The sequence below is a fragment of the Phenylobacterium sp. J426 genome (assembly GCF_024699945.1).
Taxonomy (GTDB): domain Bacteria; phylum Pseudomonadota; class Alphaproteobacteria; order Caulobacterales; family Caulobacteraceae; genus Phenylobacterium.
Window position 1 is genome coordinate 3,626,055 of record NZ_JAJOMY010000001.1, and the last position, 109,955, is coordinate 3,736,009.

The 109,955-nt window shown below is 69.5% G+C and carries 108 protein-coding genes, 2 tRNA genes and 10 pseudogenes (2 of these 120 cut by a window edge); 46 read left to right on the forward strand and 74 right to left on the reverse strand.

Features of this window, described 5'->3' with window-relative positions; translation table 11 throughout:
* From LRS10_RS19115 to LRS10_RS19165, 11 genes are all read right to left on the reverse strand, one after another.
* Positions 1 to 94: the start of a protein-L-isoaspartate(D-aspartate) O-methyltransferase gene (locus LRS10_RS19115; protein ID WP_257838618.1), read on the reverse strand. It extends 563 nt beyond the left edge of the window; 94 of the gene's 657 nt are visible here — the first part of the coding sequence; its start codon is at positions 92 to 94; its stop codon lies beyond the left edge, outside the window.
* A 2-nt stretch (positions 95 to 96) separates the two neighbouring features.
* A complete protein-coding gene (surE, locus tag LRS10_RS19120; RefSeq protein ID WP_257838619.1) occupies positions 97 to 870 on the reverse strand; it encodes a 5'/3'-nucleotidase SurE in 774 nt (257 codons plus the stop codon).
* Positions 867 to 2,150, reverse strand: a complete 1,284-nt coding sequence (gene serS / locus LRS10_RS19125) for a serine--tRNA ligase (protein WP_257838620.1) — start codon at positions 2,148 to 2,150, stop codon at positions 867 to 869. The genes surE and serS overlap by 4 nt, the downstream gene beginning before the upstream one ends.
* A 71-nt stretch (positions 2,151 to 2,221) precedes the next feature.
* Entirely contained in the window at positions 2,222 to 3,127 is a 906-nt protein-coding gene (gene tatC / locus LRS10_RS19130; protein WP_257838621.1) for a twin-arginine translocase subunit TatC, read from the reverse strand.
* On the reverse strand, positions 3,124 to 3,645 hold the full coding sequence (gene tatB, locus LRS10_RS19135) for a Sec-independent protein translocase protein TatB (RefSeq protein WP_257838622.1): 522 nt from the start codon (positions 3,643 to 3,645) through the stop codon (positions 3,124 to 3,126). The genes tatC and tatB overlap by 4 nt, the downstream gene beginning before the upstream one ends.
* Before the next feature lie 74 nt (positions 3,646 to 3,719).
* The gene (locus tag LRS10_RS19140; protein WP_257838623.1) at positions 3,720 to 3,932 is read right to left on the reverse strand and encodes a twin-arginine translocase TatA/TatE family subunit; all 213 of its coding nucleotides are present in this window, start codon (positions 3,930 to 3,932) and stop codon (positions 3,720 to 3,722) included.
* A 107-nt stretch (positions 3,933 to 4,039) separates the two neighbouring features.
* Positions 4,040 to 4,690: an SMC-Scp complex subunit ScpB gene (gene scpB, locus LRS10_RS19145; protein ID WP_257838624.1), complete on the reverse strand. Its 651-nt coding sequence runs from the start codon at positions 4,688 to 4,690 to the stop codon at positions 4,040 to 4,042.
* A 75-nt stretch (positions 4,691 to 4,765) separates the two neighbouring features.
* A complete protein-coding gene (locus LRS10_RS19150) occupies positions 4,766 to 5,617 on the reverse strand; it encodes a ScpA family protein (RefSeq protein WP_257838625.1) in 852 nt (283 codons plus the stop codon).
* A complete protein-coding gene (nagZ, locus tag LRS10_RS19155; protein WP_257838626.1) occupies positions 5,614 to 6,615 on the reverse strand; it encodes a beta-N-acetylhexosaminidase in 1,002 nt (333 codons plus the stop codon). Before nagZ ends, LRS10_RS19150 begins: the two co-directional genes overlap by 4 nt.
* Positions 6,612 to 7,418, reverse strand: a complete 807-nt coding sequence (locus tag LRS10_RS19160) for an SPOR domain-containing protein (RefSeq protein ID WP_257838627.1) — start codon at positions 7,416 to 7,418, stop codon at positions 6,612 to 6,614. The genes nagZ and LRS10_RS19160 overlap by 4 nt, the downstream gene beginning before the upstream one ends.
* A gap of 139 nt (positions 7,419 to 7,557) precedes the next feature.
* Entirely contained in the window at positions 7,558 to 8,736 is a 1,179-nt protein-coding gene (locus LRS10_RS19165) for a deoxyguanosinetriphosphate triphosphohydrolase (protein ID WP_257838628.1), read from the reverse strand.
* 98 nt (positions 8,737 to 8,834) lie between these two features.
* On the opposite strand from LRS10_RS19165, the gene erpA reads away from it, so the two are divergent.
* The 3 genes from erpA to LRS10_RS19180 all read left to right on the forward strand — a co-directional run bounded on the left by erpA (position 8,835) and on the right by LRS10_RS19180 (position 10,198).
* Complete coding sequence (gene erpA, locus LRS10_RS19170) at positions 8,835 to 9,167, forward strand: iron-sulfur cluster insertion protein ErpA (RefSeq protein ID WP_257838629.1); 333 nt, start codon at positions 8,835 to 8,837, stop codon at positions 9,165 to 9,167.
* 76 nt (positions 9,168 to 9,243) lie between these two features.
* Positions 9,244 to 9,552 carry a helix-turn-helix transcriptional regulator gene (locus LRS10_RS19175; protein ID WP_257838630.1) on the forward strand — a complete coding sequence of 103 codons (309 nt, stop codon included), beginning with the start codon at positions 9,244 to 9,246 and terminating at the stop codon, positions 9,550 to 9,552.
* On the forward strand, positions 9,536 to 10,198 hold the full coding sequence (locus LRS10_RS19180; protein WP_257838631.1) for an SdpI family protein: 663 nt from the start codon (positions 9,536 to 9,538) through the stop codon (positions 10,196 to 10,198). The genes LRS10_RS19175 and LRS10_RS19180 overlap by 17 nt, the downstream gene beginning before the upstream one ends.
* Here LRS10_RS19180 and LRS10_RS19185 read toward each other — a convergent pair.
* Genes LRS10_RS19185 through LRS10_RS19195 form a run of 3 tightly spaced genes read right to left on the reverse strand, consistent with a single transcriptional unit; the run spans position 10,195 to position 11,644 of the window.
* Positions 10,195 to 10,659, reverse strand: a complete 465-nt coding sequence (locus LRS10_RS19185; RefSeq protein ID WP_257838632.1) for an SRPBCC family protein — start codon at positions 10,657 to 10,659, stop codon at positions 10,195 to 10,197. The two genes, LRS10_RS19180 and LRS10_RS19185, sit on opposite strands and share 4 nt — an antisense overlap.
* On the reverse strand, positions 10,656 to 10,994 hold the full coding sequence (locus LRS10_RS19190) for a helix-turn-helix transcriptional regulator (protein ID WP_257838633.1): 339 nt from the start codon (positions 10,992 to 10,994) through the stop codon (positions 10,656 to 10,658). The genes LRS10_RS19185 and LRS10_RS19190 overlap by 4 nt, the downstream gene beginning before the upstream one ends.
* Entirely contained in the window at positions 10,991 to 11,644 is a 654-nt protein-coding gene (locus LRS10_RS19195; protein WP_257838634.1) for a glutathione S-transferase family protein, read from the reverse strand. The genes LRS10_RS19190 and LRS10_RS19195 overlap by 4 nt, the downstream gene beginning before the upstream one ends.
* A 114-nt stretch (positions 11,645 to 11,758) precedes the next feature.
* Here LRS10_RS19195 and xth point away from each other — a divergent pair, with 114 nt between their 5' ends.
* The 3 genes from xth to LRS10_RS19210 all read left to right on the forward strand — a co-directional run bounded on the left by xth (position 11,759) and on the right by LRS10_RS19210 (position 14,010).
* Positions 11,759 to 12,553 carry an exodeoxyribonuclease III gene (gene xth / locus LRS10_RS19200; RefSeq protein WP_257838635.1) on the forward strand — a complete coding sequence of 265 codons (795 nt, stop codon included), beginning with the start codon at positions 11,759 to 11,761 and terminating at the stop codon, positions 12,551 to 12,553.
* A gap of 45 nt (positions 12,554 to 12,598) precedes the next feature.
* Entirely contained in the window at positions 12,599 to 13,264 is a 666-nt protein-coding gene (locus LRS10_RS19205) for a hypothetical protein (RefSeq protein WP_257838636.1), read from the forward strand.
* A 161-nt stretch (positions 13,265 to 13,425) separates the two neighbouring features.
* The gene (locus LRS10_RS19210; protein WP_257838637.1) at positions 13,426 to 14,010 is read left to right on the forward strand and encodes an NnrU family protein; all 585 of its coding nucleotides are present in this window, start codon (positions 13,426 to 13,428) and stop codon (positions 14,008 to 14,010) included.
* Here LRS10_RS19210 and LRS10_RS19215 read toward each other — a convergent pair.
* The 5 genes and pseudogenes from LRS10_RS19215 to LRS10_RS19235 form a co-directional block, all read right to left on the reverse strand.
* Entirely contained in the window at positions 14,007 to 14,696 is a 690-nt protein-coding gene (locus LRS10_RS19215; protein WP_257838638.1) for an aspartate/glutamate racemase family protein, read from the reverse strand. The genes LRS10_RS19210 and LRS10_RS19215 overlap by 4 nt on opposite strands.
* A gap of 2 nt (positions 14,697 to 14,698) precedes the next feature.
* The gene (gene ilvD, locus LRS10_RS19220) at positions 14,699 to 16,438 is read right to left on the reverse strand and encodes a dihydroxy-acid dehydratase (RefSeq protein WP_257838639.1); all 1,740 of its coding nucleotides are present in this window, start codon (positions 16,436 to 16,438) and stop codon (positions 14,699 to 14,701) included.
* Between the two features lie 73 nt (positions 16,439 to 16,511).
* Positions 16,512 to 16,901, reverse strand: a complete 390-nt coding sequence (locus tag LRS10_RS19225; RefSeq protein WP_257838640.1) for a globin — start codon at positions 16,899 to 16,901, stop codon at positions 16,512 to 16,514.
* An 8-nt stretch (positions 16,902 to 16,909) separates the two neighbouring features.
* Entirely contained in the window at positions 16,910 to 17,386 is a 477-nt protein-coding gene (locus LRS10_RS19230; protein WP_257838641.1) for a glutathione peroxidase, read from the reverse strand.
* 42 nt (positions 17,387 to 17,428) lie between these two features.
* Positions 17,429 to 18,353: pseudogene (locus LRS10_RS19235) on the reverse strand (Gfo/Idh/MocA family protein).
* Positions 18,354 to 18,459: 106 nt separating this feature from the next.
* Here LRS10_RS19235 and LRS10_RS19240 point away from each other — a divergent pair.
* Both LRS10_RS19240 and LRS10_RS19245 read left to right on the forward strand, forming a co-directional pair.
* Positions 18,460 to 19,461, forward strand: coding sequence for an NADP-dependent oxidoreductase (locus LRS10_RS19240; protein ID WP_257838642.1), 1,002 nt, complete (start codon positions 18,460 to 18,462; stop codon positions 19,459 to 19,461).
* A 51-nt stretch (positions 19,462 to 19,512) separates the two neighbouring features.
* Positions 19,513 to 20,415 carry a cobalamin biosynthesis protein CbiG gene (locus LRS10_RS19245; RefSeq protein WP_257838643.1) on the forward strand — a complete coding sequence of 301 codons (903 nt, stop codon included), beginning with the start codon at positions 19,513 to 19,515 and terminating at the stop codon, positions 20,413 to 20,415.
* On the opposite strand, the gene LRS10_RS19250 is transcribed toward LRS10_RS19245, so the two are convergent.
* From LRS10_RS19250 to glmU, 7 genes and pseudogenes are all read right to left on the reverse strand, one after another.
* The gene (locus LRS10_RS19250) at positions 20,412 to 21,767 is read right to left on the reverse strand and encodes an MATE family efflux transporter (RefSeq protein WP_257838645.1); all 1,356 of its coding nucleotides are present in this window, start codon (positions 21,765 to 21,767) and stop codon (positions 20,412 to 20,414) included. The genes LRS10_RS19245 and LRS10_RS19250 overlap by 4 nt on opposite strands.
* A 121-nt stretch (positions 21,768 to 21,888) precedes the next feature.
* On the reverse strand, positions 21,889 to 23,979 hold the full coding sequence (locus LRS10_RS19255; RefSeq protein WP_257838646.1) for a catalase: 2,091 nt from the start codon (positions 23,977 to 23,979) through the stop codon (positions 21,889 to 21,891).
* A gap of 85 nt (positions 23,980 to 24,064) precedes the next feature.
* Positions 24,065 to 25,450 carry a class II 3-deoxy-7-phosphoheptulonate synthase gene (locus LRS10_RS19260; RefSeq protein WP_257838647.1) on the reverse strand — a complete coding sequence of 462 codons (1,386 nt, stop codon included), beginning with the start codon at positions 25,448 to 25,450 and terminating at the stop codon, positions 24,065 to 24,067.
* A gap of 60 nt (positions 25,451 to 25,510) precedes the next feature.
* On the reverse strand, positions 25,511 to 26,761 hold the full coding sequence (locus LRS10_RS19265; protein WP_257838648.1) for an O-antigen ligase: 1,251 nt from the start codon (positions 26,759 to 26,761) through the stop codon (positions 25,511 to 25,513).
* A complete protein-coding gene (gene gor, locus LRS10_RS19270; protein WP_257838649.1) occupies positions 26,758 to 28,146 on the reverse strand; it encodes a glutathione-disulfide reductase in 1,389 nt (462 codons plus the stop codon). Before gor ends, LRS10_RS19265 begins: the two co-directional genes overlap by 4 nt.
* Positions 28,147 to 28,161: 15 nt before the next feature.
* The gene (gene rpiA / locus LRS10_RS19275; RefSeq protein WP_257838650.1) at positions 28,162 to 28,848 is read right to left on the reverse strand and encodes a ribose-5-phosphate isomerase RpiA; all 687 of its coding nucleotides are present in this window, start codon (positions 28,846 to 28,848) and stop codon (positions 28,162 to 28,164) included.
* A pseudogene (gene glmU / locus LRS10_RS19280) lies at positions 28,845 to 30,201 on the reverse strand (bifunctional UDP-N-acetylglucosamine diphosphorylase/glucosamine-1-phosphate N-acetyltransferase GlmU). The gene rpiA and the pseudogene glmU overlap by 4 nt, the downstream one beginning before the upstream one ends.
* Positions 30,202 to 30,522: 321 nt before the next feature.
* Between glmU and LRS10_RS25325 the strand changes: the two are divergent.
* The 5 genes and pseudogenes from LRS10_RS25325 to LRS10_RS19300 form a co-directional block, all read left to right on the forward strand.
* A pseudogene (locus LRS10_RS25325) lies at positions 30,523 to 30,924 on the forward strand (PA domain-containing protein); the annotation flags it as partial.
* An 88-nt stretch (positions 30,925 to 31,012) separates the two neighbouring features.
* Positions 31,013 to 31,915: a M28 family peptidase gene (locus tag LRS10_RS19285; RefSeq protein ID WP_257838651.1), complete on the forward strand. Its 903-nt coding sequence runs from the start codon at positions 31,013 to 31,015 to the stop codon at positions 31,913 to 31,915.
* 160 nt (positions 31,916 to 32,075) lie between these two features.
* A complete protein-coding gene (locus LRS10_RS19290) occupies positions 32,076 to 32,582 on the forward strand; it encodes a transferrin receptor-like dimerization domain-containing protein (protein ID WP_257839212.1) in 507 nt (168 codons plus the stop codon).
* Entirely contained in the window at positions 32,572 to 33,267 is a 696-nt protein-coding gene (gene gph, locus LRS10_RS19295; protein ID WP_257838652.1) for a phosphoglycolate phosphatase, read from the forward strand. Before LRS10_RS19290 ends, gph begins: the two co-directional genes overlap by 11 nt.
* Before the next feature lie 57 nt (positions 33,268 to 33,324).
* A tRNA-Val gene (locus LRS10_RS19300) sits at positions 33,325 to 33,399 on the forward strand.
* Here LRS10_RS19300 and LRS10_RS19305 read toward each other — a convergent pair.
* The 7 genes and pseudogenes from LRS10_RS19305 to LRS10_RS19330 all read right to left on the reverse strand — a co-directional run bounded on the left by LRS10_RS19305 (position 33,370) and on the right by LRS10_RS19330 (position 41,262).
* Positions 33,370 to 34,527, reverse strand: a complete 1,158-nt coding sequence (locus LRS10_RS19305) for a tetratricopeptide repeat protein (RefSeq protein WP_257838653.1) — start codon at positions 34,525 to 34,527, stop codon at positions 33,370 to 33,372. The genes LRS10_RS19300 and LRS10_RS19305 overlap by 30 nt on opposite strands.
* 2 nt (positions 34,528 to 34,529) lie before the next feature.
* On the reverse strand, positions 34,530 to 34,808 hold the full coding sequence (locus LRS10_RS24590; RefSeq protein ID WP_308238028.1) for a cupin domain-containing protein: 279 nt from the start codon (positions 34,806 to 34,808) through the stop codon (positions 34,530 to 34,532).
* A gap of 94 nt (positions 34,809 to 34,902) precedes the next feature.
* Positions 34,903 to 35,943, reverse strand: a pseudogene (locus LRS10_RS19310) (mannose-1-phosphate guanylyltransferase/mannose-6-phosphate isomerase); the annotation flags it as partial.
* Positions 35,944 to 36,060: 117 nt separating this feature from the next.
* Positions 36,061 to 36,618 (reverse strand): aminotransferase class IV, encoded by a 558-nt coding sequence (locus LRS10_RS19315; protein ID WP_257838654.1) that lies wholly within the window; start codon positions 36,616 to 36,618, stop codon positions 36,061 to 36,063.
* A 658-nt stretch (positions 36,619 to 37,276) separates the two neighbouring features.
* Positions 37,277 to 37,684 carry a MerR family DNA-binding transcriptional regulator gene (locus tag LRS10_RS19320; RefSeq protein ID WP_257838655.1) on the reverse strand — a complete coding sequence of 136 codons (408 nt, stop codon included), beginning with the start codon at positions 37,682 to 37,684 and terminating at the stop codon, positions 37,277 to 37,279.
* 13 nt (positions 37,685 to 37,697) lie between these two features.
* On the reverse strand, positions 37,698 to 38,876 hold the full coding sequence (locus LRS10_RS19325) for an acyl-CoA dehydrogenase family protein (RefSeq protein ID WP_257838656.1): 1,179 nt from the start codon (positions 38,874 to 38,876) through the stop codon (positions 37,698 to 37,700).
* 10 nt (positions 38,877 to 38,886) lie between these two features.
* Entirely contained in the window at positions 38,887 to 41,262 is a 2,376-nt protein-coding gene (locus tag LRS10_RS19330; protein WP_257838657.1) for a TonB-dependent receptor, read from the reverse strand.
* Positions 41,263 to 41,395: 133 nt separating this feature from the next.
* Here LRS10_RS19330 and LRS10_RS19335 point away from each other — a divergent pair, with 133 nt between their 5' ends.
* Positions 41,396 to 42,160 (forward strand): helix-turn-helix transcriptional regulator, encoded by a 765-nt coding sequence (locus LRS10_RS19335; protein ID WP_257838658.1) that lies wholly within the window; start codon positions 41,396 to 41,398, stop codon positions 42,158 to 42,160.
* Between the two features lie 224 nt (positions 42,161 to 42,384).
* Positions 42,385 to 44,859 carry a TonB-dependent receptor gene (locus tag LRS10_RS19340; RefSeq protein WP_257838659.1) on the forward strand — a complete coding sequence of 825 codons (2,475 nt, stop codon included), beginning with the start codon at positions 42,385 to 42,387 and terminating at the stop codon, positions 44,857 to 44,859.
* A 98-nt stretch (positions 44,860 to 44,957) separates the two neighbouring features.
* Here the strand turns inward: LRS10_RS19340 and fghA are convergent.
* The 6 genes and pseudogenes from fghA to LRS10_RS19370 form a co-directional block, all read right to left on the reverse strand.
* Positions 44,958 to 45,787: pseudogene (gene fghA / locus LRS10_RS19345) on the reverse strand (S-formylglutathione hydrolase).
* Positions 45,787 to 46,897: pseudogene (locus LRS10_RS19350) on the reverse strand (S-(hydroxymethyl)glutathione dehydrogenase/class III alcohol dehydrogenase). The pseudogenes fghA and LRS10_RS19350 overlap by 1 nt, the downstream one beginning before the upstream one ends.
* Before the next feature lie 78 nt (positions 46,898 to 46,975).
* A complete protein-coding gene (locus tag LRS10_RS19355) occupies positions 46,976 to 47,482 on the reverse strand; it encodes a hypothetical protein (RefSeq protein ID WP_257838660.1) in 507 nt (168 codons plus the stop codon).
* A 286-nt stretch (positions 47,483 to 47,768) separates the two neighbouring features.
* Entirely contained in the window at positions 47,769 to 47,897 is a 129-nt protein-coding gene (locus tag LRS10_RS19360) for a hypothetical protein (RefSeq protein ID WP_257838661.1), read from the reverse strand.
* A 56-nt stretch (positions 47,898 to 47,953) separates the two neighbouring features.
* Positions 47,954 to 48,478, reverse strand: a complete 525-nt coding sequence (locus tag LRS10_RS19365) for a YdcF family protein (RefSeq protein WP_257838662.1) — start codon at positions 48,476 to 48,478, stop codon at positions 47,954 to 47,956.
* 31 nt (positions 48,479 to 48,509) lie between these two features.
* Positions 48,510 to 48,821 carry a hypothetical protein gene (locus tag LRS10_RS19370; RefSeq protein WP_257838663.1) on the reverse strand — a complete coding sequence of 104 codons (312 nt, stop codon included), beginning with the start codon at positions 48,819 to 48,821 and terminating at the stop codon, positions 48,510 to 48,512.
* A gap of 253 nt (positions 48,822 to 49,074) precedes the next feature.
* Between LRS10_RS19370 and LRS10_RS19375 the strand changes: the two genes are divergently transcribed.
* The 5 genes from LRS10_RS19375 to LRS10_RS19395 all read left to right on the forward strand — a co-directional run bounded on the left by LRS10_RS19375 (position 49,075) and on the right by LRS10_RS19395 (position 53,757).
* Positions 49,075 to 50,199, forward strand: a complete 1,125-nt coding sequence (locus LRS10_RS19375) for an MlaE family lipid ABC transporter permease subunit (RefSeq protein WP_257838664.1) — start codon at positions 49,075 to 49,077, stop codon at positions 50,197 to 50,199.
* On the forward strand, positions 50,196 to 51,032 hold the full coding sequence (locus tag LRS10_RS19380) for an ABC transporter ATP-binding protein (RefSeq protein WP_257838665.1): 837 nt from the start codon (positions 50,196 to 50,198) through the stop codon (positions 51,030 to 51,032). The genes LRS10_RS19375 and LRS10_RS19380 overlap by 4 nt, the downstream gene beginning before the upstream one ends.
* On the forward strand, positions 51,032 to 52,003 hold the full coding sequence (locus LRS10_RS19385; protein WP_257838666.1) for an MlaD family protein: 972 nt from the start codon (positions 51,032 to 51,034) through the stop codon (positions 52,001 to 52,003). Before LRS10_RS19380 ends, LRS10_RS19385 begins: the two co-directional genes overlap by 1 nt.
* On the forward strand, positions 52,000 to 52,644 hold the full coding sequence (locus LRS10_RS19390; protein ID WP_257838667.1) for an ABC-type transport auxiliary lipoprotein family protein: 645 nt from the start codon (positions 52,000 to 52,002) through the stop codon (positions 52,642 to 52,644). Before LRS10_RS19385 ends, LRS10_RS19390 begins: the two co-directional genes overlap by 4 nt.
* Positions 52,645 to 52,893: 249 nt before the next feature.
* Complete coding sequence (locus tag LRS10_RS19395) at positions 52,894 to 53,757, forward strand: patatin-like phospholipase family protein (RefSeq protein ID WP_257838668.1); 864 nt, start codon at positions 52,894 to 52,896, stop codon at positions 53,755 to 53,757.
* On the opposite strand, the gene folD is transcribed toward LRS10_RS19395, so the two are convergent.
* From folD to LRS10_RS19415, 4 genes are all read right to left on the reverse strand, one after another.
* The gene (gene folD, locus LRS10_RS19400; RefSeq protein ID WP_257838669.1) at positions 53,754 to 54,647 is read right to left on the reverse strand and encodes a bifunctional methylenetetrahydrofolate dehydrogenase/methenyltetrahydrofolate cyclohydrolase FolD; all 894 of its coding nucleotides are present in this window, start codon (positions 54,645 to 54,647) and stop codon (positions 53,754 to 53,756) included. The two genes, LRS10_RS19395 and folD, sit on opposite strands and share 4 nt — an antisense overlap.
* A 17-nt stretch (positions 54,648 to 54,664) precedes the next feature.
* Positions 54,665 to 55,123, reverse strand: coding sequence for an NUDIX domain-containing protein (locus tag LRS10_RS19405; RefSeq protein WP_257838670.1), 459 nt, complete (start codon positions 55,121 to 55,123; stop codon positions 54,665 to 54,667).
* Positions 55,123 to 56,130 (reverse strand): S1/P1 Nuclease, encoded by a 1,008-nt coding sequence (locus tag LRS10_RS19410; RefSeq protein WP_257838671.1) that lies wholly within the window; start codon positions 56,128 to 56,130, stop codon positions 55,123 to 55,125. The genes LRS10_RS19405 and LRS10_RS19410 overlap by 1 nt, the downstream gene beginning before the upstream one ends.
* A gap of 65 nt (positions 56,131 to 56,195) precedes the next feature.
* Positions 56,196 to 56,777, reverse strand: a complete 582-nt coding sequence (locus LRS10_RS19415) for a glutathione S-transferase family protein (protein ID WP_257838672.1) — start codon at positions 56,775 to 56,777, stop codon at positions 56,196 to 56,198.
* A 187-nt stretch (positions 56,778 to 56,964) separates the two neighbouring features.
* Here LRS10_RS19415 and LRS10_RS19420 point away from each other — a divergent pair, with 187 nt between their 5' ends.
* Positions 56,965 to 57,444, forward strand: a complete 480-nt coding sequence (locus LRS10_RS19420; protein WP_257838673.1) for a 3D domain-containing protein — start codon at positions 56,965 to 56,967, stop codon at positions 57,442 to 57,444.
* Positions 57,445 to 57,583: 139 nt separating this feature from the next.
* Here LRS10_RS19420 and LRS10_RS19425 read toward each other — a convergent pair whose 3' ends face one another.
* From LRS10_RS19425 to cobA, 6 genes are read right to left on the reverse strand one after another with little or no spacing between them, the layout of a single operon-like run.
* Positions 57,584 to 58,402, reverse strand: coding sequence for a ferredoxin--NADP reductase (locus tag LRS10_RS19425; RefSeq protein WP_257838674.1), 819 nt, complete (start codon positions 58,400 to 58,402; stop codon positions 57,584 to 57,586).
* A gap of 19 nt (positions 58,403 to 58,421) precedes the next feature.
* Positions 58,422 to 59,165: a phosphoadenylyl-sulfate reductase gene (locus tag LRS10_RS19430; RefSeq protein ID WP_257838675.1), complete on the reverse strand. Its 744-nt coding sequence runs from the start codon at positions 59,163 to 59,165 to the stop codon at positions 58,422 to 58,424.
* Positions 59,165 to 59,662, reverse strand: coding sequence for a DUF934 domain-containing protein (locus tag LRS10_RS19435; RefSeq protein ID WP_257838676.1), 498 nt, complete (start codon positions 59,660 to 59,662; stop codon positions 59,165 to 59,167). The genes LRS10_RS19430 and LRS10_RS19435 overlap by 1 nt, the downstream gene beginning before the upstream one ends.
* Positions 59,646 to 61,313, reverse strand: a complete 1,668-nt coding sequence (locus LRS10_RS19440; RefSeq protein ID WP_257838677.1) for a nitrite/sulfite reductase — start codon at positions 61,311 to 61,313, stop codon at positions 59,646 to 59,648. Before LRS10_RS19440 ends, LRS10_RS19435 begins: the two co-directional genes overlap by 17 nt.
* Before the next feature lie 4 nt (positions 61,314 to 61,317).
* On the reverse strand, positions 61,318 to 61,677 hold the full coding sequence (locus LRS10_RS19445; protein ID WP_257838678.1) for a DUF2849 domain-containing protein: 360 nt from the start codon (positions 61,675 to 61,677) through the stop codon (positions 61,318 to 61,320).
* Complete coding sequence (gene cobA / locus LRS10_RS19450) at positions 61,674 to 62,507, reverse strand: uroporphyrinogen-III C-methyltransferase (protein ID WP_257838679.1); 834 nt, start codon at positions 62,505 to 62,507, stop codon at positions 61,674 to 61,676. The genes LRS10_RS19445 and cobA overlap by 4 nt, the downstream gene beginning before the upstream one ends.
* Before the next feature lie 177 nt (positions 62,508 to 62,684).
* Between cobA and gcvA the strand changes: the two genes are divergently transcribed.
* Together gcvA and LRS10_RS19460 are read left to right on the forward strand one after the other, a co-directional pair.
* Positions 62,685 to 63,641, forward strand: a complete 957-nt coding sequence (gcvA, locus tag LRS10_RS19455) for a transcriptional regulator GcvA (RefSeq protein ID WP_257838680.1) — start codon at positions 62,685 to 62,687, stop codon at positions 63,639 to 63,641.
* Positions 63,642 to 63,670: 29 nt separating this feature from the next.
* Entirely contained in the window at positions 63,671 to 63,991 is a 321-nt protein-coding gene (locus LRS10_RS19460) for a chorismate mutase (RefSeq protein ID WP_257838681.1), read from the forward strand.
* Here LRS10_RS19460 and LRS10_RS19465 read toward each other — a convergent pair.
* The gene (locus LRS10_RS19465; protein WP_257838682.1) at positions 63,988 to 64,515 is read right to left on the reverse strand and encodes a DUF1993 family protein; all 528 of its coding nucleotides are present in this window, start codon (positions 64,513 to 64,515) and stop codon (positions 63,988 to 63,990) included. The two genes, LRS10_RS19460 and LRS10_RS19465, sit on opposite strands and share 4 nt — an antisense overlap.
* Positions 64,516 to 64,574: 59 nt before the next feature.
* Positions 64,575 to 64,907, reverse strand: coding sequence for an Hpt domain-containing protein (locus LRS10_RS19470; RefSeq protein ID WP_257838683.1), 333 nt, complete (start codon positions 64,905 to 64,907; stop codon positions 64,575 to 64,577).
* 92 nt (positions 64,908 to 64,999) lie between these two features.
* Between LRS10_RS19470 and LRS10_RS19475 the strand changes: the two genes are divergently transcribed.
* The 7 genes from LRS10_RS19475 to LRS10_RS19505 all read left to right on the forward strand — a co-directional run bounded on the left by LRS10_RS19475 (position 65,000) and on the right by LRS10_RS19505 (position 70,793).
* Positions 65,000 to 65,075, forward strand: a tRNA-Lys gene (locus tag LRS10_RS19475).
* Between the two features lie 152 nt (positions 65,076 to 65,227).
* Complete coding sequence (locus LRS10_RS19480) at positions 65,228 to 66,289, forward strand: lipopolysaccharide biosynthesis protein (RefSeq protein ID WP_257838684.1); 1,062 nt, start codon at positions 65,228 to 65,230, stop codon at positions 66,287 to 66,289.
* Complete coding sequence (locus LRS10_RS19485) at positions 66,256 to 66,570, forward strand: hypothetical protein (protein WP_257838685.1); 315 nt, start codon at positions 66,256 to 66,258, stop codon at positions 66,568 to 66,570. Before LRS10_RS19480 ends, LRS10_RS19485 begins: the two co-directional genes overlap by 34 nt.
* Positions 66,571 to 66,580: 10 nt before the next feature.
* Entirely contained in the window at positions 66,581 to 68,290 is a 1,710-nt protein-coding gene (locus tag LRS10_RS19490; protein ID WP_374570548.1) for a fatty acyl-AMP ligase, read from the forward strand.
* 56 nt (positions 68,291 to 68,346) lie between these two features.
* Positions 68,347 to 69,228 carry an NAD(P)-dependent oxidoreductase gene (locus LRS10_RS19495; RefSeq protein ID WP_308238029.1) on the forward strand — a complete coding sequence of 294 codons (882 nt, stop codon included), beginning with the start codon at positions 68,347 to 68,349 and terminating at the stop codon, positions 69,226 to 69,228.
* Between the two features lie 96 nt (positions 69,229 to 69,324).
* On the forward strand, positions 69,325 to 69,576 hold the full coding sequence (locus LRS10_RS19500; RefSeq protein ID WP_257839214.1) for an acyl carrier protein: 252 nt from the start codon (positions 69,325 to 69,327) through the stop codon (positions 69,574 to 69,576).
* A 2-nt stretch (positions 69,577 to 69,578) separates the two neighbouring features.
* A complete protein-coding gene (locus LRS10_RS19505) occupies positions 69,579 to 70,793 on the forward strand; it encodes a pyridoxal phosphate-dependent aminotransferase family protein (RefSeq protein ID WP_257838686.1) in 1,215 nt (404 codons plus the stop codon).
* Here LRS10_RS19505 and LRS10_RS19510 read toward each other — a convergent pair.
* Genes LRS10_RS19510 through LRS10_RS19520 form a run of 3 tightly spaced genes read right to left on the reverse strand, consistent with a single transcriptional unit; the run spans position 70,790 to position 73,685 of the window.
* Entirely contained in the window at positions 70,790 to 71,668 is an 879-nt protein-coding gene (locus LRS10_RS19510) for a hypothetical protein (RefSeq protein WP_257838687.1), read from the reverse strand. The genes LRS10_RS19505 and LRS10_RS19510 overlap by 4 nt on opposite strands.
* Positions 71,665 to 72,579 carry a diacylglycerol kinase family protein gene (locus LRS10_RS19515; protein WP_257838688.1) on the reverse strand — a complete coding sequence of 305 codons (915 nt, stop codon included), beginning with the start codon at positions 72,577 to 72,579 and terminating at the stop codon, positions 71,665 to 71,667. The genes LRS10_RS19510 and LRS10_RS19515 overlap by 4 nt, the downstream gene beginning before the upstream one ends.
* A complete protein-coding gene (locus LRS10_RS19520; RefSeq protein ID WP_257838689.1) occupies positions 72,576 to 73,685 on the reverse strand; it encodes a CDP-alcohol phosphatidyltransferase family protein in 1,110 nt (369 codons plus the stop codon). The genes LRS10_RS19515 and LRS10_RS19520 overlap by 4 nt, the downstream gene beginning before the upstream one ends.
* A gap of 76 nt (positions 73,686 to 73,761) precedes the next feature.
* On the opposite strand from LRS10_RS19520, the gene LRS10_RS19525 reads away from it, so the two are divergent.
* The 7 genes and pseudogenes from LRS10_RS19525 to LRS10_RS19555 all read left to right on the forward strand — a co-directional run bounded on the left by LRS10_RS19525 (position 73,762) and on the right by LRS10_RS19555 (position 79,342).
* Positions 73,762 to 74,646: a metallophosphoesterase gene (locus tag LRS10_RS19525; RefSeq protein WP_257838690.1), complete on the forward strand. Its 885-nt coding sequence runs from the start codon at positions 73,762 to 73,764 to the stop codon at positions 74,644 to 74,646.
* A gap of 92 nt (positions 74,647 to 74,738) precedes the next feature.
* Positions 74,739 to 75,173, forward strand: coding sequence for an HIT family protein (locus tag LRS10_RS19530; protein ID WP_374570555.1), 435 nt, complete (start codon positions 74,739 to 74,741; stop codon positions 75,171 to 75,173).
* 60 nt (positions 75,174 to 75,233) lie between these two features.
* A pseudogene (locus tag LRS10_RS19535) lies at positions 75,234 to 75,431 on the forward strand (LptF/LptG family permease); the annotation flags it as partial.
* Between the two features lie 82 nt (positions 75,432 to 75,513).
* Positions 75,514 to 76,389: an LptF/LptG family permease gene (locus tag LRS10_RS19540; RefSeq protein ID WP_257838691.1), complete on the forward strand. Its 876-nt coding sequence runs from the start codon at positions 75,514 to 75,516 to the stop codon at positions 76,387 to 76,389.
* Positions 76,386 to 77,444 carry an LptF/LptG family permease gene (locus LRS10_RS19545; protein WP_257838692.1) on the forward strand — a complete coding sequence of 353 codons (1,059 nt, stop codon included), beginning with the start codon at positions 76,386 to 76,388 and terminating at the stop codon, positions 77,442 to 77,444. The genes LRS10_RS19540 and LRS10_RS19545 overlap by 4 nt, the downstream gene beginning before the upstream one ends.
* Positions 77,444 to 78,592, forward strand: coding sequence for a dATP pyrophosphohydrolase (locus LRS10_RS19550; protein WP_257838693.1), 1,149 nt, complete (start codon positions 77,444 to 77,446; stop codon positions 78,590 to 78,592). Before LRS10_RS19545 ends, LRS10_RS19550 begins: the two co-directional genes overlap by 1 nt.
* Before the next feature lie 33 nt (positions 78,593 to 78,625).
* The gene (locus tag LRS10_RS19555; protein WP_308237986.1) at positions 78,626 to 79,342 is read left to right on the forward strand and encodes an NTP transferase domain-containing protein; all 717 of its coding nucleotides are present in this window, start codon (positions 78,626 to 78,628) and stop codon (positions 79,340 to 79,342) included.
* Here LRS10_RS19555 and LRS10_RS19560 read toward each other — a convergent pair.
* The 7 genes and pseudogenes from LRS10_RS19560 to LRS10_RS19585 form a co-directional block, all read right to left on the reverse strand.
* Positions 79,339 to 80,091 (reverse strand): phosphocholine cytidylyltransferase family protein, encoded by a 753-nt coding sequence (locus LRS10_RS19560; RefSeq protein ID WP_257838694.1) that lies wholly within the window; start codon positions 80,089 to 80,091, stop codon positions 79,339 to 79,341. The two genes, LRS10_RS19555 and LRS10_RS19560, sit on opposite strands and share 4 nt — an antisense overlap.
* Positions 80,092 to 80,305: 214 nt before the next feature.
* Positions 80,306 to 80,431: an SWIB/MDM2 domain-containing protein gene (locus LRS10_RS25330; protein ID WP_374571038.1), complete on the reverse strand. Its 126-nt coding sequence runs from the start codon at positions 80,429 to 80,431 to the stop codon at positions 80,306 to 80,308.
* A 37-nt stretch (positions 80,432 to 80,468) separates the two neighbouring features.
* A pseudogene (locus LRS10_RS25335) lies at positions 80,469 to 80,567 on the reverse strand (hypothetical protein); the annotation flags it as partial.
* Positions 80,568 to 80,687: 120 nt separating this feature from the next.
* Positions 80,688 to 81,185: a hypothetical protein gene (locus tag LRS10_RS19570; protein WP_257838696.1), complete on the reverse strand. Its 498-nt coding sequence runs from the start codon at positions 81,183 to 81,185 to the stop codon at positions 80,688 to 80,690.
* Positions 81,186 to 81,246: 61 nt separating this feature from the next.
* Positions 81,247 to 81,882 (reverse strand): dienelactone hydrolase family protein, encoded by a 636-nt coding sequence (locus LRS10_RS19575; RefSeq protein WP_257838697.1) that lies wholly within the window; start codon positions 81,880 to 81,882, stop codon positions 81,247 to 81,249.
* Between the two features lie 121 nt (positions 81,883 to 82,003).
* Complete coding sequence (locus tag LRS10_RS19580) at positions 82,004 to 82,459, reverse strand: PaaI family thioesterase (protein WP_257838698.1); 456 nt, start codon at positions 82,457 to 82,459, stop codon at positions 82,004 to 82,006.
* Positions 82,456 to 83,067: a TetR/AcrR family transcriptional regulator gene (locus LRS10_RS19585; RefSeq protein ID WP_257838699.1), complete on the reverse strand. Its 612-nt coding sequence runs from the start codon at positions 83,065 to 83,067 to the stop codon at positions 82,456 to 82,458. The genes LRS10_RS19580 and LRS10_RS19585 overlap by 4 nt, the downstream gene beginning before the upstream one ends.
* 137 nt (positions 83,068 to 83,204) lie before the next feature.
* Between LRS10_RS19585 and LRS10_RS19590 the strand changes: the two genes are divergently transcribed.
* Positions 83,205 to 84,839, forward strand: coding sequence for an AMP-binding protein (locus tag LRS10_RS19590; RefSeq protein ID WP_257838700.1), 1,635 nt, complete (start codon positions 83,205 to 83,207; stop codon positions 84,837 to 84,839).
* Here the strand turns inward: LRS10_RS19590 and LRS10_RS19595 are convergent.
* The 5 genes and pseudogenes from LRS10_RS19595 to galE form a co-directional block, all read right to left on the reverse strand.
* The gene (locus tag LRS10_RS19595; protein WP_257838701.1) at positions 84,836 to 86,167 is read right to left on the reverse strand and encodes a M20/M25/M40 family metallo-hydrolase; all 1,332 of its coding nucleotides are present in this window, start codon (positions 86,165 to 86,167) and stop codon (positions 84,836 to 84,838) included. The genes LRS10_RS19590 and LRS10_RS19595 overlap by 4 nt on opposite strands.
* Positions 86,168 to 86,190: 23 nt before the next feature.
* Positions 86,191 to 86,406: a hypothetical protein gene (locus LRS10_RS25340; RefSeq protein WP_374571082.1), complete on the reverse strand. Its 216-nt coding sequence runs from the start codon at positions 86,404 to 86,406 to the stop codon at positions 86,191 to 86,193.
* 61 nt (positions 86,407 to 86,467) lie between these two features.
* Positions 86,468 to 86,845, reverse strand: a pseudogene (locus LRS10_RS25345) (hypothetical protein); the annotation flags it as partial.
* Between the two features lie 99 nt (positions 86,846 to 86,944).
* Positions 86,945 to 89,227 (reverse strand): UDP-galactopyranose mutase, encoded by a 2,283-nt coding sequence (gene glf, locus LRS10_RS19605; RefSeq protein ID WP_257838702.1) that lies wholly within the window; start codon positions 89,225 to 89,227, stop codon positions 86,945 to 86,947.
* A gap of 310 nt (positions 89,228 to 89,537) precedes the next feature.
* Positions 89,538 to 90,584 carry a UDP-glucose 4-epimerase GalE gene (gene galE, locus LRS10_RS19610; protein ID WP_257838703.1) on the reverse strand — a complete coding sequence of 349 codons (1,047 nt, stop codon included), beginning with the start codon at positions 90,582 to 90,584 and terminating at the stop codon, positions 89,538 to 89,540.
* Between the two features lie 112 nt (positions 90,585 to 90,696).
* On the opposite strand from galE, the gene LRS10_RS19615 reads away from it, so the two are divergent.
* Together LRS10_RS19615 and LRS10_RS19620 are read left to right on the forward strand one after the other, a co-directional pair.
* Complete coding sequence (locus tag LRS10_RS19615) at positions 90,697 to 92,043, forward strand: family 1 glycosylhydrolase (RefSeq protein WP_257838704.1); 1,347 nt, start codon at positions 90,697 to 90,699, stop codon at positions 92,041 to 92,043.
* On the forward strand, positions 91,938 to 92,948 hold the full coding sequence (locus LRS10_RS19620; protein WP_257838705.1) for an NAD(P)-dependent oxidoreductase: 1,011 nt from the start codon (positions 91,938 to 91,940) through the stop codon (positions 92,946 to 92,948). Before LRS10_RS19615 ends, LRS10_RS19620 begins: the two co-directional genes overlap by 106 nt.
* Before the next feature lie 10 nt (positions 92,949 to 92,958).
* Here the strand turns inward: LRS10_RS19620 and LRS10_RS19625 are convergent, their stop codons facing one another.
* From LRS10_RS19625 to LRS10_RS19645, 5 genes are read right to left on the reverse strand one after another with little or no spacing between them, the layout of a single operon-like run.
* Positions 92,959 to 93,201: a hypothetical protein gene (locus LRS10_RS19625; protein ID WP_257838706.1), complete on the reverse strand. Its 243-nt coding sequence runs from the start codon at positions 93,199 to 93,201 to the stop codon at positions 92,959 to 92,961.
* Positions 93,202 to 93,260: 59 nt separating this feature from the next.
* Positions 93,261 to 93,884, reverse strand: a complete 624-nt coding sequence (locus tag LRS10_RS19630; protein ID WP_257838707.1) for a 2-dehydro-3-deoxy-6-phosphogalactonate aldolase — start codon at positions 93,882 to 93,884, stop codon at positions 93,261 to 93,263.
* Complete coding sequence (locus LRS10_RS19635; protein ID WP_257838708.1) at positions 93,881 to 94,792, reverse strand: 2-dehydro-3-deoxygalactonokinase; 912 nt, start codon at positions 94,790 to 94,792, stop codon at positions 93,881 to 93,883. Before LRS10_RS19635 ends, LRS10_RS19630 begins: the two co-directional genes overlap by 4 nt.
* On the reverse strand, positions 94,792 to 95,544 hold the full coding sequence (locus tag LRS10_RS19640; protein ID WP_257838709.1) for an SDR family NAD(P)-dependent oxidoreductase: 753 nt from the start codon (positions 95,542 to 95,544) through the stop codon (positions 94,792 to 94,794). Before LRS10_RS19640 ends, LRS10_RS19635 begins: the two co-directional genes overlap by 1 nt.
* Positions 95,545 to 97,269: an IlvD/Edd family dehydratase gene (locus LRS10_RS19645; protein WP_257838710.1), complete on the reverse strand. Its 1,725-nt coding sequence runs from the start codon at positions 97,267 to 97,269 to the stop codon at positions 95,545 to 95,547. It lies immediately after the preceding gene.
* A 142-nt stretch (positions 97,270 to 97,411) separates the two neighbouring features.
* On the opposite strand from LRS10_RS19645, the gene LRS10_RS19650 reads away from it, so the two are divergent.
* Both LRS10_RS19650 and LRS10_RS19655 read left to right on the forward strand, forming a co-directional pair.
* Positions 97,412 to 98,386 (forward strand): sodium-dependent bicarbonate transport family permease, encoded by a 975-nt coding sequence (locus tag LRS10_RS19650; protein ID WP_257838711.1) that lies wholly within the window; start codon positions 97,412 to 97,414, stop codon positions 98,384 to 98,386.
* Positions 98,387 to 98,389: 3 nt separating this feature from the next.
* Entirely contained in the window at positions 98,390 to 98,698 is a 309-nt protein-coding gene (locus LRS10_RS19655; protein WP_257838712.1) for a DUF190 domain-containing protein, read from the forward strand.
* Between the two features lie 9 nt (positions 98,699 to 98,707).
* Here LRS10_RS19655 and LRS10_RS19660 read toward each other — a convergent pair whose 3' ends face one another.
* Positions 98,708 to 99,574: an SMP-30/gluconolactonase/LRE family protein gene (locus tag LRS10_RS19660; protein WP_257838713.1), complete on the reverse strand. Its 867-nt coding sequence runs from the start codon at positions 99,572 to 99,574 to the stop codon at positions 98,708 to 98,710.
* A 151-nt stretch (positions 99,575 to 99,725) separates the two neighbouring features.
* Between LRS10_RS19660 and LRS10_RS19665 the strand changes: the two genes are divergently transcribed.
* From LRS10_RS19665 to LRS10_RS19680, 4 genes and pseudogenes are all read left to right on the forward strand, one after another.
* On the forward strand, positions 99,726 to 99,968 hold the full coding sequence (locus LRS10_RS19665; protein WP_257838714.1) for a hypothetical protein: 243 nt from the start codon (positions 99,726 to 99,728) through the stop codon (positions 99,966 to 99,968).
* A gap of 162 nt (positions 99,969 to 100,130) precedes the next feature.
* Positions 100,131 to 101,450: pseudogene (locus tag LRS10_RS19670) on the forward strand (family 1 glycosylhydrolase); the annotation flags it as partial.
* 9 nt (positions 101,451 to 101,459) lie between these two features.
* Complete coding sequence (locus tag LRS10_RS19675; protein WP_257838715.1) at positions 101,460 to 102,521, forward strand: aldose 1-epimerase; 1,062 nt, start codon at positions 101,460 to 101,462, stop codon at positions 102,519 to 102,521.
* 15 nt (positions 102,522 to 102,536) lie between these two features.
* Positions 102,537 to 102,824, forward strand: coding sequence for a hypothetical protein (locus LRS10_RS19680; RefSeq protein WP_257838716.1), 288 nt, complete (start codon positions 102,537 to 102,539; stop codon positions 102,822 to 102,824).
* Between the two features lie 16 nt (positions 102,825 to 102,840).
* On the opposite strand, the gene LRS10_RS19685 is transcribed toward LRS10_RS19680, so the two are convergent.
* Both LRS10_RS19685 and LRS10_RS19690 read right to left on the reverse strand, forming a co-directional pair.
* Complete coding sequence (locus LRS10_RS19685) at positions 102,841 to 104,916, reverse strand: response regulator (RefSeq protein WP_257838717.1); 2,076 nt, start codon at positions 104,914 to 104,916, stop codon at positions 102,841 to 102,843.
* A gap of 1 nt (position 104,917) precedes the next feature.
* A protein-coding gene (locus LRS10_RS19690; RefSeq protein WP_257838718.1) for a HAMP domain-containing protein crosses the window boundary here: on the reverse strand, positions 104,918 to 109,955 show its 3' portion. 824 nt of this gene lie beyond the right edge of the window; 5,038 of the gene's 5,862 nt are visible here — the last part of the coding sequence; its start codon lies beyond the right edge, outside the window — the gene reads right to left on this strand; it ends in the stop codon at positions 104,918 to 104,920.

Here is a 109,955-nt window from a genome sequence, read left to right on the forward strand (position 1 = left end):
CGTGCAGCACCTTGGCGTCGGTCACGCCCTGGGATCGCAGCGCCAGCAGCAGCCGCGCCATCTGGGTTTCGGCGTCCTTGTCCCGCTCAGCCATCGTCAGACCTTCGGCGGGGCCCCGCCCAGCAAGCCCTTCAGGTCATTGACCGCGGCCATGTGGGAGAGGTCGATGTGCAGCGGGGTCACCGAGATCCTGCCCTCGTAGAGCGCGCGCAGGTCGGTGCCGTCGGGCGGACTGGAGCGCTCCTGGCGGAAGCCGATCCAGTAGTATTCCTTGCCGCGCAGGTCGGTGCGCTTCTCGGCGTGGCGGACGTGGACGTCACGGAAGCCCTGCTTGGTGACCTCCACCTCGGTGATCTGGTCCACCGGCGCGTTCGGGAAGTTGATGTTGATGACCACGTCGTCCGGCCAGCCCAACTCGACCAGCCGCTTGATGATGCCGGGACCGAAGGCCTCGGCGGGCTCGAAGCTGTTGCCGGGTTCATAGAAGCCCATCTGGCTGAGCGCGATGGAGGGGACGCCCAGCGCCATGCCCTCGATGGCGCCGGCCACCGTGCCCGACATCGTCACGTCCTCGGCGAGATTGGCCCCGCGGTTGACGCCCGACAGCACGAGATCCGGCTTCTTGCCCTTCACCAGTTCGTGGACCCCCAGCATCACGCAATCCGTGGGCGTGCCGGTGGTGGCGAATCGGCGCTCGCCCAGCGTGCGGACGCGGATCGGCTCGGCCAGCGTCAGCGCCCGGCTGGCGCCCGACTGCTCATACTCCGGCGCGCACACCCAGATGTCGTCGGTGAGCTGGGCGGCGATGCGCTCCAGCGCCGCCAGGCCGTCGGCGTGGATCCCGTCGTCGTTGGTGATCAGGATCCTCATTGGGCGTCGCCGCCGATGTGGGTGATCCCGGGCAGGTAGGGCTTCAGCGCATCGGGGACGGCAATGCGGCCGCCCTCGTCCTGGTAGTTCTCGAGGATGGCCACGAGGGTGCGGCCGACGGCGAGGCCCGAGCCGTTCAGCGTGTGGACGAAGCGGGTGCCCTTCTCGCCGGCCTTCTTGGCGCGCGCATTCATGCGCCGGGCTTGGAAGTCGCCGGTGTTCGAGCAGGAGCTGATCTCGCGGTACTTGCCCTGGGACGGCAGCCAGACTTCGAGGTCGTAGGTCTTCCGCGCGCCGAAACCCATGTCGCCGGTGCACAGCAGCATGGTGCGATACGGCAGCTCCAGGCGCTTCAGCACGGCCTCGGCGCACTCGGTCATGCGCTGGTGCTCGGCCTCCGACTGTTCGGGGGCGGTGATGGAGACCAGCTCGCACTTGATGAACTGGTGCTGGCGGATCATGCCGCGGGTGTCGCGTCCCGACGCGCCGGCCTCGGAGCGGAAGCACGGGGTCAGCGCCGTGTAGCGCAGCGGCAGCTCCTCCTCCGCGAGGATCTGATCCATGACGAGGCTCGTCAGCGACACCTCGGCGGTCGGGATCAGCCAGCGGCCGTCGGTGGTCTGGAACAGGTCCTCGGCGAACTTCGGCAGCTTGTCGGTGCCGTAGGCGGCCGCGTCGTTGACCAGCAGCGGCGGGGAGACTTCGACGTAGCCGTGTTCCTGCGTCTGCAGGTCCAGCATGAACTGCCCGAGAGCCCGCTCGAGGCGAGCGAGCTGGCCCTTCAGCACCACGAAGCGGGCGCCGCTCATGCGCGCGGCGGCCTCGAAGTCCATCAGCCCGAGCCCCTCGCCCAGGTCGACGTGGTCCTTCGGTGCGGCGATCGCGCGCGGCTCGCCCCAGCGGCGGACCTCGACGTTGTCGTGCTCGTCGGCGCCCTTGGGGACGTCGGGCGCCGGGATGTTCGGCAGGGCCGAGAGGATCGCCTTCAGCGCCTCGCCGATCTCACGTTCGAGTTCGGCCTGCTCCTCCAGGGTCTTCTTGAGGCCTTCCACCTGCGCCATCAGACGCTGGGCTTCGTCCTCGTTCTTCTGCGCCTTGGCCTGGCCGATCTTCTTGGAGGCCTCGTTGCGCTCGGCCTGGGCGGACTGCAGGGTCGTCTGGGCGGCGCGCAGCCTGGCGTCGAGCTCGAGAATCTCCGCCGCCTTGCCCGACAAACCCTTCTGCGCCCACGCGGCCTCGTAGAGCTCGGGGTTCTCGCGGATGGCTTTCAGGTCGTGCATGGGGCCCGTCTGTCGCTTGAGCGGCTCTCTCTAGAGCGCGTCGGAACAGGCGCCAAGTTGGGCCGCCCCAATCAGGCGGGAATGATGTCCCGGCGCTCGTCATCCCCGCTCTCGTCGTCTCGAGCGCGGCGCAGCTCGATGAGCTTCACGCAGCCGATCGAGATGAAATAAAGGGCGACGATCGGCAGGGCGAGCAGCAGCTGGCTGATGGGGTCAGGCGGCGTCACGATCGCCGCCACGACGACCACCCCGAACACCGCGTAGCGCCAGCCCTTCACCAGCATGGCGGAATTCACGATGCCGGCCATGCCCAGCAGGGTCAGCACCACCGGCAGCTGGAAGCAGAGGCCGAAGGCCAGCAGCAGAGTCGTGACCAGGGTGAGATAGTCCGAGACCTTGGGCAGAAGCTCCACCGCGACCCCAGCCGCGCCGACGATCTGCTGGCTCAGCGAGAACCACAGGACGAAGGGCAGGATGACGAAATAGACCAGGGCGGCGCCCATCAGGAACAGCATGGGCGCCGCGAGCAGGAACGGCAGGAAGGCGCGGCGCTCGCGCTTGTAGAGGCCGGGGGCCACGAAGGCGTAGACCTGCCAGGCCAGCACCGGGAAGGTCAGGACCACCGCGCCGAAGCCGGCCAGCTTCAGCTTGGTGAAGAAGAACTCCAGCGGCGCGGTGAACACCAGCCGCAGGTTCTCGCCCTCGGCCAGCGGCGCGTCCTTCAGCCCGATCAGCACGAACAGCAGGTCGAAGGGGCCGGCTGAATGACCGCCCTTGGACGCCTCGAACATCTCCGCGGCGACCTGGAACGGATGAAGCAGGACGGTGTAGATCTGGGTCGAGAAGCCGAAACAGATCGCGAAGCCCACGACGACCGCCAGGACGCAGATGATCAGCCGCTTGCGCAGCTCCACCAGATGGTCGAGCAGCGGGGCGCGCGAGGCCTCGATCTCGGAGTCGTCGTCCTGGTAGCTCATTCCACGATCTTCTTGGCCGCGAGCTTCTTGGCGCGCGGCCTGGCCGGCGTCTTCGCGGCGGCGGCGCGGGTCTTGGGCGCGGCGCCAGCGGCCTCCTTCGGCTTGGCGGCGCGCGGCTTGCGGGCCGCCTTGACCGGTTCAGGCGCCGGCGCTTCGAGCGGCTCGGGCGGCTCCGAGGTCTGGGCGTGCTGGTAGCTCATCGGCGGGTGCATCTGGACGCCCACGTCCGAGAGGCTGTTCTCGATGTCGCTGACCGTCTCACGATAGGCGCTGTCGCTGATCGACATGTCGGCGAACTGCCCCCGCCGCATCGCCTCCACCTCCTTGCGCAGGTCGTCGAGCTCGGACTGGCGGGCCATCTCGTCGAAGCTGGCGCGGAACTCGTTCGCCATGCCGCGCACCTTGGCCATGAACTGGCCAAAGCGGCGAAGCAGAACCGGCAGGTCCTTCGGCCCGACCACGATCAGCGCCACGATGGCGATGACCAGCAGCTCGGACGCGCCAATCTCGGGAAGCATGCGGGTGGCCTAAACGGATGCGCCGGCCGCGATCAAGCGGGCCGGCGCGGAAAAGATCGAAAGCCGCGTCGGCCTCAGCCGACCGTGGTGTCCTTCTTGCGGGTCTTGGGCAGCGGCTTGGCCTCGGCCTCTTCGGTCTCTTCCGGCTCGCCCTTGAGGCCCTCGCGGAAGGCGCGGATGCCCTTGGCCGTGTCGCCCATGAGGCCGGAGATCTTGCCGCGACCGCCGAACAGCAGCGCGCCGACCACAACGATCAGAAGGATGTGCCAGATGCTAAGGGCGCCCATGCGCAAAACTCCCTGAACGGTTCCGCGGCCCCGACGCCGCCCGTCCGCCAATCTCAGCGGGGTATATAGTCTGTCGACGGCGGCCACGCCAACGGCGACGAAAGCGCCTATTTCCCGTCCTCGTCCTGGCCGATGAAGTCGACGTGGAATTCGGGCGGCTCGCCCAGGTCGAGTTCGTCCTCCCCGCCCGGCGGATCTGCAGGGTTCGGCACGGTGAAGTCGGCCGGAATATCGAGGCTGAGCAGACCCGCGGCCTTCATCTCGGCCACGCCCGGCAGGTCGGCGAGGCTGGGCAGGCCGTAGTGCTCGAGGAAGGCGTCGGTGGTGCCGTAGGTGACGGGGCGGCCGGGCGTGCGTCGGCGGCCACGCATCCGCACCAGGCCCAGCTCGAGGAGAACATCCAACGTGCCCTTGCTCGCCTGCACCCCGCGGACCGCCTCGATCTCGGCCCGGGTGACAGGCTGGTGATAGGCGATGATCGCCAGCGTCTCCTGCGCGGCCTTCGACAGCCGGCGCGGCTCGTCGCGCTCCTCGGTCATCAGCCAGACGAGGTCTTCCGCGGTCTGGAAGCGCCAGCCGCCGGCGATGTTGGCGAGGACGACGCCCCGGCCCTCGTAGATCGCGGCCAGGTCCTCCAGCGCTCCGGCGACATCGGCGCCTTCGGGCAGGCGGCTCGCCAGGTCGTCGACGGAGAGCGGCCGGGCCGCGGCGAACAGCAGAGCTTCGACCTCGCGGGCGGTCTCGCGGCGCTCAGACATCCAAGCCCCTCCTCTTCAGGGGAGGGGCAGACCGCGAAGCGGTCGGGGTGGGGGAACCTCGGGCCGCCATGGGCGTCACATCAGACCCCCACCCTGCGCGCCAACGGCGCGCTGTCCCTCCCCGAAAGAGGAGGGACGAGCTCTCAGGTAGATGTCGGCGAACGCTTCCAGCTGCCTGGCCTCCAGCGCCCCTTCCTTCACCAGCTCCAGGCTCGCCGAAAGCGTCGAGGCCACATAGCTGGCGCGGCTGGGCATGTTCTCCAGCACGGGGCCGAATGGCGCGACGCCGGTCAGGGGCGTCCAGCGGTCGAGGTCGGGCAGCAGGCGGCGCAGGCGCTCGCGGGCGTCTTCCAGCGGATAGGCCTTGGGCGCCATCGGCGTGTAGTGTCGCTGGGTCTCCTTGCGGCGCTGGTCGATGTAGGCGCTCATCAGCGCGTAGAGGTCGCCCTCGATCTTGCCGGACGGGATCACCTTGATGGCGTCGGGGTCGCCGCGGACGAAGACCTCCTGGCGCAGTTGCGGCCGGGCCTTCAGCGCCTCGGCGGCGTTGCGCATGGCCTCCAGCTTGGCCAGCCGGAAGGCGAGCCGGGCCGCCATCTCCTCGGCCGGCGGCTCCTCGGCCTTGGGCCGCTCAGGCCTGGGCAGCAGCAGGCGCGACTTCAGGTAGGCCAGCCACGCGGCCATCACGAGGTAGTCGGCGGCGAGCGAGAAGCGGCGGCGGCGCGCCTCCTGCACGAACGCCAGGTACTGTTCGGCGAGCTTCGTCACCGAGAGCTTCAGCAGGTCCACCTTCTGGCTGCGGGCCAGGGCGAGCAGGACGTGCAGCGGGCCTTCGTAGCCCTCGACGTCGACGATCAGGGCCTCGCCGTCCTCGACGGCCTCATTGACGGCCTTGAAGTCCAGGCTGGGCTGGAAGCCCTGGCTCATCGGAAGGCCTCCTCGAAGCGGGCGACGGCCTCGGCATGATCCAGGGGTTCCGGCGTTCCGGGAATGCGCGACAAGGCCGCCCTCGCCCGCTCGGCCGCCCGGCCGCCCAGTTCGCCGGCGCCGCCGATGACCGCTCGCATCTCGGCCAGATCGCCGTTGCAATGCAGGACCACGTCGCAACCTGCGGCCAGCGACAGCGCCGCGCGCGCCTCCAGCGGGCCGGACAGCGCCTTCATCGAGAGGTCGTCGCACATCACGAGGCCGTCGAAGCCGATCGCGCCGCGGATCACCTTCTCGAACACCACCTCGGAGGTGGTCGCCGACTGAGCGGCGTCCACGGCCGTGTAGATGACGTGGGCCGTCATCGCCATCGGCATGTCGGAGAGCGCGCGGAAGGGCGCGAAGTCGCGAGCGTTGAGTTCGGCGAACGAGGCCTCCACCACTGGCAGCTCAAGGTGGCTGTCGGCCCTGGCGCGGCCGTGGCCGGGGATGTGCTTGACGACCGGCAGCACGCCGCCGGCGATCAGGCCTTCGCAGGCCGCGCGGCCCAGCAGCGCCACGTCCTCGGGCGTGTCGCCATAGGCGCGGTCGCCGATGATCTCGTGGCCTTGTGGATCGGGCACGTCGAGCACCGGCACGCAGTCGACGTTGATGCCGAGCTGCGCAAGATCGTGGGCGATCAGGCGAGCCCCCAGCCGGGTCATCTCGCGCCGCCGGCCGGCGGGAAGCTGGCCGTAGGCGCGGCCGGTGGGATAGGTCCGCCAGTGCGGCGGCCCCAGCCGCTGGATGCGTCCGCCCTCCTGGTCGATCAGGATCGGCGCGTTTTCGCGCCCCACCGTCTCGCGCAGGGCCGCCGTGAGCCGCCGCACCTGGTCGGGCGTGTCGATGTTGCGGCCGAACAGGATGAAGCCCCAGGGCCGCACGTCGCGGAAGAACGCCCGCTCCTCGGCGGTCAGCTCGAGACCCGAGCAGCCCAGGATGGCGGCGGAGGCGCTCACCGGACGAAGCAGCTCTTTCCGGCGGCCTTCAGGCGGTTGCAGAAGGCGGTCGCCTCCTCGCGGCTGGCGAAGCCGGTGACGGCGGTGCGGTAGAGCGTGGCGCCGTTGCGGTCGATCTGCTCCACGCTCTTGCCCTTGCCCGAGACGCCGGTCGCGGCGATCGCCTCGCGCCAGGTCTTGTCGGCGAGCTCCGGCGAGGAGACGGCGCCGATCTGGACCACCGCGCCGCCCGTCTTGGCGGCCGGCGCAGGAGCCGGCGGAGGCTTCGGCTCGGGAGCCTTGGCCACGGCCGGCGGCGGCGGAGCCGCGGGCTTGGCCGCCGGCGCGGGCGGCTGGGTGGGAGCCTGGGCCGGCGCCTGGGCTGGAGGTTGAGCCGGAAGGCTGGGCCGCATCGCCGGCGGCGGCGCGGCCTGCTCGGTGACGATCACAGGCTGGGTCGGCGCGGGGCGCGGCTGCGGCTCCTCCGGCGGCGGCGTGAAGGTCGGCGGGACGGCCTCGGCCGGGCCGGCGCCGTCCGAGCGGTAGATCTGCAGGCCGGCGGCGGGATCGGTGGGCTGAGCCTCCGCGGGGGCGGCGCTCTTCATGCCGTCGACCGGCACGCCCACGGTCTGGGGCGCATCGCCCGCCTGGCGCACGCCCGAGCGGTAGAAGACGAAGATCGCCGCCACCAGGCCGGCCAGCACCAGGACGCTGATGATCAGGGTGATCGGCACCGGCCGCGCGCCGCGCACCGGCTGGCGGGCGTCGAACGAAAGCGGCGCGTCGGTGGGAGGCGTATAGGCGCCGCGCTCGTGGTCGGACATCGCGTGAGGCTCCGAGAACTCGTGGCGCGACCCGAAACCGAATCGCGCGGAATCACCGGCAGTCTAGCGAAGCCCGCGGCCCGCAAGCGCCGTTTCCGGCGGATTTCTGTGGGCGGCTGGAGGCGGGAATGGGGCGGCGCTAGCCCCAGACCTCGAGGTGGAAGAGCTTGCGGTGCTCCTCGATGGCGAAGCGGTCGGTCATGCCAGCGATGTAGTCGCAGACCACGCGGGCGCGGCCGGCCTCGTCGCGCCCCTGCGTCTTGGCCTGCCATTCGGTCGGCAGGACGTCGGGCTCGGCCATGAACAGCTGGAACATCTCGGCGAGGATGCGGCGGGCCTGGCTTCGGGTGCGGTTGACGCGCCAGTGGCGGTACATGCGGTCCATCAGGAACCGGCGCAGCTCGGCCAGGTCCTCGACCATGTCGCGCGAGAAGGCGACGGTGGCCTGGCCGTAGTTGCGGACGTCCTCTGCGGACTTGAGGCCGCCCTCCTCCACCCGCCGGCGGGTCTCGGCCATCACGTCGTCGACCATCGCCCCGATCATGCGGCGCACGGCTTCCAGGCGGATGATCGACTGATCGCAGTCGGGATAGTCGGCGAGCGCGGACTGGACGTGCGGCCCGATCAGCGGCACGTCCAGGAGCTCCTTCAGGAAGAACAGGCCGGCCGAGACGCCATCGTCCACGTCGTGGTTGTTGTAGGCGATGTCGTCGGCGAGCGCGGCGACCTGGGCCTCCGCCGACGCCCAGCCGGAGAGCCTCAGGTCGTATTCGGCGTCGAACTCGGCGATCGCCCGCCAGGAGGGCTTTTCGAGCTTATCGGTGACGGGGCCGTTGTGCTTGATGACGCCTTCCAGCGTCTCCCACGTCAGGTTCAGGCCGTCGAAGGCCGGATAGCGCCGCTCCAGCTTGGTCACGACCCGGAAGGTCTGGACGTTATGGTCGAAGCCGCCGAACTGGCGCATCTGCACCTGCAGCTCGTCCTCGCCCGCGTGGCCGAACGGCGGGTGGCCAAGATCGTGGGCGAGCGCGATGGTCTCGGCGAGGTCGGCGTCCAGCCCGAGCGCGGTGGCGATCGAGCGCGCGATCTGCGCCACCTCAAGGCTGTGGGTCAGCCGCGTGCGGAAATGGTCGCCCTCGTGGGCGACGAAGACCTGGGTCTTCTCCTTCAGCCGGCGGAAGGCGGTGGAATGGATGATCCGATCGCGGTCGCGGGCGAACGGCGTACGGGTGCGGCTCTCGGCCTCGGCGACCTTGCGGCCGCGCGACCTGGCGGCGTCTTCGGCGAAAGGAGCCCTCGGGGGATTTGTGGCAGCCATCAAACCGATCTTAAACGTCGGGCCTCTTGGTCGAGACCGCTCGGAACCTCATATAGTCCAGGCGCCTATTTCATTTAACAGCCGATGACCACGCACGGATGACGACCACGGACGTGACCCTCTCCGCCGCCGCCGCCGAGCGGATCCGCGCCATCGGCCAGGCCGAGGGCCGGCCGGTGATGCTGCGGGTGGCTGTGGAAGGCGGCGGCTGCTCGGGCTTCCAGTACCAGTTCGACCTCGTCGACCAGGTGCAGGACGACGACCTCAAGGTGGAGCGTGACGGCGCCGCCGCCCTGGTGGACGTGGTGTCGATGGCCCTGCTGAAGGGCTCGGAGATCGACTTCGTCGACGAACTGGCCGGGGCGGAGTTCCGGATCCGCAACCCCAACGCCAAGTCCAGCTGCGGCTGCGGCGTCAGCTTCTCGATCTGACCTGACGGCACGGCCAGCGCCACCCGCTTTTCGGCGCGACTTGTAATTAGGATTTTTCCTAATTAGGCTTTTACCTATGAGCCAGGTGTTCAAGGCGTTGGGTCATCCGGCCCGACGACGCATCGTCGAGATGCTGCGGGCGGGCCCCATGACGTCCGGCGACATCGCCGCGGCCTTCGACGACATGACCTGGCCGACCGTCACCGGCCACCTGAACGCCCTGAAGGACGCGGGCCTGGTCAGCACCGAGCGCGAAGGCGCCTCGGTCCGCTACCGCCTGCGGATATCGGCGGTCGAGGAAGCCGTCGGCTTCCTGCTGGAGCTGATGGGCAAGGCCGAGCCTGCAACCGACCCGAAGGAGGCGAAGAATGGCAACCCGGCTTGAGCGACTGGTGGTCCCGGCGGTGGCGGCGGCCCAGGCCGGCGTGGCGCTGGCGATCCTGAACTGGGGGCCTACCGGCCCGATCCCGATGCACTTCGCCTGGGACGGCTCCGTCGATCGATACGGCGGACGCAGCGAGTCGGCGGCCATCGTAGGCGCGATGGCGCTGCTGACGCTCGCGGGGCCGTTCGCCATCCGCGTTCTCTCGCGCCGACGGCTGGACCAGCCGGACGAGTTCCGGGAAGCGACCTTGATGCTGGTGGGCGTGACGAGCCTGATCTGCGCCCTTGCCGCATCCCTGGCGTTCGGCCTGATCGGCGAAGGCTCCGGCCCGCTCGGGGCCATGTCGGCTGTGAGCGCGATCCTCACCGTGGTGGGGGCCTACCTCGGCAAGGTGAGCCCCAACGCGCTGATCGGCGTCCGCACGCCATGGAGCTTCGCGAGCCGCCTAGCCTGGGACAAGTCCAACCGCCTGGCCGGTCGGCTGTTCTTCTGGCTGGGTCTCGCCGGCTTCCTCGCCGCGCCATTCCTGCCGCAGCCGGCGGGCCTGCAGGGGTTCGCCTTCCTGATCGTCGCCGCGGCGGGGCTCGCGGTGTTCGAGAGCTGGAGGGTGTGGCGCGCCGATCCCGACCGGACGGGCGCGCTCTAGCCGCCCGGCCCCAGCACCGCGCCCAGCTTGTCGAGGAGCCATCCCGTGCCGTGCTCGCGGCTGCCGGCGTCGTCGTAGCCGTCGAGGAAGGCGCCCTGCTCCGTCATGACGAGGCGCGTGCCGGCCCCGTCGGCGTGGAACTCGATGGTGGCCAGGGAGACGGAGATCTTGGCCTCCTCCGAATACATCTCGTAGCCGTAGATGATCCGCTCGTCCGGGAGCACCTCGAAGTAGCGAGCCTGGAAGTCGGAGACCCTGCCGCCGGGATGCTTGCCCCACAGCCGCTCGGCGCCGCCCGACCGGAAGTCCATCGACCGTTCGTAGCACTCGAAGCCCTCTGGACCATCGAACCACTGAGCCTTGGCCTCGCGCGTCGCCCAGGCGGCGAACACGCGCGGCGGCGGGGCCGGATAGCGGCGCTCGATGCAGAAGGTGGCATGGACCACATTGCGGTCGGTCATTTCGGCTCCTCGGGCATGTCGGGATGCGCGGCGAGATAGCCGCCGAGACGGTCCAGCCGCTGCTCCCAGGCGGCGCGGCGTTCGTGGATCCACTGTTCGGCCCGGCTGAGCCCGCCGGGTTCGATGCGGCAGGTCCGCACGCGGCCGACCTTCTCCGAGGCCACAACGCCGGCGGCCTCCAGGACCGCCAGGTGCTGGACCACGGCCGGCAGGCTCATGTCGAACGGCCGCGCGAGATCGCTGACCGAGGCCGGGCCGCGGCTCAGCCGCTCGAGGATGGCACGCCGGGTGGGGTCGGCCAGGGCCTGGAACAGCGTATCGAGATCGGGGGTCACGCGGCCTTCCGACCCGGGAACATGTGCCAGACGGGCTGGGCCTCCTGCAGGGTGCGCGCGAAGGACGGCCGGGCCTCGAGCCGGTCGAGATAGGCGCCGAGCGTCGGGTGGCTTGCGCGGAACGGCAGCACCTTGTCGCCGTAGTAGAGCGCGGGCGCAGCGGCGCAGTCGGCGAGCGTGAAGGTCTCGCCCGCGGCCCAGGCGCGGCCGGCCAGTTCGCCTTCCAGCCAGTCGTAGCTTCTCGCCAGCAGAGCGTCGGCCTGGGCCACCCCGACCGGGTCGTCGCCGCCGCGGAAGTTCTCGGCGACGACGCGCGACATGGGCTCCATGACGTAGCTGTCAAACACCCGGTCCAGCAGCCGCACGCGCAGCGCCGCCTCGGGATCGGCGGGGATCAGGCCGACGGAGGGCGCATGGAAGGTCTGCAGATACTCGATGATGACGCTGGTCTCGGCGACGACGCGGTCGCGGTCGGTGTCCTCCAGCACGGGGATCTTGCCCAGAGGCCAGCGCGCATAGTGGGCGGCGCGCGAGGCTTCCTCGTAGAAGGCCACAAGGCGAGCTTCGAACGGCAGGCCCATCTCCCGGACGGCGATCTTCACCTTCCAGCAGAAGGACGACAGCGGGTGCTCGTGCAGGATCAGGGACATGGCGCGCCTTCACTTAAGTCGTCACTTAAGTATCAGCGGTCCTCGGCCTGCGCAAGCCATTGAGCCGAAGCGCCCACGCCACTAGCTTCCGCTCCAGCCTAGCCGGAGCCCTTCATGCGCATCGCCACCTGGAACGTGAACTCGGTCAACGCGCGCCTCGAGACGGTGCTGCGCTGGTTCGAGGAGGCGAAGCCGGATGTCGCCTGCCTGCAGGAGATCAAGTGCGTGGACGAGAAGTTCCCGGCCGAAGCCTTTGAACGGCTTGGGTATAATGTCGCCGTGCATGGGCAGAAGTCTTACAATGGCGTGGCCATCCTCTCGAAGGCGCCGCTGGAAGACGTGACCCGCGGCCTGCCCCATCTCTCGGATACGGGCGACGAGACCGACGAGCAGGCGCGCTACCTGGAGGCCGTGGTGTCGGGTCCGCAGCCGGTGCGCGTGGCTTCGATCTACCTCCCGAACGGCAATCCCCTGGGCTCGGAGAAGTTCGCCTACAAGCTCGCCTGGATGGCGCGGCTGCATCGCCACGCCGAACGCCTGCTGGCCCTGGAGGAGCCGTTCGCGCTGGTGGGCGACTACAACGTCATCCCCGAGCCGCGCGACGCCGAATTCCCGAAGAACTGGGTGGACGACGCCCTCTTCCAGCCCGAGAGCCGCTCGGCCTTCCGGGCGCTGAAGAACCTGGGCCTCACGGAGGCCTACATGCAGGCCGACGGCGCGCCGGGCGCCTACACCTTCTGGGACTACCAGGCCGGCGCCTGGCAGCGGAACAACGGCATCCGCATCGACCACGCCCTGCTCTCGCCCCAGGCCGCGGACCTGCTGCGTGGCGTGTCCATCCACCGCGACGTGCGCAGCTGGGACAAGCCGTCGGATCACGTGCCGCTGGTGGTCGAACTGGACGTCTAAGCTCCGCCATAGGACGACTCAGCGAAAGAGGCTTAGCCTTGGCCCATGGACGAGGTCGGGCGGCTCATCGCGCTGATGGCGATCGCGGGCGGCGCCTTCACGGTGCTGGGGGCGGCGTTCGTCTGGCATCTCGACGAGAGCCGGCGCATCCGGCGCAGCCTGAAGAAGATCCTGCGCGCCGAGCCGCACGCCCTGCTGATCGCGCCGGGCCGCGGGAAAGGCATCGGCTTCGACTTCGGCGCGAACAACGTGGCCGTCACCTGGGACACGGGCGCATGGTGCCTGGAGTACCGCGTCGAGGAGCTGATGGGCGCCGAGCTCATCGTCGACGGCAAGGTGGCCGCCCGCACCCATCGCGGCGAACAGCGCCGGGCGCTCGACCACTTCTCGGCGGCCGAGGATCAGGTGCGCCTTCGCTTCGTCTTCGACGACCCGGCCTATCCCGACTTCGTCCTCGAGCTGTGGACCCGGGCGGATCAAGCCCGGAAGAAGGCGGTCACCGCCGCCGAGGCCGTGCAGGAAGGCGCCCGCTGGATCGCACGGATGGAGTCCGTGCTGCGCCGACCGGCGCCGCGCCGAGGATCGACGCTCGTGGTCGAGCCCCCGAAGCCATCGCCCGCTCCGGCGACGCCTGCCGCACCAGCCTCGGCCATGCCGCTGCCGTTCGAAGATGCGGATGACGATGATGGCGACACCGAACATGCCGCATAAGTTGACAGCGTAAATTTAAAACTCCACCTTCGCGGCTGAACCGGGAGCTTCCATGACGAACCTGATCGCCGCCGCCGCCGTCTTCGTCCTGATCCACCTCCTGATCTCGGGCACCCGGGTGCGCGATGCGCTGGTCCCTGAGGCTCGGCGCCGGGCCTTACATGGGGCTGTTTTCCCTGGCCTCCGCGGCCGTCCTCGTGTGGCTGGGCTTCGCGTTCGGAGACGCCCGGGTCTCGCCGGTCAACGAGGCGCTGTGGGGCGTCAGCGCGGCGACCCGGCACATCCAGCTGTTGCTGCAGCTCGCAGCCGTGCTGTTCATCGTCATCGGCCTGACGACGCCCAACCCGACCAGCGTCCGGCAAGAGGGCGCGCTGGACCGGCCCGACGTGGTGCGGGGCATGCTGCGCGTGACGCGTCATCCCTTTCTGTGGGGCGTGGCGATCTGGGCGCTGGGCCACCTGCTGGTCAACGGAGATGCGGCGAGCCTGGTGCTGTTCGGCTCCATGCTGGCGCTGGCGCTGTTCGGCACGGCCAGCATCGACGCCAAGCGCAAGCGCGTGCTGGGCGCCAAGTGGGACGGGTTCGCGATGCAGACCTCGAACGTGCCGTTTCTGGCGATCGCCCAAGGCCGGCAGCGGCTGGCGCTCGGCGAGATCGGGTGGTGGCGGATCGTGGCGGGGGTGGCGGCCTGGGCGGCGCTGCTCTGGGGCCACCCCTACTTCACGGGCGTCGCCGCCCTGCCCTAGCCCAGCGCGAAGTCCACGGCGGCTTCGCAGTGGACGAGCGTGGTGTCGACCGCGGGCACGTCCAGATCGTCCTGGCCGAGCAGCAGGCCTATCTCGGTGCAGCCGAAGATGACGCCGTCGGCGCCGGCGGCGCGGCCCTTGGCGACCATCGCCAGCGCCTCGGCCTTGGACGCGGGGTTCACGACGCCCTGGCATAGCTCGTCGTAGATGATGGCGTGCAGGCGGCCACGATCGGCCTCCTCCGGCGTCATCGGGTCGAGACCCGCGGCGACCAGCCGGTCCTTGTAGAAGGTCTGCTCCATGGTGAAGCGGGTCGCCAGCAGAAGCGGCCGCTTGACGCCCTTCGCCTTCAGCGCCGCAGCGGTGGCGTCGCCGATGTGGAGGAAGGGCACGCCCACCGCGCCCGCGATCATCGGCGCGTTCAGGTGCATCGTGTTGGTGCAGAGCACGATGGCTTCGGCCCCCGCCTGCTCCAGCCGTCGCGCGCCGTCGGCCAGGAGGCGGCCGGTCTCGTCCCACTGGCCCTGCGCCTGCAACGCGGCGATCGGCGCGAAGTCCACAGACCACAGCAAGAGCTCGGCCGAGTGCAGCCCGCCCAGCCGTTCCCGGACCAGGCGGTTCAGTTCGCGGTAGTAGATCGCCGTGCTCTCGGCGCTCATCCCGCCGAGCAGACCGAGCGTCCTCACGGTCAGATGTCCGCGTAGACGTGCGTCTCGGCGGCCGCGCCAGGATGGGTCACGGCGCCCAGGTGAGCCGGGCCGACGCTCTGGGCGAACTTCCAGACGGCGCCGCTCTGGTAGTTGGTCCGGCGGGGCTCCTCCTGGGCCAGCAGGTGGGCGCGGTGCTCGAGCTCGATCGGATCGACCTCCAGGTCGATCGTGCCCGCGTCGGCGTCGATCGAGATGATGTCGCCGTCCTTCACCAGCGCGATCGGGCCGCCCACGGCGGCTTCCGGGCCGACGTGGCCGATGCACAGGCCGCGCGTTGCGCCCGAGAACCGGCCATCGGTGATCAGGGCGATGTTCTCCACCCCCTGCCCGTAAAGCGCCGCCGTCGTCGACAGCATCTCGCGCATGCCGGGGCCGCCCTTCGGGCCCTCGTAGCGGATGACCAGCACGTCGCCTTCCTTGTAGTCCCGAGCCGTGACGGCGGCGAAGCAGGCCTCCTCGCCGCCGAACACGCGCGCGGGACCGCGGTGCTTCGTGTGCTTCAGGCCGGCGACCTTGGTGATGCAGCCGTCCGGGGCCAGCGACCCCCAGAGGCCCACGACGCCGCCGGTGGGCGACAACGGATTGGAGACCGGGCGGATCACCTCCTGGTCGTCGCGCCACTGAACGGAGGCGACGTTCTCCGCCAGGGTCTTGCCGGTCACGGTCATGACGTCGCCGTGCAGATAGCCGCCCTCCAGCAGCGTCTTCAGCAACATCGGCGTGCCGCCCGCCTCGCCCATGTCCTTGGCCACGAACCGTCCGCCGGGCTTCAGGTCGGCGATGTAGGGCGTGCGCGCGCAGATCTCGGCGAAGTCGCGCAGGGTGAACTCGATGCCGCACTCGTGCGCCATGGCCGGCAGGTGGAGGCCGCCGTTGGTGGAGCCGCCGCTGGCGGCGATGACCACCGCGGCGTTCTCGAAGGCCTTGCGCGTGCAGATGTCGCGCGGGCGGATGTTCTGCTCGATCAGCCGGACCACCGCCTCGCCCGAGGCGCGGGCGTACTGGTCGCGGTCGAGGTAGGCCGCCGGCAGGGCCGACGACAGCGGCAGGGCGAGGCCGATGGCCTCGGAGACCATGGCCATGGTGTTGGCGGTGAACTGGCCGCCGCAGGCGCCGTCGCCGGGACAGGCGTGCTGCTCGACCTGGCAGAGGCGCTCTTCGGTGATCTGACCGGCCGAGAACTGACCCACGGCTTCGAACACGTCCTGGACGGTCAGGTCCTTGCCGTCGAGGCGGCCGGGCAGGATCGAGCCGCCGTAGAGGAAGACGGACGGCACGTTCAGGCGCAGCATGGCCATCATCATGCCGGGCAGGCTCTTGTCGCAGCCGGCGACGCCGACCAGCGCGTCATAGCTGTGGCCGCGCATGGTGAGCTCGACCGAGTCGGCGATCACCTCGCGGCTGGCGAGCGAGGCGCGCATGCCTTCGTGGCCCATGGCGATGCCGTCGGTGACGGTGATGGTGCAGAACTCGCGCGGCGTCGCGCCGGCGGCCTTCACGCCCTCGGCGGCGGCGTTCGCCTGGCGCATCAGGGCGGTGTTGCAGGGGGCGGCCTCGTTCCAGCACGAGGCGACGCCCACGAGCGGCTGGGCGATCTCGCGCGTGCCGAGACCCATCGCGTAATAGTACGAGCGGTGCGGCGCCCGCGCGGGCCCCTCGGTCACATGGCGGCTGGGGAGATTGGACTTGTCCCAGGATCCGTCCGGCTTGCGATGCATTCGTTGCGCCTCCGACTTGGCGGGGCCGTCTTAGAGGCGCCATCCGCGGCGGGAAAGAGGCCGCTTTGGAAATTCATGCCCCGCCGAGCGTCAGCGCCGCGATCCGCCGCAGGCGTTGATCCCAGGCGGTCTGCATCTCGCCGGTCCAGTCGTCGGCGAGGATCTCGCGGCAGGTCTCCATGACGATCGGGAAGAAGCTCTGGAAGGCGACCGGGTCGACCCCGAACCCATCGTGGTTCAGCCGCTCGGCCCGGATGAAGTTCTCGGCGTAGGCCCCGTCGAGATCGAGCAGGCACTGGAAGGCGACGGCCAGCATCTCGCCGCGGATGCTGCCCGACGCATCCCGCCAGAACAGGGGCTCCATGTCCGGGAAGGCCGCGAACAGCCGTGCGTAGATGCGAGACCCCGGATCGCCGACCTTCTCGGCGACCGCCTCGAGCGACTGGGCGACGAGATCGGACAAGCGGCGGCTCAGAGCGCCTTCTCGATGGCGTCGGTGATCTCGGAGTCGAGCGGGTCGGTGCGCGGGCCGAACGCCCGGATCGCCGATCCGTCCTTGCCCACGAGGATCTTGTGGAAGTTCCACACCGGCACGGCGGGCTCCCCAAGCTCGGCTTCGGCCCAGCGGTAGAACGGGTGAGCGCCCTCGCCCTTCACCTCGACCTTGGCGGTGAGCGGGAAGTCGACGCCGAAGCGCGTCTCGCAGAAATCCTTGATCTCCGCCTCGGTCCCCGGCTCCTGGCCGGCGAACTGGTTGCAGGGCACGCCCAGCACCACAAGCCCCTTGTCCTTGTAGGCGGAATAGAGCTGTTCCAAGCCGTCGTACTGGGGGGTGAGCCCGCACTGGGAGGCGGTGTTCACCACCAGGACCACCTTGTCCCTGAAGCCCACGAGCGGCAGCGGCTCGCCGCCGATGGTGCTGAAGGAATAGTCGTGCGCGCTGGACATGGCGGCCTCCTCCGGAAGGGCGAGGCCTCGAAGCTAGCGCCGTTACGCCGCGTCTTCCAACGCCTGTTCCACCGCGATGGCGAGATCGAGCGCGCGGATGGCCTCGTCGGCGGTGACCACCGGCCGAGGGGCCTCCCCCGCGGACCGCCTGCAGGAAGGCCTCCACGCTGGCGCCGAGCGGGTCGGCGGCGGCCGGGGTGTCGGCGAAGTCCGGGTTCAGGGCAAAGGGCGTGGTGTTGCGGAAGGTCCGGGCCATGAAGTCGATCTCGACCTCGCCGGAAGGATAGACCACCCGCATCGTCCGCCTGCGGCCCTCAGCCATGCGGGAGACGTCGAACAGCGCGGTGAAGCCCGAGTCGAAGCTGATCTCGGCGCGGGCCTGGTCCCACACCCCGCTGGCGCCGAGCCGCCCCTCGCCTTCCGCCGTGACGGGCTCGGCCGTGGTGATCGCCAGCGCCAGGTCGAGGTCATGGACCATGAGGTCCAGCACCGCAGAGACGTCCCGGCTGCGCTCCGACGGCGGACCGTGACGCAGCGCCTCCAGGAGCACCGGCTGTTCGGGAACATCCAGCAGGCCCATGGCGCGGAAGACGACGCGCTCCTGGTGTCCGCAGGCCACGACGAGGCCGGCCTTCGCCGCAGCGGCGCGCACCTTCTCGGCATCGGCCACGGAGATGGCGATCGGCTTTTCGACATACACCGGCTTGCCGGCCGCCAGCGCCGCCAGCGCCTGTCCCGCGTGATGGGTGGCTGGCGAAGCGATGGTCACCACGTCGACGGCGTCCAGGAAGGCGTCCAGCTCATGGAAGGCCCGCCCGCCCAAGGGGACCGCGATCCCGGCCGCGCGCTCCGGGTGCGGATCCAGAACAGCGGACAGCGTCACGCCGGGCAGGCGCGCGTACTGGCGGGCGTGGTAGCCGCCGAACACGCCGGCGCCGATCACGCCGCCTCTCAGTGACTCGGTCATGGAGCTCCCTTCGCTGGGCGCGGCGGGCCTAGCATGGTCCGGGCGCTCGACGCCACCCGGCCGGCCAGCTAAACAAGCGTTTGAACCAGAACTGGAGGAACGATCCATGACCGCCGCCCGCGAGATCCGCCTGAAGAGCCGCCCGAAGGGCATGCCGGTCGCCGACAACTTCGAGCTGGTCAGCGTCGACCTGCCGGCGCCGGGCCCGGGCCAGGCGCAGGTGCGGAACCTCTGGATGACGGTCGATCCCTACATGCGCGGCCGCATGAACGACGTGAAGAGCTATGTCCCGCCGTTCGCGCTTGGCGAGGCGCTGCAGGGCGGCGCTGTCGGCGAGGTGATCGCCTCCAACGACCCGAGCCTCAAGGAAGGCGACCTGGTTCAGTCGATGTTCGGCTGGCGCGAAGCCTTCAACGCGCCGGCCGGCGCGCTGCAGAAGCTGGATCCGCAAGGCCTGCCGATCCAGGCGTTCCTAGGCGTCGCCGGCATGCCGGGTCTGACCGCATATGCGGGCCTCTTGCGCGTGGCCTCGCTGAAGGACGGCGACGTGGTGTTCGTCTCAGGCGCGGCCGGAGCCGTCGGCTCGCTGGTCTGCCAGATCGCCAAGGCCCGCGGGAACACCGTCATCGGATCGGCCGGCGGGCCCGAAAAGGTCGCGTTCCTGAAGTCGATCGGGGTGGATCACGCCATCGACTACAAGGCCGAGCCGGACCTGACGGCGGCCCTCGCCCGGGTCGCGCCGGGCGGCATCGACGTCTATTTCGACAACGTCGGCGGCGACCACCTGGAGGCGGCCCTGAACGCGGCGCGGCCGTTCGCCCGCTTCGCCGAGTGCGGCATGATCTCGATGTACAACGCCAAGGAGCTGCCGCCCGGCCCCTCGAACCTGGCGCTGATCGTCGGCAAGCAGATCCGCATCCAGGGCTTCATCGTCTCCACCCACGCCGACATGCAGGCCGACTTCCAGCGCGACCTCGCCGAATGGGTGAAGGCGGGCAAGGTGACGTGGAAGGAGACGGTGTTCGAGGGCATCGAACGCGCTCCCGACGCCTTCCTCGGCCTGTTCACCGGCGAGAACCTCGGGAAGATGCTTGTGAAGCTCGCATAGCCCTGCCGGACGGCGTAGAACGGCGGCTCCAGCCTATCCTCGGAGTTCGCCGTGCCGCGCCTGTTCAGCGCCTATGTCATCGTCGATTGGAGTGCGGCGGCGAAGCCGACCACCGGCGCGGATTCCATCTGGATCGGCGTGCTCAAGCGCGACGTCCGGTTCCGGCTGGCGTTCGAGAGCTACAACCCGGCGACGCGCGCCGAAGCCGAGACGCGGCTGACGGCGATCCTCGACGACCTGCGGAAACGGGGCGAACGCGCCCTGCTGGGCTTCGACTTCCCGCTGGGCTTCCCGCGGGGCTTCGCCTCGGCGCTGAGCCTGCCGGGCGAAGAGCCCTGGCGGGCGACGTGGGATCAGCTGAACAAGATGGTCAAGGACAAGGCCGACAACACCAACAACCGGTTCGGGGTCGGCTCCGAGATCAACCGCCGGATCACCGGCGGCCCCTTCCCGTTCTGGGGCTGCCCGCCGAAGGACGCGCTCACGACGCTCCAGCCCAAGCGGACGCGGGCGCATGGGCCGGACGACCTGCCCGAGTTCCGGCACGCCGATCTGGCGGCCAAGGGCGCGGCCTCGATCTGGAAGCTCTACTACAACGGCTCGGTGGGCGGTCAGGCGATCCTGGGGATCCCCTTCGTGCGGCGGCTGAAGCTGGCCCGCGGCGAAGGCTTCAAGGCCTGGCCTTTCGAGACCGGCTTCAAGCCGCTGACTGAGGCCGAACTGGACGGCGTCGAGGTCGTGGCGGCCGAAGTCTATCCGTCCCTGCTGAAGGTGCAGCCGGCGGCCGGCGAGGTGAAGGACCTGGCGCAGGTCCGCGCGACGGCCGAGCATTTCGCGAGGCTCGACGAGCAGAACAAGCTGGGCGGCCTTTTCGGCCCGCCGAAGGACACGGCGGCTGACGTCGTGCTCGACGCCGAGCGCGAGGAAGGCTGGATCCTGGGCGCCGGAGCCTAGAGGCCCCTCCGGCTCAGCATCCAGAAGCGGCCGAGCAGCAGGGCGCCGGAGACAAAGCTCGCCACCACGACGGCCCAGACGATGCCGTCGATGCCCATCTTCAGCGGGATGGCCAGCCACCAGGCCAGCGGCATCATGATCAGGATATAGCTGGCGAGGTGGGTGTAGGTCGGCAGCCAGACGTCGCCGCGGGCCCTGAGCGCCTGGGCGGCGACCACCTGCAGGGCGTCGGGGAAGAAGAACAGGCACGACAGCACGAGCGCCGGCGCGGCCATGGCGATCGTGGCTGCGTCCTTGGTGTAGCCGTGGCTGATCAGGTCGGCGGTCGGCCAGACGATCAGCGAGACCATGACGCCGAAGACGGCGGTGACGGCGAACGACACCAACCCTGCCCGCGTCACCCCGGCGGGATCGCGAGCGCCGTAGGCCTTGCCCACGAGCACCGCGGCGCCGGTGGCGAGGCCCAGCGGCACCATGAAGACGATGGCCGCGACGTTCAGCACGATGGCCCAGGCGGCGACCGCCAGGCCGCCGATCCAGCCGGCGATGACGTTCATGCTGGCGAAGGCCGAGACCTCGAGGAAGTTGGACGCCCCGGCGCCATAGCCGATGCGGCGCTGCTCGGCTTCCGCCGCGCGGTCGCGCTCGGGCTTGTCGAAGACGCCCAGCGCCCGCGCCTCCGGGAGCGTGGCGATGAAGGCCAGCATGGCCAGCGCCAGGAAGGTCCGCGCGCCGAACGTGCCCCAGGCGGCGCCCACCGCGCCCATCGCGGGCAGACCGAACGTGCCCGGCACGAACAGCAGCACGAGGCCGAGGTTGACCACGTTGGCGGCCCACATGGCGACGGCGGCGGGCCCCGGCCGCTGCAGGCCTTCCAGCCAGAAGCTGGCGGCGACGCTGATGGCGTAGGGCGTCAGCGACAGCGTGAAGACCAGCAGGGCCCGCGTGGCGCCGTCGGCGAGGTCCTTCTCGAGCCCGATGACATGCAGGAAGGACGGCCCGACGGCCGCCAGGAAGAGGGTCGAGGCGACGCCCAGCCAGGCGCTGTAGACAAGGCCGCGCCGCAGCACCGCGCCGGTCCGCTCGCGCCGCCCTTCGCCGATGGCGCGGGCGGTCATCACCTGGATGCCGATAAGCAGGCCGACGAGCGCCGTCAGGATGACGCTGGTCGGGGCCCACCCCAGGGCGTGGTAGCCGAGCTCGGTCGCCGAGAACCGGCCGACGACGACGGCGTCGGTGAGGCCCATCGTCATGATGCCCAGGCGCGCCAGCACCACCGGTCCCGACAGCTTCAGGAGCTGCGAGAGATCGGCGCGGACGAGCGAAGGGTTCTGGGCCGCGACGCGGTCCATGACGAGAGTTCCGGGATGTCAAAGAGGCGCGGAGACTGCGCCGCCCTCACCCGCAGGGCAAGGGCGACGCCGCCGTCGTCATCCGTCTGGGCCCAAGCGTGGCCTTGCGGCCACGCCCGCCCTAGCTCATCGCGTCGAGGTCGACCTCAAGCTCGCGGGCCCACACCCGGCCCTTGGCGCACGCGGCGACGAAGGTCGTCGCGTCCGCCGCCTTGGCCAGCGCGACGAAGCCCGCGTCCATGTCCTCGGCCGCGACGCCGGCCTTCTCGAAGAACGGCAGGGCCTCGGCGGTGTGGCCGATGACCTTGCAGTGGGCGAAGGCGTCCGAGACGAAGTCCTTGGCCGGCTTGTCCACGGCCAGGAGCGCCGCGCCGTCGGCCGAGGCGAGCACGGCCACCGCGTCATAGAGCACCGACGGCCCGCCATCGATCTTCTGCTTGGCGGGCTGGAGCGTCCCGTCGCTGAGCCGGGCGCCTCCCACCTTCGGCGCGATGATCTCATAGGTCGCGCCGGCGCCTTCGACGGCCGCGATCAGCTCCGCCAGCAGGTCGCCGTCCGCGCCGTCGGTGATCAGGATGCCGACCTTCCGCCCTTCGAAGCTGGGCGGCAGGTTCTTGAGGATGCTCAGCGGGTCCGAAGGCGGCAGATCGGCGATGGGCGGCTTCGCCGGTTTCGCCGCGGCGGGCGTCTTCGCCAGCCCCAGCCCCGCGGCGACGGTCGCGGCGAGTTCCGCATCGATGTTGGGCAGGTGCGAGACCATGCGCATGCGGATGTCCTCGCGCTCACACTTGCTGAGCTCGAAGACCAGGGCGTCGGCGATGTGCTTCTGCTCGATCGGGGTCTGGCTGGCGTAGAACTGCCGCGCCTGGCTGTAGTGGTCGGCGAAGCTCTCGGGCCGGATCTGGCGCTTGTCGCCCGCCTCGTGGCTCGGGAAATGCCGGTAGCCGCGCGTGGGCGATTCCCGCGGCCCGCCCCAGCTGTTCGGCTCGTAGTTCACCCGGCCCCTCGGGTTGGTCGTGGCCATGTGGCCGTCCTGCTGGAAGTTCATCACCGGACAGCGCGGCGCATTCACCGGGATGTGGGTGAAGTTGGGCCCGCCGAGGCGCTTCAACTGGGTGTCGAGGTAGGAGAAGTTGCGGCCCTGCAGCAGCGGGTCGTTGGTGAAGCCGATGCCCGGCACGACGTTCTGGGTGCAGAAGGCGACCTGCTCCGTCTCGGCGAAGAAGTTGTCGACGGTCTGATCCAGGACGAGGCGACCGACCACCCGGATCGGGACCTGTTCCTCGGGGATGATCTTGGTGGAATCCAGGATGTCGAACTCGAAGCTGTCGGCGAAGGCCTCGTCGAACAGCTGGACGCCCAGCTCCCACTCGGGCGGCGCGCCCATCTCGATGGCGTCCCACAGGTCGCGGCGGTGGAAGTCCGGGTCGGCGCCATTGATCTTCACCGCCTCGTTCCAGACGACGGACTGGAGGCCCAGCTTCGGCTTCCAGTGGAACTTCACGAACGTCGACCGGCCCTCGGCGTCGACGAACCGGAAGGTGTGGACCCCGAAGCCCTCCATGAACCGGAACGACCGGGGGATGGTCCGGTCGGACATGATCCACATGACCATGTGCATCGACTCCGGGCTCAGCGAGATGAAGTCCCAGAAGTTGTCGTGCGCCGTCTGGGCCTGCGGGAAGCCGCGGTCGGGCTCCTGCTTGGCGGCGTGCACCACGTCCGGGAACTTGATCGGATCCTGGATGAAGAAGACCGGGATGTTGTTGCCGACCAGGTCCCAGTTGCCTTCCTTGGTGTAGAACTTCACCGCGAAGCCGCGGACGTCGCGGGCCAGGTCGAACGAGCCCTTGTTGCCGGCCACGGTGGAAAAGCGGACGAAGACCTCGGTCTTCTCGCCCGCCTTCTGGAACAGGTCTGCGCGCGTGACGTCGGCCAGGGAGTCCGTCGTCTCGAAGTAGCCCCGCACGCCGAAACCGCGCGCATGGACGACGCGCTCGGGAATGCGCTCGTGGTCGAAGTGGAAGATCTTCTCGCGGAAGTGGAAGTCCTCGAGCAGCGCGGGCCCGCGGTCGCCGACGCGCAGAGTGTTCTGGTCGTCGGCGACAGGCACGCCCTGTTGCGTCGTAAGGACGGGCGTATCGCCCTCGGCGATCTGATGCGTTTCCCCGCCCGCGCCCGGATTACGATCGCGGTAGACCTCGTCGGTCATGGTGGATTCTCCCTGGTGATCAGGGAGAGCGACCGGCAAACCGAATGGTTCGAGCTCTACAACGGCAGGGCGCGAATAAAGCCCGCTAGATGTTGACCGCCGCCCGCTTGGAGAGGTCGATGCGGTCTTCCTTGAGCTTCTCGGCCACCAGGAAGGCAAGCTCCAGCGCCTGCTCGCCGTTCAGGCGCGGATCGCAGTGCGTGTGGTAGCGGTCGGCCAGATCGCCCTCGGTGAGCGCGCGGGCGCCGCCCAGGCACTCGGTGACGTTCTGGCCGGTCATTTCCAGGTGCACCCCGCCCGGGTGGACGCCCTCGGCCTTGCAGGTGTCGACGAAGGACTTCACCTCGGACAGGATCCGGTCGAAGGGCCGGGTCTTGTAGCCGCTGGCGGCGGTGAGCGTGTTGCCGTGCATCGGGTCGATGGCCCAGACGACGTTGCGGCCGCCGGACCTGGTCGCCTTCAGCAGGCGCGGCAGGCGATCCTCGATCTTGTCGTAGCCGAAGCGGCCGTAGAGCGTCAGCCGGCCGGCCTCGTTCTTCGGGTTCAGCACATCGATCAGCCGCAGCAGCTCGTCCGGCTCGAGCGTCGGCCCGACCTTCAGGCCGATCGGGTTCTTGATGCCGCGGAAGAATTCCACGTGCGCGTGGTCGAGCTGGCGCGTGCGCTCGCCGATCCACAGCAGGTGGGCCGAGGTGTCGTACCACTCGCCCGAGGTGCTATCGACCCGGGTCATCGCCTCCTCGTAGCCGAGCAGCAGGCCCTCGTGGCTGGTGAAGAACTCGACCCGGTGCATCTCGGGATGGGTCTCGGGCGTGACGCCGATCGCCGCCATGAAGGTCAGCGATTCCGAGATCTTCTCCGAGAGCTCGCGGTAGCGCGCCCCCTGCGGGCTGTCGTTCACGAAGCCCAGGGTCCAGCGGTGGATGTTGTAGAGGTCGGCGTAGCCGCCGCCTGCGAACGCGCGCAGCAGGTTCAGCGTCGCCGACGACTGGCCATAGGCCTGGATCAGCCGCTGCGGGTCCGGGATGCGGGCCTCGGGCGTGAACTCCATGCCGTTGATGTTGTCGCCGCGGTACGACGGCAGTTCGACACCCCCGACGGTTTCGACCGGCGACGAGCGCGGCTTTCCGAACTGGCCGGCCATGCGGCCCACCTTCACCACCGGCTTGCCGCCGGCGAAGGTCAGGACCACGGCCATCTGCAGGATCAGCCGGAACAGGTCGCGGATGTTGTCGGCGTGGAATTCCTTGAAGCTCTCCGCGCAGTCCCCGCCCTGCAGCAGGAAGGCGCGGCCCTCGGCCACCTCGCCCAGCAGGCTTTTCAGGCGGCGCGCCTCGCCCGCAAACACCAGCGGCGGCATCTTGCGCAGGGTCTGTTCGACACGCGAAAGCTCGGCCGCGTCCGGATAGTCGGTCGGCACGTGCTTGGCGGGTTTCCCTCTCCAGGATGCGGGCGTCCAGTGTTCGGTCATGGCTCCTACTCCGCGCCACGGACACCGGGCGTACGTCGCCCCCGCGGCGGAAGCGGGCTTCTACCCCGAGAAGGCGGCCCGGGTCGACGTTTTTGCTGCGGTGCGGCGAATTTCCCCGGCCTCCGGGGCAGGATTCACCCCGCAAGCAAGGCCCACGACCGCGCAGGCGAAGGCGCCGAGCCCCAGCCACCACTCCTGCCAGACGCCGAAGTTCACCGCGCCGAACAGCAGGTAGACCGCGCCGGACGCGGACGCCGCGGCAGTCACGACGTCAGGGCGATCACGGCTAAGCCGTCTCAGCAGGAAGGCGAAGGCCAAGGCGGCGCAGACGGCGCCCAACAGCCCCAGCTCCAGCCAGAGCTGCAGCGCGGCGTTGTGGGGATGGAGAACGATATCCGGGCTGAAGGCGCGGCTGGCGTCGAGACCCCAGCCGCGGATCGGGCGCCACGCGATGGCGTCCAGGGCGTGGCTCCAGTAGCCGAGCCGCTGGGCCCAGGATTCCGGGGGCGCGATGTCGAGCTTGAGGCCGCGCGTGAGGCTGCGGGCCGCGAGCGCCACCGCGGGGAACAGGACGAAGAAGGCCGCTGCGACCAGCGCCAGCGCTTTCGGGGCCGAGCGGGGAAAGATCCAGGCAGCGACGCCGACCAGCAAAGCGAGGCCGACCGCGAGCACCGGGGCGTCCGAGAGAAACAGATAGGCCAACAGCGCCGAGCCGGTGGCCGCCGGGACGGCCAGCCACCAGGGCTGGCCTGCGCGGACGCCGCCCGCGGCCACTACAGGCCACAGGAACGCCACGGCGAAGCTGCCCTGGGCGAGGTTCTTCCGCGCCAGGTCCGGACGCGTGGGATCGCCGATGGCGGTGCGGAGGGCCTGATAGATCGCGCCGCCCGACACAGCCTCGACCAGCAGGATGACGCCCAGGACGCCGAAGCCCCAGGCCAGGATCGTCAGCGCCAGCCGCGCCAGCCTCGGGTCGGCCCGACGCGCCCCGCACCAGACGGCCCAGTAGAGGGGAACCTGCAGGGCGAGCTTCAGCGCGACGCTGCTCTCGAGGTCGTCGGGCTGGTGCGCGCTCCAGGAGGCGCTCATCCCCGCCCACACCAGGCCGAACAGCAGGGTCGCGGCCACCGGACGATCCTCGTCGGTGATGCGCAGCACCGGGAGGCAGAACAGGCCCACGAGGCCCATCAGCGGCGCGAACGCCAGAGGGCCCAGCCAGGCGAGGAGCGGCGCGAGCACGGCGGCGCCGACGAACGCCCATCCGCTGAGCTTGCCGACGAACCCCGACGTCTGCGGGTGCGTCGCGATCAAGCGACCTGGCCCAGGGCCGGCGGGGTGTATTTCTCGCGCATCGTCACCAGCTCTTCGGCCAGCGTCGGGTGGACGGCGCAGGTGGAGTCCCACTGCGGCTTGGTCACGCCCATCTTCAGGGCGATGGCGGCCATCTGAATGATCTCGGGCGCGTCGGGCCCGACCACATGGCAGCCGAGGATCTTCTCGGTCCCCTGCTCCACGACCAGCTTGATCAGGCAGCGTTCGTCGCTGCCGACGAAGACGTACTTCATCGGCCGGAAGCGCGAGAGGTAGATGTCCACCTTGCCGCCGTACTGGTGGCGGGCGTCGGCCTCGGACAGCCCCACCGAGCCGATCGGCGGCTGCGAGAAGACCGCCGAGGCCACCAGCTCGTGGTCGAAGCGCGTCGGACGCTTGTTGAACTCGGTGTCCGCGAAGGCATGGCCCTCGCGGATCGCCACCGGCGTCAGGTTGATGCGGTCGGTGACGTCGCCCACCGCCCAGATGTTGTCGACACTCGTGCGGGAATAGTCGTCCACCTTCACCGCGCCGCGCTCGTCGAGTTCGACGCCCGCGGTCTCGAGGCCGAGCCCCTGGACATAGGGGACGCGCCCGAGGGCGAAGAGCACCACGTCGCTCTCGCACGGCGATATCCCGTTGGAGAGCTTGCTGAGGAGTCCCGTCGCCGTCTTCTCGATGGCGGTGTGCTGGGCGCCCAGGAGCACCTTGATCCCGCGCTTCTCCATCTCCTCGGCCACATGCGCGCGGACGTCGTCGTCGAAGCCCCGCAGGATGTTGGGGCCCCGATGCACCAGGGTGGTGTCGACGCCCAATCCCGCGAAGATGCCCGCGAACTCGACGGCGATGTAGCCGCCGCCGGCGATGACGATCCGCTTCGGCAACTCATCGATGTGAAACGCCTCGTTCGAGGTGATGGCGTGCTCTATCCCCGGCAGCTCCGTGGGCATCCAGGGCGTGCCGCCGGTGGCGATCAGGATCTTCCCGGCGGTGACGCGGCCGCGGTTCTCCACCTCGACGGTGTGGCGGTCGATCAGGCGCGCCTTGCCGTGGACGAGCTCGGCGCCGGCGTTCTGCAGGTTCCGGACGTAGATCCCCGACAGCCGGGCGATCTCCTTGTCCTTCTCGCGAAGGAACTCGGGCCAGTCGAAGGATGCGCCCTCCACGGTCCACCCATAGCCCTTCGCGACCTTGAAATGATGCGCGAATTCAGAGGCGTAGACCATGAACTTCTTGGGCACGCAGCCGCGGATGACGCAGGTGCCGCCGACGCGGTGCTCCTCGGCGACCAGAACGCGGGCGCCCGACAGGGCCGCGACGCGCGCGGCGCGCACCCCGCCCGAGCCCGCGCCGATGACGAAGAGGTCGTAGTCGTAATCCGCCAAGTCGATATCCTTCGCTCAGGGCTCCAGCGTGCGCACGCCGTCGGCCGTCCCGATCAGCGCCTGTTCGGCCAGGTCGAGGAAAAGGCCGTGGTCGACGACGCCGGTGACGCTCTTCAGCGCCGCGGCGAGCGCCGCCGGCTCCTCGATCCGCCCGCAGGCTGCGTCATAGATAAGGTTGCCGCCGTCGGTTCTCACCGGTTGGCCGTCGCGCTCGCGCAGCCGCGGTCCGATGCCAATGTCGAATTCCGCGAGCACGTCGCAGATGCGAAGCGAGGTGGTCCTGTGACCGAAGGCCACCACCTCGATCGGCAGGGCGAACCTGCCCAGCGTGCCGACCACCTTCGCTGCGTCGGCGATCACCACGCAGCGCTTGGAGGCCTCCCAGACCAGCTTCTCGCGCAGCAGGGCCGCGCCGCCGCCCTTGATCAGCGAGAGACCGGGGCCGATCTCGTCGGCGCCATCCACGGTGAGGTCGATCTCGCGGGTCTCGCCGAGGTCCGCCACCTTGATGCCGAGGCTCGACGCCAGGTCGGCGGTGGCCTGGGACGTGGGAACGCCCACGACATCCAGCCCGCGCGCCGCCAGCGCCCTGACGAACCAGGCGGCGGTGGAGCCCGTCCCGAGACCGACGACCATGCCGCTTTCAACGAGAGCCGCGGCGGCCTCTCCGGCCGCGCGCTTCTGGGATTCCGCGTCGCTCATTTCGCCTTCGCCGCCTTCTCGGCCGCCTTCTTCTGGCGGAAGGCGGTGGCCCAGCCGGCCTTGTCCGACTGGCTGTTGCGCTCGAGGGCCAACGCGCCGTCCGGTACGTTGCGGGTGATCACCGAGCCTGAGCCGGTCATCGCGCCTGTTCCGACCCGCACCGGCGCCACCAGCGAGGTGTTGGAGCCGACGAAGGCGCCCCTCGCCCACCTCGGTGCGGTATTTGAAGAAGCCGTCGTAGTTGCAGAAGATGGTCCCGGCGCCGATGTTCGCCTTCGCGCCCACCGAACCGTCGCCCAGGTAAGACAGGTGGTTGGCCTTGGCGCCCTGCCCCACCGTGACGTTCTTCACCTCGACGAAGTTCCCGATGTGGGCGTCCTCGCCGATGTCGGCGCCCGGGCGCAGGCGCGCATAGGGGCCGATCAGGGCGCCCGATCGGACATGGGCGCCCTCCAGGTGGCTGAAGGCGCGGATCACCGCCCCCGTCTCGACCTTCACGCCCGGCGCGAAGACGACGAACTGTTCGATAGTGACACCCGGTTCGATCTGGGTGTCCCAGGCGAAGTGCACGGTCTCCGGAGCCAGCATCGCCACGCCTTCGGCCAGGAAGTGGTTGCGCCGCCGCTGCTGCCAGACGGCCTCGGCCTGGGCGAGCTGCGCCGGGGTGTCACAGCCCATGACCGCGTTCTCGGGGGCGATGTGCGCGCGCACCAGCCCCCCCTCGTGGACGCAGACGCCAACGATGTCCGTCAGGTAGTACTCGCCCTTGGCGTTGTCGTTGCCGACCTGCTCCAGCCAGCCGAACAGCCGCTCGCGATCGGCGGCCATCATGCCGGCGTTGCAGGTCCTGACCGCCTTCTCGGCGTCGTTGGCGTCGCGCGCCTCGACGATGCGGATGACGTGGCCGTCGGCGCCCTTGATGACCCGCCCGTACAGCAGCGGGTCGACAGGCTCGAAGGCCAGCATGGCCAGGTCCACGCCCTTGGCCCGCAGCTCGAACAGCGGCGCCAGGTCCTCGGCCATCAGCAGGGGCGCATCGGCATAGGTGATCAGGACGTCGCCGTCGAAGCCGGCGAGGTTGCCCTTGGCGGCCAGGACGGCATGGGCAGTGCCCAGCGGTTCGGTCTGGACCGCCACCGCCTCCGCGCCCAGGCGCTTCTCTACGGCTTCGCGCACCGCCGGGCTGTGCGTGCCGACGACGACCACGATCCGCTCGCAGCCGGTCGCCTGGACGGTGTCGATCATGCGGTCCAGGTGGCTGCGCCCGCCCACCTTGTGCAGCACCTTGGGCAAGGGCGACTTCATGCGCGTGCCCTGTCCTGCAGCCAGGATCACGGCGGCTCTGGCGGTCATGCAGCGAAGCTCCTGGGCAAGCGAGTCACGGACGCCCGAAACGCCTTAGCAAGCCTTGTGGCCCCGCGCGACAACCGGCTAGCGTCGCCGCGACCTGGGGGAGCTTCCATGACAACGACGTCTCGCCGTCTGACCGCCCTGACGGCCGCCTGCGCGCTCGCGGCCCTGTCCATCGCGCCTGCAGCCCGCGCGGCGCCCGATCGCGCCCTGGAGGCGCGGTTCAAGGCGCAGCTGGACAACGCCGAGATGGGCCGTTGGCTGAAGACCATGTCGGCCCTGCCGATCCATGTTGGCGCGCCGCACAACAAGGCGAACGCCGAGATGACCCTGAAGCAGTTCAGGGACTGGGGCTGGGACGCCAGGATCGAGACGTTCTGGGTGCTCTATCCGACACCGCAGGAGGTGGGCCTCGAGCTCGTGCGCGGCGCCGGAGCGCCCTTCAAGGCCACCCTGACCGAGCCGCCGATCCCAGGGGACGAAAGCTCGACACGCCAGCAGGACGCCCTGCCCGCCTACGTGGCCTTCCAGGGCGACGGCGATGTGACCGCTCCGCTGGTCTATGTGAACTATGGCATGCCGGCCGACTACGACGCCCTGGAGCGCCTCGGCGTCTCGGTGAAGGGGAAGATCGTGATCGCCCGCTACGGCCAGGGCTGGCGCGGCCTGAAGCCCAAGCTGGCGCAGGAGCACGGCGCGGTGGGCGCCATCATCTACTCCGACCCACGCGACGACGGCTATTCCGCCGACGACGTCTATCCGAAGGGCGCGGCCCGGCCCCCCGACCGGCTTCCAACGCGGTTCGGTTGCGGACATGACCTTCGCGCCCGGCGACCCGACCACCATCGGCTACGGCGCGACCAGGAACGCCAGGCGCACGCCGCGCGAAGAGGCGCCGACCATCCTGAAGATTCCGACGCTGCCGATCTCGTACGGCGACGCCCAGGCGCTGCTGAAATCGTTGGAGGGCCCCGTCGCGCCGGCTTCGTTCCGCGGCGGCCTGCCGATCACCTACCACGTCGGCGGCGCCGAAGGAGACGCTCTGGTCCGGCTGAAGGTGAAGTCCGAATGGACTCCCAAGCCGGCCTACAACGTCATCGCCAGGCTGAAGGGCGCGGAACGGCCCGACGAGTGGGTGGTGCGCGGCAATCACCGCGACGGCTGGGTGTTCGGCGCCACCGATCCGATCTCGGGCCACGTCGCCATGATGGGCGAGGCCAAGGCGCTCGGCGCGCTGAAGAAGGCCGGCTGGAAGCCGAAGCGCACCATCGTGTATGCGAGCTGGGACGCCGAGGAGCCGATGCTGCTGGGCTCCACCGAATGGGCCGAACACCACGCGGCGGAGCTGAAGAAGAAGGCGGTCATCTACATCAACTCCGACTCCAACGCCCGGGGCTTCCTGGACGTCGACGGCAGCCACGCCTTTCAGCGGCTCGTGAACGAGGTCGCCGCCGACGTGACGGATCCGCAGACCGGCGTCCCGGTCCGGGACCGGCTGCGGGCCCGCTATGCGGTCAACGGCGCCGCGCCGGGGGGCGAACGAAGAGGCGCGGACGGTGGGGAAGATCGCCCTCGATCCGGCGAAGGACCTGCCGATCGGACCGCTGGGCTCCGGCTCGGACTACTCCGCTTTCCTGCAGCACCTCGGCCTGCCGGCGCTGAACGTCAGCTACGGCGGCGAGGGCAGCTCTGGCGGCGTCTACCATTCGGCCTATGACACCTACGAGCACCACAGCCGCTTCGTGGACCCGGGGCACGCCTATGCCGGAGCGCTGGCCGACACGGTGGGCCGTCTGGTCATCCGGATCGCCGACGCCGACCGGCCGGTGCAGCGCTACGGCGACTTCGCCGACACCGTCGAGGGCTACCTCGCCGAGGTGAAGAAGCTGGACTCCGGCAAGCGTGACGAGGCGGCCGCCCGGGCCAGGCTGCTGGCCGCCGGCGCCTACAAGCTCGCCGACGATCCCACCCGGCCGCGCGGCGACCCGGCCGCCTTCGCCGCCTCGCCATCGCTCGACTTCGGCCCGATGGACGCCGCGGTGGCGAGGCTGAAGGTCAGCGCCGCCGCCTTCGACCAGGCGCTGGCGGCGAAGGGGGACGCGCTCTCGCGCGCTCAACGGAAACGCCTGGACGCGGTGATCCTAACGCTGGACCAGCGGCTGCTGCGCGAACAGGGCCTGCCTTTCCGCCCGTGGTACAAGAACATGATCTATGCGCCGGGCCGCTTCACCGGCTACGGCGCCAAGACCCTTCCGGGCATCCGCGAGGCGCTCGAGGAACGTCGCTTCGACGACGCGAAGACCTATATCGGGCTCACCGCCGAGGCGCTGGTCGACTACGCCTCGCGTCTGGATGAAGCGACGCGGGTGATCCATGGCGGCTGACACACTGGAGGGCGCCGTCATCGCCTTCGACCTGGACGGCACCCTCGTCGACACCGCGCCCGACCTGATCGGGACGCTGAACGAACTGCTGACGGCCGAGGGCGTGCGCCCCTTCCCGCTGGAGGAAGCCCGGCCGTTCATCGGCAAGGGCGCGCGCTGGCTGATCCAGCGCGGCTTCGCCGAGGCCGGCGCGCCCTTGCCCGAGGCCCGCGTTCCGCCGCTGTTCGATCGGTTCATCGCCCGCTACCTGGAGCGGATCGCCGACGAGAGCCGCCCCTACCCCGGCTGCGTCGAGGCCCTGGACCGGCTGCGGGGTGCGGGCGCGCGGCTTTGCGTGTGCACCAACAAGCTGACAGGCCTCTCGGCCTCGCTGCTGGGCGCGCTCAAGATCGCCGACCGGTTCGAGGCCATCGTCGGGGCCGACTCGGCGCCGGCCATCAAGCCGGATCCGCGGCACCTCACCACAGCGGTCGAGGCCCTCGGCGGCGACATCCGCCGGACGCTCATGGTCGGCGACGCCGCCACCGACGCCGGCGCGGCGCGGGCCGCGGGCGCGGGCCTGATCCTCGTCAGCTTCGGCTACACCGAGACGCCGGCGGCCGAGCTGTCGCCCGACATCCTGATCGATCATTTCGACGAGTTGCATGAGGCCTGCGAAAGGCTCTTGGGCGCTTGCGGCGCGTAAGCCTTCCGGCTATACGCCCCACCTCCCGCGCGACCTGTCGCCAGGTCGTGCTCCGGCGGATGCGTAGCTCAGCGGGAGAGCACCTCGTTCACACCGAGGGGGTCACAGGTTCAATCCCTGTCGCATCCACCATCTTCTTCCCGAAATCAGCTGAGCCGGCGGACCACCTGCTCGACCACACTCGCCCAGTCGCCTGAGCGCGTCTGACGGAACAGGGTCGCGCTGGGGTACCAGGGGGGTGTCCGTCCGGCCGCGAAGCCAGCGCCAGTCGGCGCCGTAGGCGGGCAGCAGGATCCAGGTCGGCTTGCCGAGGCTGGCGGCCAGGTGCGCAACCGAGGTGTCGACGGTGACCACAAGGTCAAGGCCGGCCACGAGATCGGCGGTGTCCTGCATGTCGGCCGCGCCGCTGTCCTCGGGATGCAGGCTGACCGCGCCGGGAATGGCCAGCAGCTCGCGACCGAGCTCGGGCGGCAGAGACTTGTGCCGGGCGTTCCAGGCCCGCGCCTGGGTCTTCCACACCACGCCGATGCGGCCTGCCGACGGCTTCGCGGCGGCCTTGAAGGGCGCGGGCGGCGGGATGTTCTCAAGCGTCGTGCCGAACAGGCCGGGGAGCGAGAACGGCAGTACGGCGTAGTCGAACGTGCTGACCTCGCCGAACACGTCCAGGCCGGCCAGCAAGCGGGTGAGCTCGGCGTGCGGCGCGATGGCGAGTTCGGCGCCCCGGGCCTTCAGCAGCGGCAGGTAGCGGGCGGTCTGGATCATGTCGCCGAGCCCCTGCTCTCGCCAGACCAGGATGCGCTTGCCGGCGGGATCGTGTCCCTGCCATTCCGCGCCGGGCAGGTGTTCCGGCGTCCCCAGCGTCCCGCGGCGCGCCTCCGCCAGAGGCCAGCCCTCGGCGTAGCGCCCGAGCGTCAGGAGCGCGTAGCCCAGGCCCGCGGTCGCATCCCGCTCGCCCGGGGCCCGGGCGAGCGCCTCGCGATAGGCGGCCTCCGCCTCCTCCAGCCGCCCGAGGTGGCGAAGGTGGGTGGCGAGGCTCGTCCAGCGCCCGGCGAGGCCGGGGTCGAGGGCGATGGCGCGCCGGTAGGCGGCCTCGGCCTCTTCGAAGCGGTCCAGCAGGCGGAGCGCCGCGCCCAGGTTCTGGTGCGGTCTGGGATCGTCGGGCGCGAGCCGGACGGCTTCGGCGAACAGGTCGGCGGCCCGCCGATAGTCGTCGGCGCGATAGGCGGCGACGCCGCGATCCAGCAGGTCCGCGAGCCGCACCCTCAGGCCCGTGCGTAGACGTCCTCGAAGCGGACGATGTCGTCCTCGCCGAGGTAGGGGCCCGACTGCACCTCGATGAGGTTCAGTGGCACCTTGCCGGGGTTGCTGAGGCGGTGGACGGCGCCCAGGGGGATGTAGACGGACTCGTTCTCGGCCAGCAGCCGCTCCTCGCCACCGACGTGGACGGCGGCCGTGCCGTTGACCACCACCCAGTGCTCGGCCCTGTGGAAGTGCTTCTGCAGCGAGAGCTTCTCGCCGGGATTGACGGTGATCCGCTTCACCTGGAACCGGTCGCCCTCGTGGAGGCCCTCGTAGAAGCCCCCACGGCCGGTAGACGCGGCGGTTCTGGGTGGCGGCGGGATGGTTGCGGGCCTTCAGGGCTTCCACGGCGGCCTTGACGCCCTGGTCGGCGTCCTTGCGCGTCACCAGCACCGCGTCGGAACTGGCCACCACCACCAGGTCCTCGACGCCCACGGTAACCACCAGCGGCCCCTCGCTGCGGATGTAGGAACCGCGGGTGTCCTGCACCGTGACGTCGCCCAGCAGGACGTTGGCGTCGCCGTTGCGGTCTCCGATTTCCCAGAGGGCCGACCAGGCCCCGACATCGCTCCAGCCAAAGTCGCCCGGCACGACGGCGGCCGCAGCGGTGCGCTCCATGACCGCGTGGTCGACCGAGATGGCGGGGCTCCGGGCGAAGGCCGCCTTGTCGAGCCGCAGGAAGGTCAGGTCGCGCTGGGCGCCCGCCACCGCCGCGCGCACGGCCGCCAGCACCGCCGGTTCATGCCGCTCCAGCTCGGCCAGCAGCTTGGCCGCCGGCAGCAGGAAGATGCCGCTGTTCCAGAGATAGCGGCCGTCCGCCAGATAGCTCTCGGCGGTGGCCAGATCCGGCTTCTCGACGAACTCGGCGACCGGACGGACGCGACCGGCGGCGTCGCCCGAGCGGATGTAGCCGTAGCCGGTGGCGGGCGAGTCGGGCTGGATGCCGAACAGCACCAGGCGGCCTTCGGCGGCGGCGCCCTGCCCCGCCTCGACCGCGGCGAGGAAACCATCAGGGTCCTGGATCACGTGGTCGGCCGGCATCACCAGGACGACGGCGTCCGCGTCCCGTTCGGCGGCCAGCAGGGCGGCGACCGCCACGGCCGGGGCGGTGTTGCGCGCCACCGGCTCCAGGACGATCGTCGGGTGCTCCACCCCGATCGCCCGCAGCTGCTCGGCGATGACGAAGCGATGGTCCTCGTTGGCGACGACCATCAGGCTCTCGAACCGCGCCGCGTCCAGCACGCGGGCCGCCGTCTCCTGCAACATCGTCCGCTCGCCGGCCAGCGGCAGCAGCTGCTTCGGATAGCTCTCCCGCGACAGCGGCCAGAGCCGCGAACCGGAACCGCCGGACAGGATGACGGGATGGATCTTGCTCAAAGCTCGCCCCCTAAGCGGCTCGCCGCCGACGAGGAGAGCGGCGGGCGACCGCCGATCTCCTAACCCGACCGCCTGGCCCAGGCCACAGCGCCGATGACCGCAACCTCCGCCCAGGCGTCAGCCAGCCATGTCGATCTCGTGCACCCAGCCGTACGGGTCAGGCGCCGTGCACCGCTGGATGCCGGTGAGCTGGTCGCGCAGCCTCGTGGTGACCGGCCCTTCCGAGCCGTCGCCGATCTTGAAGGCGCCGCCGGCGTGGCGGATCTCGCCGATGGCGGCGAGCACGGCGGCGGTGCCGCAGGCGAAGGCCTCCTTCAGCCGGCCGCTGTTCGCATCGGCCTGCCAGTCCTCGAACGTGTAGAGGCGCTCCTCCACCTTCAGTCCGGCGTCGGCGGCGAGCGTCAGGATCGAGTCCCGCGTCACGCCGGGCAGGATGGTGCCGCCCAGCGGCGGGGTGACGAGCGTGTTGTCGTCGAAGACGAAGAACACGTTCATGCCGCCAAGCTCTTCCACGTAGCGGTGCTCGGCCGCGTCCAGGAAGACCACCTGGTCGCACCCGTTCTTGATCGCCTCGGCCTGGGCGACCAGGCTTGCGGCATAGTTGCCGCCGCACTTGGCCGCGCCGGTGCCGCCGGGCGCCGCGCGGGTGTAGGCGTCGGACACCCACACGGTCACGGGCTTGGCCCCGCCCTTGAAGTAGGCCCACCGGGCAGGCGATGACGCAGAAGATGTATTCCGCCGCCGGCCGCACGCCCAGGAACGCCTCGGTGGCGATCATGAAGGGCCGCAGGTAGAGGCTGGCGCCCTCGCTGGTGGGGATCCAGTCGGCGTCGGTGCGGACCAGGGTCTCGATGGCGGCGAGGAACAGCTCGGGCGGCAGGGCCGGCATGGCCATCCGCTCGGCTGAATCCAGGAACCGCTGCGCGTTCGCCTGGGGCCGGAACAGCGTCACGCCGTTGCCGCGGGTCCGATAGGCCTTGAGGCCTTCGAAGATCTCCTGAGCGTAGTGCAGGACGGCTGCGGCCGGATCCAGCTGGAACGGCTCGCGGGCTTTCACCTGGGCGTCGTGCCAGCCCTGGCCCTCGGTCCAGCGGATCGTGACCATATGGTCGGTGAATACCTTGCCGAACCCCGGATCCTCGAGCAGCGCCGCCCGCGCGTGCGGCGGCGTCGGAGAAGCATGCGGGCGTCGGTTGATGAGCAAGGTGTCCATGATCCTATCATCGCTGATGCAGGACCATCGGCGAAAGCACACGCCCGCGCGCGCCGCAAGGGCCAGTCCGCGGAACCTGGAGCCTAAAGTCCCTGCCCGGCCCCGCGGACGGAGGCTGGATCAGGCCGGGAGGTGGCCTTCCGGGAAGTACTTCTGCTGCAGTCGTCCGGAGGCCTGCTTCAGCGCCTCGATCGCCTCGTCGACCGCCTCGCGCTGCTGCAGCAGGGCGTCGATGCGGCGCTTGAAGATGGCCAGGGCGTGGGCGTTCTGTGCGGGCTCGCCCTCTTCCTCGTAGAGATCGAGGATGTCGCGGATCTCGGCGACCGAGAGACCCACCTTGCGGCCGCGCATGATCAGCGCCAGCCGGGCGCGATCCTTGTAGGAATAGATGCGCGTCAGATCGCGGCGGGCGGGCGTGAGCAGGCCCTGCTCCTCGTAGAAGCGCAACGCCCGCGGAGTCGCGCCGAACTCCTTGCAGAGCTGGGTGATCGAATAGGTCCGATACGGACGGCGAAGGTTCAGCGTCACGGTCCTCTTCCTCCTATAGGCCCAGCACGAGGCGGGCGATGATGTCCCTTTGGATCTCGTTGGAGCCGCCGTAGATCGAGGCGGCCCGGTTGTTCAGGTACCTGGCCATTGCGGTGAGACTGTGGTCCGGCCCGACGGGCGTGACGTTCGAACCCGCCTCCCGGGCCTCCGGCTGGTCGACGGCGGCGTAGAGCCCCGCCGCCTCCACCGCGAGGGTGTCGATCCCCTGCATGGCCTCGGTGCCCTGCGTCTTGAGCATGGAGGAGGCCGGCCCCGGGTTCTTGCCGCCGGCGAGCGCGCTCAGCACCCGCAGCTCGGAGATGTCGATCGCCTGCACGGCGATCTCCTGCTCCGCGACCTTCCGGCGATAGTGCGCGTCGGCGAGAACATCCCCCGCCGCCTGCCGCAGCCGCTCCAGTTGCATCTTCAGTCCGGGCGCCGAGCCCCCGCCCCGCTCGAACTCCAGCAGGTACTTGGCGACCGTCCAGCCCTGGTTCTCCTCACCCAGGCGGCCGGACCGCGGCACGCGCACCTCATCGAAGAAGACCTGGTTCACCTCGTGCTCGCCGGCGAGCGTGATGATCGGGTCCACCTTGATGCCGGGTGACGCCATGTCGAGCAGCAGGAAGGTGATGCCCGCCTGGGGCTTGCCGTCCGTGCTGGTGCGCACGAGGCAGAACATCCTGTTGGCGTGGTGGGCGTGGGTGGTCCAGATCTTGGATCCGGAAAGAACGTAGTCGTCTCCGTCACTTACCGCCCTGAGCTGAAGCGACGCGAGATCAGACCCCGAGCCCGGCTCGGAGTAGCCCTGGCACCAGTAGTCCTCACCCGAGAGGATGCGGGGCAGATAGTGGGCCTTCTGGGCGTCGGTCCCGTACCGCATGATGCAGGGGCCCACCATCCGCAGCCCCATCGGGGCCAGCGACGGCGCCGAGGCCTGGACGCATTCGGCGGCGAAGATGGCCCTCTGGGTCTCGCTCCAGCCGGGTCCGCCGTATTCCCTGGGCCAGGACGGTGCGACCCAACCCTTCCGATGCAGGATTCTCTGCCAGGCCAGGCTGTAGCGGGGCTCGACGAAGACGCTCGTCTGCCGGGCGCCGGCCGCCTTCAACTCCGGCGTCAGGTTTTCCGCGAGAAAGGCGCGGACCTCGTCCCGAAACGCGAGATCATCCGGTGTCAGGTCGAGGTCCATGCCCGGCAGCTCAGTTGAACTTGACCCGCAGGGTCGCGCCCACCGTCCGCGGCGCGCCGAGGAACGCCGCGAAGGTGCCGCTCTGCAGCGGCTGGTCGACCACCACCTGGTAGTAGTTCACGTCGGTGAGGTTCTGTGCCCAGACCTCCAGCATCCAGCGCTCGTCCTCCGGCCCCACGCCGACGCGGCCGTTCCACAGGGTCATCGGCCGCTGACGCTTCAGCGGGTCGAGGTTCGAGCCGGTGTTGTAGGCCGAGGTGTAGCGGCCCGAGACACTGGCCCGCAGCTTGAAGTCCTCGCCCAGCGGCTTCTCGTAGGCCGCCGACCAGGAGGCCGACCACAGCGGCGCGTAAGACACCCGCGAGGTGGGCAGCCGCGGGCCGATGCCCGCCGTCGGCACGAAGTTCCCGAACTGGGTGACGGCATAGGTGACGCCGCCGGTGACGGTCAGGCCCTCGAACGGCGTACGGTAGACGAGGTCAAGGTCGACGCCCTTCGAGGTCACCTTCGGCACCGAGGCCACCACGAAGCTGACGCCGGTGTAGGTGTTGAGCTGGAAGTTCTTGAAGGTCTGGTCGAAGGCCGCCGCGTTCAGGAGCAGGGTGTTCCCGGCGAGATTGCTTTTGAAGCCGGCCTCGTAGCTCTCGACCGTCTCGGCGGCGAAGCTGGTGTCCGGATTGATCCGGCCTGGCTCGAAGCGAGCACGGTCGAGGTTGAAGCCGCCGCTCTTATGGCTGCTGGCGTAGGACACGTAGGTCATCAGCTCCGGGTTGAAGCGGTAGCTGACCTTCACCGTCCCGCCGAGGCGGTCCTCGCTGCGCTCCTGACGGGTGTCGACGTTGTTGAACGCCGGATCCCCCCGTGGGCGCGCAGATCGCGGTGCGGGCCGCGGCCGGGATCGGCCGTACGATGGCCGCGGCGCAGGCGTTCCCCGGCGCGGTGTTCCGGTACCGCGAGAACACCTTCTTGGTGTCGTCGGTGTAGCGAAGGCCGAAGGTGACCTCGAGGAGTCGGTGACGTGCCAGGTGTTGTTGGTGAACAGCGCCCAGCCCTTGTTGGAGTGGTCGTAGCGGTCGTACGAGCCCTGCCCGGCGATGAAGTTCTGGCCCGCCGGGATGCCCGTGAGCGCCGACACCGCCGTCGGGTTGGTCCCGCCCGAGAGCAGCAGGCCGAAGTAGGTTTCGTAGCTCACGCCGAAGAGCGTGTAGGCGCTCGATTCAAGCTGCTCGTCCGAGTAGTAGCCGCCGATCATCCAGTCGAGCGGCCCGCTCCGGCCGGCGAAGCGCAGCTCCTGCGAGAAGGTCTCGAACTTGGAGAACGTCCGGCCGTCATCGGGGCGATACCAGATGTCGGCCGAGCTGAAGTCGATGTCGTTCGCCTGGAAGTTCTCCCAGTCCCGCCAGGCGGTGATCGAGGTGACGGTGATGTCGTCCGTCAACTCCCAGTCCGCCTGCAGCGACACGCCCATGTCCTCGATGTCCTGGACGGACTCGCGGTTGGCGAAGGCGCGGCGCCGGAACGGGTCGGCCGGGCGCAGGATGCCCGCGTCGGCCGCCAGGGCGTCGATGATCGCCGCGGTCGCGCCGGGCACCGTCGCCACGTCGAGGCAGCAGTGCTCTTCGCGCTTGGTCCAGTCGGCGAGGAAGCGGAACGAAAGCGAGTCCGTCGGCAGCCACAGAAGTTGCCCGCGGACGGTCGTCACGTTCTGGTCGTCGTTGTCCTTCTCGGTGGACGGCCCCGCGCCGTTGGAGACGTCGTAGAACCCGTCCCGCACCCGACGCGCAGCGAAGATGCGGCCGGCCAGGGTGTCGGTGATCGGCCCGGTCACCGAGGCCGCGGCGGCCAGATGGTCGTGGCTGCCGTAGGTAAGTTCGCCGTTGGCGCCGAAGTCGAACTCGGGGGCCTTGGTGATGACGTTGATCACCCCGGCCGAGGTGTTCTTGCCGAAGACGGTGCCCTGCGGCCCCTTCAGCACCTCGATGCGCTCCATCTCGCCGAGGTCGCCGAAGGCCACGCCCGAGCGCGCACGATAGACGCCGTCGATGACGGTGCCGACCGAGGATTCCAGGCCGGGATTGTCTCCGATGGTCCCTACGCCGCGGATCCGGATCGAGGTCTGGGCGCCGCCGGTGGAGGAGGTCACGCTGAGGCCGGGGGTCAGGACCTGCAGGTCCTTCACGTCGCGCACGCCAGCGTCCTGCAGCTGCTGGCCCGACACCACGTTCACGACGATCGGCACGTCCTGCAGGTTCTGCTCACGCTTCTGCGCAGTGACGACGATGCCTTCGATCACGGAGCCCTGGGCGTCGTCCTGGGCCGAGGCCGGACCGGCCGCGCACAGGCCAGCGATCACCAGGGCGGACGCGCCCCACTTCCATTCGGTCATACTTCCCTCCCGCGCCGCTCTTTGGCGGCTGAATGGCAGCCCGGCTTCAAACCGGGTCCGTCGAGGGAGAGCTTGCGGAGAGCGCCTGCAACGAACAAGCTATCGAAAGTGATAGGGTGGAGGCGTCGAGGCCATGTTCGCCCGGCCTGGGTCTTCAGTGCGACTGGAGGAAGCCGCCGCGCTGGCGCGCGAGATCGCGGCCGCCGGCAAGGCCATGGACCTGCCCTATACGGCCGTCAGCGCCGACATCGGCAGTCCGACCCCGCCGGTCGGACCTGACGGCCGCCCGCTCGCCGAGACCACGTTCCGCTGGATCGGCGACTTCCGTTACTGGGAGGATCGGGCCTTCGCCTTGAGGGCGGCCTTCATCCACGCCTGCCGCGCCTGCTCCGAGCCGTTCTACTTCACCGGCGGCCGCATGTGGTCGTGGCGCGCGAACGCGGCGCTGGAGGCGGTGACGGCGGAGGGGATCGAAGCTTTCGGGGTCGCGGCCGCCGTGGTCGCCCCGGCGTATCTGCCGGGCGGCGTGATCGGCGCGGTGGTGTGGGCGTCAACCGACCCCGAGCTGGACGTCGCCGGGCTCTTCGACGCGCGGGCGGCCGAACTGCATGCCTTGGCGTTGCGCTTCGTGGCGACCTACGCGGAGGCCACCGGCGCCGGCGCCACCGAGGCTCCGGCCCACCTTACGCGCCGGGAGATCCAGTGCCTGAAATGGGCGGCGGCCGGGAAGACCGACGCCGAGATCGGCAAGATCGTCGCCATCTCCACGCCTACCGTGCGGTTCCACATCGTCAACGCCTCGCGGAAGCTGGGGGTCGCGGGACGTTCCCAGGCCATCCATCGGGCCGCGACCCTCGGCTACATCGGCTCCGCAGACCTCCCGACACTGCGCCCGTAATCCCCGCAATTTTGACTGACCGGCGTTTTTCCTTACGTGGCGGAAATATGGCTTTTCGCCTGTGAACCGCGGCAGGGGCGTGGCCGCCATGCCACAGCCGTCCATCGTGACGCATTTTTGACGCTCGCGTCATTGCCGCGCGGCCGAAGCGCCTCTCTACCCGCCCGTGAGCGTGCGCCCGCGACTCCCCCTGTGGGGCGCAGCTCGGGGAGAACCAAAACCATATGCGTATGAACTATCTGATGCGCAGCACCGCCCTCGCGGGCGTCATGGCTGCCGCCGCCTTCGCCACCGCCGCGCAGGCGCAAGAGGAAACGACCGGGGCGCGCGAGATCGACGAGATCGTCGTCACCGCTCAGAAGCGCGAGCAGAGCCTGCAGGACGTGCCGATCGTCGTGACCTCTGTCAGCGGCCAGCTGCTGCAGGACGCCGGCGTCCGCGACATCCGCGAGCTGACCGTCCTGACCCCCGGCCTGACCGTCACCTCGACCTCGAACGAAACCATCGTCACCGCCCGCGTGCGCGGCGTCGGCACCGTGGGCGACAACCCCGGCCTGGAATCGTCCGTCGGCATCGTGATCGACGGCGTCTACCGCCCGCGGAACGGCGTGTCGTTCGGCGATCTGGGCGAAGTCACCCGCATCGAAGTGCTGAAGGGCCCGCAAGGCACCCTGTTCGGCAAGAACACCTCGGCGGGCGTGATCAACATCATCACCGCCGGCCCGACGCAGGACGTCCAGGCCCAGTCGGAAGTCACCGTCGGCGACTACGAGCAGTTCGGCTTCTCGAGCTCGCTGTCGGGCCCGATCACCGACGGCGTCACCGGCCGCATCTACGCCGCCGCCCGGGCGCGCAACGGCTACCAGGACATCATCACCGGTCCCGGTCCGCGTGGTCAGCACGACGACAACAACCAGAACTTCTACACCGTCCGCGGCCAGCTGCAGTTCGAGCCGACCGAAGCGGTCAGCTTCCGCGTCATCGCCGACTACACGAAGCGGAACGAGGACTGCTGCGTCGGCACCCAGCTGTTCGTCGGCGACGCCGCCAACAGCCGCGCCCGCTTCATCGAGGCGGTGCGTCCAGGCTCGCTGGACCTGACGTCGACGCCGTTCGACCGTCTGGGCTACGCCAACCGCCCGACCGACCAGCGTGTCGAGGACCGTGGCGTCTCGGGTGAGCTGACGTGGCGCCTCACGCCGGACATGACGCTGACCTCGATCACCGCCTGGCGGAAGTGGAACGCCGAGACCGGCCAGGACAGCGACTTCACCGCCGCGGACCTGGTCTATCGTCCGAACGACGGCTCCAACGGCGTCGGCTTCAAGCAGTTCTCGCAGGAAGTCCGCGTCGCCGGGGAAGCTATGGACGGCCGCCTCAACTGGCTGGTCGGCGGCTTCTACGCCGAGGAGGACCTGGATAGCCGCGCCGTCTTCAACTACGGCTCGGACTACTACGCCTACTTCGCCGGGCGCGTGCTGAGCGGCGTGCCGGCGCTGGTCGGCCTGACGCCTGGCACGATCTTCCAGCAAGGCGCCGGTTCGGACGACCGCTACGCCCAGGACGGCAAGAGCTATGCGCTGTTCACGAACAACTCGTTCGCGATCACCGAGCAGCTCGAGCTGACCGTCGGCCTGCGCTATCTGAAGGACAAGAAGACCCTCGTCACCGACTACACCACGACGGGTTCGTCCTGCGATCAGGGCGAGGCGCGCTTCGCGACCCTCGCCGGCCTGCTGGGCCAAGCCACCGCCACCACCATCGTCGGCGGCCTGTGCCTGAACGCCCAGAACAACGACTTCGACGATCTGGGCGTCACCACCCAGAAGCGCACCGAGGAAGAAGTCACCGGCACGGCCAAGCTAGCCTACCGCTGGAACCGCGACTTGATGACGTACGCCTCGTACTCGCGCGGCTACAAGGCGGGCGGCTTCAACCTCGACCGCGAGCAGGCGATCCTCGTCACCCCCACCGGCCCGAACTTCACGGCCGATGCGGACACCAGCTTCCGTGGCGAGTCGGTCGACAGCTACGAGCTGGGCGCCAAGACCTCCTGGCTGAACAACTCGCTGCTGCTCAACGCGGCGCTGTTCTACCAGAAGTTCGAGGACTTCCAGCTGAACACCTTCGTCGGCACGGCCTTCGTGGTCGAGACCCTGCCGAAGGTCACCTCGCGCGGCGTCGACATCGACTTCATCTACCTGCCGCCGGTCGACGGCCTCACCTTCCAGGGCGGCGTCACCTACGCCGAAACCGAGATCGGCGAATTCACCGCGGCCGACCTGCTCAACCCGACGCGCTTCAACAGCCTGCGCCGCCTGCCCGGCGCCCAGCTGTCGTTCGCGCCGCGTTGGTCGGCGTCGCTGGCCGGCTCCTACGAGCGTGACGTGTTCTCGGACCTGAAGTTCCGCGCGAACCTCTCGGGCAAGTTCACCTCGCGCTACAACACCGGCTCCGACCTGCACCCGAGCAAGGTGCAGGACTCCATGGTGCTGGTGAACGGCCGTGTCGGCCTCGGCGCCGAGGACGAGAGCTGGACCGTCGAGCTGTGGGCCAACAACCTGTTCAACAAGGACTACATCCAGGTCGGCTTCAACGGGCCGTTCCAGGTGGACGAGAACAACGACGCCGTCAGCGTCTACAACGCCTTCCTCGGCGCTCCGCGCACCGTGGGCGCGACGCTGCGGTTCAAGTACTAGAGCGATCCTCTCCCAGAGAGGTTCGGAGCGGCCCGGAGCGATCCGGGCCGCTTTTCTTTTTGGCGCCGCCCCCGGCCAGACAGCCCGGCGGGATGGAGCTAAGCCAGCCTGGCCGCGTGCCAGGCCAGATGATCCGCCATGAAGCTGGAGACGAAATAGTAGCTGTGGTCGTAACCGGGCTGCAGACGCAGCGTCAGCGGCACGCCCGCGCGCTCGCAGGCGTCCGCCAGCAGCTCGGGCTTCAGCTGGTCCGCCAGGAAATCGTCGGCCTCGCCCTGGTCGACCAGCAGCTCGGAAACCTGGGCGCCGTCGTCCAGCAGCGCGGTCGCGTCATAGCGCCGCCAAGCCTCCCGGCCCTCGCCGAGGTAGCCGCGCAGCGCCTCTCGCCCCACGGGCAGCGCATCGGCGAGCTGATCGGCGCAAAGGCCGAGACGCTCTTCCAGCGGCCGGGGTTCTTCAGCGCCAGGGTCAGGGCGCCGTGACCGCCCATGGAATGGCCGGTGATCCCCTGGCGATCCATGTCCGCGGGGAACTGCGCGGCGATCAGCTCCGGAAGTTCGGAGACGATGTAGCTCTCCATCCGGAAGTGCTGCGCCCAGGGCGCCTGGGTCGCGTCGACGTAGAAGCCCGCGCCCTGGCCGAAGTCATAGGCTGGATCGTCGGCGACGCCCTCGCCTCTCGGACTGGTGTCTGGCGCGACGAAGATCAGGCCGAGCTCGGCGCAGGCCCGCTGGAACTGGCCCTTCTCCGTCACATTGGCATGGGTGCAGGTGAGACCCGACAGGTACCAGACCACCGGCCGCGGCCCCTCGCGCGCCTGCGGCGGGACGAAGACGCTGAAGACCATCGGCGTGCCGGTCTCCCGGCTCTCATGCCGATAGACGCCCTGAAGGCCGCCGAAGCTCTTCGTCTGGGTGAGAAGCTCCATCAGTAGACGATCACGCTGCGGATGCTCTCGCCGGCATGCATCAGGTCGAAGGCCTCGTTTATGCGCTCCAGCGGCAGCTTGTGGGTGATCATCGGGTCGATCTCGATCTTCCCGTCCATGTACCAGTCGACGATCTTCGGCGTGTCGGTGCGGCCGCGCGCGCCGCCAAAGGCCGTCCCCTTCCAGACCCGGCCGGTCACCAGCTGGAACGGCCGCGTGGCGATTTCCTTGCCCGCCTCGGCCACGCCGATGATGATGCTCTCGCCCCAGCCGCGGTGGCAGGCCTCCAGCGCCTGGCGCATGACGGTCGTGTTGCCGGTGGCGTCGAAGGTGTAGTCGGCGCCCCCCGTCGGTCAGGGCCACGAGATGGGCCACCAGGTCGCCCTCCACCGCCTTCGGATTGACGAAATGGGTCATGCCGAAGCGGCGGCCCCATTCTTCGCGATCCGGATTGATGTCGACCCCGACGATCATGCCCGCGCCCACCATCTTCAGGCCCTGGATCACATTCAGGCCGATGCCGCCCAGGCCGAAGACGATGCAGTTGGCGCCCGCCTCGACGTCGGCGGTGTTGACCACCGCGCCGACGCCCGTCGTCACACCGCAGCCCACGTAGCAGGCGGTCTCGAACGGCGCGTCCTTGCGGATCCTGGCCACGGCGATCTCGGGCAGCACCGTGTAGTTCGAGAACGTGGAGCAGCCCATGTAGTGGAAGATCGGCTGGCCCTTGTACGAGAACCGGCTGGAGCCGTCCGGCATCAGGCCCTTGCCCTGGGTGCCGCGGATCGCGGTGCACAGGTTCGTCTTGCGGCTGAGGCAGCTTTTGCACTGCCGGCATTCGGGCGTGTAGAGCGGGATCACGTGGTCGCCCGGCTGGACGCTGGTCACGCCCGGCCCCACCTCGACGACCACGCCCGCGCCTTCATGGCCAAGGATCGACGGGAAGATGCCTTCGGAGTCAAAGCCGTCGAGCGTGTAGGCGTCGGTGTGGCAGACGCCGGTGGCCTTGATCTCGACCAGCACCTCGCCGGCGCGCGGACCTTCCAGGTCCACCTCCACGATTTCCAACGGCTGCTTCGCCGCGAAAGCCACCGCCGCGCGCGTCTTCATGGGCCACTCCAGATCTGGGATTTCGGGCGCGTTCTAGCACGCCCGCCTGCGTCGAACAGGGTCGGAGCGAGAGGCCGGCTAGTAGTCGCGCCGCTTCTCCATGGGCGCGTTGGGGTCGGGCGCCGCCGGCGGGGTGTAGGGCTTCAGCGCAGGCGCTGGCGTGGGCAGGGTCACCGGTCCCGAGGCCGTGGGTGGGGAAGCAGCAGGCAGGTCGATAACCGGCGCCGGCTCCGCCGCCGGAGGAGTCTCGGCGGCGCGGGCGGTCTGGGCGACCTCCGCGGTTGTTGCGGCCCGCCTTTGGGCGGCCGGCGCCGCCGCGACCTGGCGGGTCGGTGGTTCGGCGACAGGGGCGGCGGGCGGCGCCTCGGACGCTGTTGGCGGAGGGACCGCAGCGATCGTCGGCGCGTCAGCCGCGGCCGGGACCGTTGCGGCCGGCGCGACAACCGGCGCGACCGGTTCGGGGTCGCGCGTCAGCAGGAACGCCAATCCCCCCATTGCCGCGAGGCCCAGCCCGCCGGCCGTGGCGAGCGGCAGCCATGGCTTCGCCTTCGGCTTTGCGGCGCGGTCGGCGGGAGCCGCGAACACGGCGGCCTGAGGCTCCGGCGGCGCGACGACGGGCGGCGCAGGCGGAGCGACCGGCCGAGGCGCGGCGGCCGGCTGCGGCATCGGCCGCGGCGTCACGGGCTCCGGGATCGCGGACTGCGGCGGGATCCGGGCCTGGGATTGGGCCTGGGATTGGGCCTGGGGCTGAATCTGGCCCTGGACCTGGGGCTGCGGTCGCGGCCCGGGGGCCGGTGTGATCGGCCGGGTGAAGGCGGGCGTCGGTCCAGCGGGGCGGGTGAAGACCGGGGTGATGCTCTGCCGCGGCGGTTCAGGCGTCGGCTTCGGGGGGCGCGGCTTCGGCGGCCTTCGGCAGCGGCCCGACGCGGAACGGCGCCTGGGGCATCTTCGGCCAGGCGCTGTTGCGGGCGTAGGGGTTCTGATCGTTCGGTTCGGACATGATCGTCTTGCGGTCAGGAGCTTTCAGACCACCTCTTCGCGTGGAGTTGGTCAGGACTATGACGCCGAAGCGCCCTCACCCGCCAGTTCGCGTCGGCGGGCCAGGACGAGCGCGAGATCATAGGGGATGGCGAGGCCTTCGCGCAGCGTCATCCGCATCCAGTTTCCCAGGCTCGCGCCCCCGCGGCCCGGCAGCCTGGGCCCGGCCTCGCTGGCGACGGACAGGACGCCCAGCATCATGCGGATCCGCGGGACGTGATACGCGTCGCTACACACCATCACCCGGCTGGCGCCCGTCCGGCGGACCCAACGGGCCGCGACGGCCACGCTTTGCAGGGTGTCGAGGCTGGCGTCGTCCTGGATGAGCCGTTGGGGCGTGACGCCCTCGGCGAGCAACCGCTCGACCATCACCGAGGCTTCGGACGGACCGAAGCGGCCGACCCCGCCGGAACACAGCACCGGGGCCTCGGGATACGCCTGCGCCGCCGCCAGGCCGTAACCGATGCGCCGCAGCAGGGACGGCGACGGCCCCTGCGGCAGGACGGCGGCGCCGAAGATGGCGATGAGCGGCGGGCCGGTCATGGCGCCAGCATAGACCGCGCAACGGCTGCCGCTACTGGTTCAGCGGCGGGTGGTACTGTTCGATCAGGTCTTCACGTTCCGCCTCGCGCACGGCGCGGGTGACGTTCAGGCGCGTGAGGATCTTCGCCCCGGCGTACTTCCGCCGCGCCTCCTCCAGGGCGCCGCGCCAGTTCTGGCTGGCGAGGTTGTCCGTCTCGCCCGCGTAGACCACGTGCGGTCCCTCGGGCGTCACCTCGGCGATCACGTAGTTGGCGCCCGCCGGCGGCAGGAAGCGGTCCTCGTCGATCGACGTGTAGCGGTAGCGGGCGCCGGACTTGCCGGCGAGCTCGATCTGGCGGGTCAAACCTACTCTCCACTGTCACGCGGCCCCGGCGGACGCGGTTTGAATCGCGGCAGGCGGGGCGCGCCCCTCTCGTCGGGTCCGAATTCGACCAAATGTGGGCCTAGCTTGACCTTGGGACCTCACGCTCGAGCTCTGGCGGGGCGGAACAACCTTCGCCATATGGACGTTCGCCCCTTCCGGCGGCTCTGCTAGGGTGCTGACTTTCGAGGAGACACAAGACTCGGACCGCCGACGCAGCGTCCGGGACGCCCGCATGGAGAGACCCGCCGACTTCAGCCTCGAGCCCGCGACGGATCGTCCCACGGTGGCGCTTGCCGGCGACTGGACCGCGCGCATGCTGGGCGGCGCAGGCCCAGGCCTCGCCGAAGCCCTCGATGGTCTCGACAACGTCGCTATCGACCTGTCCCGGGTCCGGCGGATGGATACCGCGGGCGCCTACGCCATCGTGCGCGCAGCCGGCCGCGGCTTCGAACTGGACAAGGTGAAGGCGAGGCCCGAGACGCTGCGCCTGCTGGAAGTCGTGCACGAGGCGGTCAAGGTCGAGCCCGAAACCCGCCGCGGGCCGGCGCGCGAAAGCCTGACCGTCCGCGTCGGCAAGGGCGTCGTCGCCTTCGGCAAGGACTTCCTCGACACCATGGGGTTCCTGGGCCACCTGCTGGTGGTGCTGGGCCGCAGCTTCGTGTGGCTCTTCACCGATCCCCGGCGCATCCGCTGGCCGGCGCTGGTCAGCACCATGGAGCGGGCGGGCCTCGACGCGATCCCCGTGGTGGCCGTGACGACGTTCTTCATCGGCGCGGTTGTGGCCTTCATCGGGGCCAGCATGCTGCGACAGTTCGGCGCCCAGGTGTTCGCGGTCGAACTCATCGGCATCTCGATGATGCGCGAGTTCAACATCGTGATCACGGCGGTGTTGCTGGCAGGCCGCTCGGCCTCGGCCTTCGCGGCCGAGATCGGCTCCATGAAGATGAACCAGGAGATCGACGCCATGCGGGTCATGGGCGTCGACCCGTTCGAGGCGCTGGTGCTCCCCAGGTTCGCGGCCCTGGTGGTCGTCATTCCCCTGCTGACCTTCGTCGCGACGCTGTCGGGCCTGGTGGGCGGCATCATCGTCGCCTGGTCCACGCTGGACCTTGGTCCGGCCTTCTTCCTGCAGCGGATCGTCGACAGCGTGGGGCCCACCCATTTCTGGCTGGCGCTGATCAAGGCCCCGTTCATGGCCGGCGTGATCGCGGGGATCGGCTGCCGCCAGGGCATGGAGGTCGGCGGCGACGTCCAGTCCCTCGGCCGCCGGGTCACCGCCGCCGTCGTCCACGCGATCTTCGCGATCATCGTCATCGATGCCGCCTTCGCCCTGATCTACATGGAGCTCGACGTATGAGCGGGCCCATGGACAAGGCGGCGGAAGCCCAGATTCCCGAAGACGAGCTGCTCGACAACGAAGGTCCTGCGGTGGAGGTTCGGGGACTGCGGTCGCAGTTCGGCGATCACGTGGTGCACGACAACCTCGACCTGACCGTCAAGCGCGGGGAGATCCTCGGCGTGGTCGGCGGCTCGGGCTCGGGCAAGTCGGTGCTGCTGAACACCATCATCGGTCTCAAGGAGCCCGAGGACGGCGAGGTGAAGGTGCTGGGCGCCGACCTCGCCCGCGCGTCGCGGCGCCGCTGGTCGGCGCTGGAGCGCAGCTGGGGGGTTCTGTTTCAGGCCGGCGCGCTGTTCTCCAACCTGACGGTCAAGGAGAACGTCGCCGCGCCCATGCACGAGCACACCGACCTCACCGCCAAGGAGATCGACGAGCTCTCGGCGCTGAAGATCGCCCTCGTTGGGCTGCGACCCGACGCGGCCGATCTCAAGCCCTCGGAGCTTTCGGGGGGCATGCGCAAGCGCGTCGGCCTCGCCCGCGCCCTGGCGCTCGATCCCGAGCTGCTGTTCCTCGACGAGCCCACCGCCGGGCTGGATCCGATCGGCGCCGCCGCGTTCGACGCGCTGATCAAGGACCTGTCGGAGAGCCTGGACCTGACCGTCTTCATGATCACCCACGACCTCGACACGCTGTATGAGATCACCGACCGGGTGGCCGTGCTGGCGGACAAGCACGTGGTGGCCACCGCCCCGGTGACCGAACTGGAAAAGGCGGACCACCCCTGGATCCGCGAATACTTCCTGGGACCGCGCGGCCGCGCCGCGGCGGGCGCCCGGACGAGAGAGGCCTGATGGAACGGAACGCCAACTACGCGCTCGTGGGCCTGTCCACCCTCATCCTGGTGGCGGCGCTGGCGATCTTCGTCGTCTGGCTGGCGCGTTTCCAGTTCGCCCAGCAGAACGACACCTACGACATCCTCTTCCAGGGGCCCGTGCGCGGCCTGTCCGAAGGCGGCGACGTGCAGTTCAACGGCATCAAGGTGGGCGAGGTCACCAAGATCGCCCTCGATCGCACCAATCCCAGCCGGGTGATCGCCCGCGTTCGGGTCACCTCGGACGTGCCGATCCGGGTCGACAGCTTCGCGACCCTGGAGCCGCAGGGGATCACGGGGGTGAACTACATCCAGATCACGGCGGGGACGCCGTCCAGGCCGCTGCTCAAGGACGAGGCGCAGCGCGAGTGCGAGCGCCAGGGCCTGGGCCTGGGACGCGAGTGCATTCCCGTCCTGCGCAGCCAGCGCAGCACCCTGTCCGATCTGCTGGAAGGCGGCGGCACGGTTCTGACGCGCACCATCGAGGCGCTGGACCGGGTGAACCGCGTCCTCTCCGACCAGAACATCAAGACGTTCTCGGCGTCGCTGTCCGACGTCCAGGCCGTCACCGCCGAACTGCGCGAGCGCAAGGCGATCATCGCCGACGCCCAGACCGCGTTGCAGCGGGTCGACGAGGCGACCGCCGAGATCACCCTCCTCGCGCGCTCCAGCCGTCAGCTGGTCGACACCGACGGCCGCCGCACCGCCAAGAACCTGGCTGACGCCGCCGAGGAAGCGCGCGCCGCGGCCGCCGACGTCCGCGGCATGGTCGCCCGCCTGCAGGGCCCGACAACCGAATTCGCCACCAGCGGCCTGCCGCAGATCACCCAGTCGGTGAGCCAGCTGCAGGAGACAGCCGAGTCGCTCGAACGGCTGCTGAACGACCTGCAGCAAAACGGGATCGCCGGCTCCGTCTCCCGCAAGTCCGAAGAAGTGAAGGTGCCCCAATGACGACGATGCGCCGCCTCGCTCCGGCGACCATGATGGCGGGCGTCCTGGCCGCCGGCGCCCTGGCCCTCGGCGGCTGCGCGCTGCTGGGCGGCGGCAAGCCCGCGCACCTCTACCGCTTCGGCCAGTCGGCAGTCGGCGAGCCGGGTCAGCCGTCGGCGCCCGTCCAGAGCGTCGGCGTCCTCCGGACGCCGGGACCCTTCCAGCGCGAAGCGGCCGGCGATCGGATCCTGACGGTCACCGGCGGCAAGGCGGCCTACATCGCCGAGACCCGCTGGGTCGCCCCGGCTCAAACCCTGTTCAACCAGGCCGTGGTCGCCGCCTTCGACGCCAACACCGGTCCTGTTCGCCTCGTTTCGCGCGGGGAGCCGGGCTCGGCGCCCTATGCGCTGCGGCTGGAGGTGCGGAACTTCGAGAGCCGCTACGACAACGGCTCGAAGGCCGCGCCGGTCGTCGTCATCCGCGTCGCCGCCACCCTCAGCGCCGGCCAGGCGAGCAGCGTGCGCGAGCGCATGTTCGAGACGCAGGTGCGCGCCGGCGACAACCGGGTCAGCTCGATCGTGGAAGCTTACGACGGCGCCGTGGCCCAGGTGCTGGGCGAGATCGTCGCCTGGACGAACGCCGAGGCCCGGCCAACCACCTGATGAGCAAGCCTCCTGGGGCGTCGAACAGGCCCTTCTGGCCGAGACGGCGCGCCCCGCCGCCGCCGCCGGGCGCACGCGCCGAGCCCGCTGGATTCCCGGGCGTGCGGCTGTCGCTGCTCGACGATCTTGAGGCGACCGGCTTCTTCTTCCAGCAGGCCGGCGCCGGGGCGCAGCGTCCACGCCGTCCAGTCAAGGTGCTCGCCCTTTCCGGCGGCGGGGCTGGCGGCGCGTTCGGCGCGGGGGGCGCTCGTGGGACTGAGCCGTGCAGGCACCCGTCCGACATTCGACCTGGTCACCGGGGTCAGCACCGGGGCTCTCATCGCGCCCTTCGCCCTTCTCGGCCCCGCCTGGGATGAGAAGCTGCAGGACGCCTACACGGGCGGCTATGCGGCGGAGCTGCTGGGCCTGGGCTCGGTTCGCCCCGGCATGAGCCTTTATCCGGCCGCGCGACTGGAGGCGCTGGTCGAGCGCTATGTGGACCCTGAACTGATCCAGGCTGTTGCAGAGGCCCACCGGGCGGGCCGCCGGCTGTTCGTCGCCACCGCGAACCTCGACGCCCAGACGACCAGCATCTGGGACATGGGCGGGATTGCCGCCCACGGGGGCCCCGACGCGCTACGTCTCTTCGCAGATATCCTCATCGCATCGGCGAGCGTACCGGGCGTGTTCCCGCCGAAGCTTCTCCGCGTCGAGGCTGACGGGATCGGCTACGACGAACTGCACGTCGACGGCGGTGCGATCAGCCCGCTGTTCGTCGTGCCCGAACCGCTGATCCTGCACCGGGCGCGCGAGCATGCCGCGGGGGGCGTGGAGGTCTATGTGCTCGTCAACACGAACCTGGAGCCAAGCCCACGGCCGACGCCGCTGGGAGCCGTCCCGGTGCTGGTCCGCAGCTTCGAGCTGATGCTTCGATCATCCTATCGGAGCGCTGTGCGGTCGGTGGCGGCGTTCTGCCAGCTCAACGGGTTTGCGCTCCACAGCGCGAGCATTCCGCACGAGGGCGACGGCGCGAACATGCTGCGCTTCGACCGGGAAGCGATGACCCGCCTGTTCAAGCACGGCGCGGAGATCGCCGAATCCGGCGGCCTCTGGCGCGGATCTGAGCCGCTCTAGCCTTCGATGCCGGTGATCCGCTTCGCCGCCGTGACGGTGTTCTGCAGCAGGCAGGCGACCGTCATCAGGCCGACGCCGCCGGGCACAGGCGTCACGGCGCCGGCGACCTCCAGGGCCTCCTTGTAGTGGACGTCGCCGACCAGCTTCGTCTTGCCCTGGGCCGCCTTCACCGGATCGTCGAACGGAACGCGGTTGATGCCGACGTCGATCACCGTGGCGCCAGGTTTGATCCAGTCGCCGCGGATCATGCGCGGCCGCCCCACGGCGGCCACCAGGATGTCGGCCTCACGGCAGACATCCGGCAGGTCGCGGGTGCGTGAGTGGGCGATGGTCACCGTGCAGTCGGCCTGCAGCAGCAGCTGCGCGACCGGCTTGCCCACCAGCTGGGAGCGGCCGACGACCACGGCCCGCGTTCCGGCCATGTCGCCCAGGGTCTCCCGCAGCAGGATCATGCAGCCCAGCGGCGTGCAGGGCACCAGCGCCGGGAGCCCCGCGGCCAGACGGCCGGCGTTCACGACATGGAGGCCGTCGACGTCCTTGTCCGGGCTGATGGCGGCGATCACCGCCTTCTCGTCCAGGTGCTTGGGCAGCGGCAGCTGCACCAGGATGCCGTGGATCAGCGGGTCGGCGTTCAGGTCGGCGACCAGTCGGATCAGCTCGTCCTGGCGCGTATTCTCGGGAAGGCGGTGCGTCACCGAGTGCATGCCGGCCGCAAGGCTGTGCTCGCCCTTGGAGCGCACATAGACCTGGCTGGCCGGATCCTCGCCCACCAGCACCACGGCCAGGCCGGGTTGCAGCTTGTAGTCGGCGCGCAGGCGCGCGACCTCCTCGGTCACCTGCGCCCGCAGGCGCTCAGCCACCACCTTGCCGTCGATGATCTTCGCCGTCATGGCGCGCTGCTAGCCGCTCAGCGCTTCCGAAGCAATCGCAGCCATGCCGCGACGGCCCAGGCATGCGCCTCGTGCCGCAGCGTCTCGATCGCCTCGTGCGGCGGCAGCCATACCAGGGTGTGGTCGTCCTCCACCTTCAGCTCCGCATCCTCGCCGGTGATGTCGAGCACGAGGAAGGTCGCGCGGTTGTTGAACGCCTTGTCGCTGGTGTTGACGAAGAACTGGTCGGCCCTGGCGTAGGCCTCACCGACCGCGACCTTCAGCCCGGTCTCCTCGGCGAACTCGCGGACCACCGCTTCTTCGGGGCCCTCGCCCGGATCGAGCGCCCCGCCGGGAAGGTCCAGCCAAGCCGCATGGTCGGGCTTTTTCACCCGCACGGCGGCGATCTTCCCGTCCCGTTCCGCGATCCCGAACGCCGCCGGACGGTCGCCGTAGGTCCGCCCGGGCTCAGGTTGGCCGAACTGCGGGATCGCCATCAGTCGATCGAGTAGAGCGAGGGATACGGGTCGACCTTGCCGGACAGCACATCCTGCACGGCGACGGGGCGCCAGCCGACGCTGCGAGTGGCGCTGGCGTTCCAGGCCTCGACGATCATGTCCCGCAGTTCTGACGCCCCCGCCGCCATCCGCTCGGTGGCGAAGGCCGGTCCGCGGGGGTCGCCCTGGGCCAGCCCGCCGGCCTTCTCAAGCTCGTACAGCGGCACGACGAACCTGTTGGTCGCCAGGATATAGTCGACGGTCCGCTGTTCGACCGCGCAGTCGCAGGCGCGGAAGGGCGTCATCTTCGCCGCCACGGCCGCCGCATCGGCCGTGGCGCGGACCATGGCGCTCTCGAACGGCGAATGGATGCGCGCCGTCGTGAAGCCCTGCGGGTTCGGGTAGTCGCCCCAGCCGTTGTAGTGGGTGGAGGTGTGCAAAGGCTGTGCGCCGTCGCCCACGAAGTGCGACAGGTCGCCGATGGTGGCCAGGATCAGCGCCTCGCGCCGGATCCGGTCGGCCCTGAACCAGGCGTGGTTCGACTTCCACTTCGGGTTCTTCTCGGCCGCCGTGAGCACGCGCCAATAGGCGAAGTCCAGCGCCAGCTGCTGCCACCGGTCGATGATGGCGTAGTGCAGGTACCCGGCCTTGGCAGTGTCCAATTGGTGGGCCGCAAGCTGGGTCTCGTACTCGGCCTTGGTCGCGGGCATCGGCAGGAAGGGCGGGCCGCCGAGGATCGTGCCGTCGTCATGGATGTCGACGAAGTGGGCGGCGTCGCGGTCGTTGTCGTGGATCTTGCCGGCGCCTTTCGACCGGTCCGGCTCGCGCGACAGCTCGCCGATCGCCTCGACCCCCGCCTTGGACCGCAGGAAGGCCGGGAGGTCCGACGGCAGGGCCTTGGCGGCCAGCTGGCCGACGATCCGGTGGCCGGTGCCGCCCCAGGCGAAGGCGGTTGCGGGGCTTACGGCGACGGCGGCGGCGAGAGCCAGCGGAAGAATGCGCTTCATCCGCTCCGTTTGAGGGCTCGGCGCCGCGAAGGCAAGCGGGTCACGCAACCTTCACGCGGGCGCGCTCAGGCGATGTTGAAGGCCTGCTCAACCCGGACGATCCAGGCCTGGGTCTTGGGATAGTCCGCCAGCCGGAAGCCGCCCTCCTCCGCCACCCGCGTGTAGGCCACGAGCGCGATGTCGGCGAGGGTCGGCCCCTGGCCCACAAGGAACGGGGTTTCCATGAGCCCCTCCTCGATCCGCTGCAGCGCCGCCTTCCCGCGTTCGACAAGGCGCGGGTCCAGCTCGGCCACCGGCTTGCCCTGGTACTTCACCTGGAAGCGGGCGACGGCGACGTAGGGCTCGTGGCTGTACTGCTCCCAGAACATCCATTCCAGCATCTTGGCCCGCGCGTAGGCGTCGGCGGGGATCAGGGCCGAGCCCTCCGCAAGGTGCAGGATCACGGCGTTGGACTGGGCCAGCGGCCGGCCGTCGTCCAGGATCACCGTCGGCACCTGGCCGGCGGGATTCAGCGCCAGGAACTCGGCCGTGCGGCTCTCGCCCTTCAGGACGTCGAGCTCGATCCAGCGGTAGGGAATCCCCAGATGGTCCGCTGTCCAACGGATCTTCAGGCAGTTCCCGGACTTCGAGTCGCCGTAGATTTCCATGTTTCCACCTCCCGCTGGCAAGCGGGGCTGTGCGCGAAATCCCCTGCACGATCAAGCGACGCTCTATGGGGATAGCGATTAGGAAATCTGACAGGCAGGCAGCCGACGAGGCCACAGGGGTTGCCCCTGCGGGTCGATGTCGGTAGGAGTCCGGCCACCAGTTCAACGACGAAGGAGGACGCCGTCCATGCGACGCCGCCTCGCCGCCCTGGCAGCTTTTTCCCTCATTCTCACCGCCACCAACGCGCAAGCCGCCTCGAATGATCCCGTGGGCGACCTGATTGGTTCGGTGATGACCGGCAACCTCCCCGGCGCGCCGGTCTTCAACCTCAAGGCCACGCTGTATCACGCCGGCGCCAAGGGCGTGGGCGCCCTGGACAGCCTGGGCTGCAAGGTCGTCGCCATGCGTACGGTCGCCGTCGACCGGCAGGTGATCCCGCGCCGCACGGTGCTGTTCATCAAGGAAACCGTCGGCCTGAAGATGCCCGACGGCAAGACGCACGACGGCTACTGGTACGCCTCCGACGTTGGCGGCGCGATCAAGGGCGAACGCATCGACCTCTTCACCGGCCACGGCTCGTCCTCGATGAAGCCGGTCCAGAAGCTGAACCTCTCGAAGCTTACGGCCGTGAAGGTCGGCGAGTTCAAGGGCTGCCCGCCGGCGTAGCCGCCGGTCGCCGACTCCGAAATCCCCCGACGACGCTTGGACTTCAGCGCGACGGCTGAGTGGTTTCCTGGGACCCGATCCTGCAGGCGGGACCTGACGGCCTGCAGCGCCCACCGAGACCCGTGCTCGACCTCGTCGCCTAGGTCTCGACGAAGGCCTTTTCGAGCACGAAGTCGCCCGGCTGGGCGATCGAGCCCTCCTCGAAGCCGCGATCCAGGAGCTGCTGCTTCAGGTCGGCCAGCACGGAAGGGCCGCCGCACAGCATCACCCGGTCCACCGCGGGGTCGAACGGGGGCACACCAAGGTCCTCGAACACCTTGCCGCTCTCGATCAGGTCGGTGATGCGGCCGCGGGTCTTGAAGTCCTCACGGGTGACGGTCGGATAGTACTTCAGCTTCGGCCCGATCAGCTCGCCGAGGATCTCGTCGGAGGCGAGCTCGGTCTCCAGCAGTTCGCGGTAGTTCAGGTCGGCGACCTCGCGCACCGTGTGGGTGACGATCACCTCGTCGAAGCGCTCATAGACCTCGGGGTCGCGGGCCAGCGACAGCCAGGGCGCGAGGCCCGTGCCGGTGCCCAGCATCCACAGCCGCTTGCCGGGCTTCAGGCCATCCAGAACCAAGGTTCCCGTGGGCTTCCGGCCGATCAGCACCTCGTCCCCCACCTGGATCTTCTGCAGGCGCGAGGTCAGGGGACCATCCGGAACCTTGATCGAGTAGAATTCCAGCTCCTCGTGCCACGACGGCGAGGCGATGGAATAGGCGCGAACCAGCGGCTTGCCGTCTTCCTTGGTGAGGCCCACCATCACGAACTGGCCGCTGGCGAAGCGGAAGGCCGGGTCCCGCGTCGTGCGGAACGAGAACAGGCTGTCGGTCCAGTGCTGGACCCAGGTCACCTTCTCCACGAAGAAGGCGCCGCTGGCCTTCTGGGCCGGCGCGGCGGCCACGGACACGTCGTTCATCAAGCTCTCTCTCGGCGGCCTAGATGTCGCCGCCCACGTTGTTCGCGGCGCCGGGCGCGCGGACCAGATGTATGCCGCATTCGGTCTTGTCCAACCCTTTCCATCGGCCGGCCCGGACGTCCTCGCCCTCCTCCACGGGCTGGGTGCAGGGCCAGCAGCCGATCGAGGGGAAGCCCTGGGCCACGAGGGGATGCGCCGGGAGCTCACGCTCGGCCGCATAGGCCTCGAGGTCTTCCTTGCCCCAGTTGGCCAAGGGGTTGAACTTCACCTTGCCGTCGGCGTGTTCGACCACCGGCAGATGCAGGCGGTCGCCGCCGTGGAAGCGTTTGCGGCCCGTCAGCCAGGCGTCGAAGCCCTGGATGGCGCGGTCCAGCGGCAGAACCTTGCGGACATGGCAGCAGGCGTCGGTGTCGGTCTGCCACAGCTTGCTCTGCGGGTCGGCGGTGGCCAGGTCCTGGTAGGCGGGCCTGAGGTCGCGCACGTCGGTCAGGCCCAGGCGCTGGGCGAGCTGGCGGCGATAGTCCAGCGTCTGGCCGAACAGCATGCCGGTATCGAGAAAGAGCACCGGGATCGCCGGGTTCACCTGGGCGGCGAGGTCCAGCAGCACCGCCGACTCGGCGCCGAACGACGAGACGAGCGCAAGCTTGTCGCCGAAGGTCTCGAAGGCCGCCTCGACGATGGTCCGCGGGTGCGCCCGGCGCAGTTCGGCGTCCAGCCGTTGGGCCAAGGTCTCCGATGCCGGGGTGTCGTAGGCAAGGCTCATCACTCACGCTCCACATAGGCGGGGATGCGCGTGTCGGCCGCACGCTGATACACATGGCGGTAGCGGCGGGCGGCCGCGTCCCATTCCTGCGAACCGGCTCCGTCCGCGGGCTCGAAGGCGTCGAAGCCGCAGCGGACCATGAAGCCTGCCTGTTCCCGCAGTACGTCGCCGACCGCCCGCACCTCGCCCGTGAAGGCGAAGCGCTCGCGCAGCAGGCGGGCGTTCGTATAGTGGCGGCCGTCCCGATACTTGGGGAACTCCAGCGCCACCACGGCGATCCTGGGCAGGTCGTAGGTCAGCGCCTCGACCGCCTCCTCGCTCGTCAGCCGCACGCCCACCTTGCGGCCTTCGTGCAGCAGCCGGTCGCCGTCGGCCTGGAAGCGGCTCAGGGAGATGATCACGTCCCCCGATGCGACGTCTTGGTCGTCGGCGACGTGGGTGAAGGCGTCTTCGGCGAGCTCGGCCCGGCCGTCTCGCCACCTAATGAGCGTCGGCATAGACGGCCTCCTTGAACGGGGCGACGCCGGTGCGCCGGAAGGTGTCGAGGAAGCGCTCGCCGTCGGTCCGCTCACGCAGATAGACGTCCACCAGGGTGTCCACGGCGTCGGCGACGCGGTCATAGGGCAGCGCCGGGCCAAGGATCGTGCCCAGGGCGGCGTCCTCGGCGCCGGAGCCGCCGAGCGTGAGCTGGTAGAACTCCTCGCCTTTCTTATCGACGCCCAGGATGCCGATGTGGCCCACGTGGTGGTGGCCGCAGGCGTTGATGCAGCCCGAGATCTTGATCTTCAGCTCGCCGATCAGCTCGGCGCGCTCCTCGTCGCGGAACTTCTCGGCGATGTTCTGGGCCACCGGGATCGCCCGGGCGTTGGCCAGGGCGCAGTAGTCCAGCCCCGGGCAGGCGATGATGTCGCTGACCAGGTTGATGTTCGGCGTCGCCAGACCCGCCTCGCGCAGGCCCGCCCAGACCGCCGGCACGTCGTCCAGCTTGACGTGCGGCAGCACCAAGTTCTGCTCGTGCGTCACCCGGATGTCGCCCTGGCCGTAGCGCTCGGCCAGGTCGGCCACGACGTCCATCTGGTCGGCCGTGGCGTCGCCAGGGGTCTCGCCGACCGCCTTCAGGCTGATCTCGACGATCCCGTAGCCCGGCTTCTTGTGCGGCTTCAGGTTGTTGCGGACGAAGCGGGCGAAGGCCGGGTTGGCCGCCTTCTCCAGCTCCAGCGGCTCGGACTGGAGGGGCAGGCTCTCGAAACCGGTGGGCGCGAACGCCCCGCGGATGCGCGCCAGCTCGGTGTCCGGAAGGTCGACGCCTCCCTCGGCCTGGGCGTCCATCTTCAGCCACTCGGCCTCGACCTGGCGGGTGAACTCCTCGACGCCGAGCGCCGCGACCAGGATCTTGATGCGGGCCTTGTAGATGTTGTCCCGGCGACCGTGGCGGTTGTAGACGCGCAGGATCGCCTCCAGGTAGCTCATCAGCCGGTTGACCGGCAGGAACTCCCGGATGGTGGGGCCGATGTGCGGGGTGCGCCCCATGCCGCCGCCGACGATCACCTCGAAGCCAAGCGCGCCGTCGCGGGCCCGCTTCAGCACCAGGCCGATGTCGTGCACCCGGGCCGCCGTCCGATCCTTCGGCGCTGCGGTGACCGCAATCTTGAATTTGCGCGGCAGGAAACTGAACTCGGGGTGGAAGGTCGACCACTGGCGGATCGCCTCGGCCCACACGCGCGGATCGTCCACCTCCTCGGCCGTCGCGCCGGCGTAGGGGTCGGCCGTGACGTTGCGGATGCAGTTCCCGCTGGTCTGGATGGCGTGCATGTCGACGCTCGCCAACTCGTCCAGAATGTCCGGGGCGTCGCGCAGCTTGATCCAGTGGAACTGCAGGTTCGTGCGGGTCGTGAAGTGCCCGTAGCCACGGTCGTAGGTGCGCGCGATCCAGGCGAGCTTGCGCAACTGGATCGGGTTCATCGAGCCGTACGGGATCGCGATCCGCAGCATGTAGGCGTGGAGCTGCAGGTACAGGCCGTTCATCAGCCGCAGCGGCTTGAACTGATCCTCGCTCAGGTCGCCGGCCAGCCTGCGCCCCACCTGGCTGCGGAACTCCGCGGCCCGGTCGGCCAGCATCTCCCGGTCGATGGTGTCGTAGCGGTACATCGGACTACTTCCGCTTGATCAGGTTGACGCGGCCGGTGGAGCGGGCCGCGCCGTGGGCGTGCTGCAGGGCCTCGATCACGGCCCCGCCCTCGGCCTGCTTGCCGTGGGCCAGGTGGTTGGTGGGCCCCAGCGCCCGGATGCGTTCCCGATAGGAGATCGGCGCCCAGACGCCTTCCGCCTCGATCAGGTCGATCAGATAGACGTCGACGACGACGGTCGGCTGGTTCTTGCCGTGCGCCTCGGCGGCCGTGGCGGCCTCGTCGTCGGAAAACAGCTCGGCGTCGGCGAAGCGCTCGACCCACTGGCCGGCCTTCCAGAACACGACCTCGCCGTCGAGCAGGCGGTTGGCGGTCAGCGCCTTCATGCCCGCGCCTCGCGGATCAGGGTTTCGACCGTCGTTTCGCTCGAGCGCGCCAAGGCCATCGCCTCGCCGACGATCAGCAGCGCCGGTCCCTTCAGGGCCGAAGCGGCCTCGGCCAGGCCCAGCAGGGTCGTGGCCACCCGGCGCTCGTCGCCGCGGCTGGCGTTCTCCACGATCAGCGCCGGCGTCGCGCCCGAGCGCCCGGCGGCCATCAGCCGGCCGGCGATGGCGGTGGCCTGCGACAGGCCCATGTAGATCACCACCGTCTGGTTCGGGCGGGCCAGGCTCGCCCAGTCCAGGTCGGGCTCGGCGCCTTGCGAGGCGTGGCCGGTCACAAAGGTCACCGCCTGGGCCGAACCCCGGTGGGTCAGCGGCGCGCCCGCCGACGCGCCAGCCGCCAGCGCCGCGGTGACGCCCGGCACGACGTGGCAGTCGACGCCCGCCTCGCGGCAGGCTTCGAGTTCTTCGCCGCCACGGCCGAAGATGAACGGATCGCCGCCCTTCAGCCGCACGACCTCCAGGCCTTCAAGTGCGAAGGCGGTCAGCATCCGGTTGATCTCGTCCTGGCTGTAGGAGTGGCGCGACTTGCGCTTGGCGACACTGATGCGGCGCGCCTGCGGAGGCGCCAGCGCCAGGATCTCGTCCGACACCAGGCCGTCGTGCACCACCACCTCGGCGCTCTGCAGCACCTTCAGCGCCTTGATCGTCAGCAGCTCGGGATCGCCCGGACCGGCGCCCACCAGCCAGACCTGGCCGGGCCGGCGCGCGCGTTCGCCGCCGCCCAGGACGACCAGCCGATCCGTGCGCAGCGTCTTGTCGTTTCCTGGGGGCATATTTTAGGTTCTCTAAAAGCGCTGTACTCTGGAATCAGGACGGGACGGACTTGCGCCCGTCCCGCCGACCGTCCGCCGATGAAAAGGGCCGATACACCTGCGGACGCTTGCAATAAGGGTCCGGGGGCCCCAATTCGCAACCCAAGGACTTCTGCCGGGGCTGTCAGAGATTCTTCTATGGACCGTAACAACCAGCGTCGCCGGCTTCCGCCGCTCAACGCCTTGCGCGCCTTCGAGGCGGCCGCGCGGCACCTGAACTTCAGCCGAGCCGCCGACGAGCTGGCGGTGACGCCGGGCGCGGTGTCCCAGCAGATCCAGAACCTCGAGGACTATGTCGGCGCCGCGCTGTTCAAGCGCACGCCCAAAGGCCTGCTCCTCACCGACGCCGCTCAGACCGCCCTGCCGGCGCTGCGCGAGGCCTTCGACCGCCTGGCGGAAGCCGCCAGCCTGCTCACCGCGGCCGTCGACGGGCGTCGTCTGACGCTGACCGCAGCGCCCTCGTTCGCCGCGAAGTGGCTGGTGCCGCGGCTGGGAGCCTTCGAGCGCGCCCATCCTCAGGTCGACGTCTGGCTGTCGGCCGGCATGGAGCTGGTGGACCTCACCGCCGGCGAGGTCGACATCGCCATCCGCTACGGCGCCGGCCGCTATCCCGGCCTCGAGGTGAAGCGGCTGATGAGCGAGACGGTGATCCCAGTGATCAGCCCCGCCCTCCTGGCCGAGCAGCCGCTGGAGACGCCCGAGGACCTCGCCAAACACGTGCTGCTGCACGACGGCTCGCCCGACGTCGACGACAGCTGCCCCGATTGGTCCATGTGGCTGGCGGCGCGGGGCCTGCGCGGCATCGACGGCCAGCGTGGCCCGCGCTTCAACCAGTCCAGCCTGGTGATCGAGGCCGCCGCCAACGGCCGCGGCGTCGCGCTCGCCAAACAAGCCCTGGCGATGGCCGACCTGGAGGCCGGTCGCCTGGTCGCGCCTTTGCAGATCGCCACAGCGGTCGACTTCGCCTATTACCTCGTCCATCCCAAGGCCAAGGGTCGGCTGCCGCAGGTGAAGGCCTTCATCGGCTGGATCGAAGAGGAGGCCCGCGCGCACGAAGCGGCGCTCGCGGCCATCGACAACGGCGCCGGCATCTGACGACCACGACGAGTGGCAAGACGAGTGGAATGACGACGCTTACCGAAGACCGCCCGCGCCCCGCGGATTGCACCAACATGGCCGAGGTCCGCCAGGGCGTGGACGCCCTCGACCGCCAGCTGGTGGCCCTGCTGCTGGAGCGCCAGGGCTACATGGACGCCGCCGCCCGCATCAAGCAGGACCGCGAGACCGTCCGCGACAACGCCCGGGTCGAAGACGTGGTCGCCAAGGTGAAGGCCGAGGCCCGCCGGGTCGGCCTCTCCGAAGAGATCGCCGAACCCGTCTGGCGCACGCTCATCGAGCAGTGCATCCGCTACGAGTTCGGCGTCTGGGACAAGCTGCGGAGCTAGGCGTCGGCCATCTCGGGGAAGGCCCCGATCAGGTAGTCCATCTTGCCGATCGGCGCGCCCTGCTGGCGCAGCAGCGCATAGGCGGTCGTCACGTGGAAGAAGAAGTTCGGCAGTGAGAACTTCAGCAGGAAGTCGCGGCCCGAGAATCTGATCGTACGATTCGGCATCGGCAGTTCGACGACAGCGTCCTCGCGGCCGTTGATCTGCTCCGGCTTCAGGCTCTCCAGGAACGCGATCGTCTTGGCCAGCCGCTCGCGCAGTTCCGGGATGGTCGTCTCCACGTCGGGAAAGCTGGGCGGCGTCTGGCCTGCCAGCCGCGCCGCGCCGTTCTTCGCCGCGTCCGACGCCATGTGGATCTGCCGGTTGAACGGATGCATGTCGGCGATCAGCCGCGCCTCGGAATAGGCGTTGGGGTCCTTCCCGGCGTCCTTCGCGTGCGCCTCCGCCTTGTCGACGATGGCCGACAGGTTCTTCAGCATCTGCAGATAGACGGGGATTGACGCTTCATAGAGCGACAGGGACATCGGACGCCTCCTCACGGCCAAGGTTGAGGCTGCGAGATAGGTATGAACGCCGAGGGGTGCTAGCCGCCGCCGATGCGCGTCAGGTAGCCTTCGATCGCCGCTACGGCCTCGGCGAGTTCACGCCGCACGGAAATGAGATCGGCCGGCGCCCCGAACTCCGCGCGGCTCGCCGCCTCGCCCAGCCGCCGCGCGCCGATGCCCAGCGCCGAGCCCTTGATGGCGTGCGCGAGCTCTCGCTGGTCATCTATGGGTCCCGCGAGCTTTTCGGTCCAGCCCGCCGCCTGCTCGCGGAAGGTGACGAGGACGTCGGTGATCACCTGCTGGTCGCCGGCGCAGAAGCCTTCCAAGTAGCTGAAATCGACCGCACCGCCCGCTTCCGCACCACCCGCCAAAGTCTTTCTCCTGAACCGCCTTGCCAAGCGAAGGAATTTGCGTATTTTCCGCGCCCTCGCCGCCGGGGCTGAAAAGGCTCGGTAGCCGAGACGGGTGTATAGCTCAGTTGGTAGAGCAGCTGACTCTTAATCAGCGGGTCCAAGGTTCGAATCCTTGTACACCCACCACTTCCTTCCAATCGTTCCTGCGGACTGCGATGGCGCGTTGAGCCGCGTCAACGTTCGCCGGCCTGAGGCGTCCGAGGCGATTGGCGCCGGGCTCCGGGCGTGAGACTCCAGGCCATGCCGACTCTTCACCGGATCAGCGACGGAGCCGCTGCGTGACGGCCGCGCCCACCGAGGCCGGAGTCGGCGCGATCCTGAGGCGGGTCGTGTCCAACGCCGGCGTGCTGCTGGGCGGCCGTTCGGTGAATGCGGTGCTGGGGCTGATCTATCTGGCCATCGCAGGGCGCAGCCTGGGCGCGGCCAACATGGGCGTTCTGGTGCTGATCACCGCCTTCGCCCAATTCCTCGGCGACGTGGTCAAGTTCCAGTCCTGGCAGACGGTGATCCATTACGGCGCGCGGCCCCTGGTGGAAGGCGACCGGCCGGCTTTCCAGCGGATGCTGCGCTTCACCCTCGTGCTGGATGCGGCCAGCACGCTCCTGGGACTCGCCATCGGCGTCATCGGCTCTTTCGTGTTCGCCGACCGCCTTGGGTGGAGCCAGGCCATGGCGCCGGTGGCGGCGCTCTACATGCTCAGCATCGTCTTCGTCGTCTCGGCCATGCCGACCGGCCTGCTGCGGCTCTTCGACCGCTTCGACGTGCTGGCCCAGCAGACCGCGCTCGTGGGCTTCGTCCGCGTGCTTGGCAGCGTCGCAGCCTGGGCGTCGGGCGGCGGCGTGCCGGCGTTCCTGATGGCCTGGGCCGTGGGCAGCATCGCCGGTTGGCTCTACCTCGTGACGATGGGCGTTCGTGAACTGCGCCGCCGCGACCTGCTGGCCGACTTCTCGTGGAAAGGTCCGCTGGCCGATGGCATGCCGGGCGCCTGGCGCTTCGCCTGGAACACCAATCTGGCCGCCACTTTGGACGTGGCCTTCACCCACGTGGCCACCCTGATCGTCGGCGCCCTCGTGGGCCCTGCCCAGGCGGCGTTCTGGCGCGTGGGCCGGCAGGTGGCGGACGCCATCGCCAAGCCGGCCAAACTGCTGACGCCGGCGCTCTATCCCGAGTTGGCGAGACTGCGGGCGGGCGACCGCCATGACGCCATGTGGCGCCTTGCCCGCCACGTGGGCGTTCTCGCCGGCGGCGTGGGCCTGGTGCTGCTCGCGGTCGCCGCCTTCGCCGGGGCCCGCTGCTCGCGCTCGTCATGGGTCCCGACTTCGCCCCGGCGGCCGGCGTGATGACCTGGCAGGTGGGCGCCGCAGTCATCGGCATCCTGGCCCTGCCGCTCGAGCCCATGCTCGTCTCGCTCGGCAAGCCCGGACGGGCGGTGTGGGTGCGCCTGGTGGTCGGCGCCGCCTTCCTTGTCGCACTCCCCTTCCTTGTGCGGGCGTTCGGGCTTACAGGGGCCGGCGCAGGCTTGGTGGGGGCGGCCGCCGCCCTTGCCCTGGGCCTGGTCTGGTTCATCCTGAGAGAGAACGGGAATCGACCCGCCGCGCCGCCGTCGACCCCGACCGTCTGAAAGACCTAGCGTGATCCCCACTCCGACAGCTCCGGACCGGCCGTTCCGCACCGGCGGCTTCGCCACCCTGACCGAGGCCCTGGACTTCGCGGCCGCCGGCCCGACGGGCGTCAACCTGTACGGCCTGCGCGGCGAACTGATCCTCGCCCTGCCCTACGCCGAGTTGCGCGAACGCGCCCGCGCCCTGGCGGCCCGATTCCTGGCCGCGGGCATCCAGCCCCTGGACCGGGTTGGTCTCGTCGCCGAGACGGACGCCGACTTCGTCGTCGCCTTCTTCGCCTGCCAGTACGCCCGGGTGACCCCCGCTCCGCTGCCCCTCCCGGCGCCGCTCGGCGGCCGCGAGGCCTATGTCGAGCAGATCGGCCGCATGCTGGGCTCCGCGAGGGCCGCCGCCGTGTTCGGCCCGGAGGCGCTCATCGACTGGCTCAGGGACGCCGCGGCCGCCGCCGGGACGCCCCGCGCCATGCGCGTCCAGGACCTCCCCGAGGCGGCGCCCGTCGAGCTGACGGCGCCGCAGCCGGACGATCCTTGCTACGTCCAGTTCTCTTCGGGCAGCACGCGCAATCCCACCGGGGTGCTCTGCACTCACCGCGCGCTGATGGCCAACGCCACCGCTATCACCCGCGACGGCCTGAAGGTTGTCCCCGCGGACCGCGCCTTCTCCTGGCTGCCGCTCTATCACGACATGGGCCTGGTCGGCTTCCTGATGGCTCCGCTGGCGGCCCAGATGACCGTCGACCTGATGCCCACGGGCGCCTTCGTCCGCCGGCCGCTGATGTGGTTGGACCTGATGTCCAAGAACAAGGCGACGGTCTCCTACAGCCCCACCTTCGGCTACGAGCTCTGCGCCCGGCGCGGCGACGGCGGCCGGGAAGGCCTCGACCTGTCGGCCTGGCGGATCGCGGGCTCGGGCGGCGACATGGTGCGGCCCGGTCCGCTGGCCGCGTTCGCCGAGCGTTTCGCCGCCACCGGCTTTTCGGAGAAGGCCTTCGTCGCCAGCTACGGCATGGCCGAGGCGACGCTCGCCTTGACCATGGCGCCGCTGGACACCGGGCTCCGCTTCGAGACGGTCGACACCGATCGCATGGAGCGCGAGGGCGTCGCCGCGCCCGGCGAGAGCGGCCGCAGCCGCGCCTTCGTGCGCTGCGGCCCGGTGCTGCCGCTGCACGAACTGGAGGTCCGCGACGAGGCGGGCCGTGTCCTGCCCGAGCGTCGGGTCGGCCGGATCTTCGTCCGTGGCCCAAGCCTCATGCGCGAGTACTTCGGCGAGCCCGAGGCGTCGGCGCGCGTGCTTTCCGCCGACGGCTGGCTGGACACCGGCGACTTGGGCTTTCTCGCCGACGGCGAGATCGTGCCGACCGGTCGCGCCAAGGACCTGATCCTGCTGAACGGTCGCAACGTCTGGCCCCAAGACCTTGAGTGGTCTGCGGAATCTGAAATCGAAAAGCTGCGCAGCGGCGACGTCGCCGCCTTCTCAGTCGACCGCGACGCGGGCGAACAGCTGGTGGTGCTGGTGCAGGCCCGCAGCAGCGATCCCGAAGCGCGGCGCACGCTGGCGGACGACGTCGCGGCCCTCCTCCGGGCCCGTCACGGCGTGGAGGCCAAGGTCGAGTTGGTCGGGGCCCACGCCTTGCCGCAGACCTCGTCCGGCAAGCTCTCGCGCTCCAAGGCCAAGGCCCTCTACCTGGCCGGCGCCTTCGCCGCGGAGACCACGGCCTGAGACTGGCCGCCGTCACCGGCGCCACCGGCTTCCTCGGCCGCCGGATCGTCCGCGCCCTGGCGGACGACGGCTGGCGGGTGCGGATCCTCGCCCGCAGAGATCCGATCGATCGGCTCTGGGCCGACCTTGAGCCGGAGGTGGTCGTGGGGGACCTCGCCGACCGGCGGGCCCTTGATGCGCTCAGCCGCGGCGCGGACGCCGTGATCCATGGGGCGGCGCTGGTGAAGGCCCGCAGCGCCGGCGAGTTCGCCGCCGTCAACCTCGAGGGCGCGCGACGCCTGGCGGAGGCATCCGTCGGGGTTCCCAACGTCGTCCTCGTGTCGAGCCTCGCCGCCCGCGAACCGCAGCTCTCGCGGTACGCCGCCAGCAAGCGGGCAGCCGAGCATGCCATGGCCGAGGTGCTGGGCGAGCGGCTCACAGTGGCTCGACCGCCGGCCATCTACGGCCCGGGGGATCGCGAACTTCTGCCTGTATTCCAGGCAGCCGACGCCCTGCCGGTGCTGCCGGTGCTGAGTCGTTCGGGCCGTGTCGGGATGATCCATGTGGAGGATGCGGCGCGGCAGGTCGCCGCGCTCGCCGGACGGCCCGCCGGTCGCCCCGTGGCGCTCAGCGACGACCGGCCCGAAGGCTACACCTGGTCCGAGCTCATGGCCGAGGCGGCCCGGGCGTGCGGGCGGACACCGCGCCTCGCCGCGGCGCCGGCCGCCCTGGTCCACTTGGCGGGAATCACAAATGATTTCAGAGCGATCTTCGGCGCGAACCCGATGCTGACCAGCGGGAAGGCGCGCGAGTTATTGCATCCGGACTGGTCCGTCGCGCCCGAGGAACGGCTGGGGGGGACTGCCCTCTCCCGTCCACACTCTGGCGAGCGGATTCGCCGACACCGTGGCCTGGTATCGGCGCGCGGCGTGGATGAAACATTAGTCGCCGTTTTGTGACGTGCGGCGCAGCGGATGGTGGAAATCCTAGGCCAACATGCTTAGGTACCGCCGCTGCGGTTGCAGTCTGTACGTACTTGGGGGGCTTGGCACATGGTGGAACTCGCGACGGATCTCACCGTCCGCGAAGTCGCGAAGGCGGCCGAGACCGTGCTCCAGCGGCCGGTCAACGTCACCCCGGACACGGACATCGCCCGCGACCTCGCCGTCGACTCGCTCGCCCTGATGAACATCGTCATGGAGCTCGAGGACCGCTTCGACCTGTCGATCCCCCTCGACCGGCTGGCGACCGTCCAGACCGTCGGCGACCTCTCCGAACTGATCAATACCCTGCGGACGAAGGCTTAAGAATGGGGCTGCTCGACAAGCATCTGGGCTATCGCGCCCCGTTGGAAGCCATCCGTGCGGTCGGCGCCGATCCGTCCAACGTGCGCTTCGAGGCCATCACCTCGCCAACCGAGGGCGTGCTGAACGGCCGTCCGGTGATCCTGCTGGGCACCAACAACTACCTGGGCCTGACCTTCGACCCCGACTGCATCGAGGCTTCGGCCGAGGCTGTGCGCCAGTGGGGCACCGGCACCACCGGGTCGCGCTTCGCCAACGGCACGTTCAAGGGCCACGCCGCCCTGGAGCAGGCGCTCGCCAGCTTCTATGGCCGCAAGCACGCCATGGTGTTCACCACCGGCTATCAGGCGAACCTCGGGACCATCTCGGGCCTCGTCGGGCGCGGCGACCACCTGATCCTCGACGCCGACAGCCATGCGTCGATCTATGACGCAGCGAAGCTCTCGGGGGCCGAGGTCATCCGCTTCCGCCACAACGACCCCGACGACCTGCACAAGCGCCTGCGCCGCCTCGGCGACGCGCCGGGCGGCCGGTTGATCGTCGTCGAGGGCATCTACTCCATGATCGGCGACGTGGCGCCCCTGAAGGAGTTCGTCGAGGTCAAGCGCGAGATGGGCGGCCACCTGCTGGTGGACGAGGCGCACTCGATGGGTGTGCTGGGCGAGAAGGGCCGCGGCCTGGCCGAGGCCGCCGGCGTCGAGGACGGCGTCGACTTCATCGTCGGCACCTTCTCGAAGAGCCTGGGCTCGGTCGGCGGCTTCCTCGTTTCGGACGAGGAGAACTTCGACCTGCTGCGCATCGTCAGCCGGCCCTACATGTTCACCGCCTCGCTGCCGCCGGCGGTCATCGCTTCCACCCTCTCGGCGCTGAAGCGGCTTGAGGAAGACGCCAGCCTGCGCACCCGCCTCTCGGCCAACGCGGACCGGCTGTACGACGGCTTGCGCGACATGGGCTATTCGGTCGGCCCGCACGCCAGCCCGATCACCGCCGCCGAGATGCCCGACCAAGCGACCGCCGTCGGCATGTGGAACGCCCTGCTGCAGAACGGCGTGTACCTCAACCTCGCCATCCCGCCAGCCACGCCGGAGAACAAGTCGCTGCTGCGCTCCAGCGTCAGCGCGGCCCACACGCCCGAACAGATCGACGCTGTGCTCGCCGTGTTCGAACAGCTGGGCCAGGAGTTCGGCCTGCTGGAAGGCCGCCGCCGGGCGACCGCCTAGCTCTTTCGGGCTTTCCGCAGGGTCCACAGCACACCGGGCGCCGCCAGGATCGGGTGGCGCTCGCGGAAGGGCGTGACCTCCAGGGCGACGCCCGTGTGCTTCTCGATCTTGTAGGCCGCATAGCGCGCCGCGCCGTCGAAGGTGAACGCGGCTTTCGCCAGCCTCGCCAGGTTCAGAGGCTTGCCAAGCGCCGAGCGCAGCGCCCAGCCCGGCAGGCCGCGCTTGTTCGGCCAGTAGGTCCCGGCCATCTCCGAGAACTCGACCCCCGCCGCGCGCCACGCCGGGCCCAGCAGGTCGGCGAACCGGCCGGCGTTCGACCCCAGCACCGCGTCGGCGCGATCGGGGCTCTCCACCCGAAACTCGGCCGCGTAGGTCTTGCGGAACAGCGCCGTCCAATAGGCGTCTGGCGGGCCCTGCTGCGGGCCCAGCGCCGCGGCGTACCGAGAGGCCGTCTTGACCGCCTCGGCGACGGCCTGCACGACCTCCTCGTCATCCCCTGCGCTCCAGGCGATGGCCGCCGGCTGCACGAAGCGGGTCCAGATGGTGGTGTCCAGCGTGCGCCCTTCGGCCGCCTGGCGGAAAACCGACAGCGGCAGGGTGGCGGCCTTGGCCTTGAGCCCCTCGAACTCGTGGTAGCTGACCTCGGGCCAGAGCAGGCGCTCCACGGCGCCATGGAACCCCCGCCGGTGGGGCCGCCTGGTCAGTACGTAGAAGTCCAGCAGGCCCGAGAGGTCACCGGTCCTGAGCGTCGAGCCGTAGTAGAGCACCGCCACGTCCCGCGCCGGATCGGCCAACGCGGCGGCGAAGGCCCGTACGGCGTCCGGGAGCGGGCGCGCCAGTTCCCCGGCCAACCGCGCCTCCAGCGGCCCGCTCATACGACCACAAACTCCAGATCCGGCCCCTGCCGCACAATCAGCTCGCCGCCGGGATAGATCTCGCCGTCCAGCGTGAAGCCGCCTTCGAATGCCAGACCGATCTCCGAAACGTCGCGTCGACGGTAGCCCGCCTGTTCGAGCCAGGCGGCCTCGGATCCGGCGAGGAGCGCCGGAAGGGCCTTCGGAAGCTTCAGCGGCGGCGCTTCCACGGCTAGAACCTTGAGGCCCTCGTGCGGCGGGCCGAAGGGCTTCAGGCCCAGCGGGAACCGCTTCAGCGTCGCCGCCAGCACCAGGAACCAGTCCCGGGCCTCCGGCGCGGCGCCGCCCAGCGTCAGGGCGGCAGGCTCGCCGCGACGCCATGGGTCGTCCGCCCCACCCGCCAGCGTCCGACCGGCGGCGCTCAGGATGGTCATCACGATGGCCGCATTGTCGAAAAAGCCCAGGCCGTGGGTCTTCTGCGCCAGCTCGGTGCCTCTCACGAAGGCGCCCATGCCGAACAGGAAGCCACGATGCTCCGGGACCGTCTCCCCGGGCCGCACCACCTCGAGGCAGGCGCGCAGCTTGCGCTTGGCCGGATCCCGCGCCGCCGCCAGCATGGCCCGGACCGGCGTGCCCAACGGCACGCCCAGGTCCAGCGCCAGCGCGTTGGTCTTGCCGTTCGGAATCACGCCGAACGTCGGCAGCCTATCGCCATAGGCCTTCGGCGCGCGGGTCAGCACGTCGCGCACCGTCCCGTCCCCGCCGTCAATCACCACCAGGTCGACGCCCGATTTCGCGAACCAGGCCAGAGCCTCATAGAGATCGTCCGGCTTCTCCGGAACGGCCTCCAGCACGCCCGGCGGCGCGTCGGCCCGCGCCCCCGACTGGTTGCGGTGGCTCTTCAGGTTGCGGATGACCCCGGCGCGGATCAACGCGCCAGCCAGGACACGACCCGGCCCTTCGGCAGCGCCATGGCTTGCACCACCTGCACCAGGTGCACGATCAGGCAGATCGCCGTCCAGACGCCGACGAGGAACAGACCCCAGCCCGGCTGGCCGAACAGCCAAGCCAGCGTCAGGATGATCAGGTTGGGGTTCCGCCGCGCGGTGATCAGCCGGAAGAAGCTGTCGAACGGCCGCCAGCTGTGCACGTGGAAGCCGAACAGGCGCATGAACACGCCCTCCTCCACGCGCTGCAGCACATAGCCGGCAAGTATCACGGCCAGGGTCAGTTCGGGGAACGGCGGAGGCAGGCCGACCTGGAAACAGCCGACGTACCAGGCCCACCACCAGAACGGCGGGTGGATCAGGTCGATGCCGTGGTCGAAGACATTGCCCCACTTCGACGAGGTCATGGTGGTGCGGGCGAGCTTGCCGTCCACCGTGTCCAGGAACGTCATGACCCAGCCGGCCAGCAGGCCCCAGCCGAACTCGCCGATCCAGAACAGCCAGAAGGCCGCAAGCACCAGCAGGAAGCCGGCGAAGGTGACCATGTTCGGCGTCAGCTTGGCCTCAGCGCACCAGCGGGTGACGATCCGCGCCGGCACGGGCCATGCGTACTTCGTCACAAGATCGGTGACGCCCTTGTATGAGCCGGCGAAGGTGCGGGCTTCGATCGCGCGGACATTCTCCCGGCTCAGCTGGGCCAGCACCGGCGCTTCGCGCTTTCGCAGCGCCTCGTTGTATGCGAGCTCGTCGGGGCTCACGATCGTGAGGCCCACCGTCGGCCGACCGGCGGTGAGGTCCTGGGCGGCGGCCTCGGCCTGCCCGGCGGCGACATGGGCGGCCACCGCGCGTCCGTCGGCGGTCACCAGGACCGAGCCCGGCCGCTGAGCCAGGGTCTTCACCAGGGTCTCGTCATAGACCCAATCGCCCAGGGTGATCACCGCGGGCCGCCCGCTTGGCGGCGCCTCCACCGGCTCGACGCCCGAGCGGACGTACTGCCGCCGCAGCCGCTCGCGCGCCGTCATGCCCCACAGGCGCACGTCGCCAACGCCGACGATCAGCCCTGCGGGCGCGGTCTTGCCCTCGGTCGTCAAAGTTCGCTCGCGCCTCTCACGCAAATCGCCGGAAACTGGTACCTGCTCAGGGCCTGGAATATTACGCGGCCCCGATTTGTCCACCTTCCGCCTCGCCCATCTCTCGGACCCGCACCTGACGCCGCCCGACTCGGCGATGCGCGGCGGCGGCCTGTCCAAACGCGTGCTCAGCCGCTTCGCCTGGCGGCGCAAGCGCCATCGGCACGATCCGGCGGTCCTGGAGACGATCGCCGCCGACGTCCGCGCCGCGCGACCCGACCATGTCGCCGTGACAGGCGATCTCACCAATTTCGCGACGCCGGAAGAGTTCGCCGCCGCGGCGCGCTGGCTGGAACGGCTGGGCGACCCCTCCGCCGTCACAGTGAGTCCCGGCAACCACGACGCGCTGGTGTCCCGCGGAGCCCCGGCCCGCTTTGCGCCGTGGAGCCGCTGGCTGGGCGATCGTCCTGACGCGGAGTTCCCCCATATCCGCGTGCGCGGCCCGGTCGCCGTGATCAACGCCTGCTCGGCGGTCCCGACCGCACCGCACCTGGCCACCGGGGAATTGGGCTCGGCCCAGCTCCAGCGCCTCTCGGAGGCCCTCGAGGAAACGGGAGCCAAGGGCCTCTTCCGCGTCCTGCTGGTGCATCATCCGATCGCGCCCGGGCTCGTGTCGAAACGCAAATCGCTGACCGACGCCCAGGCGCTTCGTGAGCTGCTCGCCCGTCGTGGCGCCGAGCTCGTCCTGCACGGCCACGCCCACGAGGCGCTGCTGAACCGCGTCAACGGCCCCTCAGCGGCGATCCCGACGCTCGGCGTCCCGTCGGCGTCGACGCCGCCCGGTCACCACGACCCGGCCGCTCGCTGGAATCTCATCGAGATCGCCCGGGGGGCGGACGGCTTCCAACTTCGGGTCCAGGCGCGCGGCGTGCGGGACGGTCCCGTCGTGGCGCCGCTCGGCGCCTTCACCCTGGCCGCCTAGGTCCTGATGCGCGGCGGGCTTTCATGGCTGAGGCGCGGTCCCTATGATCGCGCGCCGCGGCCGCGCCGCACATCTCCAGTCATGGGTAGCTCGTGACCAATCCGACGGCCCGCAAGTTCGGCTATCCGCGCAGTCTTGTCGCCGAGACCGGCTCCTGGCTGGTCCTTGTGCGCCCCCAGCAGCCGACGTTCGGCTCGCTCGTGCTTGTGTGCAAGGAGACGGCGGAGGCCTTCTCGGACCTGTCGCCGGCGGCCTTCGCCGACCTGAAGACAGCGGTCGACGGAATCGAGGCTCTGCTGCGCGACGCCGTGGGCTACGAAAAGATCAACTACCTGATGCTGATGATGGTCGATAAGGACGTGCACTTCCACGTCCTGCCGCGCTACGACGGTTCCCGTGAGTACGGCGGGAACAGTTTCCCCGACGCCGGCTGGCCAGGCCAGCCGCAACTGGCGTCCCATGTCGCCCTGGGCGAGGACGAGGCCGCGGCGTTGGCCGCTGACTTCGCCGCGCGCTGGCGCGCCTGACCGCCGAGCGGACCTGTGAGCCTGATCGACCGCTACCTGCTGCGGCTGGCCTTCTGGCCCATGGTGGGCGCCACGGGCGTCACCCTCGTGGCCCTGCTGCTGGAGCGGATCCTGCGGCTGCTCGACATGCTGTCGGCCTCCAGCGACCGCTTCAGCTTCGTGGCCCAACTCGCCGTGAACCTGGTTCCCCATTACATGGGCCTCACCTTGCCGGCCGCCTTCTTCATCGCCCTGATCGTGGTGGTGAACCGGATGAACCAGGCTTCTGAGGTCGACGCCCTGCTAGCCGCGGGCGTCTCGCTGACCCGCCTCGCCGCCCCCCTACCTCGCGCTGGCCGGCGTGCTCAGCTTCCTCACCCTGATCGTCTTCGGCGTCCTGCAACCCTACAGCCGCTACGCCTACCGCGCCGTGCTGCACGCCGCCCAGAACGCCGGCTGGAGCGGCGTCGTCCCCGAGGGGACGATCATCGAACCGAACGACAAGCTGACCATGACCACGGACCAGGCCGACGCGGCCGGTCAGCGGCTCAGCAGGGTGTTCATCCGCCGCATCGACGAGAACGGCCGCGAGGAGGTCACCACCGCCGGCATGGCCGAGCTGCGCCGCACCGCCGATGGCCAGAACGTGACGCTGGCGCTCAAGGACGGGCAGCAGCTGCGGTTCAACGCGCGCGGCGAGCCGGAACTGTTGAGCTTCCAGGATTTCACGATGCAGCTGCCGCTCAGCGGCCCGGCGCGGCTCCTGCGCGCCCGCGGCGGCGACGAGCGGGAGCTCAACCTGTTCGAACTGGCCGCCAAGGCGAAGGACCCACATTCGGTCATTCCGAAGGAGACCCTGCTGGCCGAGCTCTACGGCCGCCTCGCCCGGGCGCTCGCCCTGCCGCTGCTGCCGCTGCTCGCCGTTCCGCTGGGTCTGTCGGCGAAGCGCAGCGGCCGGGCCCCCGGCGTCATCGTCGGCGGCATCCTGCTGCTCGCCTTCCATCACCTGATCCAGCTGGGCCAGGGGTTCGCAGAGACTGGCCGCGCGCCGGCCGAGCTCAGTGTCGGCCTGCCTTTCGGCGTCTTCGCGGCCATCTGCCTGACGGTCTTCCTGACCAGCCGCAAACGCCCAGGCGAAACCCCGATCGGGCGGCTGATGGAGCGCCTCTCCGTCCTCGCCGCCCGCATCCGCACGCGGATCCGGCGGCGGCGACCGGCTGAAGGCGCCGCCGCATGAGGCTCGCCCGTTATCTGTTCATGCTGACGGCCGGCCGCATCCTCGCGGCGCTGGCGGTGCTGGTGGGGGTCCTGCAGATCCTCGACCTGCTCGACGTCACGACGGAAATCCTCGACCGCGGACTGGGCGCGGGCGGCGTCTTCTACTACGGCCTCCTCAGGCTTCCGCGACTGATCGAGCAGGCCGCGCCGCTGGCGGTGCTGGCCGGCGCCCTCTTCGCCTTCGCAAAGCTGGCGGGCGAGAGCGCGGTGACCGCCATGCGCTCGACCGGCATCTCGGCCTATCGCATCACGGCGCTGGCGCTACCGGCCGCCGCCCTGCTGGCTGCGGTCCAGCTGCTGAACGGCATGGTGATCGCGCCGCGCGCCGACGCCAGGCTCGCCGACTGGTGGCAGTCCACAGCGCCCCAGGAGGAGGCGGCGAAACCGCAGGACCAGATGACGTTCCGGGTGGGCGACGAGATCGTCGTGGGCCGTCCCTCCGAGGATGCCCGGCGACTCGACGGGCTGACGATCTACCGGCGCGACGCCACCGGCCGCCTGGTCCAGCGGACGACGGCCGAAGCGGCCGTCTACGACCAGGGCGCGTGGCGTCTTGTGGCGCCGCGCTTTGAAGCGGTCTCGCCCGAGGGCGTGAGTTCGGGCGCGGCCCAATCGATGACCTGGACCCAGAACATCAGACCCGCCGACGTCCAGGCGCTGCGCAGCGGGGCCGCCACCGTCTCGGCGGCCGAGGCCCGGCGTGCGTTGCAGGGTGGCGTTTCGGTGCGCCCGAGAACGTTCTACGACACCCAGGTGCAGCGGGCGTGGGCCGCGCCGTTCGCCTGCATCGTCATGCTGCTGCTCGCCGCGCCGGCCGCCATGGCCAATTTCCGCGGCGGCGCCTCGACCCTGATCGTCCAGTGTATGGCCGCTGGTCTCGTGTTCCTGGTCTTCGACGGCGCGTTCACGGCGCTGGGCGAGAACGGCGCCGCGCCGGCGATCCTCGCGGCCTGGGCGGCCCCGGCGATCTTCTCGGCGCTCGGCCTCACCGCCCTCCTCTACCTGGAGGGTTGATGGCCTACGACGACCCAGCCTCCAGCGTGCGCCTCCTGCCCGTCAGGACGCCCGCCGAGCTGGAGCGCTTCATCCGCGTGCCCATGCGGCTGCAGGCGAACGATCCGAACTATATCGCCCCGCTCATGCTGGAGCGACGCGAAGCGCTTTCGGCGAAGACCAACCCCTTCTTCCAGCACGCCGAGGTCCAGTTCTGGCTGGCGGTGAAGGACGGCCGCGACGTAGGCCGCATCTCGGCCCAGATCGACCAGCTCAATCCCCAGACCGGGGAGGGCTACGGCAACTTCGGCCTGATCGCCGCCGAGGACGATCCGGAGGTCTTCGCCGCCCTCTTCGGCGCGGCCGAGGCCTGGTTGCGCGAACGCGGCTGCAAGGCGGCCCTTGGGCCGGTCAACCTCTCCACCAACGAGGAGGTCGGCCTGCTGGTCGAGGGGCACGACACGCCGCCCATGGTGCTGATGGGCCACGACGCGCCGTTCACCGGCGCCCGGATCGAGGGCCAGGGCTACGCCAAGGCAAAGGACATCTACGCTTACGAGTGCAGCGTCGACCATGACCTTCCACCGGCGATCCTCCGCCGCGTGCGCAAGCCTGCCGCCGATGGCGTGGTGCTGCGCACCTTGGACATGAAGCGCTTCGAGGCTGAGGTCCGCACGCTCACGGACATCCTCAACGACGCCTGGGCGGGCAACTGGGGCTTCACGCCCACCACCGAGGCGGAGACCAAACAGCTCGCCACGGCGCTGAAGATGGTCATCGATCCGCGCCTTACCTGGTTCGCGGAGATCGATGGCGAGCCCGCGGGCTTCATGGTGCTGCTGCCCAACGTCAACGAGGCCATCGCGGACCTGAAGGGCAGGCTCGTCCCCTTCGGTTGGGCGAAGCTGCTCTGGCGGCTGAAGGTCGGGCGCGTGAAGTCCGGCCGGGTGCCGCTGATGGGCGTGAAACGGAAGTTCGCCTCGACCCACCGGGGCCAGCTGCTGCCCTTCCAGCTGATCGACGCCGTCGTCCTGGCGGCGCGTAAGCTCGGCTACAAGCGCTACGAACTGTCGTGGATCCTCGAGGACAACGCGCCGATGCGCCGCATCTGCGAGGCCGGCGGCGCGCGCATCTACAAGACCTATCGGCTATACGAGAAGGCGCTTTGACCGGCTTCTCGGCCCTCGTGCTCGCCGGCTCGCGTGGGGGGGGCAGACCCGGTCGCGGACTATGCCGGGGTGGCGCACAAGGCGCTGATCGAACTCGAGGGCCGGCCCCTGCTGGCGCGCGTCGCGCAAGCGCTCCACGAGGCCGGCGCCGCCCGCGTCGGCGTCTCGTGCAACCACCCGGCCGTGGCGGCCCTGGCGCGCGACCTCGGCCTGGAGGTCCTGCCCGCGGCCGCCGGGCCCAGCCAGAGCGTCTTCGAAGGCGCCCAGGCGCTCGGCTTCCCGCTGCTGGTCACCACCGCGGACCACGCCCTGCTGCAGCCGGAGTGGGTCACGCGCTTCCTGGACGACATTCCGGCTGGAACCGACGTCGCCGCCCTCGTCGCGCCGAAGACCGCCGTCGAGGCCGCCGCGCCCACGACGAGGCGCACCTACCTCAAGCTGGCCGACGGCTGGTGGTCGGGCTGCAACCTCTTCTGGCTGGGCCGCGAGCAGGCGCTGGGCGCTGTGGCCTTCTGGCGCCGGCTCGAGGCCGAACGGAAGCGCCCCTGGAAGATGGCGCGGATCCTCGGCCTTGGGATGCTGCTGAAGTACGTGACCGGGGCCCTGAGCCTCTCCGGCGCGGCCAGGCGGCTGGGCGAGCTGGCCGGCGTCGAGGCTCGCGTGGTCGCGACCCCGTATGGCCTGGCCGCTGTCGATGTGGACAAGCCCGCGGATCTCGATCTCGTCCGCGAGCTGACGGGAGGCCGCTAGGCGGTCACCGCCTCCTTCACCCAGCCGGCCGACAGCTTCATCAGGTTGTCGACGTCGGCGGGGAAGTCCATTTCGCCCCATTGCAACCCCTCGATCGACTGCACCCGCACGTCGACGCCGCTGCGGGCCAGTTCGTCGATCGCCGAGAGGTACCACCGCTTCAGGCCTTCCGGCCGCTGCAGCGCCTGCTCCACGGCCGCGCGGAACTTGGCCGCGCCAACGGGCGAAAGGCGCAGGAAGCCGATCGACTCGGCGTCGTAGGCCTCGATGGTCTTGCCGATCGCCAGCAGCTTGCCGTGGTCGGTCAGCACCTTCATGTCGTCGGCGTCATAGCCCGGCTTGCGGTCGACGGTCACGGTGATCTCCGCAGGACCCGCCGCCTGTAGGCGCTCGACGATGCCTGGGCCAGGCAGCGTGTCGCCATTCAGCAGGAACACCTCGCGGTCGAACAGCTCGCGCACGATCCAGACCGAGGCGAGGTTGTCGGCTACCGAATAGAATGGGTTGAAGGCCAGCCGCACCGGCATCTTCGGCGCCAGGCGCGCGATCTCCGCCTCGACAGCGTCGGCCCGGAAGCCGGTGACGATCACCGCCTCTTCGACGCCTGCCGCCTCCAGCCGCTGCAGCTGCCAGGCGAGCAACGTCTTTCCCGAAAGCTCCACCAGGCACTTCGGCCGGGTTTCGGTCAGCGGCAGCAGGCGCTTGCCCTGCCCGGCGCTCAGGATGATGGCTCTGTTCGGCGACGTCACGGGCTTGATCCCTGGCGAATGGTCGGGCCTGGATACACCGGAGGCGCACGCCCGCGGCCGTGATGCATTGCCGCGCCCGCCCCCCCGTTTGGCGAGCATCTTATCTAGTGCGCATTCCCGAAATGTGAAGAAACCTCGCAGGGCGAGCAGCCCGCGAGGTTTCTCGGCATTCTAAAGTCTGGCTGGCCGCGGGCGCGCCGCGGCCGTTCAGCGCCTACTTCAGGTGCTTCGCCAGGTGCTTGTTCATCTCGAACATCGACACCTTGTCCTTGCCGTCGAAGATCGGCTTCAGCTTGGCGTCGGCGAGGATTTCGCGCTTGTTCTGGGGGGTTCTGAAGATTGTTCTTCTTGATGTAGTCCCAGATCTTCGAGACGGTCTCGCCGCGGGACAGCTGCCCCGAGCCGACCACCGCCGCGAGTTCCGACGAGGGCGTCAGCGGCTTTTGCAGCGCGTTCGTGTTCTTTCCAGTGGCCATGGGCTCCCCCAGCTAGAGTGTCCACGACTGCCCGGCGCGAGGGATGCGCCGAGTGAGTCGCTTGGAGGTATCCTAACGCGACGTACGCGCCGCGCTACAGCGAAGCGTGGTTAGCGCGCCTTAAGGCCGAGGCCCGGTCGTCAAGGACGGATCCTCGGCTTGCGCGGCGCGGGCGGCGTCGCGCTCGAAAGGCTCGCGGGCTTCGGGCGAGCGATGAACGTCGTCGTCGCCGCCGGCCGCCTCGACCATGTCGTACTCCGCCCGCGTCGCGGCTTCGGTGAGGGCGTCGTTCCGCTTGTCGCGCGTGAAGTAGCGGAAGGCGCCGTACGCGATCGCCAGACCCAGGATGGTGACGCCGACAACGTTCATCAGGCCCCAGCCGACGCCGCCGGCGTCGACCTCGCCGGGCCCGGGCCCGTTCGCGCCGCGGGTCGAGTTCAGGATGCCGATGCCGGTGGTGAGCGAGAACGCCCAGAATGCGGCGGCGGCCGCCCAGGCCACCCAGAGGAAGATCTTCCCGCCCACGCCGCCGCTGGCGGTTTCCACCGGCTCCTGACGGGCGTAGCTGTCGCGCTCGTATGCGTTGTTGTCCAAGTCGCTGTAGGGCCGGACGGCCATGTCGCGTCTCCCGGAGTTGCTTTTCGGGACTTCCAACACCTGGGCCGCGCGCCCGTTCCCGCTAAGGTGGCGACGCGACGGCGTTGACGCCCGCGCCCAGCAGCCGCGGCGTCAGCGTGCGATCGAACAGGTCCAACAGGCGGCCTCGCAGCCGGTCTTCTTCGCCGGCTCCATAGGTTTCGGTCTCGAAGTTGACGTCGGCCGCGCAGAGGGCGGCCTCGAGCGCGGCCATGCCTGGCCCCGCTGGGCGCCCGACCGCATAGCCGAGATGGACGAGCGCGTTGAGCCGCTGCGCCAGCTCGGCCGCCGTCGCCGCGCCGAAGCCCCGGCCGAACAGCGCCGCAGCCGCCGACACCCGCTCCGCTCGCCACGCGGCCGTCTTCAACGCGAGGTCCGCGCCACGGCGCCAGCCGACCACGCCGACGCGGGCGTCATCTATCCGCCGCTCGTCCGCCAGCCAATCCAGCCAGGCCTCGGTGTCGGCGCGGCGCTCGTCCGCCGGGCGGGCCGCCCAGTCGGGAGCCAAGACGAAATAGCCATGGGCCGCCAGCCGTCTTGCCATCCGCTCGGCTTCCGCCCGTCCGGTTCGGTCGGCCAGCACCACAACGGGCGGTCGGCGCCCCTCCCCTTCCGGCCACACCGCCCAGGCGTCGACATGGCCGTCTTCGGCGGCGATCTCGATCCACGCTTCGGGCATGGCGCTCCTCGCTTCCAGCAGGCGCCACCATAATCCTAGCGATCTTATAGGAATAACCCGAAAGTTTGCGGCCGCGCGCAGAATTCCTGGTTTCAGCCTGGGGCGCGATGCGCCTCCGTCCTCATCGGTCGAACACCAGCAGCGTCGAGGTCGCCGTGGCGTAGAGGCGACCTTCGAGATCGGTCAGCTTGCCTTCGGCGAAGCCCGCGCGACGGCCCAGCTGGATCACCACGCCCTCGGCCCGCACGGGGCCGGTGTCCTTGGTCAAAGGCCGGTGGTAAGCGACCTTCAGCTCGAGGGTCGTATAACCCTGCCCAGCCTTCAGCTTCGAATGCACGGCGCAGCCGACCGCCGAATCCAACAGGGTCGCCGCGTAGCCGCCATGCACGGTGCCGATCGGATTGTAGACGCTCTCGTCCGGATGACCGCCGAAGACGACGCGCCCCTCCTCCAGCTCCACCACGTGGAAATTCATCGTCCTGCCGATGCCGCGGAAGCCGTCCTGTCGGTCGGGATCGAACGCCGCCTGCAGCTGCTGCAGGCCGGTCATCTGAGAAAGGTCGGTCACGGCGTTCATCGCGATTGATCCTCCTGAGCCCTCATGCGGGCCTTGATGCTTCGGCGACAGTCCGCCAGCAGCCGCTCGGCCAGGGCGTCATCGGCCACCGCGCGCGACAGCGTCACGGCGCCGGCCATTTCGGCGACGATGGAGGCCGCCATGCCCTCACGGTCGGGTTCGCTCTCCGGCAGCCAGGCCGCGACCCGGGTCACCATCCCGCGAACGCCCGCGTCGAACGCCTCTCGCACCGCCGCCGGCTGCCGCGGCAGCTCGCTGGCCAGCGCCGTGACCGGGCAGCCGTTCGCGACGCGGCCCCGGTGGGCCATCGAGACGTAGGCGTCGACGAAGGCGGCCACCGCCGCCTCGCGGTCCAGGCCCTCGGTCAGGCGTGCGAACCGCCGGCGGCTTTCATCGAAGGCCTCGCCGACTGCGGCGACGATCAGCGCCTGCTTGTTCGGGAAGTGGGCGTAGAAGCCACCGTGGGTCAGCCCCGCCTCGGCCATCACCTCGGCCACGGCCAGGCCGTCCGGCCCCTTGGCGCGCACGGCGGCAGACGCCGCCTTCAGCACCCTCTTCCGCGTCTCCTGCTTGTGGCCCTCGGCGTAACGCACGGCATAGCCCGTCATTGTATGATAAAGATCATATTATGAGCCGCCGTAGGAAACACAAGCGCGACGGGCGTCTCCGCCCCGGTCATTGACTTGACCCCACGAGAGGCCGCCAACTTCCCCCGCAAGAACAAGAGCCTGCGGGAGGAGTGGTCATGGCCGGTTGGACGATTGCGCCGATCTGGGAGGCGGTCGCGAAGGCTCAGCCCGAGACGTCAGCTCTCGTCCAGGGGAGCCGCGAGATCTCCTGGGGCCAGTTCGACGCCCGCGCCGACGCGCTGGCCGCCCACCTGCTGGCCCGCGGCCTGACCCATCAGGCCAAGGTCGCCGCCTACCTCTTCAACGGCCCCGAATTTCTCGAGACCTATTACGCTGCGTTCAAGGCCGGCTTCGCGCCCGTGAACACAAACTACCGCTACGGACCTGAGGAGGTGTTCTACCTCTTCGACAACGCCGACGCCGAGGCCGTGGTCTTCCACGCTGGCTTCGCCGAGGTGCTCGAGCCGATCCGCGCGCGCCTGACCAAGGTGAAGGTTTGGATCGCCGTGGCCGAGCCAGGCCACAGCATTCCCGACTGGGCGGACGACTACGACGCGGTGGTCGCCAAGGCGCCGAAGGTGCGGCCCGTCCGCGGCGCATGGGGCCTCTCCGGCGACGACCTTCTGCTGCTCTACACCGGCGGCACGACCGGCATGCCCAAAGGCGTGATGTGGCGCCAGGACGACCTGTTCCAGGTGCTGGGCGCCGGCGGCAACGCGACGCTCGGCATTCCGCCGGTCGCTTCGATCGCAGAACTGATCGAGCGCATCGCCGGCCCTGAGCACCTGCGCCCCATCACCGTCGCCGCCGCGCCGCTGATGCACGGCACCGGTCAGTTCTCGGCCTTCATCTCGCTGAACATCGGCGGCACGGTCTGCACCCTGCCGTCGCGCAGGTTCGACGCCGTCGAGTTGTGGAACGAAGTCGAGCGTCTCCGCGCCACCAATGTGGTCATCGTCGCCCTCGCCTTCTCGACGCCGATGCTGGAGGCGCTGGACGCCAATCCCGGCCGCTGGGACCTCGCCTGCGTCCGCGCCATGAGTTCGTCGGGCTCGATGTGGAGCCAGGAGAACAAGCGCGGCCTGCTCGGCCATATGCCTCAGGCGCTGATCGCAGACAGCTTCGGCTCGTCCGAAGCCGTCGGCCTCGGCGCCTCGGCCTCTGCGGCGGGGATGGAAGCGCCGACCGCCGCCTTCATGCTCGGGCCGAACACCGCCGTCTTCAGCGAAGACGGCCGCCGCATCGAGCCAGGTTCGGGCGAACGCGGCCTGGTCGCCGTCTCCGGCTTCCTGCCCCAGGGCTACTACAAGGATCCGGAGAAGACGGCGAAGACCTTCAAGGTTATGGACGGCCAGCGCTGGAGCGTCCCAGGCGACTGGGCCGAGGTGAACGCCGATGGCTCGCTAAAGCTGCTCGGCCGTGGCTCGGTCTGCATCAACACCGGCGGCGAGAAGGTCTTTCCCGAGGAAGTCGAGGAAGCGCTGAAGACCCACGCTCACGTCCGCGACGCCGTGGTCGTGGGCGTGCCCGATCCCCGTTTCGGCGAGCGCATCTGCGCGGTGGTCGAGCCCGAAGCGGGCGCCGACCTTGGCCTCGCTGAGCTGTCGGCCCACGTCCGCGCCCAGCTCGCCGGCTACAAGGCGCCGCGCGAACTGGTGATGGTCGACACCATCGGCCGCGCCCCCAACGGCAAGGTTGACTACAAGGCCATCAAGGACCGCGCGCTGGCGGCGCTGGGGCAGCCCGCCTAGCGTTTGCCCCGCGGCTCCTGGCTGAGCCGCGTCATCAGCAGCGCCGCGCGCTTGGCCTGAACCTCCAGGCTCGTCAGGTCGACGGTCTCGCCCGGCGCATGGCTGCCCTCGCCCGCCGTGCCCAGGCCCACCAGCCCGTCGATGAACGACACGAACGCGATGTCGCCCGCGCCGCGGCTGGCTGGATCGCCCTCGGGCATCTGCGGCAGACCCAGCGTCTCGTTGACCGCATTCAACTTCGCCAGTAGCGCCCTGTTGCCCGCCGTCGGCGCCATGGCCGGATAGCCTGTCTCCGAGAACGTCAAGGTCGCGTTGGTCTTCGGCAGATGCCGGTCGACGATCGCCTGCATCTTGGCCCGCACCCGCGCCTCCTGCTCGTTCGAGAGTGTCCGGATGTCGCCGAGTGCGACCGCCTCGGCGGGGATGATGTTGGACTTGCCGCTGGCCGTGCCGCCGGTCTCGTCAGCCGCCACCGAAGCCTGCGCCCCGCCCACCAGGACGCCCACATTGTAGGTCAGGTTCGGCTCGGGGAGCTCCCGCCGGAACGCGTCCAGGATGCGGGTCATCTCGTAGACCGCGCCGCATCCGGGACCTTCCATGCAGACCCCCGACGAGTGGCCGGACTTGGCCGTGGTCTTCAGCGTCCAGGAATTCGATGAGCGGCGGGCGATCGAGCCGATGTCCTGACCGCCCGCCCGCGAAAGCCCTTCGAAGTCGAGCGCCACATCGCTGGCCTTGCCCGCGGCGATCAGGTCGGCCCGGGCCAGCTCAATCGGCGACCCCGGCTTCTCCTCGTCACCGGTCAGCACCACGATGATGTCGGCGGCCTTGAGCGTCCCGGCCGCCTGCATCGCCCGCAGGGCCGCCACGATGATCACCATCCCGCCCTTGTCGTCGCCGACGCCGGGTCCTTCGGCGATGTCGCCCCGTCGGGTCCACGCCTGGAACGGGCTGTCGGGTTCGAACACGGTGTCCAGGTGGCCAATCAGCAGCATCCGCTTGCCGCGGCCATTCCCCTTGTGCGTGGCCACGATGTGCCCGGCCCTGCCGGTCTTCTGCATCTGGATCCATCTGACGTCGAAGCCCAGGGGCTCCAACTCCGCCCGCATCATCCGGCCGACCTGCTCGACGCCCTGCAGGTTCATGCTGCCCGAGTTCACCTTCACCAGCTCTTCGAGCAGGCCGATGTGGCGCTCCCGCTCGGCCTCGACCGCGGCGATCATCTTCGCCTCGGCCGGGCTGGGCGGCGCGGCGGTCGCCGGCGTCGCAAGGGCGAGGCAAAGGGCGCCAGCCACGAGAACCCGTGGGGCGGAACGGAACATCGGCATCGATAAGCTCCCGGAGGGGAATGTCAGCCCGGCTGATTGCTGCGCAGGCTGCGGACGAATTCGACAAGAGCCGAGCGGGACACCCCGCGGGGCAGGTCGGCGAAGGCCTTGAGCAGTTCCAGCGCCCCCGGCTCGGCCAGCAGCGCCGCCACCTCGTCCACGGCGCTCGAGGTGGGCGACGCCTCGCCGAACATCTCCGACACGGGCACGTTCAGCGTCTTGGCGATGCGCGCCAGCATGGACGCGCTCACCCGGTTGGCGCCCGCGCTCGTACTTCTGGATCTGCTGGAAGGTCACGCCCGCAGCTTCCGCCAGAGCTTGCTGCGACAGACCCTTCAGCTTCCGGAGGAGCCGGATGCGCGCGCCGACGGCGATATCGACGGGATCGGCGACAGCGTCGGGTTTGCTGGCCATGAACGTTCCGGAACCTCTAACTTGCAGTCGTGCGCTAGCGCGCTCGGCTGGGCTGGTCATCCGCGGGGGCGCCCAATCCGCCTGCGGCGATTTCTGGTCCGAGATGCAGTAGCACGCCTCGGCGATCACGATGCCCAGCGCGCGCCGGAGGGCGCTGACGGCCGGGTTCGCCCCCTCGAGGGCGATCAGTTCCTCCTCATAGGGCGCCAGCAGCTCAACCAGGTTCTGGGCCAGTTTCCTGGCGTGCTCCGGATCGTGACTCATCGCGCCCCCTGTTGGGCGGACCCTGGGGGATTGTAGAGCTGAATGCAAGCAGCCCCGAAACCTCGTTCCGGGGCTGTTCGCGTTCTGCCTGATCGGCGATCAGTTGGCGGCGATCGCCTGGGCCGCCGTCTGGGCCTGGATGACCGTCCGGCCCTCGCGTTCGGCGATGCGGCGGAAGGTGGCGAGCGCCTGCCCGGTGACCTGGTCCATGTTGTAGTAGCGGTAGGTGGCCAGCCGCCCCACGAAGTGGACCTCGGGCGTCTCCAGCGCCAGCGCCTCGTACTTCTTGTACAGCGCCTGGTTCTCAGGACGCGGCACCGGATAGTAGGGGTCGCCTTCGGCGCTCGGGTGCTCGTAGGTGATCGTGGTCTTGTCGCACTGCTGCCCGGTCATGTGCTTGTACTCGCTGACGCGGGTGTAGGGCGTCTCCTCGTTCGGATAGTTGACCACCGCCACCGGCTGGAACCACGGCTGGTCCAGGGTTTCGTGCTGGAAGCGCAGGCTCCGGTACGGAAGCTTGCCGTAGCGGTGGTCGAAGTACTCATCGATCGGGCCGGTGAAGATCAGCCGGTCGAAGTCGGCCTCGTCGCGCACGTCCTCGTACTCGACGCCGAGCTGCAGCGTGACGCCCTTCTGGTCGACCATGTTCTCGAACATGCGCGTGTAGCCGTCGAGCGGCATGGCCTGGAACTTGTCGGTGAAGTAGCGGTCGTCGGTGTTGGTCCGCGTCGGCACCCGGGCCGTCACCGCCTTGTCCAGCTCGGACGGGTCCATGCCCCACTGCTTGCGGGTGTAGCCGCGGAAGAACATCTCGTAGAGTTCGCGGCCGACCTGGCTGATCACCACGTCCTCGGACGTGCGGATCTTCTCCACCGGCTCCGCACGGCTGGCCAGGAAGGCCTCGGCGTCGGCCTCGGTCTGCAGGTTGACGCCGTACAGCATGTTCAGCGTGGTGCGGTTGATGGGCATCGGCACGTGCAGCCCGCCCCTCACGCAAGCCAGCACCCGGTGCTCGTACGGCCGCCACCTGGTGAACTGCGACAGGTAGCGGAACACCTCTTCCGAGTTGGTGTGGAAGATGTGCGGGCCGTACTTGTGCATCAGCACGCCGCCGGCGTCCTTCTCGTCATAGGCGTTGCCGCCCACGTGCGGCCGGCGGTCGACCAGCAGGACGCGCTTGCCCAGCTGGCTGGTCAGGCGCTCGGCGAGCACCGAGCCGGCAAAGCCCGCGCCCACGATCAGATAGTCGAAAGGCTTGTTGCGGCCGGCGGGCCGGATGGCGGGCGCAGCCAGGGTCGAGGAGCCGGCGCCTTGCGACATCGCCTCGTTGCGCGCCTGCTCGCGGGCAAGCAGTACGCGACTGATCTCCAGGTTCATGCGGGTGAAGGTCTCGTCCCACGACAGGGTCGAAAGCTTGCTGTCGACGGCCTTGAGCCAGTCACCCTTGAGCCGCGACAGCGCCAGCGCCTTGTCGCAGGCCTCGATGAACGACGGGGCGTCCTCCGCGACCTTCACCGCCTCAAGGTCGCCATAGTGGCGCACGACGTCGACGATCGGCGTCGAGACGACGGGGCGACCGCCCGACAGGTATTCCGGCGTCTTAGTCGGGCTGATGAACCGGGTCGACTCGTTGATCGCGAACGGCATCAAGGCGACGTTCCAGCCGCCCAGGTACCGAGGCAGCTCGTCGTAGGTCTTGCCGCCGAGGTAGTGCAGGTTCGGCCGCTTCGGCAGGGTCTCCGGGTCGATCTTCACGACCGGGCCGAGGATCACCAGGCTCCACTCGGGCCGCGCGTCGGCGAGCGCCGCCAGCAGATCGAGATCCATCCGCTCGTCGACCACGCCGTAGAAGCCGAGCCTGGGCCACGGCAGGCTCGCCTGGTCCTGGGGCTCCTCGCGCACGAGGCGCGCCTTGGCGAAATGCGCCCGATCCACGCTGGACGGGAACGGGTGCACGTTCGGATGGCGATCGCGCTTGGCCTCCCACAGGCTGTACCCGCCGGTGAAGACGACGTCGGCGAGATCGAACAGCTCGCGCTCGAGGATCGTCAGCTCGGGGGGCGCGAACTTGAAGTTCGCCAGCTCGTCCATGCAGTCATAGACCGTGCAGGCGGCGGCCAGATGCCGCGAAAACGGCAGCATCATCGGCGTGTAGTACCACCGCAGGAGCGTTCCTTCGACGCCGGCCAGCATCGCGTCCAGCAGGCCCTTCAGGGCCGCCTCGCGGGCTTCCCCATCCATGCCTTCCGGCAATTGCGGCGTGGCGACGATCACGCCGCTGTCGGGACAAACCTTGCTGCTGAGCGTGGGCGGGGAACCCGCCGGGGCGGGCATGGGCTCCTCCCAGAAGACCACCTTCCGGGTCTGGGCGAAGCGGGTCATCAGATGCTGCGGCCGCTGGAACACGAAGTCCCAGCGCAGATGCGAAAAGCAGATTAGCGTTTCTCGAGGGTGGGAACGCCCCCCCACATGCGGCGGAAGCGGCGCAGCGCCAACGGCGCTCGGAACCCACGGAGTGTTCAAGACGCGATCCCCTGGAATGAAAACAGACACACGAAGCCCGGGGGTAAAACGCCGCTAGCCGCAGATCGTTCCACAGCTATGCTTCGAGCCGCAGAATTCACGCCAGTAATCAAAAGATAATCGGCCGAACTTCAGTCCTTAGATCAGCTTATGTCGGGATCACGACTGTTTAGTTGGCGGTTTCGATCTTTCGGCTGGTCGCCCGACGTCCCGATCCATACGCCGGCTGAGCCTCCCAGCGCAGCGCGTCCGCGACGATCCGGTCAAGGCCCGAGCAGTTCGGCTCCCATCCCAGCAGGTCTCTCGCGCGCGTGGGGTCGGCGACCAGGCTCGGCGGGTCCCCCGCGCGGCGGGCGCCGACGCTATGCGGCACCGGGCGACCTGTGGCGCGGGCGACGGCCTCGACCACCTCCCGCACCGAAGCGCCCTTGCCCGTGCCCACGTTCACCGCCTCATAGGCGCCGGCTGCGAGCTCGACCTCCAGGGCCGCCACGTGCGCGGCGGCGAGGTCGTTCACATGGATGTAGTCGCGCAGGCAGGTGCCGTCCGGCGTATCGAAGTCATCGCCGAACACCGTCAACGGCTTGCCGTCTCCCAAGGCCGCGGCGATGGCCAGCGGGATCAGGTGCGTTTCCGGCTCATGCGCCTCCCCGATGAGGCCCGACGGATCAGCGCCGGCGGCGTTGAAGTAGCGCAAGGCCACGGCGCTCAGCCCGTAGGCCTTGCACTGGGCCTGGATCATCCATTCGCAGGCGAGCTTGGTGTCGCCATAGGGGCTGGACGGCGCCTTCACGGCGTCTTCGGGGATGGTCTCCAGGGGACCTCGGCCGCCCTGGCCGTACACGGCGGCGCTGGACGAGAACACCATCCGCTCCACGCCGCGCTCGCGCATGGCGGTCAGCAGGCTCGTGGTGCCGGCGACATTGATCTCCCAGAACAGATCCGGCTGGGCGACCGAACGCCCCACCTCGATCAGACCGGCGAAGTGGATCACCGACCTGGCGCCGTATTCGTCGAGCGCGTCGGCGACCGCCCGCGCGTCGCGAATGTCGCCGTCGACGAAGGCGCCCCAGCGAACCGCCTCCCGGAACCCCGAACTCAAGCTGTCGAAGACGACGGGGAAGAACCCCCGCTCGCTCAGAGCCTTCGCCGTATGTGCGCCGATGTAGCCGGCTCCGCCCGTCACGAGGACGGCGGGCTTCGATCCCCGATCCATGCGCGTTTAATCCCCTGCCTTCCACTCGAGTTCCAGCACTAAAGCCAAGTTTGGGAACGAAACCGGAGAGCGACGGCTTAAAGCCGCGGGATGGACGGGAAAGCCAGGGTCTATGCGAACTACAGTCGAGCTGTGGGGCGGGCACGAATGCACCGTCAACCGCGTGGGGCCGCAATTCCATGACCAGACGGTCCGCTCCGGCCACCACCACAGGCTCGACGATCTCGACCGGTTCGCGGACCTTGGCCTGAAGGCGCTCCGCTATCCGGTGCTGTGGGAGCGGGTGGCGCCCGACGTCCCGCAGAGCCGCGACTGGCGTTGGACCGACGAGCGGCTCGGCCGCATCCGGCAGCTGGGCATGCGGCCGATCGTGGGCCTGCTGCACCACGGCTCGGGTCCCCGCTACACCAGCCTCGTAGACGACGGCTTCTGCCGCCTCTTCGCCGACTATGCTCGCGCTGCGGCCGAGCGCTATCCGTGGGTCGAGGCGTGGACGCCGATCAACGAGCCGCTCACCACCGCGCGCTTCTCGGCTCTCTACGGCCTCTGGCACCCGCACCTCAGCGACGAACCCTTCTTCTGGGCCGCCCTGCTCAACCAGATCGACGGGACGCGCATGGCCATGCGGGAGATCCGCGCCGTGAACCCGCGCGCGCGTCTGATCCAGACCGAGGACCTCGGCCGCACCTACGCCACGCGCCCGCTCGCCGGACAGGCCGAGTTCGAGAACCACCGGCGTTGGCTCACCTGGGACCTGCTCACGGGCCGGGTGACGCCGGACCATCCCATGTTCGAGCGCATGGCCGCCTGCGGCTTCGGCGACCGGCTGCGGGCGATCGCCGACGACCCCTGCCCGCCCGATGTCGTGGGGGTGAACCACTACCTGACCAGTGAGCGCTTCCTCGACCACCGCCTCGACGCCTATCCGCCCGAGCGCCACGGCGGCAATGGCGAGGTCGCCTACGCCGATGTCGAGGCGATCCGCGTCGCGCTTCCCGCCCCAGGCGGACTGGAGAGCGTGCTCGAAGAGGCCTGGGCCCGTTACGGGCTGCCGCTGGCCGTCACCGAGAGTCACAACGGCTGCACCCGGGAGGAGCAGGTCCGGTGGATCCGCGAGGCCTGGGACACCGCCCAGCGCCTCCACGGGCGCGGCGTCGAGATCCGGGCCGTGACCGCCTGGGCGCTGCTCGGCGCCTACGACTGGAACAGCCTGCTCACCCAGAACAACGGCCACTACGAGGTCGGCGTTTTCGACGTGCGCCCCGAGACGCCGCGTCCGACGGCCTTGGTCCGCGAGCTCAAGCGGCTGGCGCATGGCGGAGAGCCCCACCCGGGGACGCTGGGGCCCGGCTGGTGGCGGCGCGACATCCGCCTCGAGTTCCGTCCTGTCTTCCGCCAGGTGGAGACGCCGGAGCCCCGATCGGCCTGGCGCGCCGAAGGGGGGGCCGACCGCTGCTGATCGCCGGCGCCACCGGCACCCTGGGCAAGGCCCTGGCCCGGGCCTGCGAATGGCGCGGCCTTGCTTATCGGCTCACGTCGCGGGCCGAGCTCGATCTGACGGATCCCGCCTCCATCGCCGGCGCGCTCGACGGTCTTCAGCCCTGGGCCGTGGTCAACGCCGCCGGCTGGGTGCGCGTGGACGATGCGGAGAGCGCGCGCGAGCCGTGCCTGGCCGCCAATGCCGAGGGCGCGGTGCGCCTGGCCGAGGCCTGCGCCGCACGCAGCCTGCCGGTGATCGGCTATTCCAGCGACCTCGTCTTCGACGGGGGCGCCGGCCGTCCTTACGTCGAAAGCGATCCGGTCGCACCGCTCAACGCCTACGGCGAAAGCAAGGCGCTGGCCGAGGCCGGGGTGCTGGGCGCCAATCCGCAGGCCCTCATGATCCGGACCGCGGCGTTCTTCTCGCCCTTCGATCCCTACAACTTCGCCCACCACGTCCGGCGCACGCTGCTCGCCGGCGAGCGTCTTCACGCCGCCGAGGATCTCGTGGTTTCGCCGACCTACGTCCCCGACCTGGTGGACGCCAGCCTCGACCTCCTGCTGGATGGCGAAACGGGCCTTCGCCACCTCGCCAGCCACGGCCAGGCCAGCTGGGCCGAGTTCGCCCGGATGGTGGCCCGCGCACTCGGACTCGACGAGGACCTGGTCGTTGGCGTGCCTGGCGCGAGCTTCGGCTGGCCCGCGGCCCGACCCGCGCACGTTCCGCTCGCCACCGAACGCGGCCGGGTGATGCCGGCGCTCGAGAACGCCATCGCTCGCCACGCGGCCCTCGTCCGCGAAGCGGAGTTCGCGCCCGAGGCGGAAGCCCTCGCGGACCTCATGCCGGCAGAGCCGCGCGAACGGCGGCCCCCGCGGCTGTCCTGAGGCAAATGCGCTAGTTCCGGGTGGAGGAGACCTCCTCGACCTCCTCGTCGTCCTCGTCGTCCTCGTCGTGCTCGCCTTCGACCTCGAAGACATCCTCCTCGGCCTCGGACAGAAGCTCGTCGAGGGCGTCGATCACCGCGTCCAGCTGTTCGGGGCTGGCGGCGAAGTCCATCTTCTCGCCGGCGTCGTCCTCCAGATGCAGGACGAAATCCTCCTCGCGGACCGAGATCGAGAACTTGGCGAGCTGTCGCATGATGGCCTCCTGACCGACTATCGGCATAACCACCCAGACCGCCTTTCGTTCAGCCCGGGTCAGGCCAAACGACGCACCGCCGCCATCACCCGCGCCGCCTTCTCGGCCGTTTCGGCGGGCGATTGCCCGGCCTTGTAGAGCTCACCGCCCAGGCCGAAGGCGCGCGCCCCCGCCGCCCACCAGTCGGCCATGCCGTCCGGGCCCACCCCGCCGACCGCCCAGACGGTCACGTCGGCCGGCAACACGGCCTTCAGCTGCTTCAGATGCGCCGGGCCGTAGGTCACCGCAGGGAACAGCTTCAGGTGCCGGGCGCCCGCTTCGATCGCCGTGAAGGCCTCCGTGGCCGTGGCGAACCCGGGCGCCGGGTCCAGCCCCAGCTCGACCGCCCGCCGGATCACTTCAGGCTGGGTGTTGGGCGAGACGATGATCCGTCCGCCGGCCTCGGCCACCGCTTCCACCCGCTCGGGCGTGAGCACCGTCCCTGCGCCGACCGCCATCCGGTCGGCGAAGGTCTCCGCCAGCGCGCGGATGCTGTCCAGCGGCTCCGGCGAGTTGAGCGGCACCTCCACGCCCCGCACGCCGGCCTCAAACAGCGCCTGCGCATGGTCCAGGATCTCATCGGGACGCACGCCGCGCACGATCGCGACCACCGGCGCTTCGGCCAGGGCGGCCTCCAGCTTCATCGTCTCGCCCTTTCATACAGCGCGAACAGACCCGCGATCGCCGCGGCCTCGCCGTCGTGCACATCGGCCGACACGCCACGCGCCGCAAGGGCGCGCGCGTAGAGGCCGCACAGCTGCGGATCGCCCAGCAGAGACACAGGCTCGTCTCCGCGGCATCCCAGCAGCCCCGGCAGGCTCGCAACCTCGGCTCCGATGAGCAGGCCGGAGAGATAGCTCGGCGTCTCCTCAGCCGGGCGGCCTTCGCCCACCACCCGAGCCCGCGCCGTGAACAGCCGCGCCGCCAGGCCGTCCCCCTCGCCCGCCGCCGCCGTCCCGGCGTCGAACGCCGCCATGTCGTCGGCCGGAGCCTCGCTCTTCAACACGCTGTGGGTCTTCAGCACCGCGAACAGCTCGCCGGTCATGGCGGTGACGAACCGCGTGAGCCGCCCGTCCTCCACCAGCATCCACTTGGCGTGGGTCCCCGGATGACAGACCAGCCGCCGCCCCTCGCAGCGGGCCCTATCGGCCGCCAGCCAGCCGAAGACCTGCGTCTCCTCGCCCCGCATCACATCGCCCTGGCCGTTGAAGCCGCCACAGCGCACGCCGGGTACGATGCGGATCCAATCGGGTCCCTCCACGGCCTTCAGGCGCTGCGCCAGGTCGTCCAGGCCAGCCGGCGCGTCGGCATAGGGCGCCAGCGTCCATCCAAGGTTCGAGCCCACCATGCCGCACAGGATCGCCGGCAGCCCGTCAGCCGCGAGCGCGGGCCGCACCTCATCCCGGAACCGCGCCTCCGCCTCCCCGGGATCCAGCTTCGAGACGCCCAGACCCGGGAAGTCCCGGTCGCCGACCACCTTGCCGGCGGCGTCCAGCGTCCAGGCGCGCAGGTTCGTCGTGCCCCAATCGCAGGCGAGCACCGCCGCGGCCATCAGAGCCGCCCCGCGTCGACGATCAGGTTCTGGCCGGTGATCATCCGGGCGTTGTCGCTGGCCAGAAACAGGGCCGCATCGGCGATGTCGTCGGGATATAGCCGCTCCTTGAGGGCCACCTGCTCGCGCCAAGCCGCCTCGGCCTCCGGCGTCAGCCAGAGCTCCAGCTGCCGCTCGGTGATCACCCAGCCTGGGGACAGGGCATTCACCCGCACCTTGTCCGGGCCCCATTCGCGGGCCAGTCCCTTGGACAGCGAGTTGATCGCGCCCTTGGCCGCCACATAGGTCGCCATGTGAGCCGGCCCCCACAAGGCATTGATCGAACTCACGTTCACGATGGCGCCGCCGCCGGCCGCCTTCATCATCGGATAGGCCGCCACGGACGCCGCAAAGGCCGGGTCGAGGTTGACCGCCAGCCCCTTGCGCCAGGCCTCGATCGAGGTCTCGGCGGCTTCGTGCCGGGTGTCGTTGGCGACGTTGTTGATCAGCACGGTGATCGGCCCCAGGGCGTCGGCCGCGTCCTGGATGGCGGCCTGCAGAGCGTCGGCGTCGGTCACGTCGCAGCGTCGAAACCAGGTCCGCTCACCCAGCTTCGCGGCCAACGCGGAGCCCGCGTCTTCCTGGAGGTCCACGAAGGCCACTCTGCACCCCTGGCCGTGGAAGCGCTCCACGAAGCAGGCGCCGATCCCGGATGCGCCCCCGGTGACGAAGACGGTCCGGCCGTCCAGGCTAGGATAGGTCGCCTCGCCCATCTAATGGCTCTCGCGGGTGACTTCGGCGCTCGACTTGCCGACCAGGAAATCCAGGTCCGCGCCCCGGTCCGCCTGCAGCACGGTGTCGATGTAGAGCCTGTACCAGCCGCGGTCGAACCGGGAAGGCTGCAGCCCCGCCTCCCACTCGCGGCGGCGCTGCGCCAGCTCCGCCTCGCTGACGAGCAGGTTCAGGGTGCGGTTCGGCCCGTCGAACTCGATCTCGTCACCGGTCCTGACCAGCGCCAGCGGCCCGCCGGCCTCGGCTTCCGGCGAAACGTGCAGGATCACCGTGCCATAGGCCGTGCCGCTCATCCGCGCGTCGGAGATCCGCACCATGTCGCGCACGCCCTTCTGCAGCAGCTTCGGCGGCAGGGCCATGTTGCCCACCTCCGGCATGCCCGGGTAGCCCTTCGGCCCGCAGCCCTTCAGGACCAGGATCGAGGTTTCGTCGACCTCCAGGTCCGGGGCATCGATGCGGGCGTGGTAGTCCTCGATGTCCTCGAACACCACCGCCCGGCCGCGGTGGGTCAGGAGCTCGGGCGACGCGGCGCTGGGCTTCAGGATCGCGCCGTCTGGACAGAGGTTGCCGCGCAGCACCCAGACGCCCGACGACGGCCCGACCGGCTGCTCCACCGTGCCGATCACCTCACGGTTCCACACCTCCGCGGCGTCGGCGATCTCGCCCTGGGTGTGGCCGGACACCGTGATGGCCTCGCGGCGGAACAGCGGCCCCAGCTCCTTCATCACCGCCGGACAGCCGCCGGCGTAACAGAAGTCCTCCATCAGGTACTTGCCCGACGGCATCAGGTTGACCAGCAGCGGGACCTCGCGGCCCAGCCGGTCGAAGTCCTCGAGCGTGAGCTCGATCCCGACCCGGCCCGCCAGCGCCAGCAGGTGCACCACCGCATTGGTCGAGCCGCCGATCGCCGCGTGCATCAGGATGGCGTTCTCGAAGGCCTCGCGCGTCAGGATCTGCGACAGCTTCACGTCGTCCTTCACCAGCTGGACGATGCGGTTCCCGGTCAGGTGCGCCAGGGTCTTGCGCCGGCTGTCCACGCCGGGCAGCGCCGCATTGTTCGGCAGGCAGACACCCAACGCCTCCATCAGGCTGGCCATGGTCGAGGCCGTGCCCATGGTGTTGCAGACCCCGTGGCTGCGGCTCATCGAGCTCTCGGCCGACAGGAAGTCCTTCAGCGTCATCTCGCCGGCCCGCACCGCCTCCGAGAACCGCCACACGTCGGTGCCCGACCCGATGTCCTTGCCGTGCCACTTGCCGTTCAGCATCGGGCCCGAGCTCACCACCATGGTCGGCAGGTCCACAGACGCCGCGCCCATCAGCTGCCCCGGCGTCGTCTTGTCGCAACCGCCCAGCAGGACCACGCCGTCGATAGGATTGGCCCGGATGCTCTCCTCGACTTCCATGGCCAGCAGGTTCCGAAACAGCATCGCTGTCGGCCGCATCTGGGTCTCAGGCAGGCTCATGGCCGGAAACTCGATCGGGACGCCGCCGGCTTCCCAAACGCCGCGTTTCACGTACTCGGCCAGGTCGCGCAGGTGGAACTGGCAGGTCACCAGCTCGGACCAGGTGTTGCAGATGCCGATCACCGGCCGCCCGTCGAACACATGGTCCGGCAAGCCCGTCCCCTTGATCCAGCTGCGATGGATGAACCCGTCGCGGTCGAGCTTGCCGTAGCTCTTCTGGCTGCGCAGCGGCTTCTTCGCCATTCCCGCGACCCCTCGCCTTCTCTCTAGATGCCCAGAGATTAAACCCGCCAGCCCGGCCGTGGTTCAGGCCTACCGCGCGTGGTGCAGATACCATCGTCGTGCTATCGCGCGGCGCTTTGTGCGGACTGGAGTTGGAGGGCGCGTGCTCGACTCGCTGCAATTGGCGCTCACGAACCTCCTGGCCCCCGCGGTCCTCTTCTTCCTGCTCGGTTTCGGGGCTGGCTGGCTGCGCTCCGACCTGACGGTTCCAGAGAGCGCCGCCAAGACGCTGGCCCTCGTCCTGATGCTGTCGATCGGCTTCAAAGGAGGCGTCGAGGCGTCCAAGGCAGGACTGTCGCAAGACTTCGCTTCTGCAGCGACCGCCGGCGTCGCCCTCAGCTTCGGCATCCCGGTCCTCGGCTTCTTTGTGCTCCGGGCGATCAGCGCGCTGGACCGTGCTACCGCCGCCGCGACCGCGGCCCACTATGGTTCGGTCTCCATCGTCACCTTCGTCGCCGGAACTGAGTTCCTACGGGCGTCGGGCCTGCAGTTCGGCGGCTACATGGTCGCCGTCGTCGCCCTGATGGAGACCCCGGCCATCCTTTCGGCCCTCCTGCTGGCGGGCTCTGGCGCGGCCGGTCGCCAGGGCCTGCGCGGCGAGTTGATCCGCGAGGTGGCGCTGAACGGATCCGTGGTCGTGCTGATCGGGTCGTTCCTGATCGGAGCGATCAGCGGCTCCGCCGGCATGGCCAAGCTCGAGGTGTTCGTCGGCCCCGTCTTCCAGGGCGTGCTCGTCTTGTTCCTCCTGGACATGGGGCTCGTGGCGGCCCGGCGGCTGAAAGCGGCGCGCAGCCTGACCCCGGCCCTCATCGCCTTCGCCCTCGTGATGCCGCTGGTGTCTTGCGGGCTGGGCCTCGCCATCTCGCTGGCCCTGGGCCTTGGGGCTGCGGATGCTGCGGTCCTGGCGATCCTCGCCGCCAGCGCCTCCTACATCGCGGTGCCCGCGGCGATGCGCATCGCATTGCCCGACGCCGATCCGGGGGTCTATCTGACCCTCTCGCTGGCGATCACTTTCCCCTTCAACCTCGTGGTCGGCATCCCGCTGTACACGGCCGCAGCCCAGGCGATGATCGGGTGACCCATGCAGACCACCGGACGCAAGAAGCTTGAGATCATCATCGAGGCGACCGTACTGCGGCGCGTCGAACAGTTTCTCGACGAGGCCGGAGTCCGAGGCTGGACCGTGCTTCCCAGCATCGAGGGCCACGGCAGCCATGGCGACTGGAGCAGCGGCGACTTCACGCCGGGGCAGGAACGGCGGCTGATCGTGGCGGTTGCGACCTCCGACGTCGCGCAGCGGGCGCTGGATCGCCTGGCGAGCTTCTTCGCCGACTATCCCGGGATCGTCTTCCTGAGCGACGTGGAAGTCCTGCGGCCCGAACGCTTCTAGGCGCCCGCCCTAGCCCTCGTACACCGGCAGCGGGAGCCCCTTCACGCCCCAGGCCGTGAGGGTGTCAACCGCGAAAAGCCCGCCCGCCAGCGGCTGCTTGGCCCGCGCCTCGTCCGACAGCTCGTCCCAGGCGCTGGTGATATAGAGCGTGCCGAGATCAGGACCACCGAACGCGCAGCTGGTCGGCTGCTCGACGGGGACCTGGACGACCCGGTCCACCCGCCCATCCGGTGCGTAACGCACGATCCGCCAGCCGCCCCACTGAGCGTTCCAGAGATGTCCCTCCGCATCCACCGCCGAGCCGTCCGGCGAGGCGTTGGTCCCACGCGTGTGGGCGAACTCGCGCACCTGCGACAGATCCGCCGTCTGGTGGGCGAACAGGGTCTGCAGCTTGGAGTCGGCCATGTAGAGCACAGAGCCGTCCGGGCTGAACGACACCGTGTTCGGGATGTGAATGCCGGTCAGCACGCGCGTCGTCTTGCCGTCGCGGTCGGTCCGGAAGACGCTGCCCGGTCGTTTGCCGCCGTCGTCGTCCATGGTCGACCACCAGAAGCGGCCCTGCATGTCGACCTTGCCGTCATTGGTGCGGAAGCCCGCGCCCAGCTCATAGGGCTGCGTCACCGCGATCGTGCCGGCCTGCGGATCCACGATCGCGAGCCCCTTCTCCGTGGCCATCAGCAGGCCGCCCGCCGCGCGCGGGACCGCCGCGCTCGCCCGCATCGGCAGGTCGAAGGTTCCGCTGTCGCCGGTCGCCGGCTCGAACCAGGCGAGGCGGGGATGCTTGATGTCGAACCAGTACAGCCTTCGCTCGGCCGCCGACCAGAGAGGGCCCTCCCCGAGGCGGTCTGCCGCATTCACCACGCACCGAACTTCCACCAGATGACCTCCCGACGAACGGACTGGGAATCATGAGACACTTCCAGGACCGGTCGCGCCTAACCTGCGACACCCTGACCGCCGCGTTTCAATACCGTTCAGGGTCGTCGCCCTACTATCTTAGTCGACAGAATCGGTAGGGGTCTCCCAAGTGTCGCTCTCCAGCTATTCCGACGTCTTCTCGATCGACCACGAGCGTGGCTACGACGAGACGATCTCCCCGGGCGACCTCGTCCGCACGGGGCCCAACCTCTATCCCCACTTCGAGGTTCTCGCCGTCCATGGCGACAAGGCCTGGGTCCGGAACGTGCTGAACGGCTCCGACCACCTCGCCCTCCTCGCCCGCTGCCGCAAGATCAACGGCCAGCCCGGCCTCGCCGAAACGGCGGAATAGGCGCCGATCTCCTCCTCTCTCCCCTCCACAACGGAGAGGGAGAGGGAGAGGAGAACGTCCTGATTTTTCTGAACCCCGGTCCGCCCCCGGAGTTATCGCTTTGGGGAGCGAGCGACCGCGCTCGCGCGAGTACACGGCTGCGCCGCTTTCGAGCCGGCCACTTCCAGGGGAGGACGCGCCATCTCCGCTTTCATGTTCGCCACCGGGATCGAGAACTCCATCCCCCGCATCCAGAACGGCCGCGTCCGGGTGGACCAGATGGAGTCCTGCGGTCACTACCGGCATTGGCGGAAGGACTTCGACCTCGTCGAAGAGATGGGGATCAAGTACCTGCGCTACGGCCCGCCGCTGCACACCACCCTGATCGGACCCGAGAGGTACGACTGGGAGTTCTCGGACGTCACCTTCGCCGAACTGCGCCGCCGCAACATCAATCCCATCGTCGACCTCTGCCACTTCGGCGTGCCCGACTGGATCGGCGACTTCCAGAATCCCGACTTCCCGGAGCAGTTCGCCAGGTACTCCGCCGCATTCGCCCGGCGCTTCCCGTGGGTGCAGCTCTACACGCCGGTCAACGAGATGTTCATCTGCGCCCAGTTCTCGGCCAAGTTCGGCTGGTGGAACGAGCAGGGCACGACGGACCTCACCTTCGTCACCGCGCTGAAGCACATCGTGCGGGCCAACGTGCTGGCCATGCAGGAGATCCTCAAGGTCCGGCCCGACGCGATCTTCATCCAGAGCGAGTCCTCGGAGTACTTCCACGCGGAGAATCCGTCCGCCATCAAGCCGGCGGAGATCGAGAACTCGCGCCGCTTCCTCTCACTCGATCTCAACTACGGCCACCGGGTCGACAGCGAGATGTACGAGTACCTGATGGACAACGGGATGACGCGCGAGGAGTACCACTTCTTCCTCGGCAATTCGCTGCGCCACCACTGCATCCTGGGCAACGACTACTATTGGACGAACGAGCACCGGGTGTCGGCCGACGGGACTCACCGGGCCTCGGGCGAGATCTTCGGCTACTCCGAGATCACCCGGCAGTACTACAACCGCTACCGGCTCCCGGTGATGCACACCGAGACCAACATCGTCGAGGGTCCGAACGGCGACGAGGCCGTGAACTGGCTCTGGAAGGAGTGGGCCAACGTGCTCCGCGTCCGCAACGATGGCGTGCCGACGGTCGGCTTCACCTGGTACTCGCTGACCGACCAGATGGACTGGGACACTGCCTTGCGCGAGACCAATATGCGGGTGCACCCGGTGGGCCTCTACGACCTCAACCGTGAGATCCGTCCGGTGGGCCTCTCCTACAAGCAACTGATCAAGGACTGGGGCGAGGTGCTGCCCACCCAGAGCATCTGCCTCACGGTGCCCGTCGTGCCGCCGGCCGAGTACGGCGAGCCCGGCGCGGAACGCCAGCAGGTGGAGGCCCGGCGGCTCCGGGCGGTCGAACTCGCATCTGGCGGCCAGACCGGCTAGGCGCTCCGGATGGGGCGGATCGAGATCGTCACCCTGCGCGCCGACGCGCCGGCCGACCGGCCCGGCTTCGTCGAGGCGCAGGTCCTCCCCGGCCGCGGCATGATGCTGCTGCAGGCGAAGCTGCGGCTGCTCACAGGCGAGATCGTCGACGCCCTGTTCTCCCCCTCGCCCGATGAACTCGCCGACGCCTTCGGCGGCCCTGACGACTTCGCCGGCAACAAGACCTTCGCGTTCGGCGGCGCCGTGCTCATCCCCTACGCCAACCGCATCCGAGGGCGCGACCTCGGCGAGGCGCGAGAGATCGAAGCGACGGTCGACGGGCGCTCGGCTCGCCTGCCGCGCAACTGGGGCGGCAAGGCGCCGGGCGCGGCGCAGTACGCCATGCACGGCCTGATCCTCCAGACACCCGTGCCGTACGAGCGCCTCTCGCCCGGCCGGCTGACCGGACGCCTCGACGCCGGCGACTTCGGCGGGCGCTGGCCCGGACGGGCGGAGTTCGACTTCGAATGGCGCCTCGAGAACGGTGAGCTGGCGCTCGGCGTCACGGCCCGCAACGTCGGCGACGCCGACCTGCCGCTGGGCATCGGCTTCCATCCCTACATGGCGCTGCCCTCAGGTGATCGCCGCCAGGCGCGCCTTCGGCTTTCCGCCCAGGTCCGCACAGAGGTGAACAACTACGACGAGGTCCTGCCGACCGGCCGCCTGCCCCCCAACGCCGGCACGCCCTATGACTTCGGCGAAGGGCCCGCCCTGGGCGATCTCTTCCTTGACGACTGCTTCACCGAACTTGCGCGACAGGACGGCCGGGTCGTCGTGGAGGTGGAGGATCCCCTCGCCGGCATCGGTTACCGCTTCGCTTCCCAAAGCCCGCATGTGAAGGCCGTCCAGGTGTATGCGCCGCCGGAGAAGCCCTTTGTCGTCGTCGAGCCGCAGTTCAACGTCGCCGATCCGTTCGGAGACGTCTGGCCCGCGGGGATGGACACCGGAATGGCCAGGCTGAAGCCGGGCGCAAGCTTAACCTATGATTGTCTGTTGAGCGCCTACGCCGTGGGGAACCGCTCGCGGGGGTAGTGCTTTCCCAGCGCCATGAACCGCGCACGCAAGAGTGAACAGAGGCAAGAGACCTGCGAAGTCATCGACTTCGACGAGGCGCTACTCGACTCCTGCCCGGCCGAAGAAAAGGCCGAGCTGCTGGGCGAGGCGCGCATCATCGCCAAGGCCTTCGCCAACGAGGGCGGCGTCGAGGAGTTGGAGGAGATGGCCCAGACGCTGTCCTGCGGCTTTCGCGACGCCGAGATCGAGCGGGCTCATGCGCGCAAGCTCTCAGCAGCCCTGAAGCGCCTGGCGAAGGATCCCTGGAAGGACGAGCCCTAAGTCGACGTGCGGGCGGCTACTCGGCCGCCGCCGTCGCCTTACGCTTGGTCTTCGGCTCAGGCCGATCCAGCAGCTTCCGCAGCATCGAGGCCATCACCGGGGTGTCGTAGGGCTTGTCCAGCAGCGGGAATTCACGGCCTTCGTTGATCTGGCCGTCGCCCACGAAGCCGGACGTCAGCAGGACACGCAGCTCCGGGCGCAGCTCCTTCGCCGTCCGGGCCAGGCTCACGCCGCTCACGCCGCCCGGCATCACCACGTCGGTGAACAGCAGGTCCACCTCCGCGTCGGAATGGAGGATTTCCAGAGCTTCGGCGGCGTTGGTCGCCGTGCGCACGGCGTAGCCCAGGCCGCTCAGCACATCGAGCGTCAGCGCCAGCACGGTCGCGTCGTCCTCGACCAGCAGGATCTTTTCGGCGCCGCCGATCACCTCGGCCTGCGCCTGGGCCGGCCGCACTTCCGCCTTCGCCTCAGTCCCAGGCAGCAGCAGGCGGAAGGTGGTGCCCGCGCCGACGTCGCTCTCCACCTCCACCTCGCCTTCCGACTGCCGGACGAAGCCATAGACCTGCGACAGCCCGAGGCCCGACCCCTTGCCCACCTCCTTGGTGGTGAAGAAGGGCTCGAAGACGCGCTCGCGCACGTCGGCGGTCATGCCGAAGCCCGTGTCGCGCACCTCGACGACGATGAAACCGGGCCCGCGCTCGGCCCGCCGCCGGCTGGTGCGGATGGTCAGGCGGCCGCCCTCGGGCATGGCGTCGCGCGCATTGACCGCCAGGTTCAGCAGGGCCGTCTCGAGCTGTGTCGGGTCGACATGAGTGTTCAGAGCCTCGTCGGCCAGCGCCAGATCGATGGTCACCGCCTCGCCGACGGCCTGGCGCATCAGCGGCGCGAAGTCGGTGATCAGCGCGTTCACGTCCAGGGTCACGGGCGACAGGTGCTGGCGGCGCGAGAAGGCGAGCAGCTGGCGGGTCAGGTCCCGGCCGCGCTCGGCGGCCTGGCGGATGGCGTCGATGCGGCGGGCCCGACGCGTCTCTTCCTCCTGCTTGCGGGCGAGCATGTCGATATTGCCCAGCACCACCGTCAGCAGGTTGTTGAAGTCGTGCGCCACCCCGCCCGTGAGCTGGCCCACGGCCTCCATCTTCCGCGCCTGGGCGAGCTGCTCTTCCAGGCTGCGGCGGTCGGTGGCGTCAAGGATGACGCCGAAGATTTCGCGGGCCTCGCCGTCGTCCGAAGGCGCGACCACGCCCTGGTCGTGCAGCACCCGGTACTGGCCGTCGGCGCACAGCCAGCGGAATTCGCACGAATACTGGCCCGTCTGCGTCGCGTTGCGGAAGGACGCGATCGTCCGCTCCAGGTCGTCGGGGTGAATGCGGCTCGAGCCGAAATCCGCCTCCTCGGTGAAGCGGCTCGCCGGGAATCCGGTGATCTCGAAGATCGATTCCGAGACGAATTGCGGCGTGAACGGTGGCTCGATGCTGCGCGACGTGAAGACGATCGGCAGCGACTTCAGGATCGCCTGCTGCTGCATCTCGGCCCGGCGCAGCGCCCGCTCGGTCTGGGCCTTCTCGTGCTTCATCCGGGCATGCTCGTCGAGCAGCCACTGCTTGTACGCGGACTGCCGGTTGGCCTCCTGGGTGCGCAGGTAGAGGTCCACGAAGACCTTGGTCTTGGCCTTCAGGATGAAGGGGTCGACGGGCTTGAAGACCACGTCCACGGCGCCCGCCGAATAGGCCTGGAAGATGTGCGCCTCGTCCCGGAAGATCGCCGTCAGGAAGACGATCGGCGTGTCCGCCGTCCGCTTCCGCGACCGGATCAGGGCCGCCGTTTCGTAGCCATCCATGCCCGGCATGTGCAGGTCGAGCAGGATCAACGCGAACTCCTCGCCCAGCAGCCGCTTCAGCGCCTCTTCGCCCGACTTGGCCACCACCAGTTCGTGGCCGAGCTCCTCCAGCGCCTGCACGGCGGCGAAGGCGTTCCGCTCATCGTCGTCGACGATGAGAATCCGGGCCTTGAGCGGAGCATCCAGGTCGGGCGGAGCTTTCGGCTCCGCCGCCCCGGCGCCCGCCGGCGCGCGTGCGGCGGCTGGGGGCGTCAAGTCAGCTCGCTTGCGGCATGAGGGACACGACCGTGTCGCTGGCCAGCTTCATCGCGTCCGCACGCTGGATCGAGACGCGCAGCACCGAGATGAGGTGGTCGATGTCGACCGGCTTGGAGACATAGTCGGAAGCGCCGGCCTGGATGCACTTCTGGCGGTCCCCCTTCATGGCCTTCGCCGTCACCGCCACGATCGGGAGGTCCGACAGGGCCTGACGGGAGCGGATCTCGCGGATGGTTTCGTAACCGTCCATGTCAGGCATCATGATGTCCACCAGCACGACGTCCACATCCCCCTTCGCGTCGAGGGATTCAAGCCCCGCCCGTCCGCTTTCGGCGTAGCTGAGCTCGATGCCGTACTCCTCGAGGGCCGAAGCCAGCGAGAAGATGTTGCGGATGTCGTCGTCGATCACGAGCACCTTCCGGCCGGCCAGAACCGAGTCCTCGTGCTTGTTCTGGTTGAACTTGGCCTTGGCTGGCGCAGGCAGCTTGTCCAGGGGCGCATGCAGCAGCAGCGTGGCCTGGTCGACCAGCTGGTCCGCCGTCCGCGCCATCCGCACAAGGCCGCCGAAAACGGCCAGCCGCAGCCGCTTGTCGTCCTCGGGTTCCAGCTCGACGGGGGCATAGACCACCGCCGGAACGCAGCGCCCGTCGGCTTGCTTCAGTTGGTCGACCAGTTGGGCCACCGGCAGGGCGGAGGCTTCCACAACCACGCCGTCGGGCCGCTCGCCCGCCGGGCGGGCCAGCACGTCGGCGAAGCTGTCGGCCAGCTCCACCTCGGTGAAGCACTGCCGCAACGTCTCGGCCGCCTCGCCGTCGTGGCCCACCAGCACGATCCGCCGATCGGCCTTGTCGACGAAGGTCTTCACACCCTGCAGGGTCGAGACCACCACCTCGCGCTCCACCGGCTTGTGCGTGAAGCCGAAGGCGCCCATCGACAGGCCGAGGCCCTTCTGGTCGTCCGCCGAGATCATGTGCACGGGGATGTGCCGCGTCTCAGGCGTCCGCTTCAAAAGATCGAGCAGCGCCAGGCCGTCCATGTCGGGCAGGCCGATGTCCAACATGATGGCGTCGGGGCCGAACCGGCGGGCCAGCGACGGGGCCGCCCCGCCCTCGCCCGTGACCACGCCCTTGAAGCCGCTGTCGCGGACCAGGCTGAGCAGGATCGAGGCGAAGCGCGGATCGTCCTCGACGATCAGCACCACCGAGTCGCCCGAGCTGATGGCGTCGCGGTCGTCGGCGACGGCTTCCACCGGCTCGTCGGAGAACGCCGAAGGCATCATCATCGGCCGCGGCAGCGGAGAGGCGCCGGCCGTGCGGGCCGAAGGCTGCGGCTGCGCCGCCGGGCTGAAGTTCAGCGGCAGGTAGAGGGTGAAGGTCGAGCCCTTGCCCGGCTTCGATTCCACCTTCAACTCGCCGCCCAGCATGCGGGTGATCTCGCGGCTGATCGACAGGCCCAGGCCCGTGCCGCCGTACTTGCGGCTTGTCGTGCCGTCCGCCTGCTGGAAGCTCTCGAAGATGATCCGCTGCTTCTCTTCGGGGATCCCGATGCCGGTGTCCTCGACAGAGAACGCCAGCACCTGCCCCGCGGTGTTCAGGTGGTCGTTGCCCGCGCTCCAGCCGGAGTGCGCGCGGCCCACCTTCAGCTTCACATGGCCCTTGTCGGTGAACTTGAAGGCGTTCGAGAGCAGGTTCTTGATGATCTGCTGCAGTCGCTTGTCGTCGGTGTACATCGACCGAGACAGCGCCGGGTCCAGCTCCACCGCGAACTCCAGCTTCTTGTCCGCTGCGATCTGCGAGAACGTGCGGTCGACGTGGTCCTTGAGGCTGGCGAACGACATCTCGCTGATGTCCAGCGTGACCGTGCCGGACTCGATCTTGGCCAGGTCGAGCACGTCGTTGATCAGCGCGAGAAGGTCGGTGCCCGCCGCATGGATGTTGTGGGCGAACTCGACCTGCTTGTCCGACAGGTTGCCCTGGCCATTGTCGGCCAGCAGCTTCGACAGGATGAGCAGCGAGTTCAGCGGCGTCCGCAGCTCGTGGGACATGTTGGCCAGGAACTCGGACTTGAACTTCGAGGTCAGGGCCAGCTGCTCGGCCTTCTCTTCCAGCGCGATCTTGGCCTGTTCCACCTCGCGGTTCTTGGCTTCGACCTGCTGGTTCTGAATCGACAGCAGGTGCGCCTTCTCCTGCAGCTCGGCGTTGGTCTGCTGCAGTTCCTCCTGCTTGGTGCGGAGCAGCTCTTCCGACTGACGCAGGCTGGCGGCCTGTTGCTCCAGCCGGTCGTTGGTCTTCTTCAGCTCCTCCTGCTGGGCCTGCAGTTCCGAGGTCAGGAGCTGCGACTGCTTCAGCAGGCCTTCCGTCCGCATGTTGGCGGCGATGGTGTTCAGCACGATGCCGATGGATTCCATCAGCTGGTCGAGGAACGCCATCTGCGTCTCGTTGAACTCGCCGAACGTGGCGAGCTCGATCACCGCCTTCACTTCGCCTTCGAACAGCGCCGGCAGGACGATGATGTTGGCCGGAGGGGCCTCGCCCAGGCCCGAACTGATCTGCACATAGTCCTTCGGCACGTTGGCCAGCAGGATGCGCGACTTCTCGTAGGCGCACTGCCCGATCAGGCCCTCCCGCAGCTTGAACTGGTTGGCCAGGTGCTTGCGGTTGTTGAAGGCGTACGAGGCGGCGAGGTTCAGGACCGCGTGGCCCTCGTCGTCCCGGTCGGTGACGTAGAACACGGCGTGCTGCGCGTTGATCAGCGGCGCCAGTTCCGACAGCACCAGGTTCGACACCGTCGAGAGGTCGCGCTCGCCCTGCAGCATCCGCGTGAACCGGGCCAGGTTGGTCTTCAGCCAGTCCTGTTCCGTGTTCTTGAGCGTCTGTTCCCGCAGGTTGCGGATCATCTCGTTGATGTTGTTCTTCAGCTCCTCCACCTCGCCAGAGGCTTCGACGGTGATCGACCGCGTCAGGTCGCCCTTCGTCACGGCGGTCGACACCTCGGCGATGGCGCGCACCTGAGTGGTCAGGTTGGCGGCCAGTTCGTTCACGTTGTCGGTCAGGTCGCGCCACAGGCCGGCGGCGCCGGGCACCCGGGCCTGACCGCCCAGCTTCCCTTCGGACCCCACTTCGCGGGCCACGTTCGTCACCTGGTCGGCAAAGGTCGCCAGGGTCTCGATCATTCCGTTGATGGTGTCGGCCAGCGCGGCGATTTCGCCCTTGGCGTCCAGGGTCAGCTTCCGCTTCAGGTCGCCGTTGGCCACCGCGGTCACCACGTCGGCGATGTTCCGGACCTGGCCGGTCAGGTTCGCCGCCATCATGTTCACGTTGTCGGTCAGGTCCTTCCAGGTGCCGGCGACGCCCGGCACCTGCGCCTGGCCGCCCAGCTTGCCCTCGGTGCCCACTTCCCGGGCCACCCGGGTCACTTCCGAGGCGAAGGAGTTCAGCTGGTCCACCATGGTGTTGATGGTGTTCTTCAGCTCGAGGATCTCGCCGCGCACGTCCACGGTGATCTTCTTGGACAGGTCGCCCTTAGCCACGGCGGTGGTGACGTCGGCGATGTTCCGCACCTGACCGGTCAGGTTGGCGGCCATCAGGTTCACGTTGTCGGTCAGGTCCTTCCAGGTGCCGGCGACACCCTTCACCTGCGCCTGGCCCCCCAGCTTGCCCTCGGTGCCCACTTCCCGAGCCACCCGGGTCACTTCCGAGGCGAAGGCGTTGAGCTGGTCCACCATGGTGTTGATGGTGTTCTTCAGCTCGAGGATTTCCCCGCGCACGTCCACGGTGATCTTCTTCGAAAGGTCGCCCATGGCCACGGCGGTGGTCACTTCGGCGATGTTTCGCACCTGGCCCGTCAGGTTGGCGGCCATGAAGTTCACGTTGTCGGTCAGGTCCTTCCAGGTGCCGGCGACACCCTTCACCTGCGCCTGGCCGCCCAGCTTGCCTTCCGTACCCACTTCCCGGGCCACGCGGGTCACTTCCGAGGCGAAGGCGTTCAGCTGGTCCACCATGGTGTTGATGGTGTTCTTCAGCTCGAGGATCTCGCCCTTCACGTCCACGGTGATCTTCTTGGACAGGTCGCCGTTGGCCACGGCGGTCGTCACGTCGGCGATGTTCCGCACCTGACCGGTCAGGTTCGCCGCCATCATGTTCACGTTGTCGGTCAGGTCCTTCCAGGTGCCGGCGACACCCTTCACCTGCGCCTGACCGCCGAGCTTGCCCTCCGTACCCACTTCCCGCGCCACCCGGGTCACTTCCGAGGCGAAGGAGTTCAGCTGGTCCACCATGGTGTTGATGGTGGTCTTCAGCTCGAGGATCTCGCCGCGCACGTCCACGGTGATCTTCTTGGACAGGTCGCCGTTGGCCACGGCGGTGGTCACCTCGGCGATGTTCCGCACCTGGCCCGTCAGGTTCGCGGCCATCAGGTTCACGTTGTCGGTCAGGTCCTTCCAGGTCCCGCCGACGCCCTTCACGTTCGCCTGGCCGCCCAGCTTGCCTTCCGTACCCACTTCCCGCGCCACCCGGGTCACTTCCGAGGCGAAGGCGTTCAGCTGGTCCACCATGGTGTTGATGGTGTTCTTCAGCTCGAGGATCTCGCCCTTCACGTCCACGGTGATCTTCTTGGACAGGTCGCCGTTGGCCACGGCGGTGGTCACCTCGGCGATGTTCCGCACCTGGCCCGTCAGGTTGGCGGCCATGAAGTTCACGTTGTCCGTCAGGTCCTTCCAGGCGCCGGTGACGCCTTCCACCCGGGCCTGACCGCCCAGCTTGCCTTCCGTACCCACTTCCCGGGCCACCCGGGTCACTTCCGACGAGAAGGCGTTCAGCTGGTCCACCATGGTGTTGATGGTGTTCTTCAGCTCAAGGATCTCGCCCTTCACGTCCACGGTGATCTTCTTGGACAGGTCGCCGCGGGCCACGGCGGTCGTCACTTCGGCGATGTTCCGCACCTGGCCGGTGAGGTTGTTCGCCATCAGGTTCACGTTGTCGGTGAGGTCCTTCCAGGTGCCGGCGACGCCCTTCACCTGGGCCTGACCGCCCAGCTTC

What these genes read in the sequence shown, in the direction of transcription:
- LRS10_RS19440 (WP_257838677.1), bottom strand. Translation starts at nt 61,313, where the DNA reads ATGTACCGCTACGACACCATCGACCGGGAGATGCTGGCCGACCGGGCC.
- LRS10_RS19205 (WP_257838636.1), top strand. Translation starts at nt 12,599, where the DNA reads ATGGACGAGGTCGGGCGGCTCATCGCGCTGATGGCGATCGCGGGCGGC.
- LRS10_RS19415 (WP_257838672.1), bottom strand. Translation starts at nt 56,777, where the DNA reads ATGGAAATCTACGGCGACTCGAAGTCCGGGAACTGCCTGAAGATCCGT.
- LRS10_RS19380 (WP_257838665.1), top strand. Translation starts at nt 50,196, where the DNA reads ATGAGCGGGCCCATGGACAAGGCGGCGGAAGCCCAGATTCCCGAAGAC.
- LRS10_RS19185 (WP_257838632.1), bottom strand. Translation starts at nt 10,659, where the DNA reads ATGACCGACCGCAATGTGGTCCATGCCACCTTCTGCATCGAGCGCCGC.
- LRS10_RS19485 (WP_257838685.1), top strand. Translation starts at nt 66,256, where the DNA reads ATGGGTCCCGACTTCGCCCCGGCGGCCGGCGTGATGACCTGGCAGGTG.
- LRS10_RS19595 (WP_257838701.1), bottom strand. Translation starts at nt 86,167, where the DNA reads ATGCCGATGTTCCGTTCCGCCCCACGGGTTCTCGTGGCTGGCGCCCTT.
- LRS10_RS19655 (WP_257838712.1), top strand. Translation starts at nt 98,390, where the DNA reads ATGCAGACCACCGGACGCAAGAAGCTTGAGATCATCATCGAGGCGACC.
- LRS10_RS19210 (WP_257838637.1), top strand. Translation starts at nt 13,426, where the DNA reads ATGGGGCTGTTTTCCCTGGCCTCCGCGGCCGTCCTCGTGTGGCTGGGC.
- LRS10_RS19575 (WP_257838697.1), bottom strand. Translation starts at nt 81,882, where the DNA reads ATGCCCGAAGCGTGGATCGAGATCGCCGCCGAAGACGGCCATGTCGAC.
- LRS10_RS19630 (WP_257838707.1), bottom strand. Translation starts at nt 93,884, where the DNA reads ATGAAGCTGGAGGCCGCCCTGGCCGAAGCGCCGGTGGTCGCGATCGTG.
- LRS10_RS19645 (WP_257838710.1), bottom strand. Translation starts at nt 97,269, where the DNA reads ATGGCGAAGAAGCCGCTGCGCAGCCAGAAGAGCTACGGCAAGCTCGAC.
- LRS10_RS19250 (WP_257838645.1), bottom strand. Translation starts at nt 21,767, where the DNA reads ATGGACCGCGTCGCGGCCCAGAACCCTTCGCTCGTCCGCGCCGATCTC.
- LRS10_RS19640 (WP_257838709.1), bottom strand. Translation starts at nt 95,544, where the DNA reads ATGGGCGAGGCGACCTATCCTAGCCTGGACGGCCGGACCGTCTTCGTC.
- LRS10_RS19330 (WP_257838657.1), bottom strand. Translation starts at nt 41,262, where the DNA reads ATGACCGAATGGAAGTGGGGCGCGTCCGCCCTGGTGATCGCTGGCCTG.
- LRS10_RS19675 (WP_257838715.1), top strand. Translation starts at nt 101,460, where the DNA reads ATGGGGCGGATCGAGATCGTCACCCTGCGCGCCGACGCGCCGGCCGAC.
- LRS10_RS19195 (WP_257838634.1), bottom strand. Translation starts at nt 11,644, where the DNA reads ATGTCCCTGATCCTGCACGAGCACCCGCTGTCGTCCTTCTGCTGGAAG.
- LRS10_RS19545 (WP_257838692.1), top strand. Translation starts at nt 76,386, where the DNA reads ATGAGGCTCGCCCGTTATCTGTTCATGCTGACGGCCGGCCGCATCCTC.
- LRS10_RS19435 (WP_257838676.1), bottom strand. Translation starts at nt 59,662, where the DNA reads ATGCCGACGCTCATTAGGTGGCGAGACGGCCGGGCCGAGCTCGCCGAA.
- LRS10_RS19510 (WP_257838687.1), bottom strand. Translation starts at nt 71,668, where the DNA reads ATGAGCGGGCCGCTGGAGGCGCGGTTGGCCGGGGAACTGGCGCGCCCG.
- glf (WP_257838702.1), bottom strand. Translation starts at nt 89,227, where the DNA reads ATGACCCGCTTCGCCCAGACCCGGAAGGTGGTCTTCTGGGAGGAGCCC.
- LRS10_RS19625 (WP_257838706.1), bottom strand. Translation starts at nt 93,201, where the DNA reads ATGCGACAGCTCGCCAAGTTCTCGATCTCGGTCCGCGAGGAGGATTTC.
- LRS10_RS19325 (WP_257838656.1), bottom strand. Translation starts at nt 38,876, where the DNA reads ATGGACCTCGACCTGACACCGGATGATCTCGCGTTTCGGGACGAGGTC.
- LRS10_RS19615 (WP_257838704.1), top strand. Translation starts at nt 90,697, where the DNA reads ATGCGAACTACAGTCGAGCTGTGGGGCGGGCACGAATGCACCGTCAAC.
- LRS10_RS19385 (WP_257838666.1), top strand. Translation starts at nt 51,032, where the DNA reads ATGGAACGGAACGCCAACTACGCGCTCGTGGGCCTGTCCACCCTCATC.
- tatC (WP_257838621.1), bottom strand. Translation starts at nt 3,127, where the DNA reads ATGAGCTACCAGGACGACGACTCCGAGATCGAGGCCTCGCGCGCCCCG.
- LRS10_RS19150 (WP_257838625.1), bottom strand. Translation starts at nt 5,617, where the DNA reads ATGAGCCAGGGCTTCCAGCCCAGCCTGGACTTCAAGGCCGTCAATGAG.
- LRS10_RS19425 (WP_257838674.1), bottom strand. Translation starts at nt 58,402, where the DNA reads ATGAACGACGTGTCCGTGGCCGCCGCGCCGGCCCAGAAGGCCAGCGGC.
- LRS10_RS19635 (WP_257838708.1), bottom strand. Translation starts at nt 94,792, where the DNA reads ATGGCCGCGGCGGTGCTCGCCTGCGATTGGGGCACGACGAACCTGCGC.
- LRS10_RS19680 (WP_257838716.1), top strand. Translation starts at nt 102,537, where the DNA reads ATGAACCGCGCACGCAAGAGTGAACAGAGGCAAGAGACCTGCGAAGTC.
- LRS10_RS19240 (WP_257838642.1), top strand. Translation starts at nt 18,460, where the DNA reads ATGACCGCCGCCCGCGAGATCCGCCTGAAGAGCCGCCCGAAGGGCATG.
- LRS10_RS19375 (WP_257838664.1), top strand. Translation starts at nt 49,075, where the DNA reads ATGGAGAGACCCGCCGACTTCAGCCTCGAGCCCGCGACGGATCGTCCC.
- erpA (WP_257838629.1), top strand. Translation starts at nt 8,835, where the DNA reads ATGACGACCACGGACGTGACCCTCTCCGCCGCCGCCGCCGAGCGGATC.
- LRS10_RS19165 (WP_257838628.1), bottom strand. Translation starts at nt 8,736, where the DNA reads ATGGCTGCCACAAATCCCCCGAGGGCTCCTTTCGCCGAAGACGCCGCC.
- LRS10_RS19570 (WP_257838696.1), bottom strand. Translation starts at nt 81,185, where the DNA reads ATGGCCGTCCGGCCCTACAGCGACTTGGACAACAACGCATACGAGCGC.
- LRS10_RS19585 (WP_257838699.1), bottom strand. Translation starts at nt 83,067, where the DNA reads ATGACGGGCTATGCCGTGCGTTACGCCGAGGGCCACAAGCAGGAGACG.
- LRS10_RS19550 (WP_257838693.1), top strand. Translation starts at nt 77,444, where the DNA reads ATGGCCTACGACGACCCAGCCTCCAGCGTGCGCCTCCTGCCCGTCAGG.
- LRS10_RS19230 (WP_257838641.1), bottom strand. Translation starts at nt 17,386, where the DNA reads ATGTCCAGCGCGCACGACTATTCCTTCAGCACCATCGGCGGCGAGCCG.
- LRS10_RS19410 (WP_257838671.1), bottom strand. Translation starts at nt 56,130, where the DNA reads ATGAAGCGCATTCTTCCGCTGGCTCTCGCCGCCGCCGTCGCCGTAAGC.
- LRS10_RS19340 (WP_257838659.1), top strand. Translation starts at nt 42,385, where the DNA reads ATGCGTATGAACTATCTGATGCGCAGCACCGCCCTCGCGGGCGTCATG.
- serS (WP_257838620.1), bottom strand. Translation starts at nt 2,150, where the DNA reads ATGCACGACCTGAAAGCCATCCGCGAGAACCCCGAGCTCTACGAGGCC.
- ilvD (WP_257838639.1), bottom strand. Translation starts at nt 16,438, where the DNA reads ATGCATCGCAAGCCGGACGGATCCTGGGACAAGTCCAATCTCCCCAGC.
- LRS10_RS19140 (WP_257838623.1), bottom strand. Translation starts at nt 3,932, where the DNA reads ATGGGCGCCCTTAGCATCTGGCACATCCTTCTGATCGTTGTGGTCGGC.
- LRS10_RS19420 (WP_257838673.1), top strand. Translation starts at nt 56,965, where the DNA reads ATGCGACGCCGCCTCGCCGCCCTGGCAGCTTTTTCCCTCATTCTCACC.
- cobA (WP_257838679.1), bottom strand. Translation starts at nt 62,507, where the DNA reads ATGCCCCCAGGAAACGACAAGACGCTGCGCACGGATCGGCTGGTCGTC.
- surE (WP_257838619.1), bottom strand. Translation starts at nt 870, where the DNA reads ATGAGGATCCTGATCACCAACGACGACGGGATCCACGCCGACGGCCTG.
- scpB (WP_257838624.1), bottom strand. Translation starts at nt 4,690, where the DNA reads ATGTCTGAGCGCCGCGAGACCGCCCGCGAGGTCGAAGCTCTGCTGTTC.
- galE (WP_257838703.1), bottom strand. Translation starts at nt 90,584, where the DNA reads ATGGATCGGGGATCGAAGCCCGCCGTCCTCGTGACGGGCGGAGCCGGC.
- LRS10_RS19365 (WP_257838662.1), bottom strand. Translation starts at nt 48,478, where the DNA reads ATGACCGGCCCGCCGCTCATCGCCATCTTCGGCGCCGCCGTCCTGCCG.
- LRS10_RS19465 (WP_257838682.1), bottom strand. Translation starts at nt 64,515, where the DNA reads ATGTCCCTGTCGCTCTATGAAGCGTCAATCCCCGTCTATCTGCAGATG.
- LRS10_RS19180 (WP_257838631.1), top strand. Translation starts at nt 9,536, where the DNA reads ATGGCAACCCGGCTTGAGCGACTGGTGGTCCCGGCGGTGGCGGCGGCC.
- LRS10_RS19160 (WP_257838627.1), bottom strand. Translation starts at nt 7,418, where the DNA reads ATGTCCGACCACGAGCGCGGCGCCTATACGCCTCCCACCGACGCGCCG.
- LRS10_RS19590 (WP_257838700.1), top strand. Translation starts at nt 83,205, where the DNA reads ATGGCCGGTTGGACGATTGCGCCGATCTGGGAGGCGGTCGCGAAGGCT.
- gph (WP_257838652.1), top strand. Translation starts at nt 32,572, where the DNA reads ATGGCGGCTGACACACTGGAGGGCGCCGTCATCGCCTTCGACCTGGAC.
- LRS10_RS19445 (WP_257838678.1), bottom strand. Translation starts at nt 61,677, where the DNA reads ATGAAGGCGCTGACCGCCAACCGCCTGCTCGACGGCGAGGTCGTGTTC.
- LRS10_RS19505 (WP_257838686.1), top strand. Translation starts at nt 69,579, where the DNA reads ATGGGGCTGCTCGACAAGCATCTGGGCTATCGCGCCCCGTTGGAAGCC.
- folD (WP_257838669.1), bottom strand. Translation starts at nt 54,647, where the DNA reads ATGACGGCGAAGATCATCGACGGCAAGGTGGTGGCTGAGCGCCTGCGG.
- LRS10_RS19460 (WP_257838681.1), top strand. Translation starts at nt 63,671, where the DNA reads ATGACGACGCTTACCGAAGACCGCCCGCGCCCCGCGGATTGCACCAAC.
- LRS10_RS19430 (WP_257838675.1), bottom strand. Translation starts at nt 59,165, where the DNA reads ATGAGCCTTGCCTACGACACCCCGGCATCGGAGACCTTGGCCCAACGG.
- LRS10_RS19360 (WP_257838661.1), bottom strand. Translation starts at nt 47,897, where the DNA reads ATGTCCGAACCGAACGATCAGAACCCCTACGCCCGCAACAGCGCCTGG.
- LRS10_RS19175 (WP_257838630.1), top strand. Translation starts at nt 9,244, where the DNA reads ATGAGCCAGGTGTTCAAGGCGTTGGGTCATCCGGCCCGACGACGCATC.
- LRS10_RS19255 (WP_257838646.1), bottom strand. Translation starts at nt 23,979, where the DNA reads ATGACCGACGAGGTCTACCGCGATCGTAATCCGGGCGCGGGCGGGGAA.
- LRS10_RS25340 (WP_374571082.1), bottom strand. Translation starts at nt 86,406, where the DNA reads ATGCTGGCGCGCATCGCCAAGACGCTGAACGTGCCCGTGTCGGAGATG.
- LRS10_RS19335 (WP_257838658.1), top strand. Translation starts at nt 41,396, where the DNA reads ATGTTCGCCCGGCCTGGGTCTTCAGTGCGACTGGAGGAAGCCGCCGCG.
- LRS10_RS19405 (WP_257838670.1), bottom strand. Translation starts at nt 55,123, where the DNA reads ATGGCGATCCCGCAGTTCGGCCAACCTGAGCCCGGGCGGACCTACGGC.
- LRS10_RS19390 (WP_257838667.1), top strand. Translation starts at nt 52,000, where the DNA reads ATGACGACGATGCGCCGCCTCGCTCCGGCGACCATGATGGCGGGCGTC.
- tatB (WP_257838622.1), bottom strand. Translation starts at nt 3,645, where the DNA reads ATGCTTCCCGAGATTGGCGCGTCCGAGCTGCTGGTCATCGCCATCGTG.
- LRS10_RS19285 (WP_257838651.1), top strand. Translation starts at nt 31,013, where the DNA reads ATGACCTTCGCGCCCGGCGACCCGACCACCATCGGCTACGGCGCGACC.
- rpiA (WP_257838650.1), bottom strand. Translation starts at nt 28,848, where the DNA reads ATGAGCGACGCGGAATCCCAGAAGCGCGCGGCCGGAGAGGCCGCCGCG.
- LRS10_RS19260 (WP_257838647.1), bottom strand. Translation starts at nt 25,450, where the DNA reads ATGACCGAACACTGGACGCCCGCATCCTGGAGAGGGAAACCCGCCAAG.
- gcvA (WP_257838680.1), top strand. Translation starts at nt 62,685, where the DNA reads ATGGACCGTAACAACCAGCGTCGCCGGCTTCCGCCGCTCAACGCCTTG.
- xth (WP_257838635.1), top strand. Translation starts at nt 11,759, where the DNA reads ATGCGCATCGCCACCTGGAACGTGAACTCGGTCAACGCGCGCCTCGAG.
- LRS10_RS19580 (WP_257838698.1), bottom strand. Translation starts at nt 82,459, where the DNA reads ATGAACGCCGTGACCGACCTTTCTCAGATGACCGGCCTGCAGCAGCTG.